Here is a 115,343-nt window from a genome sequence, read left to right as displayed (position 1 = left end):
AGTGATTAAGCTCACTGGCAGCATAGCTGAATTAACGGTTTTGTAGGGGGGGATTATTTGACTATTAAAGTTATGCATGAGAATGTCCGATTGGCAAAAAAATCGCTGAAATAAAGTTCACTGTTCTCTCGTTCCTGCTGCCGACATGTTAACCGTAGTACTTAATGTTATAGCGCGGCATTATCGTATAGGGCTCATTTGTATCTGTTCATTGTATCGGTACAACTATATTGAATATTCGCATATATCCTGGTTATTTATTTAATATCATAAAAGCATTATTAATACCCGAAGAATCAAATAATTGTTTGTGTGTATATTGGCCTTTTCTAGTTCCTTTTTTCATGAAGTTTGCTTCAACTAGGAAAGCATACATTGCTTTTTCAACTGTAAACAGTAATATTTCTTCGTCTATAACATCCATCGGATTAATTAAAATACCTTGGATTTCTTTTTGTCCTGTTTCTAATAGTTGTGATAAACGATGATTTCCATCAATGACAAGATAGTTGTAATTTTCCATTGGATACCACACTAAATAAATCGGCGTGGTTAATTGTTTGGAAGAGGAATCCATTGTTTGCGTCCATTTAATTTTTTTGACAAAATCTTCGTTTTTGTACTTTAACGGTATTGGATTCTTTCTTTTGATCAAGTCGTCAACACCGTAAATAATAAAATTTAATTTAAATGTGATATTTCCAAAATGTTAGATTTTGTTGAAATACTTCAAATCCATATATCCCGTTTTCTAATAACTTATCTATTTGTTTTTGAGTATCAATTTCAGCATTTTTTAATACTCTAATCCACCCATTTAACCATTCTTCAAAGTAATCGAAGTTAAGCTTGAAATTTTGCTTTAAATAAAGATGAAGATCATCATAATCTACTTCATAACGTTGGATATTTGGATAATCGAAAGGCATACGTTTCCTCCGAATTTTCTAATGGATTTGTGTGTATTCTTCTACCATTTCATATGAAAGAAGCAGTATTCTACGTCTTCTTCAATTAACGGAGAACGATAGTACATCAATAGACTCGAGAAGTACAATGGCATCTTCGCCTCCAACAAGGCAGGTGTCTTTTGCCTATGGATGCAGAAACATAAGGAAAATGCAGCCTGCATCAATAACACTTATGGTAAAATATACAGGAATAAAAGGGGGATTAATATGATACAGATCTCATTGATTGGTCCATCTGGTGTGGGAAAAACCACGGTGAGCAAATTATTAGCAAAATATTTTAATATTGAGTATGTTTCGCTGGATAGTCTCCGTGCGCTGCAATACGGTCCGCAACTTGATGAAGCCGGAATAAATAGATATTCCGAAGAAGGAAATCTCTACATAGTACAAAATGTATTGCAGGTACATCAAAACGAAGATTGTATCTTAGATTTTGGATCCCAAAATTGTGCCTATAAAGAAGAAAAACATTTTAATGAATTTCACGAATTAGTTCAGCAGATCCCGAATGTTGTCCTATTGCTTCCTTCAGCTGACTTTACTGAGGGTGATCTCATTTTGAGAAATGTTAATGCTAGAAGTAGATTATTAAATGAAGATATGGTCAGGTTTTACAGTGATGAACATCGCGTTATTTTTGAAAGTAATCCCTTGGTTGCGGAGTACACAGTGCATACAATAGGCCTATCCCCCGATGAAATCACTGACCGCATTGTTTCAATTGTTAAATAGCTGTTCTCACATTACATACGCTTAATAACTTACCAGGTGGCGAATGATGGCTGTGGAAAGAGGGACGGCTAGGATAGTTGAATAGATAAATATAACTATAATAATGATTTAGCTTAACCGAGCTTGGAAGGCCGCTACGATGGTAAAATGACCAACATGAAGATGAGAAAGGTGACTCTGCCCTATGAAATCACAGAAGATGAATGAGGATCTGAATGATCGGTTCGAAGAGATGTCCATGCTATTTGATATCGAACTGGAATCGTGGTTTAATGCGGATACCTTTTATTGCGAGGGTTGTGCGGAGAAATTTATTCGAACATGGCCCGGGATCTATAACCGGGATCTGGACTTTCAACGAAATACTATTTCATTGGGATCCTTTTATCATGGGACTCGATTACGAGATGCCTTCACTGAAGAGGAATTCAATTCCCTCTTTCAACAGATGTCATGCCCACATTGTGGGGGACACATTACCGAGTTCTTCAGTCCTTATGAGCTAAAATTCGATGTGCCCGCTCGTTTTGAAACTGATGCAAAGGAAATTGCTGCTCTTGCCGAGCAGACCCCCTTTTTATTATTGAGTCATCCGTTCGCCCAGACTGTGTTCGATGAAATTCACCGGATCTCTAAACATGTCCCATTAACAAGCCTACCTACTCCAATGTTCCGAGCTCGAAAGTGCTCTCCGAAGCATAGTTTTTCTGGCATTGATTTTATGGCACCCAATAGGGAGATCATTGTTGAGGGAAGATACAACCATGCTGGCAACCAAGTGTACTATTTGGCAGAAGATATCGTGACGTGCTTCTATGAAATTCGGATGCCAAACGAGGGAATTATGGTCGGGAGAATCGAAGTTCCTGAATCAGTGAAGGTTTTCGATTTGATGGATGAACAGTTGGAGGAGAACAGCATTATTCAAGCCATCCAGTGGTCTTCCTTGCTCAGTTCTCCGGCCGAAGGGGAGGGGTGGCATAAACCTCATTATGTTTTCACTCGGTTCGTTGCGGACGTGGCCCGATCAGCAGGCTTCGATGCTATCCGGTACCCCAGTGTCCGGTTCCAAGAAGGAATCAATTACGTTTTCCTGGACTACGAAAAAGTGAAACCCCGGATTTCCGTCTCTGACTTCCGGTACGTCTCCAAGGAGGAAATCTTGGCAGAGAGGGACAAGAACCGAAGGTTTTGAAAGCAAACCCAGCGATTCATTGAACAAGTCCTGTGCAGCCGACTGAGCTCTTTCCTGTGTGCATCTCGGCAAATTAAGTTTTTTTGAATCACAGTGGAGTTAACGGGAAACGTTAGTTCAATGAAACAGCGACAGTCTAGGACTTTATTTTCTCGTCCTTTGCTGTCGCTGTTTCAATTTCTAGGGTCAGTCTAAAACTTATTTTATGAGTCTGACGGTATGACAATTCCAATAGCCGAATGGAATAAAGACATTAAGACTAATACTTTATTATCTTCTGATAACAATAAGTGTGATATCAATTGTTATCCTTACTTGAGTCTTGCGAATTTCACTTGATTGGGGCTAAAAGGGCAGACCTGTAGTATCTCGGCCAATCGACGTTTCAGGCAGACAGCTTGAGATGCTTGAGAATGTCGAAAAGAGGCTTTTTCTCAAGGGCCTGCTGGTACACATAGACGATGATCTGCCCAAAGTGCTTTTCTCGAATGCGGCGTACCACATCACCAAGTGTCAACTCGGCTTGCTTCTTCATCCATTCCTGCCGCTGAGACTCCAGGATGTTTTGTGTCAGGAATTGGATCGCCCAAAAACGTTGAATGCCCGTAAAGGAAAGCAGTTGGTATTGATCGAAGCCCAGCAGTTCTTTGAAGTAACTATATCCTGTCTCGATGTTCCAGCGTACGGCGTAATATCTCTGGATCGTAACGAGATCCAAAGACAAATCCGTACACAAGAGACAAACCTGTGGTTTGCTCGAAGCGGTGTAGGCATCCTTCCAGGACAGCAAGAGCTTGACGTTTTCGATATCGCTGACCGGTCCTTCGTAAGGATAGACCCAGTACCTCCCCTGGCCCTCCACCGTAACGGAGTGAAGGTCAGACTTTTGGATGTACTGCTCAGCAAAATCATTCGTCCGGCAGAGATACCCCTGCCGGACGAATGATGCGATTGGTTTTCACTGCGGCAATGACATGGAATCCCTTGCGGTTACATGCGTTAATGACTTTTCTGCTCGCGTACCAGCTGTCCATGAGGACATAGACACGCTCATCTTCTTGGGCTGAAAAGGCTTCGATGATTTCAAGGGCCAGGTCGTTCTTGCTTTTAAAGGGCAGTCGCTTGGCCTGGCAATACGCCTCTTGATAGTAGGGACGGTAATCCCAAGCGTAGGAACAGCCACTTGCGACCACCTGAGCCGTAACCAAGCAATGGCACCAGACGGACTTACCGGCTTCATGGGAATACTGGAAGCTTAGTGCCTCCATCTTCTTCGTCGACTTGTCTTTTTTTGCAGCACGTGTCATCCACGATGAGAAATACAAACTTCTGATCCCCGCTTTTCGCCTGCTTGGCCCGAATCTGATTCATGACCCTGTCCATACGTCGGCGCTGCATACGATTGACACACCAAGGGGAGTGATTCAGAAAATTTGTGGTGTTGCTCAGGTGACGATTGCCCTTGGCCGCTTGCTGGATTTGGGTAACATTCTTTCGTCCGGCACACAAAATGATGCCGAAGGCTTGATGTCCTTCTTTTATTCCTGCACTCGACAAAACTTCTAATTCCATAACTTTATCTCTGTTGACTCGACAGCATATTTTTCGCAACACTCAAGTAATATTATTCAGATGGGAACGCCTGCGTATCGTAAAGAAAGTTCTAACTTTTTACAGCCTATTATCAAAGCTATATTAGAACATAAGACAATTGATGCCGTCTATCATACCCAATCTCGTAACCAGACAACTGATCGCAAGATTGATCCATACTATCGTATTCCAAGAGATCAGCGCTTTTACCTTATCGGGTTTTGTCACTTAAAACAAGAAATTCGAACGTTCAGGATCAGCCGGTTTCTGAAGATTGAACTTACATCTATGTCTTTCGATAAGGGAGAATTTAATATTAAGAAATATTTGAAAAATACCTGGTCCATTGAACAGGGAGATCAAAGTATTGCATTTAAAGTGCGATTTAATGCGTCAGTGGCTCGATACATAAAAGAAGAGGAACTGTTTGTCCGACCCCGAATGACGGATCAGAAAGATGGAAGTATGATTTTTGAAGTAACCGTAAATAACGAGAAGGAGTTCATTAGATGGATCCTGCAATATGGTCCACAGCAGAAATATTGGAACCTAAGTTTGTGAGGGAATCCTTGAAGGAACAATTGAACGAATGGACACAAATGTATAAATAGACTGACAACTAAGAGACCTTAACTAGGTCTTTTTATTATTAAACCAATTAACCTAAACAAACAAACGTTCGCTGACATACTCTATTCACACTTACTCGTTATAATGAGGGTAGAAGAATTAAAGGAAGGAACTGGTTTGGGATAACCGAATTAAACAGTAGAGTAAGGAGAAGGATACATAATTGGTATAAGGCCTTTATAGACTTTTACCGTCAACAAGTTGCAACATACACAGATGAATTACAACGAGCTTTCGGGGTTACCGTTAAGGAATCGGGGCTTTATTTTTTACATCGGAATGATTATGTACGTGTATAGAAAATAGCATCATTCAAAAGAAACCTATAGTGAGGTGTTCATCAATATGAATGTACGTAAAGGCTATCTCCAACCTGAAAACGGTCGAGGGAGTCTCCGAGCAATTCAAGCTTGGGTGAATGATTATGAGACAGACTCCGTTGAATTAGTGACTATGCAACTATCCTTAAAGGGAAAACTTCAATGGGTATCGCCAAAACGTAGTAATTCAATGGCGGAATATAGAGATGTGGGGTTTCTAGAAAAAGTTGGTGTTGCAGATAAAATTACTGTACCTCTGCACAACTTTTGGCCTTCCAGGGGACCACAGTGGGATGCTCTCGGTGTAACTGAAGCCGAAGAAGTTATTCTAGTGGAGGCAAAGGCAAATTTAAAGGAGTTGAAGTCTCCAGGGTCGAAGGCGGGAGAACAATCTTTGGCGTTAATTAAGCAAACCCTAGACGAGGTGAAAGAGGATTTAGGGATAGGTGCACAGTTTGATTGGACGAAAACCTATTATCAGTATGCAAACCGAGTAGCACATTTGTATTATCTTCGTGAGTTAAACGGGATTAAGGCCTTTTTAATTAATGTATATTTTATAGGAGATCACAGTGTAAACGGACCATCTTCGGTTAAAGAATGGCAGGTTGCTATTGGACAAACAAAGAAGATGTTGGGGTTGGATCATGAGCATGTTTTGCAACCATATATGGTTGATTTGTTTATAGATGTTAAGATCATGAAAGGGATTTGAAATCATTCAATTAGAAACTTATACTAGGAGGCTCTTCGATGACTTATTGGATTTTTCAGGGTAATCCCAACGCGTTTGATGTAGATACATATTTACAGCAGAATAAATTTGTTAACTGGGATGTAAGACAAAAGCATTACATAAATGACATTCAACAGGATGACAAGGTATTTATATGGCGATCAGACGGTGGTACTAAGAATAGCGGTGGTGTGATCGCACATTGTACCGTAATGAATACGCCGGCTGTTGTAGATGAAGATAATTTGGGGAATTATCAGGTCCAACTTGAAGTTCAGGAGGTAAGGCTGAACACCGAAGAAGGAATGTTGATGAGACATGAACTCAAGCAAATCCCGGAAACGATGAATTTGCAGATATTTCGAATCAGCCAGCTGACGAACTACAGATTGTCTGATTCCGAATATAGCAATCTGCGTAAGTACTGGAATGCGCCTGAACAGGTTGGCGAACGAGCTAGTCTGCCATTGTTAGATAGATATTTATATCTGTTTAAAGAGAGCGCTGACGAATGGTTTGATAAGTGTGGTTTTTTACATGAGAACCACCTCTTTTTCCAATCGTTCAAGAATAGAGAGAACCTTGAAACTTTAGAGTGGGAAAAGATACAGGAGCTTGGTAATCATATTAACGCTTTTCGAATGAACCTTGCCAGAAAGAGAGCTCTGGGAAATATAAATGAGCCTATTGAAAAGTATCGCAATAGTTTTCTTTTCCTTTTGTATGGGGAAGGAGAAATTGAAGATCGAATCGATGGGTTTATTTCGAGCGATGATTACAAATTGTTCGGATTTGGTCACAGTGTGGTTAGCGAGCTGATTGGTAATGTCTTTCCGGATCAGTATTGCTTTTACAATCAAAGAGATAAGGTCGCCGTTGAAAATGTGCTGCTACTTAATCCTAAATATGCAAGAGGGGATTCCTACGGCGTTAAGTTTATGAAATTCCAACAAAGCCTCTTGGAACATGAAGTGTTGAATCATTATTTTGATATCGTGGGTAGAAAGACGGAATTGCCCCTTTATCTGGAGATTGACCAGTTCTTAAGCTTTTTATTCGAACAATTCGGCAAAGCTGAGGATGATGGTGATACTTCCAGTATTCAATATTGGTTGCTTGCTGCCGGTGAAGATGCGATACATTGGGATGATTTCTATAAGAATGGATTGGTTGCGATTGGCTGGGAAGAGTTAGGTGATCTAAAACAATATGCAAGCAAGAGAGAAATTAATGAATCACTAAAGGAGATTTTCCAACTCACACACAACCCTAATAATGATGCTTTGGCTAATTACGAGTTTGCGAACGAGATGAGAGAGGGCGACGTTGTTTTCATTAAGAAAGGAAGCAAGAGCATCATTGCCGTGGGTTCAATATCCTCGGATTACCAATATGATTTCACTAGAGCAATATATCACTCCATTCGAAAAGCGGATTGGTTGAAGGTAGGAGATTGGCAGATAGCTAATAAAACGCCTTTGAAAACACTAACGAATATTACGAGTTATACAGATTTTGTTCAAGAGCTTCTACAATTGACAGGGTTGGAAGAAGAAACAATTGATGAGAACGGTGCAGATGTAGAAGAAAATCGGACAGAGCAAAAGCTTACACTATACACGCTAGAACATTTATTTGAAGAAGTATTTATGACACCAGAAAAGGTTGAGGAGATTATAGAAACCTTGGATTATAAAAATAATATCATACTGCAAGGGCCGCCAGGTGTCGGTAAAACCTTTGTTGCGAAGCGCTTTGCTTATCTGCATAACGGAGTAAAGGATGATGGCCGGGTAATCATGGTTCAATTTCATCAGTCATATGCTTATGAAGATTTCATAAGAGGTTATAAGCCAGTTTCAGGTGGAGGTTTTGCTCTGAAGGATGGGATCTTCTATGAATTCTGCCAAAAGGCGATTCTGGACCCTGAACATAATTATTATATGATCATTGATGAAATCAACAGGGGTAATTTGTCCAAAATATTCGGGGAACTCATGATGCTCATTGAGACGGATAAACGCGGCAAATCTTACGCAGTCAAGCTTGCTTACAGTGAAGGGGACGAGTTGTTCTATATTCCTAAGAATCTATATATGATAGGTACGATGAATACGGCAGACCGTTCCCTAGCATTGGTAGATTATGCGCTTCGCAGAAGATTTGCCTTTATCTCTGTAGAGCCTGCCTTTCATAGCCAACAGTTTAGAGAAAATCTAATGGGCAAGGGAGTTAGTCAAGGCTGCATCGATAAGATCATAACTACTCTTACTGATATTAATCAGGCAATCGTCAAAGATATGCTGAATTTGGGTAAAGGTTATGAAATCGGACACAGCTATTTTTGCCCATTAACAGATGTACAAGACGAGGAAAAATGGTTCCGAAGAATTATGAAGCTGGAAGTTGAACCATTGCTCAACGAATATTGGTTCGATTGCGAAGATAAAGTGAGAGAGATGCTTCATGGAATATACTAAAATTCCTGTCAAGAATGTTTATTACATGTTGTGTTATGCATGGAATCGGCTTCAAGAAAAGGAATGTGTACCTGTAGGCCAGGAACAGGATAGAGATATATATCATCTGCTAACACGAGTGCTTCTGGAACAGCTGCAGTCCTTGATTAAGAGAGGTTTTTATAGAGAGTACACGGAGTTAACTGAAGAATCGGCTTCATTAAAAGGTAAAATCAATTTTCAAGACTCAATTCGTAAGCTATCTTTCCATAGAAGCAAGATGGTGATCCAATATGCAGAATTGAATCATGATATTCTGCATAACCGGATTATTAAGACCACATTATTCAATCTTCTTCATGTTAAAGATTTGGATCCGGGGCTGCGTGAACAAGTAAGCCGGATTTACTCTTATTTTGGGGAGATATCTCTGATCTCATTAAATGCTCGTATCTTTACCGAAGTTCGATTGCATAGGAGTAATAAGTATTATGGATTTGTCTTGGATATTTGCAAGCTGTTCTATGACTGCTTACTTATGAATGAGGAAGAATCTGATCTAAAATTCATGGATTTCCAGCGTAATCATCAAGAAATGGCTGCTCTTTTTGAAAGCTTTGTACGTAATTTCTACCGAGCGGAATGCACTGAATTTAAGGTTACTAGAGAAGTGATTTATTGGGATGCAGAGGGAGAGGACTTGTCGTTACTTCCTCGAATGGAAACGGATATTTCTCTGGAGTGTGACTCTTACAAAATCATTATGGATACGAAGTTTTATCATTCCGCTTATATCCAAAGGTATGACTCTGAGAAACTGATTAGCGGCAATTTGTATCAAATGTTTGCTTATCTGAATAACTATCGCCAGACGAATCTTGCAAATAAAAAGCCTGTCATTGGAACTCTTCTTTACCCCAAAGTCGACAAGGAATTAAATCTATCTTATGTGATAAAAGGACATCCTTTGAATGTTTATACGGTTGATCTTAACAAAAGCTGGCAGAGCATTCATAATCGGTTGATTGACATCGTAAATATTTAAAAAGGATGAGAATCATTTGTCGAATAAAGGAATTTCAAGTTAGTAAGTGGAATAAGACTATAGTACTACTAAACACCTAGACAGGAGAATTTCATACAATGGCAAATGAAAAGTTAGTAACGAGTATCGAAGACAAACTATGGGCAGCAGCAGATAAACTAAGAGGCAGTATTGATGCTTCCAAATATAAGAACATCGTACTCGGTATCGTATTTCTTAAATACATATCGGATCGATTCGAGCAAAGATATAACGAACTGATTGCAGAGGGGGATGGCTTCGAGGATGATCGTGACGAATACGAACGCTTTAATGTATTTTATGTCCCTGAAGAAGCACGTTGGAAATCCATCATTAAGCATGCGACTAAGCCAAACATCGGTCAAATCATTGATGAGGCTTTTATTGCGATTGAAAAAGAAAATAAAAATCTCGCCGGCGTGTTGCCTAAAATTTATTCCGGTGCAGATATTGACCAACGTAGAATTGGCGAAGTCATTATGGTCTTCGAAAACTCTAATACGCTATTGATTGAAGAGGACGCGCTTGGTCGAGTTTATGAATATTTTCTCGGTAAATTCGCCTTTATCTTGGGAGCGGGTGGCGGTGAGTACTATACTCCGAGTAGCGTAGTTAAACTATTGGTAGATATGATCGAACCCTTCGAGGGCACGATATATGATCCATGTTGCGGTTCTGGAGGAATGTTCGTACAGGCTCAGAAATTCGTTAAAGCGCATGGTGGCAGTACGTTCAAGCTTTCAGTGTATGGACAGGAATTAAATGCAGAGACAAGAAGACTAGCAACAATGAACCTTGCCATTAGAGGGATTGAATCCAACCTAGGGAAAACGCACGAAGATACATTCCATTCAGATCAATTCCGAGATGAAAAATTTGACTATGTACTTGCCAATCCACCATTTAATATTAGCGATTGGGGTCAAGAAAGCCTGTTAGATGATTCGCGTTGGAAATGGGGAATCCCTGCTAAGAACAATGCCAACTATGCCTGGCTCTCTCATATGCTGAATAAACTTAAACCTTCCAAAGGAGTTGCTGGAATTGTGTTGGCAAATGGTTCGTTGTCTTCGCAAACGGCGGGGGAAGGAACAATTCGCACTAAATTCATTGATGAAGACGTAGTCGATTGTATTGTAGCAATGCCAGATAAATTATTCTACACAACAGGAATTCCTGTGTGCTTATGGTTCCTGAGACGTGGGAAGAAACGCAAAGGTGAAGTGTTATTCATCGATGCTCGTGACATGGGTGTTATGGTAAGTCGCAAATTACGGGAGTTAACAGATGAAGACATCTCATTGATTTCGGATACCTACCATAAGTGGCTTAAGAATGATGGATATGAGGATGAGGTCGGTTTCTGTAAGTCAGCTAGTCTTGAGGAAATTCAGAAGCATGATTATATGTTAACGCCAGGACGTTATGTGGGTGTGAAAGAAATCGTAGATGATGAACCATTTGAGGAAAAGATGGAGAAGCTTGTATCCGAACTTTCAGATTTAATGTCGGAGTCTTCTGTACTGGACGAGAAGATCAAGAAGAGTCTGGGGGGGATTGGGTATGAGTTTTAGAGTTAATGGTTGGAAAGAGGTTCAGTTAGGTGATGTATGTACTTTAATAACTGATGGATCTCATACCAGCCCTCCGAGTGTTGAAAAAGGTTATTATATGGCATCTGTGAAAGATATGGATAAATATGAGTTTAACCTTGAAAATTGTAGAATGATTTCAGAATCTGATTTTCGTATATTGGTTAAAAATGGATGTAAACCTCAATATGGGGATGTTTTAATTGGAAAAGATGGCGCAAGATATTTAGAGGATGTTCTTCTTTTTAAGCAAACTGAAGACATAGTTCTTCTTTCCTCAATAGCTATACTTCGTCCAGATATGGAGAAAATACTACCACGGTTTTTGTATTATTTTTTAAATAATAAAACTACTAAAAATTATATAAAAAGTAATTATGGATCGGGATCAGCAATACCAAGAATGGTTTTAAAAGACTTTAAGAGAGTTCTAATTTTTTTGCCGCCGTTACAAGAACAAATAGGCATCGAAAAAATTCTCGCTTCTCTAGACGACAAGATCGAACTCAACAATCGCATGAACAAAGTGCTTGAGCAAATGGCACAAGCGATTTTTAAGCAATGGTTTGTTGATTTTGAGTTTCCAAATGAGAACGGTGAACCCTATAAGTCTAGTGGTGGTGAGATGGAATGGTGTGAAGACTTTGGGAAAGATATTCCGATATTTTGGAAGTATGGTAAACTCGAGGAATTGTGTGAGATCACATCAAGTAAGCGAATTTTCATGTCAGATTATAAGGTTGAAGGAATCCCTTTTTATAGGTCAAAGGAGATAATTGAAAAGTTTAAAGGAAATACAATATCTACTGAGTTATTCATTTCAGAAGAGAAGTTTAATGAGATAGACAAGAAACATGGTTCTCCGAGTCAGGGTGACATATTACTCACTTCTGTAGGGACATTGGGGGTGCCTTATTTGGTCAGTATTGAAAAGTTTTACTTTAAAGATGGAAATCTTACTTGGTTTCGAAATTTCAAAGAGAAATATTATAGTCAATTTATTTATAACTGGTTACTTTATGGTGATGGGGAAAATCAGATTGATAATATAACCATAGGTTCTACACAAAAGGCAATTACTATACAAGGATTGAAAAATGTTAACATTATTACCCCACCTCATAATGTACTTGAAAAATATGAGTTATTAATCAGTACTTTAAGTTTGAAGTGTAGCACTAATATCTCCTCAAATGCATGTTTATCTAACCTCCGCGACACCCTACTCCCCAAACTCATGTCCGGAGAAATCGACGTATCCCAAGTCGAATTATAAATTGGCGGTGAACCTATGTTTACAGAAGATAGCCTGGAAGCAGTAGTACTTGAACTTTTGCAGGACGAACTGAACTACACCATATTGAACGGCTACGACCTTGCGCGTGATTATGCAAAGGTTGTGTTAGAAGACGATCTGAGAGAGGCACTTTATGCTCTCAATCCAACTCTATCAACTGAAATCATAGAGGTAGCATTACGTCAGATTCTCTATATTGACGATGCTAGCCTTATCGCCGCCAATCAACTTTTCCATCGCTATCTCATTGAGGGCGTCAGAATTGAGGTTTATGGTGAGGACATTCCTGCGCGAATTGTCAAAGTGATGGACTTTGAACAGCCCTATAACAATTCATTCAAAGCAATCAATCAATTTACAGTCATTTATAAAGCTGAGAAGCGCCCGGATATCGTTTTATTCATTAATGGCTTACCGCTCGTAGTCATGGAATTGAAATCATCAGTTCGTGAGCAAGCGACGATTCATGATGGTTATTTACAGATCAAGACGTACCAAGATATGATCAAACCTCTGTTTCACTATAATGCCTTTAGTATCATTAGTGACGGGGTAAATGCCCGTTTTGGCTCGATCACCTCAGCCTATGACTACTTTATGCAGTGGAAAAAAGTTGATATGGATTCCCCTATTATAGATGCACCTCACATTGCGCAGATCGGTACACTAATCAAAGGTTTATTGCACAAAGAGCGGCTATTGGACGTGGTGAAGAACTTCACTTTTTTTGCAGGTGGAAAGTCCAAGATTATTTCTGCTTACCACCAATATTATGGTATGAAGAAGGCTATCCATAGTGTCGTTCATGCTGTGGATGGAGATAAACGCGGTGGTGTAGTTTGGCATACTCAGGGTTCTGGCAAGTCTTTTTCGATGGTATTTTTATCTGCGGGTTTAATTCAGAAGTTGAACAATCCGACGTTAGTTGTGGTAACAGATCGCAATGATTTAGATGAGCAAATTCACGGGACCTTCAGCAGTGCAACGGAATACCTTCGCCAATCCCCAGTTCGTGCCGAATCACGGGAGGATCTTAATACGTTGTTAGATAAGCGCTCTGTGGGCGGGATCATCTTTACGACAATTCAGAAATTCACTGAACAAACAGGGATGCTCTCTAATCGTCACGATGTTATTGTTATTGCAGATGAAGCCCATCGCTCCCAATACGGAGTCGACCCTGATATCAGAATTGACAAGAAGACGCTGGAAGCCGAGTTGGTCTATGGCTATGCCAAATACTTAAGAGATGCGTTACCGAACGCTACATTCATTGGGTTTACGGGTACCCCCATTGACTCGAATGATAAATCAACCATCGGGGTGTTTGGTGAACTGATTGATGTTTACGATATGACGCAAGCCAAGTTGGACGGAGCAACAGTGGACTTACACTATGAGAATCGTTTAGCCAAAGTGCATCTCGATGAAGGAATACTCGACAAAATTGATCATGAAGTCGCGAAGATTCAAGAACAAGGCCTTTCTCTCGAAAAGATTGAACAATTGAAAAAAGACCTCGTGACAATGGAAGCGGTCATTGGTGATGAAGATCGGTTGAATCTGGTCGTGGATGATATTCTGAAGCATTATGCAATTCGTAAAGATATGCTCAAAGGTAAAGCGATGATTGTCGCTTATTCGCGCAAAATTGCTTTTCGGATGTATCAACTTATTCAAGAGAAAGCACCGGAATTAGCCGATCACGTTCGTTTGGTTATGACGGACAGTAATAAAGATGAACAAGAAATGCGCGATGTTATAGGAACTAAACAATACCGTCAAACACTTGCTAACCTTTTCAAAAAAGAGGACAGCGACCTTAAAATAGTCATTGTGGTCGATATGTGGTTAACCGGCTTCGATGTTCCCTGCCTTGATACGATGTACATAGATAAAATTATGAAAGAACACAATTTGATGCAAGCGATCGCTAGAGTCAACCGCGTATATAAAGAGAAAGAGTCCGGACTCATCGTTGATTATATCGGGCTGAGCAAATATTTAAAAGAAGCCTTGAATACCTATACCAATCGGGATAAGAACAGTGTGCCTGATATCGAAAAAGCCAAGGAAATACTAATGACCGAAATAGAGATTTTGGAAGGAATGTTCCACGGCTTTGAATTTAGCAGGTATATGGAAGCTACGCCAAAAGAACGCTTCGAGCTCATTCAAGATGGTGTTGAGCATGTATTGAAGGAACGCGCCAAAGATGTTTTTATGAAGCATGTAGTTAGGTTGCAAAGCGCGTATACCATTTGTGCGACTGCGCTGGATTTTGAAGTGCGCGTCCGAGTGAGCTTCTTTGTAGCGATCAAATCGTTTATTGTTAAGGTAGAACGGGATGGCATGCCTGATGTGGAAGCATTCAAACGGAAAATATCTGAGATGATCGAACAAGCCATTATTAGAGATGGTGACGAGGTGGTTTCCATTTCTGCAAAGCAAGAAAAGAGCCTGTTATCCGTTGAAAATTTGCAAAAGATCATGGCGATGAAACGTAAAAATGTTGCAGCTAACATCCTGAAAAAACTACTTGATGATAAGATCAAATGGTTCGAGCAAACGAATATTGTTCGTTCGGGATATTTCTCCGACAAGCTAAAAGTTATCGTAGAACGGTATAACCATATTGAAGATATCAATGTGTTAATTACCGAGATGATCGATATCGCGAAGGAAATTGAATCGGCAACTAATGAAGGTATAGATTTGCAATTGTCACCTGAGGAGCAAGCGTTCTATGATGCTTTGGCGAAACCAGAGCTAATTAAAGCGCATTATAAATCAGACATACTACGAGAAATGGCAAAGAGATTAATTCAATTGATTAATGATAACAAAACTCCCGATTGGGAAAAACGTAACGATGCCAGAGCCAATATGAGATCCCTCATCAAACGTTTATTGAAGGAATATAAATACCCGCCCGATGAAATCAAGGATGCTACAGAATTGGTGATAAAGCAAGCTGAACTGCAAATGAAGAACAACTTGTACACTCAAAGGAACCATTGGACAAATCCTTCTATAGCTGCGGAGACGAGAGGGACATATTTATAGGGGATGGATTGCATTATACGATTTGATTTTAAAAAAAGAGAACATAGTAGTCGGCAATTAAACTTTTATATGAAATCACATCACAAGAACAAGAGTTCGCTGACAACCCACTGTCAGCGAACTTTTGTTAATAATAAAGTAACATAAAAACTAGGAACCCTATGACGCTTAAGTTAGGTGAAAGAATATCCGAAAGGACGGGAAACCATGAAAATCTTCCACACAGCAGACTGGCACCTGGGCAAGCTGGTACAAGGCATTTATATGACTGAGGATCAGCAATATATTCTTGAACAGTTTATCAAGGATATTGAGGCAGAGCAGCCTGATGCTATCATTATCGCAGGCGATCTATACGATCGTGCCGTCCCACCGACGGAAGCAGTGCAATTACTCGATAGGGTGCTGCAGAAGATTATACTGCAGTTGAAAATTCCCGTGCTCGCCGTCGCCGGTAATCACGATAGTCCAAGCCGCCTTGATTTCGGTAGCAGTATTATGAAAGCCTCGGGGCTCCATATTGCAGGGGAACTTACCACCTCAATGGAGCCAGTGATATTGAATGATGAGCATGGTGAAGTTCACTTCCATCTTATTCCTTATGCTGAGCCGGGGAAAGTACGTTATTTACTTGGTGATCAGGATATTAGAACACATAACGATGCCATGCAGAAGATTACGGAGAATATTAAAAGAAAGATGGACCCAAACGCCCGCCATATTTTTGTGGGACATGCTTTCGTGACGCCTGGCGGTGAAGCGCAGGATAATACAAGCGACTCTGAACGGCCGCTGTCCATCGGTGGGGCTGAACATGTAAGCTCCGAATTTTTTGACGGATTCCATTACACCGCATTAGGTCACTTGCATCAGGCACATCATGTTGGAAACGAAACGGTCCGATATGCTGGCTCACCGCTGAAGTATTCCATTTCGGAAGAACTTCATAACAAGGGATATTTAATTGTCCATCTGGATAACCACGGGGAAACAACGATTGAGCGGAGACTGCTGACACCACGACGTGACATGCGGACCGTAGAAGGCTTGATAGCAGATATAGAGCGACATGTTATCAATGAGGATTATGTGTTTGTCCGCTTGCTGGATGAAGTGTTGGTCTCATCGCCAATGGAACGAGTACGCTCGGTCTATCCAAATGCTATGCATGTAGAACGCAAGATGGCTATCTCAGGGTTAATTGGGGAGGCACAGGCGGTTGATGGGCGAGCGAAAATGGATGGACTTTCGCTGTTCAAAGCTTTTTATAAAGATGTAAGAGGAACGGAGCTATCGCCAGAAACAGAGAAGTTGTTTATCGAAACGCTGCAGGAGATCCTGGAGAAAGAAGGTGAGCGTTATGAGACCATTGAAGCTGACAATGACGGCGTTCGGGCCGTATAAGGATACAGAGGTTATTGATTTCTCTGAGCTTAAAGAGCACCGCTTATTTGTGGTATCAGGGAACACGGGGGCCGGGAAAACATCTATTTTTGACGCGATCAGTTTCGCTCTTTATGGAGATGCAAGCGGTGAGGACAGAAATGATAACAAGATGCTCCGCAGCCATTTCGCCGATGACCAGGCCCACACTTCAGTTGAATTGGAATTTGAGCTGAAAGGCCGGACGTATCGAGTATTTCGGCAGTTGGCTCATGTGAAGGCTGGTAATAAAGGTGCCACGGGAGAAAGTTATGAACTGCATGAAATCGGCAGTGGACAGGCTATCCCTATTGTCGATCGCTTTATCGTGTCGCAGGTGGATGAGAAAATTCGCGGACTTATTGGACTCACCAAGGAGCAGTTTAGCCAGATCGTTATGCTGCCACAGGGTGAATTCCGCAAGCTGCTCACCTCAGAGACAGAGAACAAGGAAGAAATTTTGCGCCGGATCTTTAAGACAGGATTATATAAACAGGTCACCGACCATTTAAATGAACAACGTAAGGATATGCAGCAAGTCTGTTCGGAGCAGGCGAAGATGCTAGAATATCATATCTGTAATGTGAAGGGTGCTTTAGGCGGACGTGAAGACTCAGAATTGTACAGGGTCTTCCAGCAGGATAACTACAATACTTATCAAGTGCTTGAAGCATTGGATAAAGAGATTGAATATTATACTGTGCAACTGAAAGAAAAAAAGCTGCTGCTGCAATCCGAAATGACCAAGTTCCAAGAGCATACGGCGGTCTACCATCAAGCTCAAGCCGTGAATGGGCAATTTGATCTGTTAGACCAGAAATCTGAATTAAAGCAACAGCTAGTAGCGAAAGAGGATGTTATCAAGCAGCAAACGGTGCAGCTTTCACTCGCGGAGCAAGCGGATCATCTTGAGATCTATGAGCGGCATAATATTGAAATGACGGATGAACTAAGCCGTAAAATCAAGTTCCTCGAAGCTGCGCTTACTGAATGCCTGCAGGCTGAAGCTGCCCTCAGTTCGGCTAATGCTCTCTATAAGCAGGAAGAGGGAAAAGAAGAAATACGCAATCAATCTTTACGTGAACTGGATCGACTTCAAGGATATCTACCAGCAGTAAAAGAGATTGATCAGAGGCAGCAACGTGTCACGAAACTTGCGATAGAAGTGGATACCTTGTCCAAGCAGTTGAACGGTGTAAATGATGAGCTGGAAATTAAGCATAACGAACGATCCTCTAAGGCAGCTCAAGTAAAGGAACTGGAAGATAAGGTTCTCCATTTGCCAGCAAAGACAGAGAAGCTTAATCTGTTAAGACAGCAGGCTGTAATTATGAAAGAATACCTGGACCTCTTAGACAAACTTACAAAGGAACAGGCAGAAGAAAGAGAGGATAAAGTGTCGTTTGATCAAGCAGATCAAGCGTATTCTGCAATTGAGGAACGCTGGATTGAAGGACAAGCAGGATTGCTTGCAAGTCATCTTCATGACGGTGAGTTATGTCCGGTCTGCGGAAGTCTTGATCATCCCCAAAAGGCGGCAGTCACCGGCGATATTCCTACCAAAGATGAGCTTGAACAGATGCGTAAGGAGAAATCTTTATTTGAAAAAAAATACCTCGAAGCAAAAGCGAAACTTACAACTACTGAACAGCAGATTCGAGAGAAGCGGCAACCGTTGCTGGAACTGGGGTATCCGTTAGAAGGGATTCAGAGTGTATATGCGGAGCTATTAATAGAGGGGAAGGCGCTAAAGGAAGAGGAGAATAGGCTGAAGGAAGCTTATGCCATGTTAGCTCCACTCAAGCAAGCATTAGATACATTGGATAAGAAATTGGAGGATTTACGCAAACAAAAGGAACATACGCTGAATTTGTTCAATAACAAAAATACAGAACATGTAACTGAGAAAGCGTTATTTGATCAATCGTTATCCAGCTTGCCAGAAGATGTACGTAGTCTTGAGAAGCTAGAGCAGCATATCAAGATTGCAGAGGTCAACAAAAGGCAAATGGAGGATGCATGGAAGCAAGCGCAGAGTCAATACCATGAGGCGAATGAACGGAAAATTAAAGCTTTTGCAAGTCGAGTCAATGCTGAGAACGTGAAGAGCGAAGCGACTACCAATAAGGGCAAGGCTCTTCATAGCTACCTCGGAGCGTTAGAACAAGCTGGGTTTGCTTCAGAAGAAAACTATAAAGCAGCGAAGATGAGCAATGGTGCTCAAGCTGAGCTGAAGAGTCGAATTGAAATGCACAAGGCCTCATTGGCATCGGTAACCAAGCAAATTGAGGAATTAACCTCTACGCTAGCAGGTAAAGAACGTCAAAATCTTGCTATCCTGCAGAAGCTTCTAGATGATCTGGAGCAATCTATTGATATCGTTCGCGCGGATTCTATCCAAGCCGAGAATAACTTTGATAAAGGAACGGAATTTAAGGCGAATATTCTTATGGCTGAGCGTAGTTTCCAAGAGGCTGAACGCGAATACCAAGTCGTGAAAGATTTATATGATGTTGTACGCGGAGAAAATAGTAGTAAGATCTCCTTTGAACGCTATCTGCAAATTGAGTTTTTAGATAAAATTATTCACAATGCAAACCATCGGCTACAGAAGATGTCCGGAGGACAATACTACCTTGTCCGCAGCGACCGCATGGAGAAACGCGGCAAGCAAAGTGGCCTTGGTTTTGATGTGTATGACAATTATACCGGTCAACTGAGGGATGTGAAGACATTATCCGGTGGAGAAAAGTTTAATGCTTCCTTGTGCCTGGCGCTAGGAATGGCTGATGTTATTCAAGCCTATGATGGCGGCGTTTCACTAGAAACCATGTTCATCGACGAGGGTTTTGGTTCACTGGACGAAGAGTCTCTGAACAAGGCCATTGATACTCTGATTGACCTGCAACAGTCCGGCCGAATGATTGGTGTGATCTCTCATGTCCAAGAGCTGAAACAGGCGATACCAGCAATCCTGGAGGTGAAGAAAACCAGGGAGGGGTATAGTTATACTAACTTTTATGTGAGTTAGAAGGTTTAAAGTGTTGCCTGTAAGATCTTCTCCCTATCGGGAGAATTTTATTGTACGAATATACTACTTTGAGAGCCCAGTTAACTTTATTATAGTAAGGAACAATCTATTGAGGAGGGGGTGCATGGCACTAATTAGAAATTTAAGTAAAATAACAAGGGGTTCAAGATTGCAAGTAGAGTAGTAACCGGCTTGGAATCGTTTAATTAACAAGAAGATATTTAACATGGAGGTTTGACTGCATGCCTACCCCAATCGATAATAACAGCTTATTACGCCGAGCATACCAGCTACTTAAGCAAGATATGTCTAACCCACAATATGCTCACATCGAGCCATTGGCTACTCAAACCTTACAGCGGCTGCATCAAGATATTCATGCATGGGACCTCTCTGCCGAAATATCGCATTTCGATGCTTATTGGACAGAAACAGAAGCTAATGCTATTTCGGCTGAAGGTACAGCTAGAGTCTTTAAAGGAGATTTTGTAACATATCTACAAGATACGAATACACGAGAAAAAGTCCGTCAATTGTTACTGCTTCGTAAGAAGGAAGGATTCGACTTTCGCGCAGTTAATAAAGCGGCTGAGATCGGACTGATCGAACATATGGACAGGTTCTCATTTATAAATGGGAGACCATTGTTTTATGTGCATCGCATGGAGATTATGATCTTCCCAGAACTGTTCACGTCGATTGCGGATCGGAACAAACTGGAGAGCACGGGTAGGGAGCTTGGAATAAAAGTGGGGAAAGTCGCTTTCGAAAGGCTTCAATACCAGATTCGCGATAAAGTGGATGATTTTATTCACGAGGAAGGCTTAATGAATGAAACCGACTTTGTAAAGCGGGGTATCGCATGGTGGGTCCTCAATGCTGCAAAGGAACTACGCAAAAATTAACCATTATTGATAATAGAGGCCTAGTGAAGGCTACGAAAGATAATAAGTGAGGATCCGATGCTCCATTAGTAAAGCTAGGGAGGAGTTAACAAAATAATGCGAATAATTGTCCGTCCCCCTTTTTAGTCTAACCATCCTTACGTAATAGTTAGCTACCTCCAATATGAACGAATATGAATAGATACTCTTGTTATTGTGGTAGCGATGAGACCAGTCATTTAATAAATTGATGTAAAATTGATGTAAAACATCAACAGAAACATGCGGAAATCAGCCTTCCAGAACGGAAGTCCATTGGGAAAAGCCCGTCAAATCAAGGTTTCTGCGGAATGCTACAGATCACATCCCAGGATAATATGTTCCCGCATACGGTGCATGTGGAAAGTGTGGCTTGGTTGGTGAGGGATGTTGTAACCCTCTAATCTAAAAAATGAATAAAGATGTGATAAAGCCGATAAATAGATGCAGGGGAGAGGACGAATCCCTCTGCTGTAACCCCCACATAAACTGACCTCTGATCACTTAATGTTTACCTATAAGCCGGGCAATCTTCAGGCATTCCCCTGATTATCGCCCGGCTTTTCTTTTCCCGGTATCCCTTTCTACGATGCCTCAGATGCACTGGCACTTCAAATCCTTTCCTGGAAATTGATTATCGCACAAGCCATAAAGAACAATTCAAGAATAGGGTTGGTTAGTTCTGAGGTGAGGTAACGTACAAGTGGATTATAAAATTTAAAAGTATAAACAGAGAATATTGAATTTAATCGGCTCTTTCATTTGATAGGATGATATCGTAATGGGCAAAGGCAATCCAGAATGGGGGGGAATCGAGAAAATCAATTCGTTTACAGCATGCTTGTTGGCGGAAGGGTTTTGATCAATTGCGCACCTAGCCAAGCTAGGCACAACTAGCCGGTGAAAGTCCGGCCGAGGTAGGAGCAAATCGCCTCGTAGCTGGCACGCAACTGGTGGAGAGATCCTAAGGTTGAAGCCCTGTGCAAAAGTACCTTCTACAGGAAGGGCGAGCAAACCGGCAGGCCGTAACATGAAGTGAATCCTGTCGCGTCGTCACAAAAGACTCGAAAGAGTCAAGATGCATATGAAGATACCGTATCCTTACCATGGAAGGACTCACGTTCGCTGCTCTCCAACAATCGGAGCCAGGCCTTCTGGTTAAACAACAGGGTAAAGACAATGCGAAATAAAAAGGTATAAGTGAACCTGAATTTTTTATTGAAAGCGTTACCATCTTAGTGATTGAGGACATGGAGTTCCATAAATACCGGTTTGATTTCTTTTGGTAGTTAATTGAATGACTGCTTTTGTTCTATCGTAGAGAAAACACCTCTTCGATATGGTTATGCTGATTTTCTAGGTGTGAAAGTTGAGTTTATTTATTATCATTTTCACAATCCGATGAATGGGAGTGGATGACTGTTGTTGAAGAATCGAATGTTTTATGGGGTAAAGCTCATACTCGCGATGATGCTTGCCATACCGATTTTATGGACAGGTAACGCTACAAGAGCAACAGCCGATGGTACTGGGGTGAACACGAACTTAAGCGGCTGGGTGACTTCGGGGGATGCGGGGACATTAACGAACAGTGCAGACGGGAAGCTGCTCACGTCTGGCGGTAATTTCTTTGCGCTATCGACAACGACTGCCAACGATTTTACTTATGAAACTGATGTGACCATTCGCCAATTCCAAGGGAGTGGCGCATTGGTATTCCGCTCCAATAACAGCGGCTGGGGCTCTTATATGCTGCAGATCGATCCGGTAGGCGGCCGGATTCGCTTGAAGGATGCGAACGGAGATCGTGAGTTGGGCGTGTACAGCGTTTCGCTTGCGGCTAACACAACCTATCATCTGAAAGTGAGAGCTGTTGGATCAGCGCTCCAGGTATACTGGGGGAGCAGTGCTACACCTTTGATTAGCATAAATGACAACGCTTACACCGGAGGTTACTTAGGTGTTCAAGTTTGGAACAGCTCGATGTTGTTCCAGAACATCATAATGACACCGGATTCGACAACGCCAACTGCAACGCCAACTGCAACGCCAACTGCAACTCCAACTTCAACGCCAACGCCAACTGCAACTCCAATTGCAACCGCAACCGCAACCGCAACCGCAACCGCAACCGCAACCGCAACCGCAACCGGCAACCGCAACCGCAACCGCAACCGCAACCGCAACCGCAACAACTCCACCCGTGTACACGAACCTAAGCGGCTGGGGAACTAGTAATCTGAAAAGTTGTATGTCAAGGGGCGAGTGGACGCTGAATCAGAACATAGTTAAGGGCGTCGGATCTGCGAACGCAGAAGCGACTTGTATCGCCGACAGTGTGACAAGCGATTTCGTGTTTGAGGGTGACGTGACGGTGGACTCCTTAACGCCGCAAGCGGTCGCAGGGTTGATGTTCCGTTCTGACAGGGATGGTACGAACGGATATATTCTTCGAATACGGCCGAGCGATCATACCGTCACATTACTCAAAAAACACGGGGACACCGAAACGGTAATCCAATCGAAATCCGGCATTCCTTTGAAGACTGGGAACAAACACCATATTGAAATAACGGCGATAGGTTCGAACCTTACGGTTTATGTCGATGGGTATTCGGCGGAGAAGATCGTAGCACAAGATGCCGACTTTTTGAGCGGATACGCCGGAATGACGGTGAAGAATGGGGCCGCATATTTTCAAGATGTGTATCTTACCCCATACAGCAATTATTATACTGAGCTGTACCGACCGCAATACCATTTTACGGACACGCGAGGATGGGCCAGCGATCCGAACGGACTGGTGTATTTTGAAGGTGAATATCATCTGTTCCACCAGGATGGAGGCCAATGGGCTCATGCCATCAGCACCGACCTTTTACATTGGAAGCAGATGCCGCTTGCGTTGAAATGGAACCACTTGGGGCATATTTGGTCGGGGTCCACGGTTGCTGATTTAACCAACGCTTCAGGGTTGTTCGGGGACTCAGGCGGTAAAGGTTTGATTGCCTATTATACTTCATTCAATCCGAATAAGCCGAACGGCAATCAGAAGATCGGGGCTGCGTATAGCAAAGACAAGGGACGCACGTGGGTATATTACGGGGATGACGCCATAGTGCCTAACCCGGGCGGCATTAACGGCAGTTGGGATTTCCGCGATCCGAAAGTCGTGCGTGACGACGTCAATAACCGATGGATTATGGTGGTATCCGGCGGGGATCACATTCGCTTTTTTACATCGACTGATCTGCTTCATTGGACGTGGACCGACAATTTCGGATATAGCCAATATATACGCGGCGGGGTGTGGGAGTGCCCGGATTTGTTCCAACTTGCGGTGGACGGGAATGCAAACAATAAAAAATGGGTGCTGATGATCAGTACCGGCGGCAACCCGAATACGCAAGGTTCGTCGGCGGAATATTTCATTGGTCAGGTAACGGCGGATGGAAAATTCGTAAATGACAACCTTCCGGGCAAAGTGTTGCTTACCGACTTCGGGAAAGAGAATTACGCTGGGATGTCGTTCTACAACACACCAGATAACCGGCGCATTACGATGGGATGGATGTCAAATTGGGATTATCCATTTAGCTTCCCGACCGAAGGTTGGAAAGGGCAATTGACAATTCCCCGCGAGCTGTCGTTAAAGACCGTGAACGGGAACGTCATCCTTGCGCAGAATCCGATAAGCGAACTGAGTTCATTGCGTGGAACCGATTTTTCAGTTAACAATGTTTCGGTAACACCGCAATCCGGCAATATCCTTGGAACGGTCAATGGAAATGCATACGAAATTGTCGTGGAACTCCAGCTCCCCAATTCTGGAGCGGCTACCGAATTCGGATTCCGATTGCGGGAAGGCGGAGGACAGAAGACGGTCGTCGGCTATCGGAGTACCGATAACAAGATGTTCATCGATCGATCCGCTTCCGGCAGAACGGATTTTGCTTCCAATTTTACGACGTTGCATGAGGCGGTTGTGCAACCCGTCAACGGTGTCGTCCGTATGCATATCCTTGTGGATGAGTCTTCTTTGGAGCTATTTGGCAACGACGGGGCAGTGGTCTTTTCGGACATCATCCTACCGGATTCCACTAGCAGCGGGATGAGCTTTTATGCATCCGGTGGAACGGTTGTCGTGAAATCATTACACGTGTATTCCTTGAAAAATACATGGAGAAGTTCGATGTAGATGGCAATACAGTACAATGAATAGTGCTGGATCGCCGATTGCTGGAACTCGGAGTCGGCGATCTATTATAGATGAAAGATGCGCGGGGAGCCGCAATCTGAGGGAATTCGCCTAAGTTAAAATTGGGTGATTTTCGTCTGATTTCAGTTGGCCTGCTTCACCGCGCAGATGCGCAGCCGCCGGTAGTCTGCGATCCACTGGCCCTGCTGGTAATGCTCCGGCCGCAGTTGTTCTTCTACTGCTTGATAGATCGCTACCTTGTGCTCCGCGCTGACATCGTAGAAGAAGTCATCGGCCATCATGTCCAGCCAATCATGGACTCCGCTCTCACCATGCAAGGGTGTAGGCCGTTCAAAATGCTGGGCCAGCGTAACGAGGAAGCCATGCTCCTCCAGTACTGCCGCATATTGGCTGATGGTAGGGAAGTACCACGGATTACGTCCTTGCGGGTCATAGCCATGCGCGGTCAGTGCGCTCTCGGTCGCATTCACGAGAGCGGCGACGTTGCGATAGCCGCCGAACTCGGCGACGAATCGCCCGCCATCCCTTAGTGCGCTTGCCACAGTCACCGCGACCGCGTGCGCGTCCTTCATCCAGTGCAATGCTGCGTTAGAGAACACCGCATCGAAGGGTTGGGCTGCCCGGTAAGTGTACGCATTCTGGGCGCTCAGACTCAGGTGCGGGTACTTGCCGCGGCCGCGTGCGATCATCTCAGGCGACAGATCGATGCCTACCGTCACCGCTCCGGCTGCCGCGATCTTAGCCGTCAGGTCGGCCGTCCCGCAGCCGATATCCAGCACCCGTTCACCGGGCTGAGGCTGTAGCAGCGAGAGGACGTCACCGCCCATTTTGGAGACAAAGTCCAGTTTGTGATCATACGTGTCCGCCTGCCATTGGTTATTGGAAGTCGAGTGAGTCATGTGCTTCCCCTCCTTTGAAATCCAGTATAGCGATGCACAGCTTATAAATGAAATATATAGTTTCTATTTAGTTTATATCCATTGCCTATAAGTGCTGCTCTTCAATAAATAGAAAATAGACCGCAAACCTCTGGCGGTTAGCGGTCTATTTACGTATATTGGATAGTAATGGAATTAATACACGAGCACGCCCGCACCAAGCACGGATTTGTTCAACACGGAATTGCCGGCCAGAAATACCTTTTGCAGATTAGGCAAGCGGCTTAAGGTTTCTATATTGGAAATGGCATTGTTCTCCAGATGAAGCTCTTCTATGGCCTGCCAGTTGCTCATGAATTCCAGAGAAGCCAAATTGCTGTCTTGCAGGGTGAAGGAACGCAGAGCGGACAGGTTGGCGAAATAAGGAAGCACCTGGTCAACTTCACTGACGGAGTTATTGTTCATGCTAAAAGAGGGCCGGTCTAAGGTCAAATGCTCAAGCACGCTGTTCGCCGCGCCAGCCTTTTGGCCGAAATCCAGACGGCATTCCGAGCACACCAGCGTGTTCACCTGCTTCAAACGAAATAAGGCATCGCTCTCCTTATACAGCGACGAATCGTAGATGCTTAGTGTCTTCAGGCGGGTCAAGTCGTTCAGGGCGTCAAGCTGGACCATTTCGTCGATGTCCCAGAGAGAAAGCTGCGCAAGCTCCGGGAATTTCCCCAGAGCGGCCATATCGAGCTCCGCAGTTCCGCCCCGGATCGTCAGGGCGGTTACGGCAGGCGCTTTCAGTCCGGGGAGAAAGTCGCCGGGTATTTCGACCCGTCTTACGCCCGGCAATGTCAGTGCTTCTGCCTTCTCGTAGTACCCGGACAACGTGAACTCCCGCAAAGAGGGCAGGCTGTTCACGGCCGCTACCGAGCTAAGCTGGCTTAAGGAAGCCAGGCGGAGTGTGGTAATGGAAGTCTTTCCGGCCAGAGGCTTCAGATTAGAAAAATTCAAATTTTCCGTGTCAAGCGTTTGCAGAGCAGGCATGTTTTGCACAAAGTCGATGGACTTTACATTGGTCAGATAAGAAAGGTGAAGCTCCTGAAGCTGGGTTAAGGCGTACAGCGGCTGCAGGTCTGTGGCTTCACTGTGATGGATGGCCAGGGATGACAGCCCGGTCATGGACGATAACCACCCCAGTTCATCGACAAAGGTAAGCGACAGGGACTTCAGCGGCAGCTTATTCAATAAATGAAAATCCGTCACAGACTCATCCACATAGGTAATGGCCAGAGAGCTTAGATTGGGGAATTCCAGCAACATCGCCAATTCCTGATTGCTGCGAAGCTGGGTGGTTAGCTCCGTAATTTTAGACTTATCGCCAAAGTAGCGGGAAAATTTGCTGAAGGATTCGTTAAAGGCACCGCCATAGCTTTTTAATCCGGCCATATGGGCAAGCGTTGTTTGGTCCGCCTGGGAGATTTCGTAGGTATCCATCAGGTTCAGTGCCGTCAGCCCCTTAAAGGCTTCGAAATCCCGCTGATCGATCCGCTGGGTATTCAGTCTTTTGTCCTGGGTAACATAAGTGATCTTCTCGGCCCGCTCATTGCTGAAGGGATCGGAGAGGCTGTAGGTGAAACGCCACTGGTCATTCTCCGAATGATCTACGGTTAAATAGCGCAGACGGGCCAATTCCTCTTCTGTCGGCATCGCAGAGCCTTTATCCAAGATCTCCCGCAAAAAGGAGAGCAGGACCTCGCTTTCGGGCATCTTCCGCACAGACAGATTGGCTTCTGTTATGTGCTGAGGAGAGTCTAAGCCGTAATAGAAATAAGTACCAATGGCGCCTGATATGACGAGCAACAGGATAAGTATCAGCCTTAGGGGGATGGAGACAGAGACGGACGGCTTTGGCGTGGCCGTGGCCTCAGGAACTGTCCCGTGATAATGGTTAATGGTCTGATCCACATAGTAGACATGATTTTGCTTCAATAGAAGCTCTGTATGGCAATAGGGACACTTGAGAATCATACCTTCCTTGTAATCAATTCTTCCGCTGCAATTGGGACAGTTTAACGGAATAAATGCCACGAATGCCTCCTCCTTCATGATGTGATGATGATAAACTCATACTGAGCTGGCATCTGAGTTTATTATACTTCTTCTATTCTATTACACTTTCCAGAGAGGATAGAGCCAGCTGTTGTCAAAAAGCAAGTGATTTGTAGGTGGCTTGGTTGGTGAGGGCAGGTAAAGGTGATACAGATGGCGGGAGACAGATTTGACATAATATTAATGTGGAAATCCACCAATTTCAACCTATTTCCCCCAAAATGAAAAGAAGACCCCAGGAAACTGCAAGTCCTGGGGGCTTCTTTTTTGTACTTATGCTTCATCATAGAGAATCAATAATCCTTGCTGACGAACTTACCGGGCCCGTCCAGCCTGCATCGTCAATTGTACCAATTCCTCCAGCAGCTGCTCTTCCAGGCTGATGACTTCACACATTCTTCTGTGAATCTTCTGCCGACCGGCCGGCTTATTGCCGGAACACATCACCTTGATCATGAATTGATTAATCAGATCCCACTGCTCTCCTGCATGACGGTAGCCCTCGGCGGCCCGGGAGAGTGCAGGTACAGAGGCCTCGCGGTTAAGCAGCTGCAGGAACTGGCTGAACCGGATCTGGCTGATGGGCAGGGCGTTGGCGTACAGCTTGAAGCGGGAACCGGCTTCGGCAGAATGATCGGCGGGAATCCCTGTATGCAGATAGGTCCCGGCATAGAATCTGAGGTTAGCAGCAACCTCGCCGGGCTGAACCTGATTGGCTGGATTCGTCAGCATTTCATGAAGTGTTGTCTGCCAATCTGTGTATGAACGCGAAGTATCACAGAGCTCAAAGATGGCATAGAAATGGCAGGCTTGCTCGAGGATATCGAAATCTATTGCTTCAAGCTCTTTGCCATAGTAGGCATCCGTCAGATAGATGATGTTGCCGGGCCGGTCCAGTCCAACCGCGAGACAGGCATGGCTGGTATGCAGCCTGCGGAAGGCCACACACCAGGGGCAGTCATAAGAATCGAAGCCGACCAGAACCGGCATTCCCGAAGACAGCCGGCTCTCCAGAAGGTCAAGCATAAAGTCCTTATCCATCGCCGGACCCTTCCGTTCAATATAATTGAATAGAAGGCCATGATACGCAGTCAGGGATTCTGTACTGATCCGTGGCAGCACTAATCGCTCAATGAGCGGCTGATCCGGGGACTGCTGTTCTGCAAAGGACATCTGCCAGGCATTGCCGTACATGCACTTGCTGTCCTTGCCCTGCCACTCTGCAACAGACTGGATACAGTCATCAATACAGCTGCGCAGAGTAGGATAGGGCGTACTCTTAATGGGAGCAATGTTCAGCACTGCTCATCATCTCCTTCGCCGACAAAAAGTGACTCTGCAACCGGTTTCGATAAGAGGCAGGAGTCATACCGCTATATTCACGAAATAGCCGGTAGAAATATTTCATGTCATAAATTCCGACCTCCAGGGCAATGGACTGTATCCCAAGCTCTGTGAACATCAGCAGGAGGCAGCTATATTTCATGCGGATTTCCTGGAGCATCTGGATATAGGACCTGCCGGTCTTAATTTTGAATAATCTCTGAAACTGGCGGGAGCTCACCGCAATCTGGCGGCTCATCTCCTTCAGTGTGATTTTCTCTCTGAAATGACTGATCATATACAGAATGACGTCATGCAGCGGATCATAGTCTATTTCGGGCTCCTGAGCGAACGGAAGGGCGACTGCGGGCATTATGAGGTCTGCCAGTTCGAACAGCAACGGGTATAGCTGCTGTTCGTCCCCAAGTGAGCCGCAGCTCTGCATCTCATGCATACGGCGGAGCAATAAGGCCAGCTCCATGCTGCTCTCCCTATAGCCGAACCATTGCTTGACCTCCAGAAGCTCCAGGAGCGGGAACATCTCTTCTTCAGAAAAGGGTTCCGGCAGCCTCCTGAGCATCCTGCCAAGCTCAGGCCTGAGCATACAATTGTAGATGAGGAGCGGCTCTGCACCGGTCAGATCCTGCGGCTGGAAGACATGGGAAACCCCGGGCGGTATAACTAACAAATCCCCTTGCATAACCTGCATTTTATCCTCATCCGCTTGGTGGATGCCTTCCCCCTGAACCACATAGGCGAGCTCTACAAAATCGTGCTGATGACGTACGGAAGTGACCGTTTCCTGAGTCAGGAGCATTTGTACCGGCGAACAGGAGTCAAATAGATATTCCCCAGTAAAGACCGGAAAAACTTCCATAACACAAACCTCCGTTTCCTGCTTCCTTAAGATAGACATCTGGAATCCATCCTAGTATATCTGAATATTTTGGCGTATTCAACCATATATTAACAGTCTGCTATTTGGTATATTCATCCTATTCATTCCTATCATGCCTACTGAAAGGGGTATACACATGCAGCAAAAGGTTATTGAGATTATCGCGGAAATCAAGGAGGAGCCGGGCCTGCGTCAGACGCTGAGCGGAGCTTCCGATCTGACGCTGGACGCCGCACTGGATTCGCTGCAAATCATCAACTTTATTCTGAGAATCGAAGACGAATTCGATGTCGAAGTAGACTTTGATACCTTTGATCTTGAGCATTTGAAATCGGTGGACCGCTTCTCCGCGTATGTCGCCGAGCTTGCTGTACGATGAAGCACGCTGTACACTGCGGCAGCCTGGAGTCGGAACGGTACTGGCGGGAGGAAGACCTGGCTGCGCTGCCATCCGTTCCTGATGCGAAGGCTCTGGCTATCGTGCAGGCCATGGATGAACTGCTGTTTGTCTTCTGCGGGAGCGGAGATATTCTATTAACCCGCCATGGGATGGACAAGGCTCAATATGACTATCTGCAATCTCTCAATTATTCATTCAAGACCAATATGAATCCATTAACCCTGGGCGTGGAGGCACCTGGCACAGCACAGAACGCACTGAATGCAATGAATGTATTCGAGCTGCTGGGCAGGCTGAACCCCGGGCAGGAGCCGGACAGGTTAATACCGGAAGGAGCATGGCTTGAGCCCTTTGCCGTGCTTCCCGGAACGCATGAGGCGGTTAAGCGGTATAAGCTTCAGCCCGCTCTCCCGGATGAACAGACTGTGCGCAAAGTGAACACCAAAACCTACTCTGCTGCTATGCGGGACAGGCTGCTGCTGCCGAATATCGCTGTTGTTGTCCATAGCGCGGAAGAGCTGCTGCAATCCGGACAAGCGCTGCTGGAGGAGGGGGCTTTTCTGATCAAGGATGAGTATGGTGTATCCGGCAAAGGCAATCAGCTCGTGGACTCTGAGCGGATATTGCGCCGGATTGCCGGGTACCTGGAATCCAGCCGGAACCAGGACAAACGAATAAAGTTTGTGCTCGAGCCGCTGCTGGACCGGGAGACCGACTTCTCCTGCCAATTTCACATTGATCCGGAAGGCCGGATCTCGATATTGTCCGTTCAGCAGCTGGTCAACCATGGCTTTGCCTTCGGAGAGTCCCACTCCCCGGAGCCGGCTCTGCTCGAAAGGCTGGACCGGGAAGACTATTGGGAGATCATGCACAGCATTGGGCGGGAGCTGTATGCAGACGGTTACTTCGGTGATGTATGCGTGGATTCCATGCTGCTGCGTGACGGAGGCCTCGCGCCTCTGGTCGAGATCAATGCCCGGAAGTCGATGAGTCTGATCAAGCATAATGTAGACCGCCAGCTTAAGCAGGAGGGAATGCATACCTGCCTGTTACAGGTGCCGCTGGCAACCATGGGCGAGGTTCATTATGCAGATCTGCTGGGGCGGCTTGAGCGGGAAGGCATATTATTTTCGCTGGGAGCGGGGGAAGGCGTGATTCCTTTGGCTTCGGGCACACTTCAGCCTCCTGACCCGTCCCGGTCTGCCGGCTCCACTAAGGGCAAGCTGTATGCAGCACTCGCTTACCGGGATGAAGACAGCAAGCACAGACTCACCTCCAAGCTCGACGAATCGCTTCTGCGCTCGGGTTACACTATACTGCGATAAAGAAAGGGACCCTCCAATGAATAACACCGTGACGATTCTATGCTCTGGTTTTGGTCTGGGCTTCTATGTCCCCGGCCTGCTGATGGAACGGAGACTTACCGCACTTGGCATCCAGGCGGAGATTGAGGTCTTTGAAACACTCATGTCCGACAGCAAAAAACAGCAGACAGACAACAGCCGCAAAGCGTACCAGCAGAGCTTTGCCGTAGCCTTGACCTCGCAGAAAATACCCGGTGATATCCGGGGCAGCCTGGATGCTGCGGCCGTGGAACATTTATTACAGCAATGGAAGCAGGAAGAACGGCAGCGCTTCATTGTATTATCCGGGCATTGGGTGCATGTCATGGACAGGTACCGTGAACTGGCCGGCTTTCCTGTGGAGGCTGACCTGCTCTATATTGATGCCGACCTCTCGCCGTCATGGAAGAATCTCCGCAGGCTGAATCCCGGTTACGCGGAAGGCTACCGCGAAGTAAGTATGTATGACCCTGCGGCAAGGGAGATTCTATGCAGCATAGATGCCGGACCCGCGGAGGGGCTGCCCGCTGCGGCCAGGAACGGGAGACTGGTTGTTCATGGCGGCGGCTGGGGAATTGGCACCTTCCGTGAGAAGTTTGATAGCCTGGAGTCGGCAGGGTATGAACTGGATATAGCCTCATACAGTCCTCAGGAGATTGGAGAGGCCGTCCATGGAAGACGTTATTATATGAACGATCCGGAGTGGCGGACCTGGAAGCGTGACAGCAGCGGGCAGTATACCTTCCCGCCTTTTGCAGAAGTAACCGTCAGCCAGCCGGACCACTATCCGCCCTGCCGTAACTACCAGGACGGGATGTATGGCGTCATCCGGCAGGCATCCGCAGTCATCAGCAAACCGGGTGGAGGGGCCTTGATTGATTCCCTGGCTTCGGGCACACCGCTGGTGCTGCTGGACCCCTTCGGCCCGCATGAGAAGATTAACAGCGATCTGTGGGTGGAGCTGGGTTACGGCATCCGTTACGGGGATTGGGCCGAGATGGGCTTTGACCGTGAGGCACTGCGGAAGCTGGCGGACAACCTCCAGTCAGCCAAGGGCCGGTACCCGGATTATGCGGCAAGCTATGCGGAGCAGCTATCCGCAGCAGAAGGGAGAAGCTAATGCAGCCTACCAGTAGAGTGAGCCTGGATGCCAAGTCCTTTGAGGCCCTGAAACGTACGATTAAGAATGTGGTGGTCCCGCACAGGGAACGCAAGCTAGATCCAGGGTTCAAAACCGTTATGCCGGAGATTATGTCCCTGAAGCTGACTAACCGCTGTAATCTCCGCTGCAAGCATTGCTACCAATGGAATGAATCCGGCTATCATCATGATATGGACACCGCCGAGCAGAACCTCGATATGGATGTGGAGATGATCCGGAGGCTGCTGGAGGAGACGGATGAAGCGCAGTCCCGCCTGTATTTATGGGGCGGCGAGCCGCTGTTTCACCGGAATACCAAGCAGATTCTGGAGCTCCTGCAAGAGCATCCCCGGGACACCACGATCTGTACCAATGCCTATCTGATTCCTAAGTATGAAGAGGAGCTGTGTGCAATCTCTGACAACCTGGAGCTGCTGATTCCGATCGAGGGGTTCGAGGCGGAGCATGATTTGCTGCGCGGCAAAGGCTCCTTTCAGAAGGTGATCGAGAGCGTCGAACGGCTGCTCGAGCTGCGCAGGCAAGGCCGCTTCCGCGGCCGGATCTCTGTGCACAATGTGATTAACGACAATATGATCGGCCGATTGTATGAGCTGGTGGAGTTTTTTGAGCACAAGGGCGTCGATCTGGTACTGCTCTGCTTCCCGTGGTATATCTCTGCGGACACGAGCCTTGAAATGGACCGCTTCTACGATGAACACTTCCAGTGGCTGGCGGAGCTTCCGCCGGATCACCGGAGCAGCTGGCATGCCTTCAAATACCATATCAAACCGGAGAATGTCACAAGGCTGACCGAAGACCTGAAACGGATCAACAGCAACACCTGGCATAATACCCGAATCCGTTACCAGCCGGGACTCGACTTTGATGAAATCGAGGATTTTGTGGCCGGCAAGCCGATGCTCTCCCGCAGTACATCGAAATGTCTGGCGCTCAGTACCCGGGTGGATATTGCTCCGAACGGGATGGTGAGTGCCTGCAAATTTTTTGGCGAGCTGGCCATTGGCAATGTGAAAGAGCAACCGCTGACGGAAATATGGAATTCAGCCCGCTACGACAGGCTGCGGCGGATTCTGGATGAAGGCTTGTCGCCGGCCTGCTCCAAATGCAATGTGCTGTACCTGAATACCTATGCTGCCCTGACGCATGTATGAAGAACGGGTGTGATCAGCCTGCCTATAGGCTCGGTATCCTGGGTGCCTCGAATATTGCTGTACCTGCCATGCTGGAGCCAGCGCAGGTTGTGGAGAAGGTGCGGATAACCGCAATTGCCAACCGGACATTGGAAAAGGCAGTGAAACTGGCAGAGGCTTACCATATTCCTTATGTTGCGGGCAGTCTGGATGAGCTGCTGGAGCTTGGCGATCTGGAGGGGGTATATATTGCACTCAGCAATGACCTTCATGCAGAATGGGCAGTCCGGGCATTGGAGGCGGGGAAGCATGTATTGGTAGAGAAGCCGATGTGCCTGCATCCCGAAGAAGCTGAACGGTTACGGCTGCTAAAAGAAAGCTCCGCTGCTCCGAAGCTCGCCGAAGGTATGATGATTGCCTTCCACCCCTGGCAGCAGGCACTCAAATCCATAGTCGACTCCGGGCAATTCGGCCCGCTCTATAAGATCAGTACAAGAATATCCGTGCCTGCCAAGGACAGATATGCCGGGAATTACCGCAGTGTCAAGGCGAAGGGCGGAGGCGCTTTTGCCGATCTGGGCTGCTATTGGCTGCAGTTCCTGCAGACCTTTGTCGGTCTTCAGCCCAGTGAAATCAGGGCGAAGTCTGCTTTTGACGGGCCGGAGGGCTGTGATTGGACCTTTCAGGCGGCGCTGCAATATGAGAACGGTCTGGAAGCTGAATGTCTGACTTCCTTCGAGCTGCCCTTCCGGGCTTCGCATACCCTGCATTTCGCGCAGACAGTGCTGACGGTCCCGGATTTCTTCCGGCCGGTCAAAGGCTTCTACAAAATCAAAATACGGCATGATCTGCCAGACAACCGCAGCACCCTGTGTGAATTCGCGCCGATGAACTATTATGTCAATCAGCTGGAGGCTTTCGCAGAAATCATGAGCGGGCAAAGGGCGGAGCAGCTGGAAGCTACATGGGAACGGGTACACCTGCAATCCCTGATCATGGCCGAGGCGCAGCAGCACCGGGTTTATCTATGAAGAAGCAATCTGCCCCTGGCCCAAACGTCAAAACAGCGATTCTCCATCATCGGAGAGTCGCTGTTTGTTGTTAACGGTCCTGCAAGGAAGGAGGCTGCTCTATCCAGGAGCGCTCGTTGCTCAGCACATAAATGCCCAGCGCCTGCTCGAAGGTAAGGCCGTGATTATAGAAAGCCAGCATCTTCGCAGCGAAGCGCATACTCTTATCTGCGCCGGGCGACTGCAGCAGCTCTGCAGCGAGCTTACGGAAGTCCTTCGGCTTAGCTTCTGCAGCCTCAACGGCATCCAGCAGCCCCTTGTGGCTTGGAAAGAGCATCCGGTTATAAGCCAGGATCATTCTCCCGCTGAAGAAGACCAGGTTGCTGGCCGTGTGAGCGAGCAGGTAGGCGTCGTTCTTCCGGGCCGCTTCTTTGGCGAAATAAAAAGCATACAGGAAGATCTGGGCGCAAAAGTCCCGCAGATTACGGTCTCGGTGTTCTTCAGGATAGAGCGGAATTCGGGCAACCAGTTCACCCAGCTCCGGGATTCTGGAGAATAGAACGCTTGAACCGGTAAAAGCATACCTCGTCGGCTCGTTACCCCGCCCCGCGGCAAGCTCCAGGAACCGGAGGTTGATCACCTTGATATCGGCGTATCCGCCTTCATAGGTACTGACTTCCCGGTCCACGTAGGACAGCTTATTCTTCCGGTCATACTCTTCATAGGCTTCATCGGTGAATACCAGGTGAACATCCACATCCGAGGTCTCCTTGGCGGTTCCCTGGGCTACCGAACCGCTGGTGATTACTGCCAGGCAGGAAGGGTCCTTCGCCTGCTTCTCCACCAGCTTCTCCAGCGTCTGTCTATGGTGCGCATACATCTCTTTCATCCTCCCTTAACGTGCTCCTGCACATTAAGCGTAACCATTAGACAGCTCACCAGCTATGGTCAATTCAGACATTTAAGGTTCAATTCCGTAGATCAGCTGGCCTTGATGATAAATCGTGATACGGTCATTCGCGGCGTAGCTGATGATGGCGGGCTGGAATGAGTAGTCATTAGCCTGGTTGAGATTCGCCCAATTCGTGTTGTGAATGCGGAACTGAATATCTCCGGTTGTGCCGGAAGCTGCGAGTGAGCCAGCACCTGCCGTGAACCCGATCTCCGCATAAGTATCTGCACCTGTTCGCGGTGTAGCCAAGGGGACGATTTGCGTCAGCAATTTTTCTTTGCCGATGACCGCGTAATCAAATTCTAGGGTCTGTGCAGCATTCCCATCTCTGTTGTACCAATAACGTATCGTAAGCTCATTCAGCGGAATAGAGCTACCGGACTCGTTCTTCAGCTGTAGACTCGCCCGGATTGAGCCCACGGCCGTCCCCGTCTCACCGGCACGGTAGAGCAGTGTGGCATGAGGGTCGCCAGATCCGGGGCCTTCACCGGGTCCGCCAGGATCACCAATAGGGGTAAAGGTGACCGGCTTCATAATAAGGTCCAGCATAGCCTGCTTCGGCGCATTCCAGGAGGTCCAGTCATCCAGCAGCAGACCTCCGGTATCTCCGCTATTGGGATTCAGACTCCAGTACGTCCAGTAGAGATTGTTCTGGCCGATGTAGCTTACGAGCGCATGCTGCCATTTCCCTTCCGCCGATAGGGTATCTACGCTGCGCCCGCCGAATTCTCCGGCAAGAACCGGGGCAATTTGTTCCTTGCTGATGTATCCCCAGGTATCATCCCACAGCTTCGGCAGATTATTGGGGAAGTCGGCAGCACTGAACCAGGTCTGTGAGGCAACGCCGGGACCATAATCATGCGGGGAATAGACCACCCGGTCCGGCACAGTAAGCGTGACCGGGTAATTACGCACGCCTGTCAGATTACCGCCCCACCAATAGCTGCTGGAGTTGCCCTGAACGTTGGTCTCAATGCCTTCGACAATAATGAGCCAGTTCGGATTCGCGGCGAGAATCGCATTGCCTGCCCGTTGACTGGCCAGCCGCCAGTCTGTGGCAGGATTACCTGTTCCCCAGCTTGCCGTACCATGCGGTTCGTTATGCAGGTCGGCTCCAATGACGGTAGGATTATCTGCATAGCGCTGGGCCAGCATCACCCAGTCACTGATCCAGCGGGTTTCGGGATAGGCCGCAGTATACCACAGTGCCGATTGTCCGCCGGAGTCCGGCCGGTGCCGGTCAAGGAAGATCCGGATGCCGCGGTTCCCGGCTTTCTCAATCAGTTTATCCATAATCTGCACCGGCGTAAGGCCGGCCAGATCAGGATTCTTGGCATAATCGATACTATTGGCTGCAGAGCCTGCATCGAACATCTGGTTGCAGTAGGGCAACCGGATCAGGTTATAGCCTTCCGTCTTGATCTGGTCGAGCACATCATCCATGGAACGGGACCACAGCCCATGCGGAGAGTAGTTCGCGGTTTCGAAGCCAAACCAGTTCAGTCCGTTGAATACGGCCGGATTCCCGGTGGAATCCACGATTTTGTTGCCTGAGGTGTGATAATAGCCTGCTGAACCTTCAGCCTTCACTTCATAACCCGGATACGCATAAGCACCTGCCAGCAATACCAAAGCTGCAAACCATACACCCAACTTCCGGAACCCGAACGACATCCATTTTCCTCCTCTTAGTGATTTCAGTGAGGTCAGACTTTATAGCATACGATCCGAATGTTAACGTATTCATCTGAATTAGGGTGAATTATGAATAATTGGAAACATTTATGTTAATTCGCATTTGGGATGTAGCCGCAAACTGAAAAAGCACAGGGCAGCCGCAGAGCCGCCCTGTGCTAATTGCAGTTGGGGTAAGTTGGGGGAGGAGAAGCTATTCCTCCAACCTCCAGATATGTTTGTCCGCCCGGAACGGCAGACAAGATAATGCACCGGTAATTCCGATTACCAGGAATAGCAAAGCTGCTCCGGAGCCTTTGCCTGTCCCGACCAGTGTCACCCACAGGCTGCCTAGCGGCTGCCCTGCCATAAAGGGTTCAAACACCCTGTCTACCAATATACCGCCGCACAGATATCCCAATGGAATGGTGAAAAACTGCAAGGTATTCCTTGCCGAATAGACACGCCCCTGCATCTCAATTGGAATTGTGGAGCGGAACAGCACATCCATATTAGCGTTCATAACAGGAATGAATATCCATCCGAGGATTGCACCCAAACACCATATAGGCGTGCTTCTGCCAAAGGCAAGGAAGAAATTCTCGGTGCTCATGGAAAAAAGCAGGCAATTACAAATGACCCGGACCCGGCTTCTGGGCGGCGGCAGGATAGCTACCGAAATACTCCCAAGCATCAGGGCTATCCCTGTAACGGTGTTGACCATCCCCAGCGCCAGCTCTCCGCCACCCGTCCGTGAGAGCATCATTGCGGGCAGGGCAGCATTGAAAATGGAGGCGGTGAAATTGATCAAGGCCAAAAAAAGGATCAAATCCAGAATGCCACGGTTATCCCTGAGATACCGCAGGCCGCTTGAAGCCGATTGCAATATCGTCTCGCTACCGGTGCTGCTCCGCTTAGGAACCTGCGGGATATGGACAAAGCATAGCAATGCCGTGAACGCTGTGGCAAAGGTAATCAGATCAAACAGGATCACAACCCGGATACTGGTGAAGGAAAGTATTGAAGTAGCGAGTATAGGCGTCAATATGGTAACCAGCGAATTGGAAAAGGAACGCATTCCGCTAACCTTCTGATAGTGTTGCTGCGGAGCCAGCAGGCTAATGGTTACATCCGACGCCGGCTGCTGTACAGTGTTCATCACGCCAGTCAAGGTATTGATCAGATACAGATGCCAGATCTGGAGTTTACCCATTGTCATCAGTATAAGGACCGTGACGGTACAAAGTGCCGCAAAGCTGTCACTGATCAGCATCGTAGCCTTCTTGTTCCACCGGTCGCTCAGTGCACCTGCGAAGATACTGAGCAGGACATAAGGTGCGTAGGAACAGATAACCAACAGAGAGCTGGTTAGAGCCGATCCATTCTGCTGATAAGACCAGATCACCAGGGCAAAGGCGGTCATTGCACTGCCCAGTGCCGAGAATGACTGTGTAATCCATAAAATCAGGAAAGTACGAAGCTCCCTGAGGTTCATTTTGAATTTTGTTATCATGACTCTGCTCCTCTTTCAATGAATTCTTAACGATTCAATGAAAGTGCAAAGCCGAACGGACGAGCTGTAGTCCGCTCCGTGCAGTTTCGTCCGGTTCAGACTTTGCACGGAGCGTTGTCACTGCATATTCTCATATTCATTCTCCTTCTTGATCGCTTGAAGTTACATTCACCTGGAAAGTAAATTCTGCTTTATTTTACCATATGCGAGCTGTTCCGTCTTACATGAATTAATTGGGTAAGTATGTTTCCTCCGGGATTATGATATAATTTGCTTTAATATCTTGCTATTTATAGAGAGGTTTTTAATATGATGAATAATTTCTGGCGTGAACTACCACGCCCTTTTTTCATACTGGCACCCATGGAGGATGTGACGGATGTTGTGTTTCGCCATGTCGTAAGTGAAGCGGGCAGACCGGATGTCTTCTTCACGGAGTTTGCGAATTCAGAGAGCTATTGTCACCCGGAGGGGCACCATGCGGTGCGCGGGCGTCTGACTTATACTGAGGATGAACAGCCGATTGTCGCTCATATCTGGGGTGATAAGCCGGAATACTTCCGGCAGATGAGCATCGGCATGGCTGAGGAAGGCTTCAAGGGCATCGATATAAATATGGGTTGTCCTGTAGCGAATGTAGCCGAGAACGGGAAGGGAAGCGGTCTGATCTGCCGTCCCGGGCTCGCAGCGGAGATTATCCAGGCGGCCAAAGCCGGGGGACTGCCCGTCAGTGTGAAGACAAGACTCGGGTTCACAGATCTGGACGAATGGCGCGGCTGGTTAACCCATATCCTGCAGCAGGACATTGTGAATCTGTCGATTCATCTGCGCACCCGGGAGGAAATGAGCAAGGTGGATGCCCACTGGGAGCTGATTCCGGAGATTAAGAAGCTTCGTGATGAGATCGCACCGCATACACTGCTGACCATTAACGGGGATATCCCCGACCGTCAGACCGGCCTGAGGCTCGCTGAAGAGTACGGTGTGGACGGGATTATGATCGGGCGCGGGATTTTTCAGAATCCGTTTGCGTTCGAGCAGGAGCCGAAGGAACACAGCAGTGCGGAGCTACTTGATCTGCTGCGGCTGCATCTGGATCTCTATGATGAGTATTCGGGACAGAAGCCACGTTCATTCAGTCCGCTCCAGCGGTTCTTCAAGATTTATGTCCGCGGCTTCCGCGGAGCGAGTGAGCTTAGAAATAACTTAATGAACACCAAGTCTACCCGTGAAGTGCGTGCGCTGCTGGATGAGTTTGGGAGCAGGGAGCAGGACGGGGCGGACGAGCTTGGGAATTAGACGGCCGGGATTCTAGAATTCCGGGTGGAAAAAAGAATTGACGTGAAAGACTGAGGATCGGATGAGGGGAAGGGACAAGCCCGGAGCCAGCAGGTCATTCCTCTGTTTTATATATCCTCGACATGATTTGGCTTCTTGAATCACTTTGTTTATACGTTCTAGGAGGCGGTTCTATGTTTCAGGTTCAGAAATGGGGCAACAGCTTGGGCATTCGCATTCCGAAATCCCTTGCTCTAAAGGTCGGTATTGAGGAAGGCTCCGAAGTCGATCTTGATGTGGAAGATGGACATCTTATCATCAAGCCGAAGTCGGCCACACTGGACGAAATCCTGTCCCGGGTCACCCCGGAAAATCTCCATAATGAGGTCTCTACAGGCGAGCAGCAAGGACGGGAAGTATGGTAACGGGCGGGTATGTACCGGATCGGGGTGACTTGATATGGCTGCAGTTCAACCCGCAAGCAGACTGAACAGGCAGGCAAACGCCCGGCCTTGGTCGTGTCTCCTGCTTCTTATAATGGTAAAGTCGGAGTTTCCTTGCTCTGTCTGGTAACTTCTAAACCAAAGGGCTACCCGTTTGAAGTAGTCATACCGCAGGATATGCCCATTGAAGGGGTTATCCTTGCAGATCAAGTAAAGAGTCTCGATTGGCAATCCAGGCAGGCAGCGTTCATCTGTAAAGTACCACTGAGCATTCTTTCAGATGTCATTGCTAAACTCGACATACTGATTCGCTGATCCTAGTAGAAATAGAATAGACATGAGACTGAGGACCGGATGATGGGGAGGGGGAACCCGGAGCCAGCAGGCCAGTCCTTTTTTTTCATATGGAGGGATTACATGTCCTGGAGCAAATTGAAGCAGCAGCTGGAGGGCTTTCTCAGTCCTGCGTTAGAGGGAACGGTAGAATACCGCGCGCCGGGTTACCGTTATCTGCCTGATAAATCGGGAATCTGTTACATCTCAGTGGACAGAAGGAATGTGCTCAATATGGGCGATAAAACGAACACGATCCGATGGTATCAGACAGAGCTGGAGATTAAGAATGATCCGGAAATCCGCATTCCTGTCAGTAAGGACGACATTGAAGCGGTCAGACAAGCTGCCAAAGGGCCTGTGCCGGAGGAACGCCTAATCGTAATGGCCAGAAGCAGATTAAGTACAGAGCATGCCAAAGAGCTAATGTCAGCGCAGGCTGCACTCGTTAAATCGAATTTCATCGTGGTCGCGAATAAGTTCCTGACTACTCCTATTGAGGAGAGCCTGGAGAGCAGGGACATGGTACTTAATATTCTTGCGCTGGTGGATCGCAGAGTCGGGAAAAAGCGGATTCTGGGTATGACGGAGAAGATGGGGTTGAAGCATCCGATGGTGCAGTATTTCTATGAGCTGCGGCGGGGGGCGCTCTGAATAGTATGCCACAGGTTCAAGCGAGAGTTCATGCTTGAACCTTTATTATGGGAACATTGCTATACTCAACGCTTGCCGGCAACCAGCATATATCCGGCCCCCCGAATCGTAAGGATTCTCTCCGGATTGACAGGATCAGCCTCGATTTTTTTGCGTAAGTTACTGATGTGTACGGCGACCGTTCTCGTATCCTCCAGACTCTTCATTCCCCAGATGAGATGAAACAACGTATCGACCGTGACGACTTGATTAACGTTTTGTGCCATATAGGAGAGTAGACTGAACTCTTTCTTCGATAAAAAGATCGTTTTACTGCCCATGTTAACGGACTGTGCGTAGAAATCCAGTGTCAAGCCCGGTAATTCCAGCAGCTGTTCCCTTCTGCCCGTCGATACTCTGCGAAGGTGAGCCTTGATCTTGGCCATGAGGACTCCCGGACTGAACGGCTTGGTCACGTAATCGTCGCCGCCATAAGATAAAGCGCTGATCTTCACCTCGTCCTCCTCCTGACTGCTCAGAAACACAATCGGCGCATTCGTGTAGCTGCGTGCGTTCCTGCACCAGTCAATGCCGTTCTCATTAGCCAGCAGGACATCCAGTACAATCAGATCCGGATTAAACGATGCAAGCAGCATCATGGCTTCTGTCCCGCTATGGCTAGACGAGGATACGAAGCCTTCCCGTTCGCAATACGCCTGAACAATCTCACAGATATGGGGATCATCATCGACGATCATAATTTTGTACGTGTCCATCATGTTGTCACCTTCCTGCTTCCCGGATACAAAGGCAGCGATACATAGAATATCGACCCCGTCTTGCCGTCGCTCTCCGCCCGGACCGTTCCGCCATGCGCTTGTACGATTTCCCTGCAAATCGCCAGCCCAAGGCCGCTGCCCTCTACTCCCATGTCCATACCCGGCCGGTCAACCCTGTAATTGCGGTCGAAGATTTGCTCGAGCTGCTCAGGGGGGATGCCTGTACCAGAGTCTTGTACGCTAATGATTGCAGTGCGGGTATCCTTCACCTCATCCCAGGTTAGAGCAAGACGCACCATCCCGCCGCTAGAGGTGAACTTCATCGCATTCGACACCAGATTAAATAGCGCCTGCGTTAATCTTTGCGTATCGATCCCGGCAACAGGCAAGAAGGCTCCCAGATCCTCCGTATGTCCGGTATCCAGGTTGAAATTAAGCCCCGCGTCACACACTACCAGCTCATATTGTTCATAGAAACCGCGCAGGAAATGAATCACATGAACCGGCTCCATACGGTATTCTACCTGCCCCGTCTCCAGATGGGACAAGAAGGACAACTCCCCGATCATGCGGTTAATCCTTACCGTGTTATCCCGGATATACTTCAGGTACTGTTCATTGCGTTCCGGCTTAACCATGTCGATCACAGCCTCGACATAACCAAGCATGCTGGACAGCGGCATACGCAGATCATGTGTAATGTAGGCAAGCAGCTTTTTCCTGCCTTGCTCGGAGTGAAGTAACCGCTCATACGACATGCGGAGGTCTTCGTGGGCTGCGGATAGGGCATGTGTACGCTCCATTACGAGCTGCTCCAGATTGGAATTCATTTCAGTCAGCTTGTTATTGGCTTCGTACAGCTCACGTGCAATTCTCTCTTCGTTCGTTACCGCCCGCGTATATCTGGAAGACAGCAGAATCATCTGTGCGATCGTGAATATGAGCAGCCCAAACGGAGAGGTATTACCGATGAGTGACCATTCGTTGAAATACAGGAAATCGTTGATCACCGTTACCAGAGCAACCATCGACACGAGCAGGAAGATCAGCGCCCCCTCCATACGCCGCACAGCCGCCTCAGCCAGACCCACCATCAGATACACCATGTGAAGAACAACGATTACACCGATCAGCAGTAACATTCTTGAATATATAATTGCAGGGGTCAGTACAACAACCAGACAGAGTGCGCTCGTTATGATCCGGCTGCCCAGACGAAACCACCGCGACACATAATTCGGGAAAATGCATTCAAAATACATGGTGATGATATAACCACTGACACATAGAATCAGATACTCGAGCTTGAACTGCAATTCCCACGGAAAACGGGGAAACCATTGTGTGAACATGAGCTCGCCGACCAGCAGGGACCGGATACCGAACAACACAGTGAACAGTCCAAAATAAAGCGGTGCCCTGTCCTTGCGCCGCAGCATGTAGAGTAGCAGATGATACACGCCGATGACCAGCAGGCTTGCGGTTATGAACATCTCTGCGGCAACCTTCCGAGTGGTCTTGGCCGCTAATACGTTACTGCCACCCAGCTCTATAGACGTGGTGATGCCGCCCCGCTTATGATGGAAGTTTGCAACTTGTATAACCAGCTCTACGGTATCGCTCCCGGGCTGGAAGAACACCAGCTTCGTTGCCAGACGTGGTGTCACGCTACTCTTGTCCTGACCAACCTCGCCAACTTCTGCTAGCAGCTCTCCATTCACCCATAATTTATACGCATGAAAAATGGTAGGCAGCCGCAGCGCAAGCCGCTCATTCCTGTCCTGCCCCCTAAGCCGGGTGACCAGCCGAAAGGTTGCATAGCCTTGCCCTTCCAGCTCTTGACCATCAAGCTTGTAGCCTAGCCAAGAGCTGGGGATGCTGATATACCGGTCAGCCGTTTCCCCGCTTGCCATCCGGCTCCGTATATCCTCTGGAGAGAGCAGCTCCTGCCAGTAGAACTCCCATTCTCCCTGTAACTTTAGCGGAGTCTTAAGGATAGAAGCCTGCGTTAGATCCAGAACGCCTTCTTCGCTTCGAAGCTTGGGGGCGCCTGGCGTTACAGGCACGATGGCATAGCTTATGGCCAGACCGATAACAACGGCAACCGCTATATGAAAGAAGATATTACGAGAAACGAACCTTAGAATACCCCTCATCATGAAGCCGACCCCAATCTACAAAATTCGCTATAAATGAGTTGATTGTTTCATGATAGCATCATTACAGGAAGCTGTGTTGATGAAAACGCGGAATTTGTCATTACAGCAAGGGGTTGGGGAGTGAAATTGATGGAATTATTTTCACAAACGACAATACAATATACCTGTGGTTCGCCTAATGGGCGAAACCGGTAAATTAAATAAAGGAGGTTTAAGTGATTGATTAAAAAAGTTCCAGCCAGAGCCTTATCCCTTTTGGTAGTTGCAGCCATATTCCTGTCCCTGTTCTTCACAGCCTTACCGCAGGCAAACGCGGCCGCCAGAGGAGCATGGGCTCCTAATACGGCTTATGCAGTAAATGATACAGTAACCTATAGCGGAAGTACCTATACCTGTCTTCAGGCCCATACTTCCCTCACAGGCTGGGAGCCGCCTAATGTTCCTGCACTATGGAAGAGCGGAACAACAACAACACCGACCCCTACACCTACACCAACCACACCCCCAGCAACAAACGGAGTCACATTCTATGCAGATATCAACTATGGCGGGAAGGCGGTAACCCTGGGAGTAGGCAATTATGTATTGTCCCAGCTGAATGCTGCAGGCATTCCGAATGACTGGATGTCTTCGCTTAAGGTTCCCGGCGGCTGGACGGTTGAAGTCTATGAGAATGATAACTTTGGCGGAACCAAATGGACTTATACAGCAGATTCCTCCTGGGTTGGCGACAGTGTCAATGACAAGATGACTTCGGTTAAGATCTATACCGGTTCGCAGCCTCCTTCGGTAACCAAACCTGCCGAGGTTCCCAGCCAAATCTGGACCTATGTCGTGAATGCAGACAATGCTTATGGCAAGGGTGGAGATTTCGCACTGCTGCTGAGTGCGGTGATTAAGAAGGAGAGCAGCTTCGGAGCAGGCCTGCCGGGCAGCCCATCCGCCGGCGACGGATTGATGCAGGTCGAACCTAATACCCGGGGTGCCTATGCCTCACAATTCAGCGCCAAATTCGGCCGCGCGTATAATCACAGCAGCGAACAGGATCAGGTATACCTGGGCGCATTGATCCTGAATGAGAAGATTGTCAGATTCGGAGATATCTATAACGGATTGCTGCACTATAACGGAGGCGACAACTGGTATCCGGGCGCTACCGATTCCTATGGCCGTCCGATTCTGGCAGATCAATATGCCAATGCCGTTTACGCTACATATAAGGGGTATGGGGGGAAGAACTAAGGGGTTATCTTCTATAAAAGAAGGCAAAAAGACGCTCGGGAGGAGTCTCGGAGCGTCTTTGTTATATGTTCAGCTAAAATAGCTTCACTGACAGCAGCTGTCAGTGAAGCTATTTTATAATAGAGGAAAGGACTTGAAGGAGGACGTACAAATGAATAATAAGGTATATCTATATGTGCTCGACACCATGGCAGACTGGGAGATAGGGTACTTAACTGCCGAACTGAACTCGGGAAGGTATTACAAGAAGGGGCAAGCCCCCACTGAAATAGTAACCGTAGCCAATGAGAAGACGCTGATCACTACAATGGGCGGACTGGCAATAATGCCTGACACCACGGTGGATGAGTGCAGCATTACAAGCACAGATGCCTTGATTCTACCCGGTGGAGAGACATGGACTGAAGCCATCCACGAGCCCATACTCCAACTTGCCGCGAGATGTATACAGGAAGATATATTAGTGGCAGCGATTTGTGGGGCTACCATGGGGCTTGCCCAGGCCGGATTACTGAATTCACGCCCGCATACAAGCAATGATCTGGAGTACCTCAAAATGATCTGTCCTGCGTACACCGGCGAAGAGCTCTACCAGATGCAGTCTGCTGTAACGGATGGCAAGCTGATCACTGCCTCTGGAATAGCGCCGCTAGAATTCACTGTACATGTCTTGAAAGCCCTGGATGTAATGGCTCCAGACAAATTGAAGGCCTGGTATAGTCTCTACAAGACCCAGGAAGCTAAGTATTTCTATGAGTTGATGGGATAAGAGTAGTTAAGGAAGATCGCCCTCTCTTTTAGCTGGTTCACGCCTGCTCCATTAATCGGTTTATACCAATTTCAAGCTGCGAAAGTTGCGTAATATAATTATAATCAATAATTCTCTATTCAATTCAAAGAAAGCAGTCTAGCACGTGAGGCTGCCTTTTTGCATTCAAATCATAATTTTGAACAGAACGTACTATGGATTCATTTCAATATATGGTGTACAAATATTGGATAGTCGAAAAGTGTTAGGAATGGGGAAGCGTGAGTATAGTTAAGGCGAACTTATTATGAGGAGGTTATATTATGATAAAAAAATGGACGATTTCTTTGCTTTCATCAGCACTTCTTTTGCTGCCTTTAACAACAGAGCCTAGTTACGCGGCAGAGGTACCAACATCTACTACGATTAACAATGGTCAAATAAACAACGGTCGGGTATTAGTCCCCTTACGTGCTGTCTCCGAAAATCTTGGTGCAAGTTTGCAATGGTTTCAAGCGGATAAAGTTATTAAAATCAAAAATGGTAATTCAACCATATGGCTTGCCGCAAATTTCAAACGAGTAATTATTGAATCTGCTCCATCGAGTGAAACTCCAGATACACCATCCCGGGAATATGTGGATTTGGATACTGCGACACAGGTCATCCAAGGAACAACGTATGTCCCGCTTCGTTTTGTTAGTCAGTCGTTAGGAGCAGTTGTATCGTGGGACCAACTGTCTAAACATGCAACAGTAACGTTAGGTAACAAGGGACTCATTGTCAATATGGAGTCCCCGTCTAATCAAATTCCGGAAAAAAACAAAATTACTGACTCACGCTTGAAACTACTATCGGATAAATTAAACCAAGCATCAAAGGTATCTTCAATTAAAAATGTAAATTCAACCTTTCAGCCGTATTTCACGGATAGGTTAATTAAGTCGCTTGTTCAGAACAAAGGCTTAAACACAGCGGGGACTTATGAAGCACCTGTCACTTCACCTATTTATACTAGCAAGCATTCTGCCACACTTACACAATCCGTAATACTGGCGAATGGTCTTACAGGAGAAGATCAATATGCAGAAGACCGGACGGTCACTCTTGTATTCACGAACGGTACTTGGAAGGTGGATAGCGTAAATAAGGGGTCCAGAGTTCTGATATCGGGGTTCTCTGATTATGACCCTCAGTAATTTTGTTTGAAAGCAATAAGTGCTGGAGTTGATGCAGCACCTGCAGTTGATAAAGTGAGGATACGTGTGATAAAGCCTTTATTGGGACCAGTACCGATGCCACCTCGACCCCTTATTGAACTTTGCCCCTCTTAAAAATCTGAATTGAACGCATCTAACAAGGTGAGCAAAACAAAAATCACACAATGCCTGATTGGGAAGGGTACATAGATGGGATTCTACACTGGTATGGGCAGGAAGAGAGGATGAGGTTTATATTCAGGCATCCGTTGAGCCTAGCGGATTATCATTTTTTGCCCGAATGAATCAGAGTGATTGGGATTCTTGGATTGCAAGGTTTAAATCTGAAGCGACAAAGGTATTGGGGTTTGAGATGGGGGAGCCTGAGGAACATAGATAACTCGAAAGCTGGTGAGAACATGAATGCAAACCAAGCAATTAACGTTATAGATATGGAATTATCTCGCTAAGTATTTCTATGAGTTGATGGTATAAGAGCAGATAATAAGGGTACCCTCTCTTTACGGAGAGGGTATTTCTGTTTGTCTGGCCAGGGATGGCAGGACATCTTCTGGACATCAATAAGTAGTTGTGGGGGGATTTGCCGTGCACCACTATAGGGTGAATTTAAGTTGCAGTTTTCATGTTACTGCGTAGGATTTTGAAATCTTCTAATATATTGGAGATTCTTAAAATCATATCTCTATTCATATCTTGTTCAGTAGGGTTATTTGGTAAGTACAAGCCCCACTGCTGAAACTTGCCCTCTAATAGAACAAATCCGGATACATGAGCTCCAAAACCATTTATTCTTGCAGATTCAAGAGTTAATCTGTCGTCATGAAATACACTCGTCAGTAGATTCTCAGTCCCCATGAAAAATACCGGATATGTTATGTTACTGAAAAAATCTTTATATTCCTGCTTGGCTGCTTCAGCCAGATAATCCTTTGTAATGATTAAGCCATCATAATTTATATTAGTATCTTCAATAATATCGTTGAGGCTTTTTGGTATGTAGCTTAGATTTCTAATGTTATCAAAAGGAACATCACCAATAACTGCAATTTCTAACCGGATTGAAGGGGGGTTATAAAGCTCCTCCGCCTGAGGCTCATTTACAATTTTGATGTCACAGCTTACAAACAACACGGATAACAATATAAGAAGTAATAACATTTTGTTTTTCATTAGTGAGTATCCTTTTTTATTTTATGATAATGGTTACTTTATATTTAAAAATATAGAAAAATAATCCTTTTTGCAAGTGGATAATTAACTCGATTGAGCCTCGAATGATAGGAAGGGAATTCCAACATATGATACGATGTGATGGAAGTGCGTAAGATTTATTTTGTATATGTTGTAAGACTAAGGGGGAAGGCAAATGAATGAAATAACCTCTCATCATTGTAATCTGACTATATGGGCTCATCTGCCTGATGAAGTATGGAATACAGTTGCTAATATATATGAGCTTATGCCTGGTTGGAAAGGGTACATAGATGGGATTCCACACTGGTTTGGGCAGGAAGAAGATGATGTTTATATTCAGGCATCCGTTGAGCCAAGTGGATTGTCATTTTATGCAAAGATGAATAAGAGTGATTGGGATTCTTGGATTGGAGCGTTTAAATCAGAAGCAACTAAAGTGTTAGGGTTTGAAGTTGGTGAACCTGAGGATGGGTATGTGTAAAAGGTTATGTACTCATCACCTACTTACTACGCATAGCTTACCGGCTTCATCGTAAAGGTTAATTAACTTAAATAGACCGATAAGGAGGATAATGACGTGTCTGTTCCCTCAGTTTCTAAACCACTTTCTGTGCTGTTAGTATAGTGGGATTAATTCTTTCATATAAAACATACTATTTTTAAAAATGTAAATAAAACTATACTAACACTGAAAGAACTAATTAGCCTGAAAACTCACTTACTCACCCAAACTTTATAGACTATTGGTTTAACGTTAAAATCGCAATCACAATATATATTACAACGAAAACCACGAATAGTATTTATTCTAGTTAATTCAAAGACTAAAGCATACGCTATTTTTTCATCTGTTGTTATATAACCTTCATATAAATTTCCAATTTCATTAAATGCGCCAGTATATGCCCATTCATGCGCCTCTCTCATTGTTTCGAAATGCATTGTTTCTATAAACCATCTTATTGATTCGTCATTTTGATTCAAGCTAATCACTCCCGTTAAGATATAATTTACATTCAAAATCTACCACTGAATTTACACTTGTAAGACCATCTACATCAAATCGAATATGAATAATATCACCGGGAGCTAACGAGGCGTTTGTAGGAGAGCCAACATAGTTGTAATTACCGATACTACCGTGAAAAAGGTAGTTATAAGGTTGAACGTGTGTATCATATCTATAATCCGGGAGATGTAAACCTAAAATATCAAACTATTACATAAAAAGGGGATTTATTATGAAGAAGATAAAAATAATACTCCTAGTGATTGTTCTGATGGCTTGCGCTTTAGGATTCGCTGGATTAAAAATATTCAATGATAAAACAACGAGCGAAGTAGAAACGTACTTGTTAGAGAAAAAAGGGTATAACCATAATGATATATATAAAATTTATACTCAAATTGGTAAAGCTCCTCTGGTGAGTACAACTGTTATTTTTAATGATGATAGAAGTTCTAGATATTTTTATCGCAATGAAAACGGAAAGATATATCAATATAGTAGGGCTCCCGTTCACGGTGTGGACGATGGAATAAAACTATATAAACATAATGAAGAATAGTTATTAGTTAATTTACTTTACTGATTTTCACAAGCAAACATTAAAAGGTATCCCAAGAAGCTATTAAAACAGCTTTCCGGGATACCTTTTCCTTTTTTAGGTTGGGCTGTGCTATCATTATTGCGTACAGAGAAATTGTGGAAAATTGAATTTGACCAACATGATGGGGGTACATATGGACGAACTAATCCAGAAAATCATCCAATTCCGTGACGAAAGGGACTGGAAGCAATTCCATGATCCTAAAGATCTGGCTCTCTCTATCTCGCTAGAGTCGAGTGAACTGCTGGAACTCTTCCAATGGAAGAACAGCCAGCAAGCCATAGAGCAACATTACTCCGACATGCAGGACGAAATCGCTGATATTCTCATCTACACGCTAACGCTCGTTCATGATTTAAATATTGACGTAAAGGATGCCATCCTTCAGAAAATAAACAAAAACGCAGAGAAATATCCGGTATCCAGTTCTAAGGGAAGTTCGAAAAAAAGTACGCGGCAGTGAATGAATAGGGGAGAACTCCATGATTATCTATGAATCGACCAAGCAGCAATTTATGAATGATGTGACCGAAGACAGCATTGCGGTAAAGATTCATAACCAGTACGTCCAAAAAGTCGGCAGAGTTTCCATGGGCGAAATCAACGCTTGGAACAATTCCATGAACTACCTTTATAAAGTATTAAACACATCGACCATTCCAGATGACGTAGGAATCGCGATTGAATATAAAATTCCAGCGACCTCGAGAAGAGTCGACTTCATGATTACGGGCTTGAACGAAAAGGATCAATATTCCGTCGTCATTATTGAGCTTAAGCAATGGACAGAAGTTGAAACGGTTGAGGACTCGGATGGTCTTGTTAAAACCTACTTTAATCGAACAAAGACTAGAACGCCGCATCCTTCTTTTCAGGCATGGTCTTACGCAAGGTTGATTAGCGAATATAACGAGACCGTGCAGAACGAAGCGGTCCAACTCTATCCTTGCGCTTATTTACATAATTATGTACAGACCGATAACGATCCTCTATTGCATCCTGTCTACAATCAATATCTGGAGGAGGCTCCTGTCTTCTCTAAGGGAGATGCTCTAAAGTTAAGAGGGTTTATTTCGACTTTCATTAAAAAAACCGATAGAAGTAAGTCGCTTTACCTCATTGAACATGGCAAAATTAAACCCTCTAAATCACTGCAGGATTCACTCCTCAGTATGCTACGGGGAAATCAAGAATTCATTATGATAGACGATCAGAAGGTAGTATATGAGGAAGCATTAAGATTGGCGCAGCAAGCACAGTCGGGCAAGAAACAAGTCCTGATTGTCGAAGGCGGACCAGGGACAGGGAAGTCGGTTCTCGGAATTAATCTTTTGGTAGAGCTTACGGCAAGAGAACTAGTCTGCCAATATGTAACCAAGAATAGTGCACCTCGTGCGGTATACATGAAAAAGCTGCAGCAAAACGTAAAAAAATCGTTCATAGATAACTTGTTTAAGGGATCAGGTGTGTATTATGAAGCATTGCCTGATGAATTCGGTTGCTTGATTGTGGACGAGGCGCATCGCTTAAATGAAAAGTCGGGTCTGTTCAAGAATAAAGGGATTAATCAAACCATGGAGATTATCCGCGCTGCCCGGTTTTCTGTATTTTTCATCGATGAATATCAGAAGATCGCGATGCACGATGTTGGCAGTAAAGAGCAGATTAGTCATTATGCGAAGCAAATGGATGCGGATATCACCGAGCTGACCTTGGCTTCTCAATTCCGGTGCAATGGCTCAGATGGATATCTGGCATGGCTCGATGATGTACTCGATATCCGTGATACGGCAAACGCAGATGGGTTCGATTTCGACTATGACATTCGACTCTATGATGACCCGAATGAATTACGGGACGAAATCTTCAGCAAGAATCAGATCAATAATAAGGCAAGAATGCTTGCCGGATACTGCTGGGATTGGAAGACGGATGGAAAGAGCAATCCTGGCGTTCATGACATTCAGTTAGATCAGTATCAATTCTTCATGAGCTGGAACCTGAACAATACAACGACCTGGGCAATCGACCCTGAATCCATCGAACAAGTGGGCTGCATCCACACTTCACAGGGACTTGAATTTGACTATGTCGGAGTGATCATTGGGGAAGATATGCGTTACGAGAATAGCCGTATCGTCACCGACCCGTTCAAACGTGCGAAGACGGATAAATCTCTTTCTGGCTTCAAGACCTTGTATAAGAAGGATAAGGATGAGGCGCTCCGAATGGCCGATCAAATTATTCGAAACACCTACAGGACTTTAATGACCCGGGGAACGAAGGGATGCTATATCTACTGTGTAGATCCTCATCTGAAGGCGTACTTGCAAAGGAGATTGGCTTTGCAAAGTTCGGTTGTGATTTCAGGATAAGGCTAATAGAGTGATGGAGAGTTATATCATCGATTGAAAAAGATTGAGGATGGGAGAATGGAGCGGGGGGAACCTGGAGCCAGCAAGCCTTTCCTCTGTTTTGTTATGGAGCGGGATTACATGTCATGGAGAGAATTAGAGCAGCAACTTGAGGTTTTGAAACGAACGCTATCAGTTGGTATCAATCCGAGCTGGAGATTAAGTATGATCCAGATATCCATATTCCTTTCATAAGTAGTTTTTTTTTTAAGTTTAATATCCTTTTTATTTAAAAAATTAACGCTAAAAAATTAATGAAATTATATATGAAAATTACTTTAATTTTGTAATATTTTAGTATTAAAGGCATTGTGATAATCTTAATAAATAATCACTTTTCCATAAATCGTAATGAAGTAAAAGCATACTGGCTAACAGTCAATCGAAAGAAGGGCTTACTATGAGCGATTGTATTGTACACTTTCTTCCCGCCAAAGCGGGAGACTGTTGTGTAATAGAATTTGACAATAGGGAATGTATCATTGTCGACTGCGGATACAAATCCACATACGAAAACGAACTGAAACCTTTGTTGATCCAGTTAAACCAAAAGGGATGCCGGGTAATATTGATGCTCATTACACACATAGATCAGGATCATATAGAAGGAGCAATTGAATTTTTACGTGAGAACGGTTCTTCATCCACGCCTCGCATCATCAAGGTAAATAATATTTGGTTTAACGGATTTTTCAACACGCTGTTTATGCGGGATGAATTTCAAGAGAGAAGACGGTCTGTAATTGGGGATTTGCAAAAGAAACGGATGGAGATAGTATTGGGTCAGTTATCCATGCAGATTAATGGTGATGCTGGCCCAATATCGGCAGTTCATAGCAAATGCTTTGAGGAACTATGCGCTCAGAACGGTTATCAGTTAAACATGCAGTTTGATGATAGGGTCATCAAAAGAAGTATTGATAGTAGAAGTCATTTGGTCAATGATGCCATTAAAATTGGTGACTGTAGAATAATTGTGTTATCTCCAAACGAAGTTTTGTTAGAGAGATTGGCACATAAACTAAATATTGAGTTGATCAAAAACTTTGGTATCAATTATGAACTTTCAGATCATGTGGAGTTTGCTCGTTTGTTTGAACGCTTAATGGAACTACAAATAGAGCCTGGTATTTCCGAGGAATACATATCCGCTTCCGAGGCGCGGCTTGAACATTGGATAGGAACTTCTACACTAGCGCAAATGAATGATGTCAACAATGCAGGGATTGTAATTGAAATTGAATATAAGGGGCTAAGACTGTTATTTGCAGGAGACTCGGATAGCGATAACTGGGCAAATTATCTGACAGACGAATATGATGTCATCAAGCTATCACACCACGGTACAACAAAGCCAAATATAACGTTACTAGAAAAGACAAAGGGTAAAATGATTTTTGTTTCTACAGACGGCGGAAAACAAAATCGACATCCGGAAAATGATTTGCTGGCAAGAGCCATTTTATGTGGAAATAAAAATATATATTTTAATTATGAAATCAGACAAAAAAGAGAATTACTCAATATGCAAGATCAATATGGTTATTCTGTGGTATTTGCACAACGGCGAATCGAATTCTAAGGAGAATTATATGGAGAATTATATTGTCAGGGTACAATCATATTATCAAGGCGAGCGTATCCAAAACGGAACTGGAATTATAATTGCACCAAATCTTGTCTTAACGGCAGAACATGTGGCCTGCGGAGACCGTCATATGGTATGTATCGATGATAAAGAGATGGAGGCTTACATTTTAAAAGGGAATGAAGTTGCAGTACTGATGGAGATCAGTCAATCTGATTATACATACAGTGTAGCAGATGTTTTTTCGGATGATGAAATTTTAGACGAAGCATCTCCCTGGTCCGTTAGGGGATTCATTACGTCCCAACAGCATGAGCATCATATGAAAGGATCTGGATTTAATTTTTCTCCATTAATGGAAACTGATTGGGATTATTATCTATCAGCAATTACGGGTGGAGCAGCTGATAATTACGAAGGATTATCTGGTTCTCCAGTTTTCTGCGATAACAGAGTAGTGGGTATTCTCCAAATGCAGGCCTATAATAGTAGAGGCGCACTTGGTGTACGTTTGTCATCTGTGAAAATGTTTCAGGATTTGCTAATGAAAGAAAACTTTAAACCAAATGAATATCAGATGTTGCTGAAAGAGACCTGTACCCAATATACAAAAAGCCAGATCGAGAAAAATGTGAGAAGTAAAAAGTATATTGCGGACATATTTGTGGAAGAGGGTGGATATAAAGAAAATCTCCGATATTTCGCTGATCCCCTGTTGTTTTTGAAAAAGGCAATCAATGATGTGAAAATTATTGATTTTAAAAGTATGAATTTTTACCTAAAAAGTATTGGCAAAGAGGGCATTGATTTTTCCGATTTTACGGAGGAGTTTTTATCAATAGATTTGGAAAAGGTATCTATCCATCTTAAGGACAGAATTTCAAATGCTATTTCCTTATTAGATGACTTGGGGAAGAATAATGAGTCATACAAGAACCTAGAAAAGTACTTTGATGTCAGACAGAACAGTCTTGACAACTCCGTTAAATATTACTTATCTGATATGAAAGATAACATCGACTTTATAACAAAAAAATATATTCTACTAACCAAAGATGCTGGGCAGGGAAAAACAAATTTTGTATGCGACTTTGCATTGAATTTTCTAATAAGAAAAAATTATTGCTCACTATATTTTAATGCCTATGATTTTAGAGAGAATCCAATGAGTTTCATAAAGCAAAAATTATCTCTAGACGGGAGTTGTTCATTTCTCTATGCAAATAAAATTTTACTTCGTGAGTGGCAACGCAGCCAAAGGCCTTTTGTAATTACCATAGACGGCTTAAATGAGAACACAGTTGTGGAGAACTTTGGTCAGTGTATAAGGGATTTCCTTGAGGAATGTAATAATTATCCATATATTAAGGTGATTATGACCACACGAAATGAGCTCCTTGAGGAGCGTTTTGCGGTGATTGAAGAAGGGATGTATTCTAGTGCTTATCAACATATCGATATGTGGCAAAGAGGAAACGATTTCAAGGAGCGGATATTCCGGGGCTATCTAAGCTTTTTCAGGATCACAATTAGGGAAAATACATTAACGAATAGATTCTATGACGCATTAACGAATGATATATTGCTGTTGCGATTTTTTTGTGAGGTGAACGAAAACAAGAAGCTAATCTATGTATATGATGTTTACAAATATGATGTTTTCAAGAGTTATTTGGCTATTAAATCACTGGAATATCAAAAAAATCAACAGATATTAAATTATCAAGACTCTTTAAATACCCTGCTTGATAAAATTTCGGAGTACATGATTCGAGAAAAATTGTTCTTTAATATCCCATCTGGAATTTTCAATGAATCAGAGCAAGCGTTGCTTTATAAAATGCTTGATAATGAGGTTATATTTAAAGACGAACAGATAATAAAAACGGGGATGTTAAAGAGAAACACCGTTGTGATCAGCTTTACATTTGATGAGTTCCGGGATTTCTGCATTACAAACTATATTTTAACCCACCTTGCTGAGCAGCAAGCTTTTTTGGAGTTCTGGGGCCAAATGAATGAAGAGAATCTGACGATCAAAGAAGGAGTTCAAAAATACATTTTTTATTTAGCACGAACCGAGTCGCAGGATGAGCTACTGCCAATCATACAAAGTCTTTCTGAGTACGAAACTCTATATTGGGAGCATATATGGGGACTTGAGGATAGTTACTTTACTGCCGAGGATGCGGAGTCATGGAAAATGCAGCTTATTACGAACGGTCACTACGCGAAAAAGATTGTTCGTGACCTGATAAATAAATATGATTTTGAGTTTTTTGAAAATATCAATATTCGTTTGCTGTTTGAAGCGTTGGATGTACTTGCAGAAAAAATAGACTTGTACGATACATTTATTAAAAGAATGTTTGGTGTTCAACGGGAGGAGAAAACTATTTACAGTTCGCGGTCAAAGGCGGTCTGGCCTTTTAATACTATGATACGAAATATTACTAATTATGTGAGTGGTGATAATTGGAATGTGCATCATTCTGAACTATATCGACTAGTAATATATTTACTTGAATTGGAAAACTGGAGCGCACTTGATTTATGGCACAAACTTTTTGATGTATCACCTGAGGTAGCAGTTCACATACTGAGTGAAATGAATGTGCATAAAATCAGTTTGATATTATGTAATGTAAAGGAAATTTTGCATCATTTGAAAAAGTTTAGGAAGGACGATGAATACGATTTGATGATTGAACGTTTGGATCAGGAAAACAATTTTTGTAGGAACATTTCTATTGACGTTAAGCTTTTTTCTAAATTGCTTCTCGATGAATTCGGAGAATAATATGAGGATACTAAATCTATCTGGTGTATATTATTGTATTGCTAATGATGATTTTATTTATGAAGAACTTGAAAAAAAAATAGTTGATGTTTCGCATCAGCGTAAGAATTCCTTTGCAGAATTCTACACAAAGAGGATTCTTAGAGCTTTTTTTCAATATGCTAGAGATTTAAAAAAAGATTATATGACATACTATCGAGAGGAATATGAAAATTTTGCTGATTACTTGTATAAACAGGAGTTATTAGATTGGAGAGATATTCATACTTTGCGACTGAGCGAGCATCAAACCTTGTTAAAGCTCAACCTAAAACTGACTAGCTATAACGCCAACAACCTGATCGAATATGGAGAAAACGGGTTAGATAATCTGAATCTGGCTTTAAAGGAGATTAGCATATGAAGATCAGGCAAGACTTTGTAACAAACAGTTCATCTACTTCTTTCATTATTTCAATGAAGGAAGAACTTAATAAAGATTATTTCTTAAAAGGAATAGGAGTCGAAGGGGCATCTGCGATAAATCAGATTTTTGAAGATTTATACGAAGCAGTTGATCAGAATAAGAAGGAGATAAGGCAGTATTTAAAGGAGTATGGAACCTCTTATAGTGGCATCGCCGAATTTCTGCAAGAGCAACGCTACGATGAAGAAACAGTCAAAGTTGTAGAAAAGTTGTTGGCAGAAAACAGAAAGGTGTATTATGGGAATCTTAGTTCAGATGGGAGTTCGGCTGCGGAAGTATATTTTTGTATGGAAAGCTTTCTTGTTTGTGAAGAAGATATATATTTCAACGGTAAAATCGGGGGTTGGTGATGGGGAGTTGGTTGATTCGAAACTGTAAAGAAAGCGGATATATCCTGGGTTTTGATAAGGAAGATGGAACGTTTATAAGATATGGTAAAGAGGGGAACGACCCATTCTATAACAAAGTAGGGCCAGAACTGCTGGATATAGCAATTACAAATTATTGCGAGCTTGGATGCTATTTTTGTTATCGTGCTTCCAACAGGCATGGTTACTCCATGCGCTTGGAAGATTATGAGCTTGTCATGGAGCAGGCAGAAAAGTCAGGAGTTTTACAGGTGGCTTTGGGTGGAGGGAACCCTAATCAGCACCCTCAATTTGTACAGATTCTGCAAAAAACACGCGAACACAACATTGTTCCGTCATACACAACAAATGGACAAGGTATGACGGATGAGATCTATGAGGCAACGAAAAAGTTTTGTGGAGCGATGGCTGTCAGCTGGTATAAACCCAACATGGATGCATTGAGTGTTATTAAACGAGCTGGAAAATACGGTATTAAAGTCAATATTCATTTTATGCTTAATAAACGTAGCCTTCCCGAGGCAATAGAATTGATGCAATCCGATCAACTAGAAGGCGTCAATGCAATCGTGTTTTTGAATTATAAACCCGTACATTCCTCAGATGAATTGTGTCTGACGGATGGAAATGAAATTAAGGATTTTTTTGAGTTCTTAAAAAAATTCAAAAAATGCAAAATAGGATTTGATAGTTGTATGATTTCGTATCTGCCACTGATGGGAGAATCTCTCTTAAAGGAGACAGTGGATTTCTGTGAAGCGGCTAGATTTTCAGGTTATATATCAGAAAAACTGCTCTTTTATCCATGCTCGTTCATGAATGATATCTCTGGGAATGGAATTGATTTAAGGAAGCATTCACTACAGGATGGATGGAGATTTGGAGAAGAATTCATCAAAATGCGTGAGAGATTAAGCAAGCCCAGCGTACAGAAACAATCCATCTCTAAGTGTCGAAACTGTGAAAGCTATGAGATGTGCCACGGTGGGTGCCAGATTTTTAATATCAACAGATGTAGATGACGGAGGAAGAAACAATGTCGATTACGGAAACAACTGCAAGGCGAAGGAATTTATTAATCTCAATTACTCGTGGAATTTCAAAAGAGGATTATGAACTGTCAAGGGAATATACGCTATTAGAAATCGAGACGGTTTTTCATTTTCGTAAGAGGGACATCGCTTATAATTTAGAGTATTTCTTTGAACAAAACAGTGGGGAATTTATTCTTAAGCCAAGAAAGCTTGAGGATATCCAAAAGATACTCAAGAAGCACCATGAGGTAATCGGACAGTTAGAAACTGCCAAAGTCCTATTTTTAAAATCCTTTGGAAGATTTTATGATGACTATAAAAATAGCAAGGGGTTCTCATTTGATCATGCAAGGCTGCGGAAAATTTATTCTAACTTGCATCCAATAATCCAAATCCTTCATTGGGGAATGCTTCCAATATTATCAAAATGGTTGATGATCAATAGTGGAAGGCTTCCGGAGAATAATATAATCGATTTTTACGATCATTATGATATGCTTACTGCTTTGTTGAATGAAATTAGAGGAGGAGGGGAAATGATGGAAACCAAAGGAGATAACACTTTAAACAAAGTAATGAACTTTTCCGTATATAACAGAAGGTGGGGGCATCCGGACGTCTATCGAATAGAGCGGACAGTTGACGGATGGTTAGTTAATCATATCGCTATTAATGGTAAGTGCGCTAAGGATGGCGAAGGAGCCCTTATGATGAATTTACATCATGATTCAATATTTTTTCCAGAAGACGGAGTTAAACATGCGCTCAGCAATCTGTGGGATGACGCGGAAGACGGTAATCTTACCTTTGAGGAATTGCAGATAAAACTTCAGCAAATCGCGGACTGGATTAGTATTGTTGAAAAAACTGTCGGAGAAAATCAGCCGGATTGGGTTAATTATTATTGAAATTAATAAAGAAATAACTCAACTTTCGCAGTTCAAATCTTCAAACAAATTATTGAGAAATTTATTCCTGTAGTTAACAAGAAACAGCCGTTTTGTTCTTCTTGGTTTTCGCCTGGGACATTTCGAGAAATAAACTCATGAGCTGCTGGAGCGCGGTCTGTTAGTCCAGATCGCGGACCTCGTCGACAAAGAGAAAGAAGATTCCTCCCAGTTTTTGGTCATCACTGATTGACATCGTTCGTATTCCATTGCCAAATATCGGCTGAATACAATCGTCGTATGAATAATCAGCCCGTCAAAGAAATGGCCCTGAAATTCAGTTCCCATTTTCAAATAACTTTTGGTGACTTTGAAAAAGGTCTCTATACTCCAGGGCATGCCATAGATTCGTACGATTTCAGCTCACAACGATACTTAAAAAGGCTAGCCACTTACGTTTTTATTCCGGTTGCGGACAAACACAAGCTTCAGGGGCAGACCACAGACGGTGTGCACAATGCCCGAGCCTTTTAATGTATTTGGCATTCGATGCGGGAAAGCTTTGAAACACCTCGCGGAGGATCATTCGCTTCCTTGAACAAGGTGGCGTTGCTTCATTTCTTTCACTATACCAATCATAGGAAGCCTTTTGGCGGCGAGCTCACGGAGCAGTGGAGCTTGTGTAAACCAGCTATCCAATAAGCACGTAATCGGCGGTGAATCGTACACGTAAGACCCGTTCCAACAAGTTACGATAGAATCGGGCTTCGTACGATTTCTCGATGTGAAGACTGGAAGAAAGGGTGGGAAAGCGAGACTGTTCAGACAGGGAATGTTGTAACCTAGAGTTACCACTTTTCTTGTTGGCATAATACATACAAGCGAGATATTTTTTGTAAATACGAGTTGATGTTTTGAATTCCTTTACGTACTCAAGGGCTTAAGCTGTTTTTTAAGTGCGAAAGTTGAGCTACTTATAATCAGGTGGTAAAAGAATTCTTTTTGTGGTACTATTTTTGTCCTCGATTGATTTATAAATTCTTTTAAATTCAATAAGAAAAATGCTCGATTTTGGAAGCATTATTTTCTCGCAATCTACTGTTATTTTAGGTTTATCACCAATAAGTATGTTTCCATCGACACTAGGACGTAAGATGTATTTGTTATAAAGCTTCGTTCCATTAGTAAGAGTGATTGTAGCAATAATAACTGTATTGGAAATTTTATTGAAAATTAATAAAACTGGTTGTATGAGTAATCTAAATAATGCATACAATAGAACAGCTATAGCAAAAAATATAGCATATAAGTTAAAGGTAGGTAATACAAGCGGAGTTTCAACAGATTTTACTTGGTTTAACTGTAATGACTTATTAAAGTAATTCAATATCCAGTTTAGCGTAAAACCGAAATTTGAGCTTAAAATGATAATGTATAGAATAAATGGCATGGAAGATAAATACAGAACTAATTTACTTTTTTTTATCTTTTGTAGGTAGGTAACTAATATTTTCTCAGACCACGATATTACTAAGAAAAAGCTAAGTAGAATAAATAGTAGGATCCCGGAAATTAATATTATCCAAGTTGGAAGCGATTGCTGTGTGGGATATGGAAGTAATAAAGACCAATACATGAGGAATATCATTGCAGAAAACTCAATAAATAATCTTCTTATAAAACGATGATAACCAGATAAGAATGCCTTTTCTTCGAGCGTAATACTGATAATTGGGTAAGGAACAAAGATGAATTTAAAAACGCTAAGTATAACAGTAATTCCGATACCACTGAATACCCAAGATATTGTTTGTTGATCCATCCATCAGTTCTCCTAAAAAGTAATTTGGAATATTATACTACCGAAATAATAATATCACTTTACATTTATTCACCTTTTGTGTAGGAAAGAATCTTATATTTTTTTACTGATTCAAGGAGATTTTCAATAATGTTTATTATGCTCTTGTTTTCACTTATTCACTTTCCCTCTAACAGCTCCCCAACAGAAACCTCCAGCGCTTTCGCAATAGCCACCACCTCATAATCCTGCACAAGCCTATATTGACCTTCCAATCGCGATAAACTGGTTGGGCTGATGTCTAAGCCAAAGGTTTGCAACCTGGCGAGAAAATCCTTTTGCTTCATTCGTTTAGCTTTTCGAATAGCTACAACTCGGGTCCCGATGATGTTTTTATCGCCTGGGGGCTCTTTGCGATGTCTCATTTCCGTGTCACCTCACAATTTAACCAAATTGTATGCGAGGTAACTGTTGTTTTAATGCGGATATCGAATTAAAATAAAATAAACCGATAAACGCATTAAAATTTCTGTACATCGTCTACAGATATAGCTTTCCCAGGAAGGAGAGGGTGCGATGCAACATCTTACGCATAATTATGAGGAGGAGAAGCGCAAGCTGAATGAACTCGGAAATAAATCATTGGAGCAGGGGATTCCGCTAAGCAGCAATGAAGCGGTTCAGGCTCAGAGCCGTAAGGTGGATGAACTCATTAATCAGATGTATCAAGAAAAAAGCGGGCATACAGCTTCATTTCGTTTGAAATTCGGTCTTGGAGGGGATGTGGTGAGCTTTCCAGCATGGTTTATACAGACGATTCAAAGTCGATTGAATGAGGTTACCGCACAGATCGAATATCATTCAGAGCCTAGACATCCTTTTGAAGAAGAGAGCAAAGCTTTTCAAGCATTATTTGAGTCCATGGACATTGCACATATGCCAGAGTTTGAGTGCTGGGAGGACAAGCTTCAATTGAAGCAATCCGTTATTTATGAACGCTTATATCTACAAGGGCTTAAGGATGGTATGCAACTTGCAAATGCCTCTACTGCCCCTCCAGTTCTCTCGGACTAAGACATGTCCTGTGGAATATACTGCAAAAGTATTTTGGTATCAGTACGAAGAGTGATACATGCAAACTTTATTATTGGGCTGTCCATGCGACAGTCTTTTTTCTTGGTGTTTTTGGGGAGGTAATCCTTCCCATATTGTCGAATTACCATACATATTGTAAATCCAGTTGATATGAGGTTTTGCTATGTTAAAAGCACTGTTCTCTCTCTTCAAAAAGTCTGATGCTAAGCTTCCACAGGCTGTGCAGAAGATACAATCTCCAAAGCCAAAGCCAAAAGTGGCCTCCACACGAATTGGTGAGCTAGGCGAACATAAAATTAATATCCAACTGGATCAGTTACCTAAAGAGTGCAAATCGTTAAGCGATTTAATGCTCCCTAATCCCAAGTCTCGAACAGGCTACACTCAGATTGATCATATTGTTATTTCTCCCTACTGCATATTTGTCATTGAGACGAAAAACTACAATGGGGAAATTAAGGGTGGGCGGGTTGATCAGCAATGGTCAGTGAGCAACCGTTACAAGATGTATAATCCGCTGAAGCAGAACTACGGGCATATCAAGGCTATGAAGAGTCTGATAAAAGGTGTAGCGGCAGTAAAGTTTGTCTCCATGATCTCATTCACGATGAGATGTCGGTTCAGTATTGATCCGGAGCTTCGGAAGATTCATTCGGACGAACTGGTTGTCTATGATGTGGAACTAAGCGAGTTTATCTCTAGGAAGCTAATTAATTTGAAGACGAGAACTCCTGAACCTCCCATTTCTGCCGCACAGGCCCAAACCATATATGATCGTTTGGCTCAGGCTAATATCACTGATGCCGAGATCCGCAAGCTTCATGTACAAAGAATAGAGGGAGGTCAACTATGAAAAGTATGTGGCTTGTTCGAGCAGGAGAAAGGGCATATCTTATTAATGAATTTAAAGAAAAGCAAGCTGTGGCGATTGGCTGGGACCAATTGGGAGATATTGGTGCGGTAAATTCACTGCAAGAGATGAAGAAGCTTTTGAAGGTGACGTATCCTGAATATAAGGATGGTAAGATCAATATTACTGCTGGCCAGATTTTTCGTTTTGTAAGTGAATTTAAATTAGACGACCAAGTAATCACATATAATCCTGAAGAGCGCCTCTACTATATAGGAAGAATCAAGTCTAATTATGAATTTAAGCCAAATCATATTACGGATATGCCCCATATTCGCAGAATCGATTGGGAGGGAACTGTATCTAGAGATGTTTTGACGGCAAGCGCTCGTAATACTCTTGGTTCCATAATGACTATTATATCTATCCCGAATGATGTTCAGAAGGAATTGCTCAAGCAAATGGTAGCCGGACAGACAGAAGGTAATCAACACAGTCAACCCATAGAGTCTGTGCAAGCTGAGACGGAGGAAGAAGCTGAGGAGTTAGAACTAATCAAGGAAGACGTTATTGAGAAGTCCAATGAATTTATCAAAGATAAGCTTGCTAAGCTAGACTGGAAGCAGATGCAGAAATTTGTTGCGGGCATCCTAAGAGGAATGGGTTACAAGACGAGAATATCACCTGAAGGGCCGGACCGGGGAAGAGATATTTTTGCATCCCCAGATGGTCTAGGGCTTGAAGAACCCAGAATCATAGTGGAAGTAAAACACCGTTCAGGCAGTATGGGATCTAATCAAATACGTAGTTTTACTGGAGGATTAAGAGTAGGCGATCGGGGAATTTATGTGTCTACTGGTGGATTCACCAAGGAAGCGAAATATGAAGCGGAAAGATCTAATATCCCTTTATCGTTAATAGACTTGGACCTGCTCGCGGAGTTAGTAACGCAATACTATGATCAATTTGATTCAGAGACACGGACATTAATACCGTTAAGGAAAATATATTGGCCGTTATAAGTTTGAATGTTTTTGGCTAACTAAGGACGTGGTGTATTCACGTCCTTAGTTATTGATACATTTCAAGATTTAGTCAGATACCCATAAAGCTTACTTTCCACAGCATTCTCTAATAGCAGATTCATATGCACAACGGATATAGACTCATTATTCTTATCCAGCATAGATGCCTGTACAGCGCTCGATTGATCGGGATGTGCTTTACCTAAGTAGTAGAATTCTGTTCCATCTGCATCATCCTTTTTCACGAAAACATGAAGGTTGATCTTTAAGCGGTCTGCCTCAAGAATCGTTTTAACCTCCTCAGATTCAAGTGTTCGTCTACTTCTTGTTGACCACGTTAGAACCTCTGCGTTGATGAAGTTTTCTTGATATTTCGTACTTGCTTCTATTTCTTCCTGTTTGTGATAGGTTACAAAGATTGGGCAAGTCTGATGTTTTGTTTTATAACCATAGATAGTTGAGCCCTCATCATTACTCCAATTCAAAAGTTTACAAGAATCTTTTCTGGAATACTTCTTGTATAAAGTTAAGGGTTCGCCACAATCATACTGTTCATTTTTATGAAATGCAGTCTGAATAATATCAAAGATCATTTCTCGAAAATACATATTATTCTTTAGCGAATTAGCCAACATTGGGTGGAAAACATAATTTTGAGATGGATCGAATTGCACTACAGCTGTTTCTCCATATTTTTTCCTTGTTGGTTCTGTGAAAAATGATAGGTTGAGTACACGTGTGACAGAATCAATAGTTCTGGAATCTGTTGGGCATCCATTCTCCATAAGGGCATTCATATACTCCGTCGAAGTAACATTATCTTTAGAGAAAAGTAAGTTTATTAATACAATTTCATGCTTACGTTTTCCATTAAGAATCTCTGCTGATAACATCGCTATATAATTCTTCTCGTGCTCTGATAAGATGGGAATGTTTTCTTTAATCTTTTGTAGAAAGTGATAATAGCTTGAATGCTCATCAGTGAATATAAGCGGATCAATTGAATTTGCTTCAATGAAATCCATTAGTTTGGGTATTCGATTAAGGCGATTTTTAAGTTGAGAGTAAGATTCTTTAAGAATCTTAAGTGCTGTAAGATTGCTATTACTAATCGAGCGATAAATTTGTTGAATGGCAATTTCTTCGAAGTTAATGGTTGAGATGCCCTTAATATAACTGGTGTCTTTCATATGACGACGGATATTATCTTTGTTCTGAGTCTGGTCTCCAGAAAGGGCTACAGGAATCAAATAATTATTTTTATAGTTACCAATAAAGTCGATGATCGTGACGAACTCTTTATTAGGATGCTTACGTAAGCCACGCCCTAGCTGCTGAACAAACACTATACTGGACTGAGTTTGACGAAGCATCACAACTTGGTTAATACAAGGGATATCGATTCCTTCATTGAAAATATCTACAGTTAGAATATAGTCTAGGTTACCTGATTCAAGATCAGTTACACAGCGCTCCCGTGTTTCTTGACTATCGCTTCCAGTCAAAGCTACTGTACGATAACCTTTCATATTTAGAATGTTAGATAGCTCGATAGCTTCTTCTCTGCGACTACAAAAGATCAATCCCTTTATGGCTTCCCCTGAGTAACCGTAATATTCAATCTTTTCAATTACATAAGATACTCTTTCATCAGTGACTAACTGGGAGAGTAGAGTCGTATCGTCAATGATTTGGCCGTTGTATTCAAAGTCAGTAACGCCAAAGTAGTGAAATGGACACAACATATCTTCCTCCAAAGCTTCCTGAAGGCGAATTTCATAAGCAATGTTGTAGTCAAAGAGTTCATATATATTAAATTCATCAGTGCGTTCTGGAGTTGCTGTCATGCCCAGTAGGAACTTAGGTTTGAAATGTTCGATAACTTTAAGGTAGGAACGTGCTCCGGCTTTGTGAACTTCGTCAATCAGAATATAATCAAACGCCTCAGGATTAAAATTGCTTAATGACGATTCCTGAGAGATGGTTTGAATTGTAGCAAAGAGGTACTTGGCCTCTGTTTCTTTACTATTTCCAGATAAAATACCAAAATCACTGTCCGCACCGCCTAGAATTCGCTGATAATCGGCCAAAGCTTTTTGCAAAATTTGTTCTCGGTGTACTACGAATAACATTCTGCTTGGAGCAAAGCTTTTGACGTCAAAAGCAGACAGATAAGTTTTTCCTGTTCCTGTCGCTGAAATAACAAGTCCTTTAACTGCCCCTGTTGTGCGCAACTCTTTTAGATTTTGTAGTGCTCTCTCCTGCATTTTATTAGGTGAGACTAAACCAGATACGGTTTGAGGAAACTTTTCAGGAGTGAAGGGCATTGCTAGTCGATCATTACGGGTTACCCGCTGGACCTCTTCATAAAGAATTTGATATAATTCGATCCATTTATTCGTTAGTGGAACAGCATCAAGCCATACCTTTTCAAACTCACTATGGAACTGCCCAAGGAGGCCCCCATGTTTAAAAGATGTTAATTTCACGTTCCATTCGTAGTTGGCTTTTAATGCTGCAGCAGTCAGATTAGAGCTTCCCATAATGATTGTTGAATGATCTTCATGTTGAAAAACGTAACCTTTAGCATGAAAACCATTTAGATCTGTCAAACGAACTTCAACATTCGTTATTTTTAGCAACTCACTATATATTTTTGGCTTGTTAAAGTTTAGATAATTGGAAGTTAGAATTTTACCAGTAATTCCTCGTGATTTCAGATCAGCTAAATGAGATTTAAGAGTGGCTAAGCCACTCTCCGTAATAAATGCAACAGAAATTATGAAAGAGGAACAGTGATCAAGCTCCTCTAGCAAAGGTGTAAGCACGTAATCATTGGTGTCCTTATTATTGATTAATAGTTTTGGCTTATATTTATCCGGTGAATCCTGTTGATGGTCAATAAATGCCCAATTTAAAGAACTGTTCAAATGTAGAAGGGGATTGTCCATTTCAATTCCCCAGTGTTTCTTGAACTTTTTGAACAGCAGGAATATCAGCAGGTGCCCATTCTAAAGACATCAATTCATTAGCAGGTAGCCATTGTATGGCAACATGTTCAGTTAAGGTTGGTGTACCTTTTAATAGATTGCAATAAAAAGTAGTGAGATGAACAAAACCAAAGTCATATTCATACACAGTGGTCTCGATCGCTTCACCAATTTCGATTGTGCAGTTCATTTCTTCATCGATCTCTCGTTTTAGTGCAGACTGTGGTGTTTCGCCATCCTCAATTTTCCCGCCTGGGAATTCCCACATGTAAGCCAATGCTTTGCTAGCTCCTCGCTGCGCACAAAGTATCTTTTCATTTTCAATGATCACAGCACCAACTACATGAATATGTTTTTTCATTAGTTCCCTCCGGTTATGCAGCTTAATGAGAAAGTTATAGATTCTGCATTGATAATACTATTTTAGTATAATTTCATTAATGTTTACATACTGCATATGAGGAAGGGGTCCGGCTCCGCAGAATCTATCCCGAAATTGACTCATTCAGCATGAGGTTACTCATTTTTGGATTAATGTAACTGAGGTTTTCTTACTTTATGAAATGGCTTGTGGTAGTAAAGGCAGAAAAAAGTATAATACAAAGAGAGCCGTGCGCTAACACGACTCTCGGAGCAATAGCCGCTTTTAAGGGCGGAGGCTTTTAAAGGTAAACCAGTCAAAGAATAGACCGCTTCCCTTGAGCAGGGCGGTCTATTTCTTTTTGAGGTAATTTAACAGCGCGATAATGAACATGCCGAACATGAACATTACGGACCACGAATGAATAAATTTTAATATACGAACCCAATCCTCCAAAAAAGCTCAAGCGCAGGCTTCCCATCCCTGCCTTTGAGCTTTTTTCTATGCAGCCCAAGACTCTCCATGGAAATTTATTCTTCCGTCGTAATACTTTCGCCATGTTCGTTCGGGGGGATATCAGCGATGATAGAACCTGTAAGATGATAACGCCGAGCGCGTTCATCCTACATCCGGTTCTTATCCGGGCGGGCGTAACGAGGCGGGGATCTCAGGTGATCCCGCAGTGCCGGCATGTATGTCACGGTATCCTGTACGGTCCGTTTCGGTAAGAGTCACCTTTGGGGTTCGATTCCCCAATCGCCTTGGGAGCGATTCTGGTAGAGTACTCGATTTCCATCGAGCGACTATTGAAGCACAATCTGAGTAAGGAAACCAATGGACAGAATCTCTGGCGGCTGGTATAGCGCACTGCGGAAGGGCTTTGCAATCCGTGGATACCGATGGTGCGGTAGCTGGGAGGCTGTGGCAAGGAAAGAAGGGAACGAAGGCTGGCTGAAGTATGGGTTAGCCTCGGACCTCAAGTAGTCCTCCCGGACCTCCCGGCAGGGCCGCCTGTCTCAAACGTGATTCCGCCTGAGCTGCAGCGGGATTCTGTCAGCCATTGGTCAAACATGAAGGGGGCATACATATGTTGAAGCAAATAACGATTCAAGCGGACCAGCGCGGTCTGCTCTTTCATAAGGGAAGTTATGTGAAGCGGCTGCTGCCGGGAACCTACCGTTACTTATCATGGTCGCAGCATACAGTGGCAGTACTGAATATTGCCAAACCGTTTAGTGTCGAGGGTAAAGACCTGCAGCTGTTCCTACAGGATGATGAACTCCTGCGGGAGCTCGATGTCGTACGTGTACAGGATCATGAGATTGTTCTGCACTATGAGGATGGCCAATTCATGCAAGTGCTGAAGCCGGGTGTGTATGCTTATTGGAACCTCCTGAGGGAGCACACCTTCGTACATACGGATATAGGGCAGCCGGAGCTGCCTGCCGGGATCGACCGCTCGATTATCTCGAAGCTTACTCCGTATGTGCAGTGCACTGAAATTGCAAGCTACGAGCAGGGATTCCTGTTCTATGATCATACGCTCGAGCGGGAGCTTACGCCTGGTAAGTATTATTTCTGGAAGGGACCGGTCTCGGTACTGACGAAGACGGTCGATCTAAGACAACAGCAGATGGATCTGGTCGGCCAGGAAATGATGACAGAGGATAAGGTCTCGCTGCGTCTGAACTTCGTATGCCAGTACACAATCGTAAGTCCGCACCGCGTTCTGGAGATGAAGGCTTTTGACGAGCAGATACACATCCAGCTTCAGCTCCTGCTCCGGGAGTATGTCGGGACGCTGAAATTGGACGATCTCCTGAAAAGAAAAGAGGATGTTGCCACATTCATTCTGTCCCGTATCCAGGAGAAGGAAGAAGCGTTCGGGGTACGTTTCCTCGGGGCGGGGGTGAAGGATGTCATTCTGCCGGGGGAAATGAAGGACATTCTAAACACCGTCCTGCTCGCAGAGAAGAAGGCGCAGGCGAACCTGCTAACCCGCCGGGAAGAGACAGCTTCGACGCGCAGCCTGCTGAATACGGCGAAGCTGATGGACGAGAATCAGACCCTGTTCCGTCTTAAGGAGCTGGAATTCCTCGAGAAGATATGCGACAAAATCGGTTCTATCTCTGTAACCGGCGGTGGAGACCTCCTGGAGCGGTTAAGCTCACTTATCGGCAGTAATAGGTAGATCGCCTCCTGGCGGTCTATTTTTTTGTACATATAGAGAGAATTAAGCTTAGTTCAAAGTTCCGGAAAACAGGTAATTACATAGAAGCTATAGAACTAAGCTATAGAGCCGATTAAGCCAAACCCGAGGAAGTGAACCCATGGACAACAAAGCAAAGAAAATCCTCATGAACACCTTCTGGACCTCAGCCGGCTGGAAGAGCAGTCCTGCTGCCTTCACCGGTGAGGATTTCGACTATGCCAAAAGCAAAGGCCTGATGTTCGATCCTGTGACGATTACTCATGACGAGGTTGTCCTTCGGCTGTATGAGCTGCATCAGACGATTACCAAGGAGCGGGTAGCGGCCGCGTTCCTGCACAGCTTGTCGACGAAGAAGGTCCATTTGAGGAGCGCCCTATCCAGCTGGGCTCTGACTTCCGCGCTACCTGTACATAATTATGAGCAGCGGAGTGTTGTACGGCCCAATTATAGCAGCTGCGGGGATTGTAACTTTTACAGATTAATGTCAGACCGGGAATATATAAATAATGATCTGAATGTGCTGAATTTCGAACGGGTCAAATGGGGCGGGATTCGTCTGAACTGGCTTTTATACTGCTGGCTGGACCTTGAATTATTCAGTAAAGAAGAAGAGTTCGAGGTTACCGCCGAGGATACTGCCATACTCTCCGGGATGCTCGAAGCGATACGGGATTGTGCGGACCATGAGAGTGCGCGGATGCTGGAGAAGCGGTGGAAGGACGTGATTCCCTCCAGTAAGAATGAACGGGATGTGATCATGGAGATCTGGGGCTATGCCGGATTGCTGGTACCGCGGGACACACCCCGGAAACGCAGAGGCGGGAGTCATGATTTTAACTCTATGGCTGAGTGGCAGGGAGAAGACGGCTATTCTCAGGAGGCGGTAGAGTTGTATTTTGGTGCGTTTTTGTAGATTTACTATGAACTTGAATGACGGTTAGATGATATTCGGACAAGGAGGCACGCTCATTATGAACACCCCGGAACACATCCAGAAGATCCTTGAAGACAACAGAAGAAAGCTGCTGGCTCTCAATCCCGAAGAACGCTTTATACGCTTCTATGAAACGGATAAGCCTTACGGTTGTTTTTCTAATTTTGCGAAGTACCCCATAGTGTTAAAAGGCAAGGCGTGGGCAACCACGGAGCATTATTTTCAGGCGCAGAAGTTCGCAGGTACTGAGCATGAGGAAGAGGTCCGGCTCGCCGGAACGCCGATGGAGACAGCACGCTTGGGGCGGGACCGGAGTAAGCCGCTTCGTTCGGATTGGGAAGAATGCAAGGTAGAGGTTATGAGAGAAGCGCTGATGGCTAAGGTTGAGCAGCATCCCGCTATAAAGTCCATTCTTTTGTCGACAGGCGATTGTACCTTAGTTGAACATACGGCCAATGATGCCTACTGGGGTGACGGCGGTAACGGCCAAGGCGGCAATATGCTGGGCAAGCTGCTGATGGAGATTAGGAATGGATTAGATGAATATATGCCGGAATTCTTGCTGCCGAAGTGGATAGTGTATCCTGAAATTGAGCCGTTCAGCATTGGCTGGAGAATGGGGGATGGTGAAGATTACTTGATGCACTTATGGGAATGGAGAGAGCAGCAGTCGCCGGAGGCGCTGAAGGAGTACGATGCGTACTTCACTCCGCCGGAGGAGTGGGCTGAGGCTAAAAGAATCCAAGAGGAATATAGGAAAAAGAATAAGGATCAGGACTGAACCCCGTAGACAATCCATTACTTCATGCCGCCACCCTTCGTGGCGGTTTTCTTGTTTATTCTACGTTTAGCGCTGTCGTGTAGAATAAATTGATGTAGAAAAAATGAAAATAATGGAGGAAAAGGCATTGAGATTTAAACGGATAATCGCCTTGTTGCTGGTGTTTGCGATGATCATACCGACGGGCTTGATACATGCGGCTGATCTGGTATTGAAAGATGATTTAAATATTATGAAGTATACTTCTGCTGGATTGAGAGACCTGGAGGATACTATTGATGTTACGGATGAATCGTATGAGGCAGAGATAATTGTTACCTTTGAGTACGGGGAGGCATCTTATCCTCCAGATTATGTTCAATTATCCATTGTGGAAGAAAATCCGGTAGGCAAGCGGATTGTGGGCAATACACTGTTCGTTGATAAAGGAGCACCAGCTGGAACAATTACCATCAAAGCTGTATTGCCGGATAATTTTTATACTACTCATACTATTACTGTGAATTCAGGTGGGGGTACTCCGCAACCGGCGCAGCCAAGAATAGCCCCTACGCCGCTGGATACAAGTGATCTTAATCATCTCATCGTAAGTGCAACGGCACTGGATGGCGGAATTCACAATGTACAGATAAGAACATTTTTTAAGCATGCCTATGGTATGGTGCCGGGTGACATTATTAGCCTGACACGGGAAGACGACAATAGTTCAGTATTTTCTGCTGACATTACCTATCAAGTCAAGAGTAAGATAAGAGAATTCAATGCGTATGAAATGACTTATTTTTTCACTATGTTAGATGAAGATGGGGGATTCCTGCAATATCCCGAGGTTATTGACATGAACTCGTTGGAAGGAGCTTTGACGGTTAAGTTGGCTGATCCGCCGGACTTTTCCACAGCAGCTATAGTCGAGCACACTCCGCCTGTTGTTACCAGTTTCGACAATATACCCGCTACATTCAAGATTACGCAGTTGCAGGAAGGCGAAGTTCCAACAATCAATGTCTATTACAGGTCAGAATTAACTTCCGATGGACTAAGTATAGTGAAGGGTATGGGCCAACTAACCCATGTGGACGGCGATACGTACACCGTTAATTTGGCTGATCCCGAATTTAAACAAATGGAAGCCTATACGATAGAGTATTATATATCCACCAATCGGGGCTACCAATGGTACTATTATCCGCAGGGCATGAATCCTTATGCTCATACCGGCTTGTATAGCACCTCCATCCCACGTGAATTATACGGTTCGGAGGAACCGGAAGAGCCGGAAGAGCCAGAAAGTCCCGAGATCACTAGGGATGACTTGTATTTAAAAGTTATCGAGGCATCCGACCTTTATCTATATAGTCTTGAGGGAGATGGCGAAGGACAATACTCAAGACAAGCAAAAGACGCTTTAAACGATGCCATTATGCAAGCAGTAGATGTGTACCACTATTCAGATAATCAAGCAGAGATTAAAAATGCACATCAAATGTTATCCGATGCCATAGAGATATTTCGCGCGGCAGCAGTGACACCGTTTCAGGCCAAGATTAGCTATGCGCAAAGGATATTCGATTATACCACTGTGGGGACAGACTACGGTCAATATCCGGCTGAGGCAAGAGATACGTTAGGAGCTGCTATTACTTCGGCTAAAGAATGGAATAATCCCACCTCTACCGAAGCTGAGCTAGAGGCTGCCTATCAAGCTTTGGATGCCGCAATTACAAAATTCTTAGACTCCGAAATTAAGAGGGGAGATCCCTCGGTACTCCAGGAGAAAATTGGTGAGATATGGGATTTCCTGAGGTTTGCTTCGGAAGGAGATGGACCAGGACAGTATCCTTCATCAGCTTACACAGATTTGTACAGTGTCATCGATGCAGCAAATGTTCTGATTAGGAATTCAGGGACCGAAGCACAAATTAATGAAGCCTATGAAAATTTGGTGAATGCACTACAGGTTTTTAAGGATTCAAAGAATCCCGATACTAATAAAGTAGCGCTCCAGGCTGGCATCGAGACTGCCCGGGCATTTTTGGATGCCAGTGAAGTAGGTACCAAAGTTGGACAATATCCGGCAGATTCGAAGGACATTCTCCAAGGTTCCATAGATGCTGCGTGGGAGACGTTAATCAACCTGATGTCTACTCAATTGGAAGTTGATCAAGCGTTAGCGAGTATGAATAATTCATTGGCGAATTTTAAGGCGTCTGTAATTAAGGCGGGAGACAATACAGCACTACAAGCCGCAATTACTGAGGCGAAAATCCTCCTGGAGGGAAGTACTGAAGGAAATGCTGTAGGAGAATATCCGCTAGAAGCCATGGACTTACTGGCATCCGTGATTACAAATGCAGAAAACTTGGCAAATGAAGAAGCGACTCAAGTAGCAATGGATGAGGCTATCCTAACTCTGAACAACGCAGTTGTAGCTTTTGAAGCTGCGGTGATCAAGGAAGGGAACAGCACAGAGCTCCAACTCAAAATTGAAGCAGCAAGAAATCTTTTGAGTTTTAGCGCAGAGGGTGATCGCCCTGGAGAGTATCCGTCAGAAGCCTTCGATGCTTTGGATAAGGCTGTTGAAGCTGCCGAGTCTCTGATGGATTCCCCCGGGACACAGCAACAGATTGATGATGCCCATCATGATTTGGTACAAGCAATCGAAGCTTTCGAAAATGCTAAGATTCAGGAGGGCGAGTATGCCCCGCTTCTAATGGCGTTGTCGGAGGCAATGACACTCTATGATACTAGCCCGGAGGGCTACGGTGCAGGGCAATATTGGCCGGAAGTCAAAGCGTTGTTCATGACAGCCATTGAGGCGGCAAACATAGTAGTAGGCGGGCCGTCAACTCAAGAAGAAATAGAGGAAGCACTCCAAACACTTGCGGATGCGGTTGAAGATTTTCAGAAATCTGTAGTTCGTGCCGGGGACAGCACAAATCTTCAATTGGCCATTACGGATTTGACCACTCTTTTGAGCAACAGCAAAGAGGGGGATGACGCAGGAGAATATCCGGCAGGATCAAAAGCGATTTTGCAATCAGCGGTTACGGCAGCATCGAATGTGATCAGCGAACCGGCTACCCAGCAGGAGATTGACCAGGCTTATGAGGAACTGATAGATGCGGCAGGTATTTTCATCGCTAAAATAATTCCAGCGGGCAATATCTCGAAAGCTCTCGAAAAAATTTATGAGGTAGGCAGGCTTTTGGAGGCCAGCAAAGCAGGAACCGGAGTTGGACAATATCCGGCTGAGGCAATAGCAGCATTGGAGGCAGTATTTGATGCAGCGATTATTGTGGTCGATAAACCCTCTTCGCAAGTGAAGCTTGATGCTACTTACCAAGCCCTTGTAGACGCGGTCGATGTGTTTAAGAAGGCGCAGATACTGGCTGGAGACACTGAAGAAGCTGATGTGGTAGTTACCGGCGCAGAAACGCTGCTGAGAGACAGCATTGTAGGCGAAGGCTTAGGTGAGTACCCGCTGGCAGCCAAAACAACACTGGAAGCAGCGATTGCAGCAGCTAAGGAAGTGTTGGAACAACCAGCGACACAAGCGCAGATTGACACAGCTAAAGCGGCGCTGGAAGCAGCGGTCGCAACTTTCAAAAATGCAGTGAATAAAGAAGGCAGCAGCGAAGAAGCTGATGCAGCTGTGACCGGCGCAGAAACGCTGCTGAGAGACAGCATTGTAGGCGAAGGCGTAGGCCAATATCCACTGTCTGCCAAAACAACACTGGAGGCTGCGATTACAGCAGCCAAGGAAGTGTTTGAACAACCGGCAACACAAGCGCAGATTGATACAGCTAAGGCGGCGTTGGAAGCAGCAATTACCGCATTTGTAGCTAAGGTAAATGGAGCAGGCAGCAGCGAAGAAGCTGATGCGGTAGTGACCGGCGCAGAAACGCTGCTGAGAGACAGCATTGTAGGCGAAGGCGTAGGCCAATATCCACTGTCTGCCAAAACAACACTGGAGGCAGCGATTGCAGCAGCCAAGGAAGTGCTGAAACAACCAGCGACACAAGCGCAGATTGATACAGCTAAAGCGGCGCTGGAAGCAGCGATCACAACTTTCAAAAATACAATGAATAAAGAAGGCAGTAGCGAAGAAGCTGATGCAGCTGTGACCGGCGCAGAAACGCTGCTGAGAGACAGCATTGTAGGCAAAGGCGTAGGTGAGTACCCGCTGACAGCCAAAACAACACTGGAAGCTGCGATTGCAGCAGCCAAGGAAGTGTTTGAACAACCGGCAACACAAGCGCAGATTGATACAGCCAAAACAACATTGGAAGCAGCAATCAAGGCATTTGAAGCTGCGGTGAATAAAGAAGGCAACAGCGAAGAAGCTGATGCGGTAGTGACCAGCGCAGAAACGCTGCTGAGAGACAGCATTGTAGGCGAAGGCGTAGGCCAGTACCCGCTGGCAGCCAAAACAACACTGGAGGCAGCGATTGCAGCAGCCAAGGAAGTGCTGGAACAACCAGCGACACAAGCGCAGATTGATACAGCTAAAGCGGCGCTGGAAGCAGCGATCACAACTTTCAAGAATACAGTGAATAAAGAAGGCAGTAGCGAAGAAGCTGATGCAGCTGTGACCGGCGCAGAAACGCTGCTGAGAGACAGCATTGTAGGCGAAGGCGTAGGCCAATATCCACTGTCTGCCAAAACAACACTGGAGGCTGCGATTGCAGCAGCCAAGGAAGTGTTTGAACAACCGGCAACACAAGCGCAGATTGATACAGCTAAGGCGGCGTTGGAAGCGGCAATTACCGCATTTGTAGCTAAGGTAAATGGAGCAGGTAGCAGTGAAGAAGCTGATGCGGTAGTGATCGGCGCAGAAACGCTACTGAAAGACAGCGTTGTAGGTGAAGGCTTAGGTGAGTACCCGCTGGCAGCCAAAACAACACTGGAAGCAGCGATTGCAGCAGCCAAGGAAGTGTTCGAAAACCCGGCAACGCAAGCTCAGATCGATGAGGCCAAAGCGACGCTGGAAGCAGCAATCAAGACATTTGAAGCTACGGTGAATAAAGAAGGCAGCAGCGAAGAAGCTGACGCAGCTGTGACCGAAGCAGAAACATTGCTGGTCGATGTGCCAGTAGGGGAAGGTGTAGGCCAATATCCGTCTGAAGCGGTCGACGTGTTGAAGGCAGCCATCAAGGCAGCCAAAGAAGTGTTTGAACATCCAGCAACTCAGGCGCAGATCGATGAGGCCAAAGCTACATTAGAAGCAGCAATCACAACATTTGAAGCTGCAGTGAATAAAGAAGGCAGCAGCGAAGAAGCTGATGCAGCTGTGACCGAAGCAGAAGCATTGCTGGTTGATGTACCAGTAGGCGAGGGCGTAGGCCAATATCCGTCAGAAGCAGTCGACGTATTGAAAGCAGCAATCAAGGCAGCGAAAGAAGTGTTCGAAAACCCGGCAACGCAGGCGCAGATTGACGAAGCGAAAGCAACGTTGGAAGCAGCAATCACGACATTTGAAGCTGCGGTAAATAAAGAAGGCAGCAGCGAAGAAGCTGACGCAGCTGTGACCGAAGCAGAAGCACTGCTGGTCGATGTACCAGTAGGCGAAGGCGTTGGCCAATATCCGTCAGAAGCAGTCGACGTGTTAAAAGCAGCCATCCAGGCAGCCAAGGAAGTGTTCGAAAACCCGGCAACGCAAGCTCAGATCGATGAGGCCAAAGCGACGCTGGAAGCAGCAATCAAGACATTTGAAGCTACGGTGAATAAAGAAGGCAGCAGCGAAGAAGCTGACGCAGCTGTGACCGAAGCAGAAACATTGCTGGTCGATGTGCCAGTAGGGGAAGGTGTAGGCCAATATCCGTCTGAAGCGGTCGACGTGTTGAAGGCAGCCATCAAGGCAGCCAAAGAAGTGTTTGAACATCCAGCAACTCAGGCGCAGATCGATGAGGCCAAAGCTACATTAGAAGCAGCAATCACAACATTTGAAGCTGCAGTGAATAAAGAAGGCAGCAGCGAAGAAGCTGATGCAGCTGTGACCGAAGCAGAAGCATTGCTGGTTGATGTACCAGTAGGCGAAGGCGTAGGCCAATACCCGTCTGAAGCGGTTGACGTGTTGAAAGCAGCCATTAAGGCAGCGAAAGAAGTGCTTGAAAACCCGGCAACGCAAGCGCAGATTGATGAAGCGAAAGCAACATTGGAAGCGGCAGTCACAACTTTCAAAAATGCAGTGAATAAAGAAGGCAGCAGCGAAGAAGCTGATGCAGCTGTAACTGAAGCAGAAGCATTGCTGGTCGACGTGCCAGTAGGCGAAGGCGTAGGCCAATACCCGTCAGAAGCAGTCGACGTGTTGAAAGCAGCCATTAAGGCAGCGAAAGAAGTGTTTGAACATCCAGCGACGCAAGCGCAGATTGATGAAGCCAAAGCAACGTTGGAGGCGGCAATTACCGCATTTGAAGCTGCAGTGAATAAAGAAGGCAGCAGCGAAGAAGCTGACGCAGCTGTGACCGAAGCAGAAGCATTGCTGGTCGACGTGCCAGTAGGCGAAGGCGTAGGCCAATACCCGTCTGAAGCGGTCGACGTGTTGAAAGCAGCCATTAAGGCAGTGAAGGAAGTGTTTGAACACCCAGCCACACAAGCGCAAATTGACGAAGCCAAAGCAACGTTGGAGGCGGCAATTACCGCATTTGAAGCTGCAGTGAATAAAGAAGGCAGCAGCGAAGAAGCTGATACAGCTGTAACTGAAGCAGAAGCATTGCTGGTTGATGTACCAGTAGGCGAAGGCGTAGGCCAGTATCCGGCCGAAGCAGTCGACGTGTTGAAAGCAGCCATTAAGGCAGCCAAGGAAGTGTTTGAACACCCAGCCACGCAAGCGCAGATTGACGAAGCCAAAGCGACGCTGGAAGCAGCAATCAAGACATTTAAAGCTGCGGTTAATACAAAAGGCAGCAGCGAAGAAGCTGACGCAGCCGTAACGGGTGCACAAACGCTGCTGAAAGACAGCATCGTAGGCGAAGGCGTAGGCCAATATCCGGCTGAAGCTGTAAAAGTGTTGGAAGCTGCGATCGCAGCAGCCAAAGAAGTGCTTGAAAACCCAGCAACACAAGCACAAATCGACGCAGCGAAAGCGACGTTGGAAGCAGCGGTGGCAGCCTTTGAAGCGGCAGTCATTCAAGCTGGAAATGCTGGAGAGATTCAAGCCCAAATTATTGAAGCGACCACTCTTTTAAATGAAAGCACAGAGGGCAACGGCGTAGGACAGTATCCGGCGGGTTCCAAAGCAATCCTGCAAGCCGCAATTACGGCGGCGGAAAATGCCATCCGCACGGCGGCAACACAAGCAGAGATTGACAAGGCTAATGAGCAATTAACAGCGGCTTATAATGCCTTCCGGGCAGCTGTAATCAAGACTGCACCGGTAGATTCGTATACACCGCCGGTTAGCAACTATACCCCACCGGCAGCTACACAGCCTGTGACACAGCCGTCTACCAAAATTACAGATGGGCTGAACACAGTTGAAACGGGACAAGGCACAGTAAAAACAGCTGCGTCTGAGGTTCAAGAGATCATGAAGGCTGCGAAGCCGGTTATTCTTGAATCTACGCTTGGTGTAATTGATTTTGGTAAGAATGGCTTGAACGTACCGGAGCTCAAACTAGGATTAGGTGCTTCCCTGGAGTTAGGAATACTTATGACAGAGAAGTCCAAAACCGATGAGGTGTTGGCAGGAGCCAAGCTGGATCAGGCGGGCTTGCAGCCGCTAGGCGGGAAGGTTCTGGACCTGATTGCCCAGCTGAATTATTCGAACGGCACCAGCACGAGAATCAAGAGCTTCGCTGAACCGGTCAAAGTCACGATTAACTTGAAGGAGCTAGGGGTGACCGGTGATACGACCAACCTGACAGCGGTTCGATTCGTACCTCAGGCAGACGGCACGTATAAGACGATCAAGCTTGGCGGGGTCTATATCCCGGCAACGAATAGCTTTGAGTTCTATACGGACAGCTTCAGCTTGTACAGCATCGTTAAGGCTGATTCGGTTACCAAGATTACGTTCAAGGTTGACAGCAAAGAGTATTCAATTGGAGCACTTGCTAAGCAAAACGATGTGCCGCCTGTTATCCAGGAGCAAAGAACCCTGGTGCCGATCCGGGCTGTAGCGGAAGCTTTGGGCGCTGAAGTCAAGTGGGACCACGCAACCAAAACAGCGACCATTACGCTTGACGGTAAAGTGCTGACAATGACTTTGGGAGAATTGATTGAAGGCATGGACGTACCTGCGCAGGCGATTGACGGCAGAATCATGGTGCCGCTGCGTTACGTTTCGGAAGCCTTAGGAGCTTATGTCATGTGGTTCCCGCAGGATAAACGGATCGAGATTATCCGTTAGTATCATCCTAATCTAAAAAGCCGGTTGCCTGTTTCAGGGCAATCGGCTTTTGTCTGCTTATTAAACTTTCTGCTTACCTGTTCAATCTATGCATCATCTCTCGGATGGGGGTGCCCGGCTGTGTTCCCAGCTCCTGCAGCAGAACCTCCTCCAGCTTGCGGTACCGCCGGATGGCCTCGCTTGTTCTTCCGAGTCCGATCAACAGCCGCAGGGCCTGCCCGGCGATATCCTCGCGCAGGGCGTCGATCCGGAGGATTTCATCATATGCCTGCAGTGCCTGCTCCGTCTGATGCTGCTCGAGATAGATACGGGCGGCCAACTCTTGCAGCTCTATATAATCCTGCTCCAGGCGGCGCGCCTTGGTGCTGGCCCATTCGTAGGTTTTACCCTTAAGAAAAGGTCCGGTATACAAAGCTGCTGCCTGTTTCAGTAATTCCGTATGCCCGTCCCGGTTCATTCTGATTTCTCTCAGCAAACGCTCGAATGCATACAGGTCACAGGACAGGGAATTCTCCACAATCTGTACCTCATTCCGGTCAGGCAGCAGGCACACCTTAAGCCCGCTTTCACTGATAGCTTTGCGGATATAATACAGATTGCTATTCAGGTTGTTGCTTGCCTTTCCGGATTCAAACCCGCCCCACAGGGTGTCCATGATCTCGTCACGGCTGACTGAGCGTTTGTACAGGAGATAAGCGAACAGCTCCTCCGTCTTGGGGCTCCTCAGCTTGAGAGCCTTCCGGTCCGGTCCGGGGTGCAGCAGCTTAAAGCCGCCGAACATGCATACCTCCAGCACAGGCTCCACCTCCGGCCGCCTCGGCCGCCTCCTTATTTTATCCAGAGTCTGTCTTACCCGTTCCGCAGAAACCGGCTTCAGCAGATAGTCAGTCGCGCTGGCGTCGAACGCCTGAAGTGCATATTCCTCATAGCCGGTAACGAATACCACGTCCATGGCCTCATATAGCTCATGAAGCTGCCGGGACAACTTCATCCCGCTTACCTCCGGCATGGAAATATCCAGAAAAGCAATATCGATAGGGTTGTCCCTGGCATATTCATAGGCCTTCACCGGATTCTGGAAGGTCTGGCAGATCACGACCTCTCCGCTCTCGGACAGAACCCAGCTGAGCTGATTAAGTGAAAGCCGTTCATCATCGACAATTATCGCCCGAAGCATATGTTCACCTCCTTATTCTTTTTTAGCCACATCTGCCCTCTGCCAATCTTCCGGCAGCCCGGGACGCATTCCCTGCCGTTATCCTTAATGGCAAACCGGACCGCACCATTCTCCAGCCGGCCCAGCCGCTCCTTGATCATCATGAGTCATTAGTCCTAGAAATCCCAATCAGCCATTAATATTAGCAAATTACAGATAGGCTTTCAATTAGAATTCACACCGGGAAAAGTCTATTTGTGTCGTCACGGAGGAAAAATGGTACGGACACTACATAACAGATCCTTACTATACCTTTTGACTATAACCAGATATCATTTTTAAGTGTTACGTACCTCTAAGTCCTCCATGCTAGAATTTAGACACAAGAGAAAGAGATGTATGAGAATAGAGGAGGACTATATATGTGCAATAGATTTCAAATCGTAGGCAGCCTGCTGCGTCCGGCGGAGCTATTAGAATATAAACAGCAGATTGAACACCGTGATGATATCCAGTATCCCTTTTACCAGGACTTTCAGGGGTATGAGCAGTGTGAATCGGAGGCCATTCAGGCTGTAGTGGATAAAGAAAGAGACAACGGGTTGTCCATTCTTACGGATGGGGAATACTCCAAATCGATGTGGCATCTGGACTTCGTCTGGGGCTTCCAGGGGATTGACCGCTATATCGCGGATCATGGATATTTCTTCAGAGATATAGATGGAGCTTCCAAATATGAGACCAGAAAAGATATCGGTCTGCGCATTACAGGTGAATTGGGCGGAAAGAACCATCATTTCATTCATGCCTATAAGAAGCTTCAAGCTCTTGCCGGCGACCGTGAGACTAAGCTGTGCGTACCTTCGCCATCCCATATTTTTGGTGAGCTGTCCTGGTCGGATAACATTGGCAGTACAGGAGTGTATAAGGACAGAAATGAGCTGAAGGCCGGTTTGATTAAGGCCTATAAGGATTTTGTAGGGGAATTCGCTGCTGCCGGAGGACAAATTCTGCAATTCGACGATTGCTTATGGGAGTTATTTGCCGATGATAACCCGAACTCTCCATTTACCGGCGAGAAAATCAATCATGAGGAAGTACAGGGTCTGGCTGCAGAATTTATTGACATCAACAACACCATTATTGATTATGGTCATAGCTTGGGCCTCAAAATGTGGACGCATAACTGCCGCGGCAACTACGATTCCCGTAATATGGGCGGCGGCTCGTATGCCAAGATTGCGAATCTGTTCCTGAAGCAGCTGAAGTACGACCGCTTCTTCCTGGAATGGGATGATGACCGTGCAGGCTCCCTGGAGGCGCTGGCGGTATTCAAAGATAAACCGGAGACGGAAATTGTATTAGGCTTACTGTCTTCCAAAACGAATACGCTTGACGATGAGGCCCGTGTAGTTCAAATGCTGGATGAAGCATCAAAAATTATTGATAAGGACAGATTGTTACTGTCCCATCAATGCGGGTTCGCGTCTTGCGATGGCGGTAATGAATTAACGGAAGATGAGCAGTGGGCGAAGATTAGACAAGGACAAGAAATTGCCCTGCAATATTGGGGTTAAGTAACAAATAACAAATAACAATCGCCCTCCACACGGCTCTCTTGAGCGTAGGGAGGGCGATCTTTTTAAGAATCTGTATAAATCTCCACTTGATCTACTCCACCAGCCCCAATAAATACCCGTAATGCTCCGCTTCCATCTGGTCCAGGGGGATGAAGCGGATGGAGGCGCTGTTGATGCAGTAGCGTTTGCCGCCGCGGTCTTCGGGGCCGTCATCGAACACATGACCCAGGTGGATATCGCCGGATTGGCTGCGGACCTCGGTGCGCTCCATGCCGAAGCTGCTGTCTGTGGTGTAAGTTACCACCTCCGGGGTAATCGGCTTCGTGAAGCTGGGCCAACCGCAACCGGAATCGTATTTGTCCCGGCTGGTGAATAAGGGCTCTCCAGTCGTGATATCGACATACAGGCCAGGTTCGTAATTGTCCCAGTATTCGTTGCTGAAGGCATGTTCGGTATCATTGTTGACAGCGACCGCATACTGTTCAGCGGTTAATTGTTCCTTCAATTGTTCATCGGAGGGACGCGGGTATTGGGCAGGATCAATCACAACCGCTTGCTCATCCAGAATACTTAAGTCAATGTGGCAGTATCCGTTCGGGTTCTTCTCCAGATAATCCTGATGGTACTCCTCGGCCAGATAATAGTTTTTCAGAGGCAGAACCTCCGTTACGATCGGCTTATCATAGTTCGCCTGCTCCTGATCTACGGCCTGCTGAATGATGGCTGCATCCTCTGGGGACGAATAGTAGATTCCTGTCCGATATTGAACGCCTCTGTCATTGCCTTGCTTATTCCGGCTGGTAGGATCAACCACTTTGAAATAAGACTCCAGCAATTGCTGCAGCGTCACTTGCTTCGGATCATATTTCACATGAACGGTCTCCGCGAACCCCCGGTCCCCGCGAATGACATCTTCATAGGCCGGATTCTCGCCTTCCCCGTTGGCATAACCCGAGGTTACATCCTGAACCCCCTGAATGCGGGACATATAAGCCTCCACACCCCAGAAGCAGCCGCCCGCCAGGTACAGATTGTGCAGATCCTTATCAGCAATGGGAGTGGTCTTGACAGTGCGGACCGTGGACGTCATTTCCCCGAAGGTCTGGGTAATTTGCTCATTGGAAGCATGACCCGGGAGTGATTTCACTAGATTTCCGTCTGCATCAATATAAAAGGAGGTAGGGAATGCCCTGACTTCAAATTTCTTGGCCCATACCCCATCCTCATCCAAAAGTACGGTTAAGTTGTCATAAGACTGTCTGTTGAACCACTCTGTAAATTCCTTGGAGGACTTCTCTCCCTTGGAATCCGGTGTAACAATCGTGATCACCTGGAAATCATTCTCTTGCCCGGCCAAGGTATTCAGGTCCTCAAGTCCGGCCAGACAGATGGAACACCAGGAAGCCCAGTACTTCACATACACTTTCTTACCCTGTAGATCCGACAGTTGAAGAGAGTTACCCTTCAGATCCTGTAATGCAAAGTCAGGTGCAGGCTTTCCTTTGTCCATTGCAGCGGGGGAGCCGGTATTGCCGGCGGGTGCGTTCGGCTTCGTACCACAGGCCATCAGGAGCGACAGCATTCCGCCAATCACCAGGACATATCCCATCCATTTCCACGCACTCCTCATAGCTAACCCTCCTAGCGATTTATTGAATCCAGCCGACAATCGTATTCAGCCGGTCTGTCATAAGCAGCAGTCCCATTACAATCAGCATACAGCCGGACGCGATTTTGATTCCTCCCATGAATCTGTACAAGCGGCGAATCCGCTTCACCAGAACTTCCGAGAATACGGATATGACCAGGAAGGGGAGGGCTAAACCGAGCGTATACAGAAACATGAGGAAGCCTCCATAAGCAGGAGAGCCTTCACCGGCAGCGATGCTGAGAATGCCTGCGAGTACCGGGCCGATGCAGGGAGTCCATCCGAAGCTGAACGTCAGACCGAGCAGGAAGGCACCTATATATCCGCCTTTTGTAACACGATTGCTGGATAGCTTTTTTTCCCGTTCCAGCCAAGATAACTTGATGAGGCCTGTCTGATAGATCCCGAATAAGATAACGATAGCTCCGCAGATGGCAATGAATCTCGGGCTGGATATGATATTGCCCAGGATGCCGGAACCGAAACCAAGTAAGATGAAGACTACAGATAGTCCAAGCACAAACAATAACGTCCGCATCATAAAACTGGAACGAAACCGGAAGGAGCTGGTGTCAGCCACTCCCTGATTCGTGCCGTCTGCTAGGCTTCCTGACAGATAAGACACATATACCGGAAGCAACGGCAGAATACATGGCGCAAAAAACGATAACAGCCCTGCGCCGAATACGCCGAACAGAAATATAGAATCACCGGCCAAATCAGTCACCACCTTAATAAATGCTGCTTACCCTGACCCGGTATAGATGGGAACGGTGAACCAGAAGCAGCTGCCTGCTCCCTGCACACTGTGCACCCCAATTGCGCCGCCATGAAGCTCAACAATTGATTGTGCGATGGCGAGGCCCAGACCGGCACCCCCGTTGTTCTTGCTGCGTGATTTATCAATCCGGTAGAACCGTTCGAATATACGTGCGGTCTCCTCCGCTTCAATTCCCTGGCCTTCATCGGTCACTGAGATTCGCAGGTATTGACCCTCTTCAGCGGCAGCCAGAATGACCTTTCCTTCCACAGGTGAATGCTGAATGGCATTCTGCAATAAATTGGACAAGACCCGCTTAATTTGCGCAGGCATCATCAGAGCGGCAGGCAGTTTATCCGGCAGATCAATCTCCACGTTCAGCTTCTTCTCCGCGAGGTGAAACGAGAAGCTCTCCAGCGTACTGATCAGCAGCTCATCGGCATGACAAGGCAGCGGGTCGAAGATTTCACCTTTGGCTTCCAGACTGGATAATTCAAATAGATCATGAATCAGCCCCCCGAGCCGCTTCGTCTCCAGCCGGATGGTATTCAGATAACGTTGAAAGGTAACCTCATCCTGAATGACATCGTCCTCCAGCGCTTCAACAAACGATTGAATGGAGGCGAGGGGGGTCCGCAGATCGTGCGAGACATTCGCAATCAGCTCCCGGCGCGCGGATTCAGAATGGTGCAGATTGTCGAAGCTTTCCTTCAGCTTGAAGCTCATTACATTGAATTGCTGTGCCAATAGCTTGAACTCCTGCGGGCCGATTAAGGGGACTTCGGTATGGAAATCCCCTTCGGCAATTCGCACAGTCTGCTGTGTAATCCGTGCAATGGATTTCTCTAACGGCCGTGTCAGCAAATGCTGCAGGATGAAGGAGAGCAAGCCTACCCCGGCCGTTATACCAGACAACCAATAGAATTGATCGATGGTGAGGAGCATTTTGGAGTAGCTGACGAATAAACAGATGAGTAATACGCCAATCCCCGTGAGGCTGGACAACAATAAATACGTACGCAGTTTCATTAGATGCCATCCCCCGCAAACTTATAGCCTATTCCCCAGACCGTCTTGATATATTTCGGATCAGAGGGAGTCTGTTCGATCTTCTCTCTTAATCTCCGGATATGCACGGTAACTGTTGTGGTATCTCCTTCGTAGCTGAAATCCCATATTTTGCTCAGAATCTGGGTCCGCGAGAACGCCTGGCCAGGATGACTTGCCAGCAAGTACAGCATCTCGAACTCTGTGACCGTCAAGTCAATCACTTGCCCGCTGATCTCCACCGTACGCTTCGCTACGTCCACGGTAAGTCCTTCATACTTAATGGTGTGTTCAGCGGCGGTAACGGGCGATGCCTGAACCACCCGCATTCTGCGCAGGATCGCCTGCACACGCAGCACGAGTTCTCTTGGACTGAAGGGTTTGGTCAAATAATCGTCAGCCCCCATCGTCAGCCCCATCAGACGGTCCTGTTCCTCCCCGCGGGCCGTCAGCATAATGATCGGGACATCTTCAGTCTGCCGAACCTCGTTGCACACTTCCCAGCCATTCTTATGCGGCATCATCAGATCGAGCACAATCAGGCTGGGAGTCTGACTGCGCCACAGCTCCAGCGCCTCTAATCCGTCTTTGGCGGTGATCACCAGGTAACCTTCCCGTTCAAGATATCTGCGGCACACATCGGTAATATTTGAATCATCATCAGCGACCAGTATTCGTTCATTCACCCTAACCCACCCCATATCCGAAAAAATACATTTGAATCCATCATAGCATATGGTGATGGTAGCTCAGTCCGTCTTATTTCATAGCCTTGGCAGGCTTCATGTAGTCTGCAACTACCATGTCCACCACATAAGTGCTGCCATCGTAGAGAGCAGGGGCCATATTCAGGCTGACAGCCATACCGTCGACCATAATTTTTTTCGATCCAATCCATACCTTGATCATTTTGCCCATCGGCTTCATACCATCGTCCATCATCTTGCTGTCGTCCATCATCTTGCTGTCATCCATCATCTTGCTGTCATCCATCATCTTGCCATCGTCCATCATCTTGCTGTCATCCATCATCTTGCCATCGTCCATCATCTTGTCGTCGTCCATCATCTTGTCCATGTAAACCAGGGACACGGACCGGTCTTTGCTGTTCCACTCGATGCTATAGCCGTACATCCCGGCCGCCTGTCTTAAGTTCACTAGCTCCATGCCGTTCTTTTTCATCGTTTTCATTCCTGCCGCACCGGCTATTCCGGACACCGCCAGAGAGAGCACCAATACCGCGGTCATCATTAACCTTTTGCCTGGTTCACCTTTAACCATGTTTATCACACTCCATCGTTTTATTTGATTACATGAACAGCATAAGCAAGAGAGCTTACGATTCTCTAAGCTAAGTATTACGATTGTCTTACGAAGTGAGCAGAGCTTGGATATCCGGGCTGGCGCACTATAACCTTTCACTATAACCAGATTGGAATATAAACAACAAATTGAGCATCGGGATGATATTAGCTATCCTTTTTACCATGATTTCCAGGGCTATGAGCAGTGTGAGGATGAGGCGATTCAGACTGTAGTCGAGCAAGAGAGCGAGAATGGGCTGTCCATTCTTACGGATGGGGAATATTCCAAATCGATGTGGCATCTGGACTTTGTCTGGGGCTTCCAGGGGATTGAACGCTATATTGCTGTTCATGGATAATTCTTCAGAGATACGGACGGAGCTTCCAAATATGAGACTCGAAAGTACGTTTGCAGTATATCAGGAGAATCCGATTCAATGTTTGAGACGGAATGAAAAGGGTGGGGTGACGGGCAGTATTACATGGGGGCTGCTCTTCGGGCTGCATTTTGCTTATTTGCAGTGGAAGCGGGATGTGACTTCAGCGATGATTGCGCATGGCGTGGTTGATTTTATTCGGTTCTGATTGTTCGGCGTGGGAATGCACTCTCTTTATCGGGAGGTTTTTTTTAGGCGTTCCCGTTAATTTGTTGTTGTATGTGTTGACTCTGCTTACTCCAAACATGTGGAATCGTGTTCAATGTTGGGAGTACATACAGGGAAGAATCATTCCCAGCCAAACGCTCAGTTGGGCAATAAGATCTCAATTATCGTGCCTTGCCACACTTTGGATTTTACCTGGATTTCGCCGCCATGCGCTTCCACGATGGTTTTGGCGATGCTCATCCCGAGCCCGGATCCTTCCGTCGATTCATCGGAATTCGTTCCCCGGTAGTAGCGATTGAACAAATGATGCAGTGTTTCCTCGTCCATCCCTTTGCCATTATCGATTACTCGTATGCATACCTTGTCGTTCATCCTGCCGACATAGACGTTGACAATCACGCCAGGCGGGTTATGCTTCACGGCGTTGGACAGCAAATTGTCCATCAACCGCATCAGCCAGGTTTCATCGGCCTGTATCAGCAAGGGACAATCCTCCCCAACATAGTGAAACTGATACTCAGACATCATGGCGCCGTTGACGTACTTCAGTACGGAGCAGCGCACCAGCTCAACCAAGTCGATCTCCCGAAACTTCATGATCGAATCGCCCTGCTTGAGCTGATGAATCAATGAGAAGTCGGAGATCAGCTCCAGCATATAATCCCCCTTTTCCCGGATCGTCGAGCCCATGATGCGCATCTCCTCTTGGCTCCATTGCTCAGGCAAGCTCTCCAGCATATACCCATAACCTTGAATTGTGGCCAGTGGTGTGCGCAGATCGTGGGAAATCCCTGACATCCACTCCGCTTGCGCCTTTTCCAGCCTCTCGCGTTCCTTCTCGATCTGAGCCAATTGATGAGTCATCTGATAGAAGGATTCAATCACTTCCTTATAGAGCCTGTAGCGGATGCGCAACATGCCGTTGCGGCGGAATATCTTGCGCATGTCCTTGGCGGTCAGTACCTGGTCGTACTGTCCCCGGCCCATACGTTCGAACCAGCCTGCAAACAGAATCAGCGGCTGACCGTAGCGGTAGCCATGCCAGATGGAGATCGGCAGCGCCAAGAGCAGGATCAGAACTGTAATCCGGACGAGTCCACGCGTTGCCTTTTCCATCACAGGATGCTTCAGAGGGGCTCCCGCTGCATGGGGTGTATAGAGAATCCACGTCATTCCGCTCAGCTTGTCCCGATGGGCGACAATATTCGTGTCATAGTTGCTGGGCGATTGCTGGATGGCCAGGATATCCAGCTGTCGATACGCCTTCTGCACGTATGCTCCATCGCCGATGCCTTGTACGATATGGCTCTCGGGGTCGATCACCTGCAGATAGCTGCCGGTTTTGCGCAGCCGCCGGTCCAAGTGGGAAACCGCTTCGCTACGCACGATTCCATGCTGCCCGTAGGCATGAAACCAGGCAACGAGCTGGTCAAGGTCAGGACTAGGATAGCCCAGTATATACAGAAGCGGGTCTTGGAAAGCAAAATTAAGCTGAGTGTGTACGGCATACGTCCCAAACGTCCGTGTCTCTTGGATATCGAGCAGTTGAGCGATGGAGTAGGAGGCCGGCAGCGTATGATGCGGAGTTGTATTGACGGCGTAGATCACCTCTCCTTCGGCACTGACAACCTGTAGCCACATGCCTTTTTCCTCGATGAGCTTGTCCCACTCAGGGGAGATCTGAACCATCCCGTCCTTGTAATGAGCTTCTTGAGCGATCTGTTGCAGGACGCCAACCGGAAAGTTCCGGCGTATCTCATTACTCGTCATGTTCTGGAAAAACAAGATGCAGGCAACCAGAGTGATAGCCACCATAAGCAGGGCATAAAAAATCAATTGATACGTGAAGTGGAAGGCCATGCGCTGTTGGATCTTCATCGCTCCTGCGGCTCCTTCACCAGCTTGTAGCCAAGCCCGCGTACGGTAAGCAGCAGCTTCGGATTACCGGGGTCGATCTCGATCCGCTCTCGGATGCGCCGGATATGCACCATTACCGTCGAATCATCGCCCTGTCCGTTGATCCCCCAAACCTTGTCGTAGAGCTGTGTTTTGGAAAATACGATGCCGGGAAACTTACAGAAGTGCAGCAGCAGTTGGAACTCCTGCGCGGGGCAAGGAACTGGCTGTCCCTCCACGATTAGTTCGCCCTCCACCTCGTTGACGGTGAAGCGGCCAAACCGATAAATCCCCGGATCGGGCCGTTTCGCCGGACTGGACGCCGAGGTTTCTGGCTCCAGTCGGCGTATGCGTGCCTGAATTCTTGCGGCCACCTCCAGAGGATTGAAGGGCTTCGTGATATAATCGTCCCCGCCCATAGCGAAGCCTCGCAGGACATCGAGATCGGAAGCCTTGGCCGTCAGAAACAAAATATGCGGATTCCCGTATTTGCGGAGCTTGGAGCAGAGCTCCAGGCCGCTGCCGTCGGGGAGCATGATGTCGAGCAGGAGGATATCGGGGGCTTCACGCTTCGCTAAATCGAGAGCTTCCGCACAGGTGGAAGCCGCGTACAGCTGATGAAACCCTTCCCTGCGAAGCACCATTTGCAGCATCGTGACAATCGAAGGCTCGTCGTCGACGATTGCGATTTTAAAATCGGATAGATTTGTCATTGTTTTCACCCATTTCCATAGTAGCATAATCACTTTAACAGAACCTAAACGGCGGGAGTGAAATTAAGCTGATGTTTGTCTATCCGTTTAGGTTCTGTTTCATTGGGGCTGGTAGGATAGGGGTGAGAAAGCTCTTCGAACATACAAAGGATTGGTTTATGAGAAGATCGTCCCTAGTCAACAAAAGTATTACCCTATAGCCAGACCAATTGAGGAGGATAATTTATGATTATAACCACTACATCAACTATTGAAGGCTCCCCGATAAGGCAGTATCTGGGCATTGCCACCGGTGAAGTCATTATAGGAGCCAACGTATTCAGAGACTTTAAGGCTTCGATTACCGACCTCGTAGGGGGGCGTTCGGGCGCTTACGAAGGCAAGCTTCAGGAAGCGAGAGATACGGCATTTGCTGAGATGACTCAGAAAGCTTCAGGGATGGGAGCTAATACGATTGTCGGAGTCGACATTGATTATGAAGTCATTCGCGATGGCATGCTGATGGTTGCCGTAAGCGGGACGGCCGTGATCGTTTAACACCACGATGTTTGCCTCTTGTCTGGATGACACGTTGCTTGCCTTTGAGCAACCACGTATGCTGAAGCGCTTGGTAATCGCGGATCATCGACTCATCTTTGAAGAGCAAGTGAGGGATTTTCTCGTCCATTAACCTTTTTTCAAAGTAGGAAAAGTTACTTCTGTGAAGGCTTGTTGCTTGACTTCATCCACCGCAGCTAGCGTAGGTTGAAGTTCTTTATTCGATGATATGGAAATAAACCCCTTTTGTTCAACTTATATACTAAATAAGTCGTTATCTACGCATAACGATGCAAAGAGGTGTACACCCGTGAAAAAGGTTCAAAAATTGTCTGAAACTGAAAAGGAACTCATGGAGGTAATTAGCTCTTCCACGTCCACTATGCCCCAAGCCCGACCTGGCTGGCCAGAGACCCTAACTGCACTGGGGCTCTATCTGATCGGCATTGTTATGCTCGGTCTTTGGATGACGCAAATCCCTGACGAGCAAGCCATTTTGCGAATTAACATCGGGGGTGCAGGCAATGGTCTCGTTGGCCTCGCCGCCTTGTTCGCAGCCTACGCTCTACGGGTTCGCGGTCTGCGCGCTTTCGGTTTCCGGGCGATCGAACGGAAATGGCTGCTTGTGGGAGCCGCCCTCGGTGTTGTCGCGTTCGGCGGATGCTTCGTTATAGAGGGGGTATATTTTCACTTCATCTCCGAGCTGAACAACCAAGCGGACTTCCAGACGGCAGCGCAAGGTGGCGCGCTCTCACTCTTCGTTCTGCTTATCACTGGCGCTATCCTCACGCCGCTCGGCGAGGAGTTTGTATTCCGGGGCGTTATTGCCAATGCGCTGAACCGTTACGGAGCATGGGCCGGTGTGGTTGGCAGCGCTGCGATCTTCGGCGTCGTTCATGGATTCAACGTCATCCTGTTCGACGCATTCATGGTCGGCATCCTGAATGGTATACTGTTCCGTAAGACGGGTTCCATCTGGCCCGGGGTCGTGGTGCATATCGTGTATAACGGCCTCAATCTTCTCTACTATTCTACGCTATAGATCTAATTTTATGAGACATCGTGGCAGAGACAAACAGCTCGGTCAGCTGCGCGCGACCGGGAAACCAAGCTGTGCAGGCTCCCTTGAGGCGCTTGCGGTGTTCAAAGATAAGCCTGATACAGAAATTGTACTTGGATTGTTGTCTTCTAAGACCAATACGCTTGACGATGAGGCCCGTGTAGTTCAAATGCTTGATGAAGTCTCGAAAATCATTAATAAGGATAGATTATTACTTTCTCGTCAATGCGGGTTTGCGTCCTGTGATGGCGGCAATGAATTAACGGAAGATGAACAGTGGGCGAAAATTAAACAAGGACAACAGATTGCCCAGCAATATTGGGGTAATTAATATTTAACTCAGTTAATGAGGGGAGCAGGTCCCCTTCCTTAAGACTGTCGAAGGTAATGTCGGCAGTCTTTTTATATTGGATTATCGGAATCCCGAAGGGATACTGTGTAAAAGGAAGCATGCTCCTATGGAACACAATGTCGCATTAATCCGGCTGCAATGTCGCAAAAGTACATGGAAACGGAGCAGGCAGATCGATTATACTCACTTTACGAATATGATAATGAAAATCATTATCACATAAGAAGGGGGAGTCAGCATGATAAGAGCAACAAAGAGGCAGGCAACCGGCAGCAGGATATACGCCGCCCGACAATCAGGACTATTAATATGGATGCTGGCACTGATACTTGTGCTGACGGCTTGCGGCACTGGAGGGGATACCAAGGGAGGCACAGCCGCACAGCCGTCTGCAGCAGCTTCAGCGGGGCCGTCGGCGCCACCGGATACAGAGGCTCAGTCGTCGCCGGAGGCGCAGGCTGCTGCAGCTTTTCCGGTAACGATCTCACACCTGAAGGGCGAATATACACTGACGGAGAAGCCAAAGGTGATTGCAGCGCTTGATGTGAAATTCGTCGATCAATTGATAGCGGTTGGGGAGCGCCCGGCGGGCAGCGTTGTGGCTGGGACGAAGGATGAATTTCCGGAATATTTGAACGCCCAATTGGGTGATGTGAAGGTCCTTGGCACACGGGATGAGCCCAATCTTGAGGCTATTGTGGCGCTGAATCCGGACCTTATATTGATGACCGACTTTCAGGAGGAGGTATATGACAGCGTCAGTCAAATTGCGCCTACAGTGGTGCTCGACTTCTACGAGGATTGGCGGGATACGCTGGCTGTCATCGGTGCGATAACAGGTAAGCAGGCGGAGGCAGAGGTGGTGCGTCAGGCTTACGGGGACAAAATCACCGGACTGCGGGAGCAACTGGCGGCGAAGCTGGGCGATGAAACCGTAGCGCTGATTCGTCCGAGACCGGAGGGTATCCGTGTACATGGTCCCGAACACCGGACCGGAAGCATTCTTTATGAGGATTTGGGGTTAAATGCCCCGGCCTTCGTTCAGGAGATTAAAGATGACACCTCCGTTGAAATTTCGATGGAGACAGTCGCTGATGTCGGAGCAGATCATTATTTCCTGCTGTCGGATGATTTGTTCGCCAAAGAGGCAGAGGCTCTGGCAGGCAGCCCGGTCTGGAAATCACTTGATGCCGTCAAGAATAACCGTGCCTATGACGTGAATTCAACGCTCTGGATCGCTTACTATGGCCCCATTGCACTCAATATTATTGTAGATCAGGCCTCGGAAGCACTGCTGGGAACGCATTGAAATGGATAGCTATCTGTCTTCGGCCTCATGGAGGGACATGGCGGAGGAATACCGGCTGCGGCTGTGCGGTCCGCCTAAAGACAGCATCCGCACCCTTGCCCTGAGCCAGCTGCAGGAAGAAGCGGCATGCCGCGAATATGTAAGCTGGCTTAAGGATTATATCGGCGCGCCGGATATGCAGGTTGCGGCTTCTATGCTGGCTAAGCGGATCGGCTATCTGTGGATCGCGCCGTTGCTGGCTGCGATGACCTTTCATAACCGGGAAGTCTCCTTTCCGCTGGATACAAGCTTCCTTTATCATCCGGCTTCCCCGGAGTTTAAAGGGGATACGCATTTTCCTTTCCTGGCGGTGAATGGGCTTCGAACAGCATCGCCAACGGAAGACAGGGAAGCGTGGCGGGAGGAGGTCATTAAGGAGATTTTTGCGGTACAGCTTACCCCGCTGCTGCAGACGCTTGCCGCCATAGGACCCGTCCCGATGGCGGTGCTCTGGGAGAATATTATGGTGCGCATTGCCCCGCTATATTCTCCTGGAACAGACGAATCCGGGCAAGACAGGCAGCGGATGCAAGCCGATTTCGCTTTTCTGACCCGGACGGCTCCCGGAGAGTTGTTTGGGCCAAGGCGCAATCCGTTTACCCGGTTCACAGAGCATAATGACGAGACAACGGTTGCGAAGAACAAGCGCAGCACCTGCTGCTTCTATTACCGGATGTCAGGGGAGTATTGCAGGAAATGCCCGAAAATTGACAATGAGAATGAATCTCAATTAAAATGACAACAAGCACGTCCGTCTAGCAGAGGATGCTATTGTCAGGAGATGAGAGAAATGCCGCTGCAGGAGCAGGCAAGTTTATGGAGTGATACGGCGATCAAGACGCTTGACGTGCGCAGCGGTACTGTGCCGCCTGGCGGTGTTCTGAGCGAAGCGGGATTGTCAGCCAATCTGTTATTGCTGGCAGGCGGCGGGGAAGGGAGGCTTGTGATGAATGGCGAGGTTCGCCGTATCCAGGCCTCTTTTGTCTGCCACGCTGTTAAGGGGTCGGCATTTACGATGACTGCCGGACCGGAGAACATTCATTATACCGTTATTCTCTACAAGGCTGTTCCAATGTCGGGAGCCGCCCGTGTACTGTTCCCGCAGCAGAGCCACCCGCTGCGCACTTCGTTTGTTCATCATCCCGCGCATCCGGTGGAGCTGCACCAGACGGCAGACAAGCTCGCAGCCAAATGGAGCCGGGGAGAAGGGCTGGAACGGTTCCATGCCAATGCGCTGCTGCAAGGAATGCTGTACGAGCTTATTATGGAGCATGAACGCGGTCAGGGCGGCGGGGAGCCGGATATGGTGGAGGTTGTTGCTGCCTATATAGCGGGGCATTACCGTCAGGAGCTGGAGCTTAAAGAGCTGGCTGCGCTTGCCGGATGCGGTGCAAGACAGCTGCAGCGGCGGTTCAAGCAGGAGAAGCTGCTCGGGCCGATGGAATATGTGATCCGGCTGCGGATGGAGAGCGCAGGGCGGATGCTGCGTCATACGGATGCCCCCATCGGCGAAATCGCTGAAAGAACAGGCTACCGCGACATGTATTACTTCAGCAGGGCGTTCAAGAAATATTATGGAGTCCCCCCGCAGCTCTACAGGCGGACTGCCGCTTCAGAGCCCCGTGCTGGCGCTGCGTATTCCGGGCTGCCGGACCCGGTGATCAGTCATATGCGGGGCGAATATAACGTCACTGCTTCTCCGCAGCGAATCGCTGTACTCGATGTTCAATATGCTGACCATTTGCTTGCGCTTGGGCTGTCGCCCGCAGGAAGTGTAGGATTGGGCAGTGCGGTGTTGAAATTCCCCCAATATATCCGGGAAAGGCTTAAGGCAACGGAAATGCTCGGAACCTACGAGTACCCGGACCTGCAGGCTGTGGAACGGCTGCAGCCGGATTTGATTATCTGCACCGAGGTGCATGATCAGCATTATGAACGCTTAAGCCGGATTGCTCCCACTATCATGTTTCGGCGCAATGAGAGCTGGCAGACGATTCTGAGCCTGCTCGGTGAACTGACGGGCAAGCGGGCCGAGGCGGAACGTATTATTGCCGATTACCTTCGCCGCACGGCATTGCTCTCAGAAGAGCTTGCCCCGGTGCTGGCAGGCAAGAGCGTGGCTCTGATCCGCCCGCGGGAGTCACTGGTCCGGGTACATACGGCTTCGCACCGCACAGGCGCTGTGCTGTACCGCGACCTGGGTCTGCCTGCTCCGCTATTCGTCGCAGATACCTCCGACACGGCGTATCATATTTCCGTCGACAGGCTGCCGGCAGTGCATGCCAGCCACTACTTTTGGCTAAGCAACGAGCTGCTGCAGGATAACCTGGCTGTGACCGAGCAGAACGCCCGGGGCTTGCTGGATGCAGATGAACGGCAGCATATATACCCGGTGGATGCCGCTACATGGATCGGCTGCTATGGGCCGACAGGCATCAATTGCATTGTGGATCAGGTAGCCCGCGCCTTGCTGGCCTGAGTAGTGCCAATCCCAATAGATTCTATTAGATTTAGCCGGTTGTTGCATCCCTAACACCTGTCATTGGCAGGTGTTTTTTTGAGCTTCTTATATGCGAACGTTTGTGCTACAATACCTTTTGTGAATATATGGAAGGGGCTGCGTGAGTCTATGACAAAGAGGCAATGGGTCATGAAATTTATGCTGATGCACAAATGGGTTTTTCTATGCGGGTTCATGATCACTACGTTAATGACGATGGTCAACCTGATTTATCCGTTCCTGGGCGGGAAGATGATCAATATCGCTTTTTATGATAAGGACATGAGCGCCTTCTTGGATCTATGTCTGGTCTATGCCGGCATACTCTTGTTCAATCAGTTTGTTGTTGCAACGTTAAACAATCTTATTTCGTCGCAGATGATGACCGGGTTTGTCTTCGATATCCGGCGGGCTCTGTTCAACAAGATATTACATAAAAAAGGCAAAGACCTCTCCGGGATGTACAGCGGGGATATGATCAGCCGGATGAACCACGACGCTACGGATATTATGAATCTCGTCTTCTGGAGCGGACTGTGGGGATACTCCAACCTGCTGCATATCCTATTCGCTGTCTGTTTTATGTTTTACTACAATGTACTGCTGGGCGCTTTTACGGTCGTTCTGGTTCCCGCCGTGTTTTTTGCCTCGAAATATTTCAAGACCAGAGCGCAACAGGTCAACAAGGAGCTTCGGGCGGAACAGAGAAAGTTATCCTCGTATTTATTCGAAATTGTGAAGAATCTGCAGGACGTCAAAATCCTTAGCGCAGGTAAAAAAGTAACAAGCACTTATCTAAGGAAAACGGCTGCCATTCATAAAATGAATGTGGAAAACGGAAGAATCGGAGTGACCACAGAAAGGGTGAATGCATTCATCACGCTTGCCGCACAATTGCTCATATTTATTATCTGCGCCTATTTCATTGTTAAAGGCCAAATGCAGCTCGGTGTGTTTGTAGCCGCGATAAGCTATTTCAATATGGCCGTGAATTACTTCAGCTCCATTAACGGCAAAATTACCGATGTCTGGGGGCAGAGGGTCTCCCTGCAGCGTGTCGTGGATATTCTGAATGAGGATGAAGAGGATTACCGGGAAAACCAGCCTCCGCAGCCCATAAAAGAGGGCCTGATTGAATTTAATAATGTCACCTTCGGATACAGCCAAGACAGACAGGTTCTGAACGGGTTCAATCTCCGCGTCGATGCAGGCAGCACGATCGGCATTGTCGGTAGGAGCGGTGCGGGTAAAACAACGATGGGCAACCTGCTCTACAATCTGTATCAAGTGGACAGCGGCGAGCTTCTGATCGACGGTGTAAATGTTAATGACTATAACCTGCATAGCTTGCGGAGCCAGGTGGGGATTGTCCATCAGGAGACTATTCTGTACGATCAGACCTTGCGTTACAATCTTTCATTTACAAATCTTAAGGATAATGATGAAGCCCTGATAGAAGCGATCAAGAAGGCTGCTCTGTATGATGTGGTCATGACCTTCCCGGACGGACTGGATACTCTGCTGGGGACGGGAGGGCAGGAATTATCCGGCGGGCAGAAGCAGCGTCTGGCAATCGCCAGGATTTTAGTCAAGAATCCGAAGATTCTGATCTTCGACGAAGCTACATCCTTCCTCGACAGCCGGAACGAAGCGCTGATCCGGAAAGTAATGCGTGAGCTCTCGCAGGACCGGACGCTGATCATCATCGCCCACCGGTTCTCCACCATCCAGAGCTGTGATAGAATCGCGGTGTTAGCAGACGGTGTTGTCAAAGGCTACGATACTCACGACGTACTGATTACTAGCAATCCAACATACATAGACTTATTCAGCGAACAGTATGCAGGAGGTGAAGCTGTATGAAACGATGGGACACCTATAAGGCCTTAACCCGGGAAATAGACGGTATCCGACAACCGCTCCTTGCGCTGGGGATGTTCAAGATATGGAGCTTAGTATTCGGGCTGATCCCCCTGTTCTTGTACTCGTTATTGGTTAACCGCGTTTTGGTAGATAAGCAGTTGAATGAGCTTTGGCTAATCATCAGCGGGTATCTGGCGGTTTTCCTGCTTACTACAACCGGGATTGCCGTCAGTAAGCGATTTTCTAACCAGTTAATGCTGAAGTATGATCTGAGAATCAAGAATAAACTGCTCAAAAGGCTTATCAGCCTCGATAACGATGACTATAGCCAATATAGCATTGGCGATGTTAAGAGCCGGATTGAGAACGATTCGGCAATTGCCGGGAAATTTTTCGAGACGCATATCTTAGATTTTATCTACGCTGTTGTTTATGCTGTGGCGTTAGCGGTAATTCTACTATGCTATGACTGGCGGATTGCGCTCATCAGTTTTATTTTTGTTCCGGTTTCTTTGGTAACGGTTAATTTTCTGGGAGGGAAAGCGAAGCTTACCGGAGAGGAGCTCTGGAAACTGCAGATTCAGTATGAATCCTTTTTACACTCCAACTTTCAAAACTGGAAGGATATCAAAACCAATAATCTTGAAGACACCCAATCGGCTGAGCTAAACGGACATTACAAGAAGATCAGGCATGTGTGGTTTCTTAACCAGCTCTATATGCATCTGGGGATTACCTATTCGTTCTTCACCAAGAATTTCATTACCCAGCTGTTCATCTATTTTATCGGCGGATTATTTGTCATCAAAGGCTACTCGGAGGTTGGTGTGCTGCTTGTGTTTATCAGCTTTTACGGGCAGTTTTTCGGATACATCGAGAACATTAGTAATTCCATAATGAACTTCAAGAATGACTCGGTGAGTATCGGTAAAGTGATCGGGCTTCTAAATATAGAAGCAGCTAAGAAGCCTTTTAAGAAGATTGAAGGAACAGATATCAATGTTGACCAGCTGAAATTCACCTATGAGGGGAACGATTCATTTGCGCTTGACGGTATATCATTCTCTGTGGGTAAGGGGGAGCATCTGGCGATTGTTGGACAAAGCGGCAGCGGTAAATCCACCATCGCCAAGCTGTTGACAGGGCAGATGGAACCGCAAGGGGGAACGGTAAGCATTGGCGGCACAGATATCTCTTCGGTGAACAGTGAGAGTGTGTCCGACAAAGTGAGTATTGTTGTGCAGGAACCCGTTCTGTTCAATATGTCGATTAGAGACAACCTGCTGCTGGCCAAGGCCGGGGCAACCGACGCGGAATTGATAGAGTGCTGCCGCAGGGCGAGTATATATGATTTCATTGACACCTTGCCGGATCAATTGGATACGATCATTGGAGAAAAGGGTGTGAAGCTCTCCGGAGGCCAGAGACAGCGGTTATCGATTGCGCGTGCTTTTCTGCAGGACAGGGACATCATTATTTTCGATGAAAGCACAAGTGCGCTGGACAGCGAGAATGAGAGTGACATCATTAGCGAACTCAAGAGCCTGTCATCGGGGAAAACCATGATCTCCATTGCTCACCGTCTATCTTCCATTCTGGACTGCGACAAGGTAATGGTTCTGCAAGCGGGCAGGGTCGCAGCCTTCGATACCCATGAGAACCTGTTTAACCGGAACGAAGCCTATAATTTGCTGTTCCAGAATCAGTATAGGGCAGGTTGATATAAGGAGACCCGGATGCGTTCAGCGCCCGGGTTTTTGTATTTTATCTGTATCCTTCAGCATCCGCCGGTTTACCGGCATCTACGACCTCGACCATGTAACGCCAGCAATCCGGCTGGGAGCCGTCCATATCTGTGTACCCGTAGACTTGTGCCAGCTCTCCACTTGAGAGTGACCGTCCGTTCCATCTGGATAATTCGGGGTCTTGAGCAAGAGCAGCGACGGCCCGGCCTACATAACGTGGGGATTCCGAGATGATGAAGTGAGGCTCATTGGCAGCAGCATCCCGCCAGTTATCTTCTTGTATCCCATAGTGTTCGAGCATCATCTCCGAACGAAGCCAGCCTGGTGTGAGTGCTACCGCTGTACAGCCATAAGGCTTAAGCTCCTGGGCAAGAGCCCAGGCCATACGGGTCACGGAGGTTTTGGCCTGATCATAGAACATTGACACCCGGTAATTCTGATTGTTGTATTCAGCGATTCCGTCCGTCATCTCTACAATTAACCCATTCTTATTCTTAATCAGAAGAGGGATCGCAAAATGGCTTGTAATGAGATGGGTATCTATCGCGAGCCGTAACATCCGCAGCCCCTTCTCAAGGGAATGCTCCCACAACGGAACATTCCATTCGATGATCTTTTCGGCGCCCCAGATATCATTCACAAGAATGTCGAGCCGGCCTTGCTCCTCTTCAATGCGATTGACCAATTTCTCTACCTGGACAGGGTCCAGATGATCGACTTGAACCGGAATTCCGTGACCGCCAGCCCGGGTGACAAGCTCTGCCGTTTCTTCTATGGTTTCAGGTCGGTCATATTCGGAGCGTTGGGCTAGAGTTGATCTTCCTGTCACATATACCGTTGCGCCAGCTGCCCCTAGCTCGGTAGCAATCCCCCGGCCTGCTCCCCTGGTAGCTCCGGCTACTAAAGCGATTTTCCCTTGTAAACTCCTCATTCCGTGGTTACCTCCTTTGTTGAATACAGCTTCATTATAGAGTATGGGAATGACATCTATTGTCATATATAGTTTAGTTTTCGCGGTTTAAGTTTGATTTAAGTGTTATGGCTTATGCTTGGAATAAGTCAGGTAGCGTTAATGCTTATTGAACGATAAACAGCCTATAGATGACTACTAACTATACGAGGAGTGTTAATCCATGAAAATCATAAAGCTGAACAGCATAAGTGTCATTGCTCTAGCCGCAGTACTTTCTGCCGCAGGATGCTCTAATGCACAAGAAGGCAGCGGGGTTGCTGCTGCAACCACTCCATCTGTAGCTCAGACCGTGTCACCAAGCGCAACATCCGCAGCAGAAGAAGGTACTGTTGTTGAAACACCGGAAGCAGCCGCTCTAGACACCGCGGAATTATTCAGTGACCGGGACTTGGAGCAGTCGGCGGATCTTACCGCTGCAACACCAATGAATCTGGAAAGCAATCAGGATGTGACACTGAGTGAGGAAGGCGTGTATGTTTTGAGTGGTGATGTGGACAATGTGACGGTAACGGTTGAGGCTGCCGACGATGCCAAAATTCAAATCGTTCTTGACGGTGTGAGTATAACCAATGAAGATGCACCTGCCATTTATGTGAAAGCTGCGGATAAGGTATTCGTTACCTCCACGGACAGTGAGAACTATATGGAGGTATCCGGAAGCTATGTAGCGGATGGGGAGACCAATCTGGATGCGGTTATTTTCTCAAGAGCAGATCTGACCCTGAATGGAACCGGAACCTTAGATATTGTATCGGGTCAAGGAAATGGGATCTCTTCCAAGGATGATCTCAAAATTACCGGAGGCGTGTATACCATAGAGTCCTCTGCGGATGCATTAGAAGCGAATGATGCGATTCTGATCCATGATGGAACGATCACGATTGATACACAGAAGGATGGATTGCATAGCGAGAACGAAGAGGATACTACCCTTGGTAATATTTATATTGAAGGCGGCACCTTAACAATCACTGCTGCTGACGATGCCATTACCGGCAATAACCTGGTGCAAATCGATGGCGGAATCATCAACATTAAGAGTGCAGTAGAAGGTATTGAGGCAAATAATATTATTGTAAATGAGGGTCAGCTTACGTTGTATGCGACTGATGACGGTATAAATGCTACACCCAAAGTTAGTTCCGGCGCATCAATTGTGGTCAATGGCGGTACGATTGATGTAAGTATGGCTAGCGGGGATACGGATGCCTTTGATTCAAATGGTGATATTTATATTAATGGCGGGACCATTAATGTAGAAGCGACTTCCGCTTTTGATGCGGATGGTACAGCTGAATTAAATGGCGGCACTGTCACAGTTAATGGCGAACAAATCACTGAAATCACGGAATCACGCGGAGGCGGGTTCGGCGGTGGAGGTGGCCGGGGGGGCGCAGGCGGCGGTAGAGGGACGGGGCAATAATTAAGGGGAAGTTTCCTGGAATCCCCAATGAAGAGGCTGTCCCCAACTAACATGGCCTGAAGGCCACCATCGTGAACGAAAATGTCTTGGCTTGTGAATCTGTGTCTTCCATAATGGAGGTGCAGGTCACGAGCCGAGGCTTTTTTGATTTATAAGCTGGAATTTATATGCATTTCATGATAAATGAATACACAGCAGATGAACTCGAAGGAGGAAGGGTATTGTATAAGGTGCTGATTGTGGATGACGAAATTTTTGTGCGAAAAGGCTTGATTACGATCATGAATGAATGCTCGCTGGAATTTGAAATCTGCGGTGAAGCAGAGAACGGGGAGCAAGCGCTCGCTCTTATTGAAGAACTAACCCCGGAGCTGGTCATTGTGGATATACGCATGCCTGTACTTGATGGTCTGGAGCTGATCCGGAAGGTCAAAACAGAACAGGAGCATCAGCCGCTGTTCATTATCTTAAGCGGATATCCTGATTTCTCGTATGCCCAGCAAGCCTTAAGCTACAATGTCTCAGAGTATATTCTCAAGCCGGTTGATGAGCAGGAGCTTACCGCTGCCTTGAAAAAGATAGCCTCTACCCTGAATCAGCAGCAGCTTTTATCCATAACACGGGAGAAGCCGCTTGTCGAAACTGTCATCGAGAGCTTACTGCAGACGGAACCCGATGACCAGGTTATGGGGCGGATAGCTTTTGTACTGGAGCTTCCGCTCGCCTCTTCCTATACGTATGTCATCGCAGAAATGCAGGACAAGCTTCCTCATGGCGAAAGGGATTATATGCCCGCATTGAAGGCATCGCTGCAGCGTTATTTTCATCACGAGCTACAGACCTTGCTCATTCATGTACGTGCGAACAATCAATATGGGATTATTGTGCCTGAGCTCTGGATGTACGAGCGGAATGTGCCTGACCGGAGTAACTATATCAACCTGCTGGACACGCTGGAGAGAGAGCTTGGAACGACCGTTGCTTTGTTTATAGGCCATAAGGCAGGTCAGCTGAAGCAGATCGTTGGTTCCGCCGCCAGTGCCGAGAAATGCCTGAATTACCGTTTTGCCGCTGGCTTACAGGGAATCTTTATGGCAGATGAGCTGCTGGAGCAGCCCTTATATTATTTTGATATTGATGAAGGACTGCACAGCAAGCTCATTTATGAGGTCGAAGCCAATACCAAACAAGGCTATAGCTCCGTTGTTGATACTATTTTCAACGTATTTCAGGAACGTTATTTCGCTCCAGGGGCGGTTACGAACACGATCAGGCGGAGTATGATTGCCATCATTAATATTATCCGGCAGCTCGAAGGGGACGAGAATAACCTCTATTGGACGGACGAACTCCTCAACTGGCAGGTGAAATACCGCAATCTGAATCAGCTGAAGCAGGTTTTCCTGCATTTTGTCGGGGAGGCTGCTGAATATATCACCGGGAAACGCGGAGGCAAGAGCGAAGGGAATATTGAAAAAATCAAAAAATATATTGATGGGCATTACAGGGAAAATATCTATTTGAAAGGGATTGCTGCCGATTTCGATATGAATCCGATCTACCTCGGACAGCTGTTCCGCAAAACTTACGGTACGTATTTCAACGAATATCTGCTGTCGCTGCGTATCGAAGAGGCCAAGCGGCTGCTGCGGCAAACGAAGAAACGCATGTACGAAATCGCTGAGCAGGTCGGCTTCCAGAACGCTGATTACTTTGCCACCCAGTTTGAAAAGCTGGAGAATATGACGCCAACCGATTATCGCAACAGCATGATCGGGCAGTAAATAAGGAGGCTCACTTCTGTGTTGAACATTCGCCTGCATCATATGAAGCTAAGAAGCAAGCTGATTGTAATCTACATTGTATGCGTATTCATCCCGATCATATTGACCAATGTGATGTTCTACCAGGTAACCACCGTGAATATCAAGAATCAGAAGACAGCGGACGCAGAACAGGCAATGACCCTTTTACAAGCTGAACTTAGGACTGTTATTGAGGATGCGGCAGGCATATCCTACCTCTATTCTATAGACAGGCAGCTCCTTCAGCATTTAAACACCACCTATCTGTCTAATGACCATTATGTGGAGTCGCTGAATGCCATATCGAATCTGTTCAATCGTACCGACACGGAGAATAAAATAATCAGCTCCTCTGTCATTATGACGGACAATCCGACCGTTCTGTCCTCGGGACATATCATACAACTTGAGGATGAAATGCGGAATCAGGACTGGTATAAACAGATCAGTCAATTCAGCAATACACATCCCCATCTCTACGTTACGCCTGACAGTATCAGTATCATCCAAAGACTCACAGACCGCCGGCTTGAGACCTATGAGCATGTATTCAAAATTGATCTGAATATGAACTATATTAGACAAATCCTGGATTTGTCCAGCTTTAGTGGCGACTTCTATATTCTGGACCCCTCCGGTCAAGCGCGCTTCGGACGTCTCTCCAGCGGACAGCCGAGCGGGCTGATCACACAAGGACAGACCCTAACCCTGGGTGAGATCCCCAGGCCGGATAAGGCAATCGTAATCGGCAAGACCTATCAGAACAATCGTTATTTGGGCGGATGGTCGGTATACGGGGTTCTGGATGAAGAGATCATTTTGTCAGATGTCAGACAATCGGGACAATTTATCCTGTGGTTTGCGGGGATTAACTTCATTGTGCCGACCATCGTCATCCTGATCATATCCCGCTCGATCCATGCACGCATTAAAAGCATTCTGAAGCACATGAAGTCGGTAAAGGATAAAAATTTCGAGTTGATTCCTTATCACCGGGAACGGGATGAGGTCGGTGAGCTTGCCGTGGAGTTCAACCGGATGAGCAAACGGATCGAGAACCTGATCAATGATGTGTATGTAGCGGAAATACAGAAGAAAGAGCTGGAGCTGCGTCAGCGTCAGGCTCAGCTGCATGCGCTTCACAGCCAGATTAATCCTCACTTTTTGTTCAATGCGCTGGAGACGATCCGGATGCGGAGCCTGATGAAGGGCGAGACCCAGACCGCCCGGACGATTCAGAATATGGCGAAGATCTTCCGCAAATCGATTCTGTGGAAGAGCAGCTTCGTGACGATCCGTGAAGAGCTTGAGTTAATCGAGAGCTTCCTGGAGATTCAGAAATACCGCTTTGACAGCAAGCTTGACTACCACATCGAGGTGGATCAATCGTTGCTGGACATCGAAATACCGAAGATGGCTTTTCTTCCGTTTGTGGAGAACGCAAGCATTCATGGCATCGAAAATATAGCAGGCATCGGGTATATCAATATTCAGATCGCGCAGGAGAACGGACAAATCGTCTTCGTCATTATGGATAATGGCAAGGGGATGGATCAGGAGAAGATCAGGGAGCTTCATCATTACTTTGAGGCGGAGTCTGCCATGGGCGATTCGATCGGCATGAAAAATGTCATTACACGGCTGAGAATATACTACGGCGAATCCTTCTCCTTCACCATTACCAGCGAGTCTGGAGCGGGAACACGCATCATGCTCAGGCTGCCGCTCAATAATAAATAAAGCTTGTTTCTTAATTATTCAAAGACCGATCTAAGGTTTGCCCTGTAACAATGTTAAGCGCTTTCTTTTATAATGAGGGTGTTCTCAAGCACAAAGAAAAGAAAGGGGATATGAAATGCGTACAAAGAAATGGTTGCAAACCGGCCTGGCTGTTGTCATGGCTTCGGCACTCCTCATTGTCGGCTGCTCGAATGGCAATTCAGGGGGAAAGAACAGTGAGTCCGGCGGAAAGAACAGCGAGGTCAGCACCGAGCCGGTTACCTTCACTTACTTCGGGTTCGGGTCACAACCAGATATCATGGGCAGTGAAACCACCATCGGCAAGAAGCTTCAGGAGCAGACGGGTGTGGACTGGAAAATAGAAAACGTGGTTGGGGATGCAAGCACCAAGTCCGGTGTTATGATTGCCGGCGGCGATTATCCTGATGTAATCTCTCCGGTCGGCGAGCTGGCCAAGTTCCTGGATGCCGGTGCACTGATTCCGCTTAATGACCTGATTGAAAAGTACGGCCCCAACATCAAGCGCGTCTACGGCGACTACATGAACAAAATTACGAATGAGGATGGCAACATCTACATCCTTCCCTACACTGCAAATGTAAACGGATACTTATCCCCGCCGGACCCAAGCGGCACCTTCTGGATGCAAAGACGCGTCCTCAAGGAATTTGGTTACCCGCAAGTGAAAACGCTTGACCAGTACTTTGATCTGATTGAGAAATACCAGGCCAAGTATCCTAAGGTTGATGGTAAAGATACCATCGGCTTCGTAACCTTCGCCGGTACAGCCGGTGAATTCTACACCATTACGAATCAGCCGATGCATCTGGCCGGTTACCCGAATGAGGGCGGTGTCATGGTCGACATGGAGACCCATGAAGCCAAGCTGTATCAGGGAACTGACAATGAGAAGCGCTGGCTGGCCAAATTGAACGAAATGAACGGCAAAGGCCTGGTTGACCCGGAGACGTTCACCGCGAACAAAGACCAGTATCTGGCCAAGCTGACCTCCGGCCGTGTACTGGGATATGTCAACTATTCCTTTCAGATTAATGATGCCATTACCAACCTGAGAACTGCCGGTAATGACGATCTGCGTTATGTAGCCCTTCCTATCGTATATGAAGAAGGAATTAAAGATGCTTACGTTGATCCTCCATCCTTCGTTAACAACCGCGGACTGGGTATCTCGGTCAGCGCAAAAGATCCGGTACGCATCATTAAATATTGGGATAACCTGCTGACCGACGAGAATCAGAAGCTCGTGCAGTGGGGTGAAGAAGGCGTTACTTACTCCAAGAATGCCGAAGGCCGTATGGTAATGACCGAAGAACAGCTTAAGAACCGCAACGACAATGATTTCAAGCACAAGTACGGCTTTGCTTATTTCGACTACGAATGGCCGCGTTATGGTGATAACTCTGTGTATGAGGACGGCAACGCCCATGTTCCGTTCAACCAGCCGGAAGTTGCAGCCATCAACTATACAGAAGGCGACAAAGCCTTGCTGAAGGCCTATAACCTGAAGACCTTCTCCGACCTCTACGCCAAACCAGTGGAACGTCCATGGTACCCTGCTTGGAGTATTGAGAAAGAACCGGGCTCCCCTGAGCAGCTCTTCAGCCAGAGATCCGGCGATTTGCAGCAGAAATATTATCCTCGTATGGTGCTTGCCGCACCAGGAGGCTTCGAAGCGGTCTGGAATGAATACCTTGCAGAATACAATAAATTGGACATTAAAGGCTACGAGGAATTTATGACGAACAAGGTGAAGGACCGCATCGACGGCAAATGGTAAGCTGACCGCTTCTCCATAAGCATGATGAACCGGGAAAAGTGAAGCCAGCCTTCACTTTTTCCTTCTATCCTTGTTACGAAAGAGAGAATATGGAGCTAGGAAAGGGGACGGTACAGGTGGGGAAAACCGCTGTGCAGTTGGCAAAATCGAATAATACCGGCACTTCGCGCTTCACAACCTTTTTTAAAGAGCTATCTAAACAGAAAATGCTTATGCTGATGTCTTTGCCCTTTCTAGTCTGGGTGTTTGTATTTAAATACCTCCCGCTATGGGGATGGACCATTGCTTTTCAGAAATTCAAACCGGCAAAAGATTTCTTCGACCAGAAGTGGGTCGGCTGGGATAATTTCAAATTTTTGTTCAAGGAGCAACAGTTTTATCGGGTGCTGCGCAATACCCTCGTTATGAGTTCCATTAACCTGGTACTGGGTTTTGTAACGGCTATTGTACTGGCTCTTCTGCTGAATGAGCTGCGTAATATCTTCTTCAAGCGCACGGTGCAGACGATCAGTTACTTGCCTTACTTCATCTCTTGGGTTGTTGCGTCCAATATCGTGCAAACGGCACTGGCACCGGAAGGGATCATCAATGTGCTCCTGCTCAAGATGCAGCTCATTGATCATCCGGTTCTGTGGCTTGGCGTCGGCAAATACTTCTGGGGAATTCTCGGAGCAACAGAGGTCTGGAAGAATGTCGGCTGGAACACTATCATTTATCTAGCGGCCATCACCTCTATCGACCCGTCACAATATGAAGCGGCCGAGATTGACGGGGCCTCCCGTCTGCAAAGAATGTTCTACATTACGCTTCCAGGCATCAAACCGGTTATTGTGCTGATACTTATTATGAATCTGGGCCATATTCTGGAGTCCGGGTTCGAGGCACAGTACCTGCTGGGCAACGGTATGAATTTGGACTTCTCGGAGAATCTGGATATCTTCGTACTGAAATACGGGATGCAGATGAACAACTTCGGGCTTGCCACCGCAGCAGGTATATTCAAGACGCTGGTCAGCTTTATCTTCTTAATCTCAGCCAATAATATCGCCAAACGTATGGGCGAAAGCAGATTGTACTAGAAAGGAGGGCACATGTTATGGCTCAATCCAAATCATTCCGCAATTCTTCATTAAGTGACCGGATCTTTGATGTATGCAATATTATCTTCATGATTCTATTGGTTATTGTCACCCTCTATCCGTTCTTGAATATGTTCGCTTTATCGTTTAATGATGCGAATGATTCCGTCCGGGGGGATATTTACATTTGGCCGCGGGAATGGACGCTGCGAAACTTTGACTATGTGTTTAGCGGATCCAATATCTTCTATGCAACGTTTATCTCTGCGGCACGGACCATTGTGGGGACTGTGGTCTCCGTATTCTGTACAGCGATGCTGGCCTATACGGTAAGCCGCCCGGAATATAAGCTGAAGAAGTTTGTGTCCGTCACTTTTATTTTCACCATGTACTTCAGTGGCGGTCTGATTCCGGGCTACCTGCTGATCAAAGAGCTGGACATGCTTAACACCTTCTGGGTTTATATCATCCCGGGCATCATCGGCGTTTTCAATATGATTGTCATCCGCTCCTTCATCGAAGCATTGCCTGAAGGGCTAATGGAATCGGCCAAAATTGACGGCGCCGGAGACTTCATTACGTTCGCGCGCATTGTACTCCCGTTGACCGTTCCGGCCCTTGCTACAGTCTCATTGTTTGTGGCAGTCTATCAGTGGAATTCCTGGTTCGACGTATTCCTGTATAACTCTTCCAAGCCAGGTCTGAGTACCCTGCAGTATGAACTGATGAAAATGCTGTCCACCACAAACACCTCCTCTGCAAGCTCGGCAGCCGATGCCTTTGCTAACGCACAAGGCAACAAGGGTGCCGTGACACCGACTTCTATACGTGCAACGATGACTATTGTCGCCAGTGTGCCTATTATTATCGTGTATCCCTTCCTGCAAAAGTACTTTGTCAAAGGTATGGTTGTCGGTGGCGTGAAGGGTTAAAATGAGGTCTTATGCCTGGCGAAAATTAGTATAAAATAAACGATATAAAAACCCTTCTGGCGAAGGGTTTTTATATCGTTTATACTGATTAAACCAATTTATTTCATAGGAGCTGTGCCCAGAACATGATAAAGAAAGAAGCTGCACATATACGTAAGCAATTTAAGATGGACCACGATCAGCTGCATCTGTTCGATATTCTGAACGTGTATATTATGAAGGAAACCAATGAAATCTATCATTGTGAACGGCAGCCGTTCGCCATGCTGGACCGGGAGAAGCAGGAGCTGTATATGGCGAATTTCCGGAAACTGCTGACCGGCGAGCTGGATCATAAACTGTTCGAGCTGAAGTTCCTTGAAGAAGCGGAGGAGCCGTCGCAGGTCATGCTTCACCAGGGGCTGGTGACGGGCGATCCGGAAGAATGGCAGGACCTGATGCTGATGCTGGTGGATAAAATGCTGGTGGACGTCAAGTATGAGAAGGATGCGGTAATTACGTTTGTCCGCGGACAATACTTTCGGCCGACCAAGGCCCGGAATGACGAAGCCGAAGAGACAGGTAAGGATGAGATGTTCTCACATCCGTTCATCCTATGCAGTGTGAACTCCACGGAGCAGCAGCGCAAAACCCTCCTGTTCGATTATGTGGAGCGGGAATTCAAATACAATGTGATGGTTGATCCGATCATCAAGCTTAGCACGCCGGAGCAAGGGTTCTTCTACCCGAGTGTAACGGACAACTATTCGGATATTAATCGTATCCTGTATTGTACAGGGAGCTCGAATAATCCTAACCCTCATTTCATCGAACAGGTGCTGAATGCGGAGCGGTCCGTGACAGCCATGGAAGAGAGATCCATCTTCGAGGATATCGTAAAGGAAATAACGGGCGAACAACTCGATGTGGCGACCATTGCGCAGGTATACGAAAGTATTCATCAGGTCATCGAGGACCATGAGGATGAGGAAGAACCGCCGAAGCTCGATTACCGGGATGTAGAGCGTGTGCTGAAGGCAAGCGGCGTAGAGGAAGTGACGATGGAGAAGGTAGAGCGCGCGTTCGAAACCATCGTCGACGATAAGAATTATGAGATGAAAGCAAGCAGCGTGATCCCGAAATTCACATCCAAATCGATCAAGATCGATACAAAGGTAGCTTCTATTACGGTCAGCCCGCAGGATCTGAAGTATGTGAGACAGGTAAATTATCAGGGGAAACGCTGTATCCTGATTGAGATTGATGAGGATGCTGTAATTGAAGGGTTTACACTGATGTCGGAGAATCTATCCTGACCTGTACAGATAGATGTATATTGCAAGGGCTATCCCGACGTCTCCTTACGAGAGCGGGAAGCCCTTTTATTTGTGTAGGGTTGGTGCGAGTGCGCACGGGCCGAATGTATGCGAAAAACCGAACCCAATGTGCTAACGCTAAAGCTTCAGCCCGTATTTCGCCCAAACCGCTGCATACTTCTTCTCCAAGATCGCCCAGCGCTTCTCGGCGCCGTATTTCGCTTGGAGCTGCTTCAGGTATTGCTCCGCAGTCTCTGTATCCCCTGTATCCAGCAGGAACCCGAAGGTCTCCTCACTTAAATGCAGTGCTGTCCGCTGCATATAGTATTCAATAATGGCCCTGGCATCGGTTAAGGTGTACAAGAATTGAAGACCCTGATCCAAATGGAGCAGCAGGTCTGCCGTGAACTTGTCCACATCTACCTCCGGCGTCAGGAAGTAGCGTTCCGGGGCGGCGGGGACGATGTTCCTGATCCGGACATAGAAGTGAGGCAAGCCCAGAGACGAAGCAGGCCTATATTGCGCAAGCTCTTCGGAATGAAGACTGTAATTCACATAGAAGCTGAGTTGCTTGTGTGTATTGTACTTGTATTTCTGGATATTGATTTTATAGCTGAGTTGGCCTTCTGTTTTGTAGAAATTCAGATCTTTTGTACGATAGCCCTGTGCGGAGAAAAAAGGTTTCACGTCTTGCTTGATGATCGTCTTAAACAACTCTTGCAAAGGAATCCCTCCCCATCCATAGTTAATTATGATGAACCTCTGATTGATCACATGCCAGGCACCATTCTACTATAGCAATAAATACTTGCAGATGCCAAAAAGAGGAACCAAAAGTAAATGCGGAATCCGATGATAGGGTTACCCCGGAATAGATATAGACATAGGGCCTGGGCATGGATGCTTGGGTCTTTTTTGTTATTAAGCAATAATAAAAGTCATGTGAATCAGGCTAATTACTACGATTGTTTGTCGAAAATTAAACTTATTCATGCGAAATGTCGATAAAGTAGACTAAGAGTTTTTGTTGTGCGCTCATACGGAAACGTTATCAATTTATAAAAGATACTCATTCGACGAGGAGGAACGAAATGTTGAAAAAGATAGGCAAGGTAGGCAAAATAGGACTGGCTCTGGTGCTGGTCATTGGGCTGCTGCCCCTGATGTCACTCCGCGCATACGCGGCGATGCCTTCATTCACGGAAACAAAGGACTTTGTTATCGAGCCTCCGGCAACATACAATGCGGGCAAAAATATTTCCACTGCCCAAGGTCTTCAGGACGGAAGTACGGCAGTGTTGCTGAATTCATTTGTCTATGAAGGTAATGTTTTTGTTTCATCTAATTTTTTGAGGGTTTTTGATAGTGCAGGAATGCTGATCACGGATGTGGATCTGAGCAGTTTAATGGACACTTATTACAAAATGACTTATGTGAGTATGCTTGCGCTAAATAACGGTAATCTATTAATTACTTACAATAAAAGCGACTCTAATGACCATAATCTGCAATTGGGGACAGTGAAGGAGAGCACTCCTAACACCTATTTCATGGTACTTAACAAAGAGGGGCACAAAGTAACCGCCCAGACTCAGATTAATACATTTAGTGATGGAAGTCTTCCGCCGCAGCTTACACGTAATGTATCGATAGCAGAATTGTCCGATGGTAACATCGCCTTCTCCTGGCAAAGAAACGACAATAAGAGCACAGTTACCCGTGTGTTCACCGCTGCGGGTTCGCCTGTTACAAGTGAAACACTTCTGGTAGATGCTAATGCGAGCATGTCTTATGTATCCGCCGGAGATGGTGTATATATGGTTGCTTACAATTCGGGGCCCTCGAACGATAATATTTATCTGAAGCTATTCAGCAACAGCGGAACACTCTTAAGAACAATTGATGTAGGAGCAAGAACGAATGAGAGACAGCTGTATCTGTCTACGCTAAATAACGGGAATTTCATGCTCAGCCAATATTACTGGGTTAATGATAGCTCTACGGTCTCCTTATATGATAACGAGGGGAATAGCCAAGGCAGATTTACGATAAGCGGTTCCCTGGGGGAAGCTTCGGCTGCAATCTATAAGAACGGTGCACTGCCGGGTTTTGTAACAGTAAGCACTGATCCCACCTCTAATGAAGCCATCAACGATGCATACAACTACGGTACAGAGTGGTCAGGAACTCAGTATGCTTACCTGAACTACTATGATTATGAAGGCAACCTGGTCTTAACCTCAGATCAGCCTGTAGATTCCGCTCCGGTGGTATTTCAGGGATATGATGAAGACAGCTGGATGTTCGCTGTAGAATATTATCCGAAATTCGCTTTGTATCCCGCCTTCGGCGATAAGGTTGTTCTCATCAAAACAGATAATACGGATGCGAGTCACTATAGAATAAAGGGGAAGCTGTTTGATACAGAGACTTCAACTCCGGTTGTGCTGCTGTCAGCGGCAGCTGACGGCGTAGCCGGAACAACAACATCGACGAAAATTGATCTGACCTTCGATACTGCGATTGCCGGGCTGACGGCAGGCGATATTACAATTACAGATGGCGCTGGTTCTGCTGTAAAAGGAGCTTTGAGCGGGTCAGGGACAGAATGGAGCATCGGTCTTACTTCGGTGATAACTGAAGGTGACGTATCGGTAGCGGTAAATTCGCCAAGCGGGTACAAGATCAGCGGTTCGCCGATGACGGTAGCTGTATCGCTGTTCACGGCATTGCCGGAAGCAACCCCGGCAGCAGAAATTGACTATGCGGCTGAGCAGCTGACGGGACTGGCGACAAGCGGGTCGTACACGATAAACGGTACACTGGCAGTAACGGCGACAGCAGATGGCAAGCTGGCTATAGATAGTAGCTGGCTGGGCACGTCACTGAGCATTGTGAAGAAAGGCAACGGTTCGACGACTATAGATAGCGTGGCGCAGACGGTGAGCATC

92 protein-coding genes and 4 pseudogenes are annotated in these 115,343 nt (G+C 46.2%); 62 read left to right on the top strand and 34 right to left on the bottom strand.

The genetic code is table 11. From position 1 onward, the window contains the following. Window positions 1–253: 253 nt before the first annotated feature. Together NYE33_RS00470 and NYE33_RS00465 are read right to left on the bottom strand one after the other, a co-directional pair. Window positions 254–655, bottom strand: coding sequence for a hypothetical protein (locus tag NYE33_RS00470; RefSeq protein ID WP_341064384.1), 402 nt, complete (start codon window positions 653–655; stop codon window positions 254–256). 31 nt (window positions 656–686) lie between these two features. Further along, window positions 687–929, bottom strand: coding sequence for a hypothetical protein (locus NYE33_RS00465; RefSeq protein WP_341064383.1), 243 nt, complete (start codon window positions 927–929; stop codon window positions 687–689). Between the two features lie 249 nt (window positions 930–1,178). Between NYE33_RS00465 and NYE33_RS00460 the strand changes: the two genes are divergently transcribed. Both NYE33_RS00460 and NYE33_RS00455 read left to right on the top strand, forming a co-directional pair. Next, window positions 1,179–1,706, top strand: coding sequence for an AAA family ATPase (locus NYE33_RS00460; protein WP_341064382.1), 528 nt, complete (start codon window positions 1,179–1,181; stop codon window positions 1,704–1,706). A 184-nt stretch (window positions 1,707–1,890) separates the two neighbouring features. After that, window positions 1,891–2,901 (top strand): RES family NAD+ phosphorylase, encoded by a 1,011-nt coding sequence (locus NYE33_RS00455; RefSeq protein ID WP_341064380.1) that lies wholly within the window; start codon window positions 1,891–1,893, stop codon window positions 2,899–2,901. A 385-nt stretch (window positions 2,902–3,286) separates the two neighbouring features. Here the strand turns inward: NYE33_RS00455 and NYE33_RS00450 are convergent, their stop codons facing one another. The 3 genes from NYE33_RS00450 to NYE33_RS36410 are packed head-to-tail and all read right to left on the bottom strand — an operon-like array spanning window position 3,287 to window position 4,473. Continuing rightward, a complete protein-coding gene (locus tag NYE33_RS00450) occupies window positions 3,287–3,763 on the bottom strand; it encodes a hypothetical protein (protein ID WP_341064377.1) in 477 nt (158 codons plus the stop codon). A 46-nt stretch (window positions 3,764–3,809) separates the two neighbouring features. After that, window positions 3,810–4,208 carry a transposase gene (locus NYE33_RS00445; RefSeq protein WP_341064374.1) on the bottom strand — a complete coding sequence of 133 codons (399 nt, stop codon included), beginning with the start codon at window positions 4,206–4,208 and terminating at the stop codon, window positions 3,810–3,812. After that, a complete protein-coding gene (locus NYE33_RS36410) occupies window positions 4,138–4,473 on the bottom strand; it encodes a transposase (protein ID WP_445669770.1) in 336 nt (111 codons plus the stop codon). Before NYE33_RS36410 ends, NYE33_RS00445 begins: the two co-directional genes overlap by 71 nt. A 60-nt stretch (window positions 4,474–4,533) precedes the next feature. Here NYE33_RS36410 and NYE33_RS00435 point away from each other — a divergent pair, with 60 nt between their 5' ends. The 12 genes from NYE33_RS00435 to NYE33_RS00380 all read left to right on the top strand — a co-directional run bounded on the left by NYE33_RS00435 (window position 4,534) and on the right by NYE33_RS00380 (window position 25,234). Next, the gene (locus NYE33_RS00435) at window positions 4,534–5,055 is read left to right on the top strand and encodes a WYL domain-containing protein (protein ID WP_341064372.1); all 522 of its coding nucleotides are present in this window, start codon (window positions 4,534–4,536) and stop codon (window positions 5,053–5,055) included. Between the two features lie 414 nt (window positions 5,056–5,469). Continuing rightward, on the top strand, window positions 5,470–6,159 hold the full coding sequence (locus NYE33_RS00430; protein ID WP_341064369.1) for a hypothetical protein: 690 nt from the start codon (window positions 5,470–5,472) through the stop codon (window positions 6,157–6,159). 38 nt (window positions 6,160–6,197) lie between these two features. Beyond that, on the top strand, window positions 6,198–8,660 hold the full coding sequence (locus NYE33_RS00425; RefSeq protein ID WP_341064366.1) for an AAA family ATPase: 2,463 nt from the start codon (window positions 6,198–6,200) through the stop codon (window positions 8,658–8,660). After that, a complete protein-coding gene (locus tag NYE33_RS00420; RefSeq protein ID WP_341064365.1) occupies window positions 8,647–9,684 on the top strand; it encodes a 5-methylcytosine restriction system specificity protein McrC in 1,038 nt (345 codons plus the stop codon). Before NYE33_RS00425 ends, NYE33_RS00420 begins: the two co-directional genes overlap by 14 nt. Before the next feature lie 98 nt (window positions 9,685–9,782). Further along, window positions 9,783–11,279, top strand: a complete 1,497-nt coding sequence (locus NYE33_RS00415; RefSeq protein ID WP_341064364.1) for a type I restriction-modification system subunit M — start codon at window positions 9,783–9,785, stop codon at window positions 11,277–11,279. Then, window positions 11,269–12,573: a restriction endonuclease subunit S gene (locus tag NYE33_RS00410; RefSeq protein ID WP_341064362.1), complete on the top strand. Its 1,305-nt coding sequence runs from the start codon at window positions 11,269–11,271 to the stop codon at window positions 12,571–12,573. Before NYE33_RS00415 ends, NYE33_RS00410 begins: the two co-directional genes overlap by 11 nt. 15 nt (window positions 12,574–12,588) lie before the next feature. Further along, window positions 12,589–15,660 (top strand): type I restriction endonuclease subunit R, encoded by a 3,072-nt coding sequence (locus NYE33_RS00405; RefSeq protein WP_341064361.1) that lies wholly within the window; start codon window positions 12,589–12,591, stop codon window positions 15,658–15,660. A gap of 207 nt (window positions 15,661–15,867) precedes the next feature. Further along, window positions 15,868–17,064 carry an exonuclease SbcCD subunit D gene (locus NYE33_RS00400; protein WP_341064359.1) on the top strand — a complete coding sequence of 399 codons (1,197 nt, stop codon included), beginning with the start codon at window positions 15,868–15,870 and terminating at the stop codon, window positions 17,062–17,064. Continuing rightward, entirely contained in the window at window positions 17,021–20,113 is a 3,093-nt protein-coding gene (locus tag NYE33_RS00395) for an SMC family ATPase (protein ID WP_341064358.1), read from the top strand. The genes NYE33_RS00400 and NYE33_RS00395 overlap by 44 nt, the downstream gene beginning before the upstream one ends. Before the next feature lie 242 nt (window positions 20,114–20,355). Further along, entirely contained in the window at window positions 20,356–21,018 is a 663-nt protein-coding gene (locus tag NYE33_RS00390) for a hypothetical protein (RefSeq protein WP_341064357.1), read from the top strand. A gap of 1,455 nt (window positions 21,019–22,473) precedes the next feature. Then, a complete protein-coding gene (locus NYE33_RS00385) occupies window positions 22,474–23,271 on the top strand; it encodes a hypothetical protein (protein WP_341064355.1) in 798 nt (265 codons plus the stop codon). A 16-nt stretch (window positions 23,272–23,287) separates the two neighbouring features. Further along, entirely contained in the window at window positions 23,288–25,234 is a 1,947-nt protein-coding gene (locus NYE33_RS00380; protein ID WP_341064353.1) for a glycoside hydrolase family 32 protein, read from the top strand. 143 nt (window positions 25,235–25,377) lie between these two features. Here the strand turns inward: NYE33_RS00380 and NYE33_RS00375 are convergent, their stop codons facing one another. The 4 genes from NYE33_RS00375 to NYE33_RS00360 form a co-directional block, all read right to left on the bottom strand. Then, window positions 25,378–26,154, bottom strand: a complete 777-nt coding sequence (locus tag NYE33_RS00375) for a class I SAM-dependent methyltransferase (protein ID WP_336103312.1) — start codon at window positions 26,152–26,154, stop codon at window positions 25,378–25,380. Window positions 26,155–26,328: 174 nt separating this feature from the next. Then, window positions 26,329–28,212 (bottom strand): leucine-rich repeat domain-containing protein, encoded by a 1,884-nt coding sequence (locus NYE33_RS00370; RefSeq protein ID WP_341064350.1) that lies wholly within the window; start codon window positions 28,210–28,212, stop codon window positions 26,329–26,331. 336 nt (window positions 28,213–28,548) lie between these two features. Then, window positions 28,549–29,535 carry a hypothetical protein gene (locus NYE33_RS00365; RefSeq protein ID WP_341064348.1) on the bottom strand — a complete coding sequence of 329 codons (987 nt, stop codon included), beginning with the start codon at window positions 29,533–29,535 and terminating at the stop codon, window positions 28,549–28,551. Beyond that, window positions 29,513–30,433: an AraC family transcriptional regulator gene (locus NYE33_RS00360; RefSeq protein ID WP_341064346.1), complete on the bottom strand. Its 921-nt coding sequence runs from the start codon at window positions 30,431–30,433 to the stop codon at window positions 29,513–29,515. The genes NYE33_RS00365 and NYE33_RS00360 overlap by 23 nt, the downstream gene beginning before the upstream one ends. Window positions 30,434–30,590: 157 nt before the next feature. Between NYE33_RS00360 and NYE33_RS00355 the strand changes: the two genes are divergently transcribed. The 5 genes from NYE33_RS00355 to NYE33_RS00335 are packed head-to-tail and all read left to right on the top strand — an operon-like array spanning window position 30,591 to window position 35,520. Continuing rightward, window positions 30,591–30,833 (top strand): acyl carrier protein, encoded by a 243-nt coding sequence (locus NYE33_RS00355; RefSeq protein WP_171719891.1) that lies wholly within the window; start codon window positions 30,591–30,593, stop codon window positions 30,831–30,833. Further along, window positions 30,830–32,179 carry a hypothetical protein gene (locus tag NYE33_RS00350; RefSeq protein WP_341064344.1) on the top strand — a complete coding sequence of 450 codons (1,350 nt, stop codon included), beginning with the start codon at window positions 30,830–30,832 and terminating at the stop codon, window positions 32,177–32,179. The genes NYE33_RS00355 and NYE33_RS00350 overlap by 4 nt, the downstream gene beginning before the upstream one ends. A gap of 16 nt (window positions 32,180–32,195) precedes the next feature. Beyond that, complete coding sequence (locus NYE33_RS00345; RefSeq protein WP_341064342.1) at window positions 32,196–33,317, top strand: UDP-glucuronosyltransferase; 1,122 nt, start codon at window positions 32,196–32,198, stop codon at window positions 33,315–33,317. Continuing rightward, the gene (locus tag NYE33_RS00340) at window positions 33,317–34,510 is read left to right on the top strand and encodes a radical SAM/SPASM domain-containing protein (protein ID WP_042133462.1); all 1,194 of its coding nucleotides are present in this window, start codon (window positions 33,317–33,319) and stop codon (window positions 34,508–34,510) included. Before NYE33_RS00345 ends, NYE33_RS00340 begins: the two co-directional genes overlap by 1 nt. After that, window positions 34,507–35,520 (top strand): Gfo/Idh/MocA family protein, encoded by a 1,014-nt coding sequence (locus tag NYE33_RS00335; RefSeq protein ID WP_340948035.1) that lies wholly within the window; start codon window positions 34,507–34,509, stop codon window positions 35,518–35,520. Before NYE33_RS00340 ends, NYE33_RS00335 begins: the two co-directional genes overlap by 4 nt. Before the next feature lie 70 nt (window positions 35,521–35,590). Here NYE33_RS00335 and NYE33_RS00330 read toward each other — a convergent pair whose 3' ends face one another. The 3 genes from NYE33_RS00330 to NYE33_RS00320 all read right to left on the bottom strand — a co-directional run bounded on the left by NYE33_RS00330 (window position 35,591) and on the right by NYE33_RS00320 (window position 39,638). Next, window positions 35,591–36,379, bottom strand: coding sequence for a nucleotidyltransferase domain-containing protein (locus tag NYE33_RS00330; protein WP_341064341.1), 789 nt, complete (start codon window positions 36,377–36,379; stop codon window positions 35,591–35,593). An 81-nt stretch (window positions 36,380–36,460) separates the two neighbouring features. Further along, window positions 36,461–38,125: a cellulase family glycosylhydrolase gene (locus tag NYE33_RS00325; RefSeq protein WP_341064339.1), complete on the bottom strand. Its 1,665-nt coding sequence runs from the start codon at window positions 38,123–38,125 to the stop codon at window positions 36,461–36,463. 214 nt (window positions 38,126–38,339) lie between these two features. Next, window positions 38,340–39,638 (bottom strand): MFS transporter, encoded by a 1,299-nt coding sequence (locus NYE33_RS00320; RefSeq protein WP_341064337.1) that lies wholly within the window; start codon window positions 39,636–39,638, stop codon window positions 38,340–38,342. A 309-nt stretch (window positions 39,639–39,947) separates the two neighbouring features. Here NYE33_RS00320 and NYE33_RS00315 point away from each other — a divergent pair, with 309 nt between their 5' ends. The 4 genes from NYE33_RS00315 to NYE33_RS00300 all read left to right on the top strand — a co-directional run bounded on the left by NYE33_RS00315 (window position 39,948) and on the right by NYE33_RS00300 (window position 42,346). Next, entirely contained in the window at window positions 39,948–40,937 is a 990-nt protein-coding gene (locus tag NYE33_RS00315) for a tRNA dihydrouridine synthase (RefSeq protein WP_341064334.1), read from the top strand. Window positions 40,938–41,110: 173 nt separating this feature from the next. Continuing rightward, a complete protein-coding gene (locus NYE33_RS00310; protein WP_336103323.1) occupies window positions 41,111–41,341 on the top strand; it encodes an AbrB/MazE/SpoVT family DNA-binding domain-containing protein in 231 nt (76 codons plus the stop codon). Window positions 41,342–41,434: 93 nt separating this feature from the next. Next, window positions 41,435–41,674: a type II toxin-antitoxin system PemK/MazF family toxin gene (locus NYE33_RS00305; protein ID WP_336103328.1), complete on the top strand. Its 240-nt coding sequence runs from the start codon at window positions 41,435–41,437 to the stop codon at window positions 41,672–41,674. A gap of 102 nt (window positions 41,675–41,776) precedes the next feature. Beyond that, complete coding sequence (locus NYE33_RS00300) at window positions 41,777–42,346, top strand: SF0329 family protein (protein ID WP_341064331.1); 570 nt, start codon at window positions 41,777–41,779, stop codon at window positions 42,344–42,346. A 65-nt stretch (window positions 42,347–42,411) separates the two neighbouring features. On the opposite strand, the gene NYE33_RS00295 is transcribed toward NYE33_RS00300, so the two are convergent. Both NYE33_RS00295 and NYE33_RS00290 read right to left on the bottom strand, forming a co-directional pair. Next, complete coding sequence (locus NYE33_RS00295; protein WP_341064329.1) at window positions 42,412–43,104, bottom strand: response regulator transcription factor; 693 nt, start codon at window positions 43,102–43,104, stop codon at window positions 42,412–42,414. After that, window positions 43,101–45,263: a sensor histidine kinase gene (locus tag NYE33_RS00290; protein WP_341064328.1), complete on the bottom strand. Its 2,163-nt coding sequence runs from the start codon at window positions 45,261–45,263 to the stop codon at window positions 43,101–43,103. The genes NYE33_RS00295 and NYE33_RS00290 overlap by 4 nt, the downstream gene beginning before the upstream one ends. 219 nt (window positions 45,264–45,482) lie before the next feature. On the opposite strand from NYE33_RS00290, the gene NYE33_RS00285 reads away from it, so the two are divergent. The 3 genes from NYE33_RS00285 to NYE33_RS00275 all read left to right on the top strand — a co-directional run bounded on the left by NYE33_RS00285 (window position 45,483) and on the right by NYE33_RS00275 (window position 48,452). Continuing rightward, window positions 45,483–46,505, top strand: a complete 1,023-nt coding sequence (locus tag NYE33_RS00285; protein WP_076248107.1) for a carbohydrate-binding protein — start codon at window positions 45,483–45,485, stop codon at window positions 46,503–46,505. Between the two features lie 151 nt (window positions 46,506–46,656). Next, the gene (locus NYE33_RS00280; RefSeq protein ID WP_341064325.1) at window positions 46,657–47,274 is read left to right on the top strand and encodes a type 1 glutamine amidotransferase family protein; all 618 of its coding nucleotides are present in this window, start codon (window positions 46,657–46,659) and stop codon (window positions 47,272–47,274) included. 302 nt (window positions 47,275–47,576) lie between these two features. Continuing rightward, the gene (locus NYE33_RS00275) at window positions 47,577–48,452 is read left to right on the top strand and encodes a copper amine oxidase N-terminal domain-containing protein (RefSeq protein ID WP_341064324.1); all 876 of its coding nucleotides are present in this window, start codon (window positions 47,577–47,579) and stop codon (window positions 48,450–48,452) included. A 627-nt stretch (window positions 48,453–49,079) separates the two neighbouring features. On the opposite strand, the gene NYE33_RS00270 is transcribed toward NYE33_RS00275, so the two are convergent. Then, entirely contained in the window at window positions 49,080–49,643 is a 564-nt protein-coding gene (locus NYE33_RS00270; RefSeq protein WP_341064323.1) for a hypothetical protein, read from the bottom strand. A 196-nt stretch (window positions 49,644–49,839) separates the two neighbouring features. Here NYE33_RS00270 and NYE33_RS00265 point away from each other — a divergent pair, with 196 nt between their 5' ends. Continuing rightward, window positions 49,840–50,148: a hypothetical protein gene (locus NYE33_RS00265; RefSeq protein WP_341064321.1), complete on the top strand. Its 309-nt coding sequence runs from the start codon at window positions 49,840–49,842 to the stop codon at window positions 50,146–50,148. Window positions 50,149–50,381: 233 nt separating this feature from the next. Here the strand turns inward: NYE33_RS00265 and NYE33_RS00260 are convergent, their stop codons facing one another. After that, the gene (locus NYE33_RS00260) at window positions 50,382–50,651 is read right to left on the bottom strand and encodes a hypothetical protein (protein WP_341064319.1); all 270 of its coding nucleotides are present in this window, start codon (window positions 50,649–50,651) and stop codon (window positions 50,382–50,384) included. Between the two features lie 257 nt (window positions 50,652–50,908). Here NYE33_RS00260 and NYE33_RS00255 point away from each other — a divergent pair, with 257 nt between their 5' ends. The 9 genes from NYE33_RS00255 to NYE33_RS00215 all read left to right on the top strand — a co-directional run bounded on the left by NYE33_RS00255 (window position 50,909) and on the right by NYE33_RS00215 (window position 60,855). Continuing rightward, a complete protein-coding gene (locus tag NYE33_RS00255) occupies window positions 50,909–51,235 on the top strand; it encodes a DUF3139 domain-containing protein (protein WP_341064318.1) in 327 nt (108 codons plus the stop codon). A gap of 175 nt (window positions 51,236–51,410) precedes the next feature. After that, the gene (locus tag NYE33_RS00250; protein ID WP_341064315.1) at window positions 51,411–51,740 is read left to right on the top strand and encodes a MazG-like family protein; all 330 of its coding nucleotides are present in this window, start codon (window positions 51,411–51,413) and stop codon (window positions 51,738–51,740) included. A 19-nt stretch (window positions 51,741–51,759) separates the two neighbouring features. Further along, window positions 51,760–53,652 carry a DUF2075 domain-containing protein gene (locus NYE33_RS00245; RefSeq protein ID WP_341064314.1) on the top strand — a complete coding sequence of 631 codons (1,893 nt, stop codon included), beginning with the start codon at window positions 51,760–51,762 and terminating at the stop codon, window positions 53,650–53,652. Window positions 53,653–54,091: 439 nt separating this feature from the next. Then, window positions 54,092–55,273, top strand: coding sequence for an MBL fold metallo-hydrolase (locus NYE33_RS00240; protein WP_341064312.1), 1,182 nt, complete (start codon window positions 54,092–54,094; stop codon window positions 55,271–55,273). A gap of 10 nt (window positions 55,274–55,283) precedes the next feature. Further along, the gene (locus NYE33_RS00235) at window positions 55,284–58,079 is read left to right on the top strand and encodes a serine protease (RefSeq protein ID WP_341064310.1); all 2,796 of its coding nucleotides are present in this window, start codon (window positions 55,284–55,286) and stop codon (window positions 58,077–58,079) included. Between the two features lies 1 nt (window position 58,080). Then, complete coding sequence (locus tag NYE33_RS00230) at window positions 58,081–58,482, top strand: hypothetical protein (protein ID WP_341064308.1); 402 nt, start codon at window positions 58,081–58,083, stop codon at window positions 58,480–58,482. Next, window positions 58,479–58,895, top strand: a complete 417-nt coding sequence (locus NYE33_RS00225) for a hypothetical protein (protein WP_341064306.1) — start codon at window positions 58,479–58,481, stop codon at window positions 58,893–58,895. Before NYE33_RS00230 ends, NYE33_RS00225 begins: the two co-directional genes overlap by 4 nt. Then, complete coding sequence (locus tag NYE33_RS00220) at window positions 58,895–59,935, top strand: radical SAM protein (protein WP_341064303.1); 1,041 nt, start codon at window positions 58,895–58,897, stop codon at window positions 59,933–59,935. The genes NYE33_RS00225 and NYE33_RS00220 overlap by 1 nt, the downstream gene beginning before the upstream one ends. Window positions 59,936–59,949: 14 nt before the next feature. Next, entirely contained in the window at window positions 59,950–60,855 is a 906-nt protein-coding gene (locus NYE33_RS00215; RefSeq protein ID WP_341064301.1) for a hypothetical protein, read from the top strand. 18 nt (window positions 60,856–60,873) lie between these two features. Here NYE33_RS00215 and NYE33_RS36405 read toward each other — a convergent pair. From NYE33_RS36405 to NYE33_RS00205, 3 genes and pseudogenes are all read right to left on the bottom strand, one after another. Continuing rightward, window positions 60,874–61,602, bottom strand: a pseudogene (locus NYE33_RS36405) (IS4 family transposase); the annotation flags it as partial. 202 nt (window positions 61,603–61,804) lie between these two features. Next, window positions 61,805–62,656, bottom strand: a complete 852-nt coding sequence (locus tag NYE33_RS00210) for a hypothetical protein (protein ID WP_341064299.1) — start codon at window positions 62,654–62,656, stop codon at window positions 61,805–61,807. 158 nt (window positions 62,657–62,814) lie between these two features. After that, the gene (locus NYE33_RS00205) at window positions 62,815–63,060 is read right to left on the bottom strand and encodes a helix-turn-helix domain-containing protein (protein WP_341064296.1); all 246 of its coding nucleotides are present in this window, start codon (window positions 63,058–63,060) and stop codon (window positions 62,815–62,817) included. 151 nt (window positions 63,061–63,211) lie between these two features. On the opposite strand from NYE33_RS00205, the gene NYE33_RS00200 reads away from it, so the two are divergent. The 3 genes from NYE33_RS00200 (at window position 63,212) to NYE33_RS00190 (ending at window position 65,602) form a co-directional block, all read left to right on the top strand. Then, window positions 63,212–63,709, top strand: coding sequence for a hypothetical protein (locus tag NYE33_RS00200; protein WP_340948005.1), 498 nt, complete (start codon window positions 63,212–63,214; stop codon window positions 63,707–63,709). Between the two features lie 184 nt (window positions 63,710–63,893). Beyond that, window positions 63,894–64,583: a nuclease-related domain-containing protein gene (locus NYE33_RS00195; protein ID WP_340948004.1), complete on the top strand. Its 690-nt coding sequence runs from the start codon at window positions 63,894–63,896 to the stop codon at window positions 64,581–64,583. Next, window positions 64,580–65,602: a restriction endonuclease gene (locus tag NYE33_RS00190; RefSeq protein ID WP_340948002.1), complete on the top strand. Its 1,023-nt coding sequence runs from the start codon at window positions 64,580–64,582 to the stop codon at window positions 65,600–65,602. Before NYE33_RS00195 ends, NYE33_RS00190 begins: the two co-directional genes overlap by 4 nt. A gap of 62 nt (window positions 65,603–65,664) precedes the next feature. Here NYE33_RS00190 and NYE33_RS00185 read toward each other — a convergent pair whose 3' ends face one another. The 3 genes from NYE33_RS00185 to NYE33_RS36400 all read right to left on the bottom strand — a co-directional run bounded on the left by NYE33_RS00185 (window position 65,665) and on the right by NYE33_RS36400 (window position 69,412). Further along, window positions 65,665–68,556, bottom strand: a complete 2,892-nt coding sequence (locus NYE33_RS00185) for a DEAD/DEAH box helicase (protein ID WP_341064295.1) — start codon at window positions 68,554–68,556, stop codon at window positions 65,665–65,667. Window position 68,557: 1 nt separating this feature from the next. Continuing rightward, window positions 68,558–68,956, bottom strand: a complete 399-nt coding sequence (locus tag NYE33_RS00180) for a (deoxy)nucleoside triphosphate pyrophosphohydrolase (protein ID WP_341064293.1) — start codon at window positions 68,954–68,956, stop codon at window positions 68,558–68,560. A gap of 351 nt (window positions 68,957–69,307) precedes the next feature. After that, window positions 69,308–69,412 carry a putative holin-like toxin gene (locus NYE33_RS36400; protein ID WP_445669769.1) on the bottom strand — a complete coding sequence of 35 codons (105 nt, stop codon included), beginning with the start codon at window positions 69,410–69,412 and terminating at the stop codon, window positions 69,308–69,310. Between the two features lie 631 nt (window positions 69,413–70,043). On the opposite strand from NYE33_RS36400, the gene NYE33_RS00175 reads away from it, so the two are divergent. The 4 genes from NYE33_RS00175 (at window position 70,044) to NYE33_RS00160 (ending at window position 81,233) form a co-directional block, all read left to right on the top strand. Beyond that, window positions 70,044–71,147, top strand: a complete 1,104-nt coding sequence (locus NYE33_RS00175) for a slipin family protein (protein ID WP_341064291.1) — start codon at window positions 70,044–70,046, stop codon at window positions 71,145–71,147. 139 nt (window positions 71,148–71,286) lie between these two features. Then, the gene (locus NYE33_RS00170; protein ID WP_341064290.1) at window positions 71,287–72,081 is read left to right on the top strand and encodes a hypothetical protein; all 795 of its coding nucleotides are present in this window, start codon (window positions 71,287–71,289) and stop codon (window positions 72,079–72,081) included. Window positions 72,082–72,139: 58 nt separating this feature from the next. Continuing rightward, window positions 72,140–72,883, top strand: a complete 744-nt coding sequence (locus NYE33_RS00165; protein WP_341064287.1) for an NADAR family protein — start codon at window positions 72,140–72,142, stop codon at window positions 72,881–72,883. A gap of 127 nt (window positions 72,884–73,010) precedes the next feature. Continuing rightward, on the top strand, window positions 73,011–81,233 hold the full coding sequence (locus NYE33_RS00160; protein WP_341064285.1) for a stalk domain-containing protein: 8,223 nt from the start codon (window positions 73,011–73,013) through the stop codon (window positions 81,231–81,233). 73 nt (window positions 81,234–81,306) lie between these two features. Here the strand turns inward: NYE33_RS00160 and NYE33_RS00155 are convergent, their stop codons facing one another. After that, entirely contained in the window at window positions 81,307–82,410 is a 1,104-nt protein-coding gene (locus NYE33_RS00155; protein WP_341064282.1) for a response regulator, read from the bottom strand. Further along, window positions 82,395–82,553 carry a hypothetical protein gene (locus tag NYE33_RS00150; RefSeq protein ID WP_341064279.1) on the bottom strand — a complete coding sequence of 53 codons (159 nt, stop codon included), beginning with the start codon at window positions 82,551–82,553 and terminating at the stop codon, window positions 82,395–82,397. Before NYE33_RS00150 ends, NYE33_RS00155 begins: the two co-directional genes overlap by 16 nt. Window positions 82,554–82,811: 258 nt before the next feature. On the opposite strand from NYE33_RS00150, the gene NYE33_RS00145 reads away from it, so the two are divergent. Further along, a complete protein-coding gene (locus NYE33_RS00145; protein ID WP_039292589.1) occupies window positions 82,812–83,966 on the top strand; it encodes a cobalamin-independent methionine synthase II family protein in 1,155 nt (384 codons plus the stop codon). Window positions 83,967–84,060: 94 nt separating this feature from the next. On the opposite strand, the gene msrAB is transcribed toward NYE33_RS00145, so the two are convergent. The 5 genes from msrAB to NYE33_RS00120 form a co-directional block, all read right to left on the bottom strand. Continuing rightward, a complete protein-coding gene (gene msrAB / locus NYE33_RS00140; RefSeq protein WP_341064277.1) occupies window positions 84,061–85,599 on the bottom strand; it encodes a bifunctional peptide-methionine (S)-S-oxide reductase MsrA/peptide-methionine (R)-S-oxide reductase MsrB in 1,539 nt (512 codons plus the stop codon). 19 nt (window positions 85,600–85,618) lie between these two features. Beyond that, window positions 85,619–86,335 (bottom strand): cytochrome c biogenesis CcdA family protein, encoded by a 717-nt coding sequence (locus tag NYE33_RS00135; protein WP_042133518.1) that lies wholly within the window; start codon window positions 86,333–86,335, stop codon window positions 85,619–85,621. Window positions 86,336–86,362: 27 nt separating this feature from the next. Continuing rightward, entirely contained in the window at window positions 86,363–87,406 is a 1,044-nt protein-coding gene (locus tag NYE33_RS00130) for a sensor histidine kinase (protein ID WP_336102677.1), read from the bottom strand. Next, complete coding sequence (locus NYE33_RS00125; RefSeq protein ID WP_042133522.1) at window positions 87,406–88,110, bottom strand: response regulator transcription factor; 705 nt, start codon at window positions 88,108–88,110, stop codon at window positions 87,406–87,408. The genes NYE33_RS00130 and NYE33_RS00125 overlap by 1 nt, the downstream gene beginning before the upstream one ends. A 73-nt stretch (window positions 88,111–88,183) precedes the next feature. Next, complete coding sequence (locus NYE33_RS00120; RefSeq protein WP_341064274.1) at window positions 88,184–88,705, bottom strand: hypothetical protein; 522 nt, start codon at window positions 88,703–88,705, stop codon at window positions 88,184–88,186. A gap of 142 nt (window positions 88,706–88,847) precedes the next feature. On the opposite strand from NYE33_RS00120, the pseudogene NYE33_RS00115 reads away from it, so the two are divergent. Beyond that, a pseudogene (locus tag NYE33_RS00115) lies at window positions 88,848–89,156 on the top strand (5-methyltetrahydropteroyltriglutamate--homocysteine methyltransferase); the annotation flags it as partial. After that, entirely contained in the window at window positions 89,119–89,313 is a 195-nt protein-coding gene (locus NYE33_RS00110; protein WP_336102679.1) for a hypothetical protein, read from the top strand. The pseudogene NYE33_RS00115 and the gene NYE33_RS00110, both read left to right, overlap by 38 nt. Window positions 89,314–89,471: 158 nt before the next feature. Here NYE33_RS00110 and NYE33_RS00105 read toward each other — a convergent pair whose 3' ends face one another. Together NYE33_RS00105 and NYE33_RS00100 are read right to left on the bottom strand one after the other, a co-directional pair. After that, entirely contained in the window at window positions 89,472–91,103 is a 1,632-nt protein-coding gene (locus NYE33_RS00105; protein WP_341064273.1) for a sensor histidine kinase, read from the bottom strand. A gap of 104 nt (window positions 91,104–91,207) precedes the next feature. Then, window positions 91,208–91,942 carry a response regulator transcription factor gene (locus NYE33_RS00100; RefSeq protein ID WP_336102681.1) on the bottom strand — a complete coding sequence of 245 codons (735 nt, stop codon included), beginning with the start codon at window positions 91,940–91,942 and terminating at the stop codon, window positions 91,208–91,210. 225 nt (window positions 91,943–92,167) lie between these two features. Between NYE33_RS00100 and NYE33_RS00095 the strand changes: the two genes are divergently transcribed. Then, window positions 92,168–92,479, top strand: coding sequence for a YbjQ family protein (locus tag NYE33_RS00095; protein WP_038585821.1), 312 nt, complete (start codon window positions 92,168–92,170; stop codon window positions 92,477–92,479). Here NYE33_RS00095 and NYE33_RS00090 read toward each other — a convergent pair. Beyond that, window positions 92,475–92,683 (bottom strand): annotated as a pseudogene (locus NYE33_RS00090) (hypothetical protein); the annotation flags it as partial. The gene NYE33_RS00095 and the pseudogene NYE33_RS00090 overlap by 5 nt on opposite strands. A 178-nt stretch (window positions 92,684–92,861) precedes the next feature. Here NYE33_RS00090 and NYE33_RS00085 point away from each other — a divergent pair. The 7 genes and pseudogenes from NYE33_RS00085 (at window position 92,862) to NYE33_RS00055 (ending at window position 101,323) form a co-directional block, all read left to right on the top strand. Continuing rightward, entirely contained in the window at window positions 92,862–93,521 is a 660-nt protein-coding gene (locus tag NYE33_RS00085) for a CPBP family intramembrane glutamic endopeptidase (protein WP_341064270.1), read from the top strand. Window positions 93,522–93,594: 73 nt separating this feature from the next. Next, window positions 93,595–93,870 (top strand): annotated as a pseudogene (locus NYE33_RS00080) (5-methyltetrahydropteroyltriglutamate--homocysteine methyltransferase); the annotation flags it as partial. Window positions 93,871–94,129: 259 nt separating this feature from the next. Further along, entirely contained in the window at window positions 94,130–95,200 is a 1,071-nt protein-coding gene (locus NYE33_RS00075) for an ABC transporter substrate-binding protein (RefSeq protein WP_336102683.1), read from the top strand. 37 nt (window positions 95,201–95,237) lie between these two features. After that, window positions 95,238–95,978, top strand: coding sequence for an IucA/IucC family C-terminal-domain containing protein (locus tag NYE33_RS00070; protein WP_341064267.1), 741 nt, complete (start codon window positions 95,238–95,240; stop codon window positions 95,976–95,978). A gap of 51 nt (window positions 95,979–96,029) precedes the next feature. Continuing rightward, entirely contained in the window at window positions 96,030–97,718 is a 1,689-nt protein-coding gene (locus NYE33_RS00065; RefSeq protein ID WP_336102685.1) for a helix-turn-helix domain-containing protein, read from the top strand. A 171-nt stretch (window positions 97,719–97,889) separates the two neighbouring features. Further along, window positions 97,890–99,602 (top strand): ABC transporter ATP-binding protein, encoded by a 1,713-nt coding sequence (locus NYE33_RS00060; protein ID WP_341064264.1) that lies wholly within the window; start codon window positions 97,890–97,892, stop codon window positions 99,600–99,602. Continuing rightward, a complete protein-coding gene (locus NYE33_RS00055) occupies window positions 99,599–101,323 on the top strand; it encodes an ABC transporter ATP-binding protein (RefSeq protein ID WP_042133541.1) in 1,725 nt (574 codons plus the stop codon). The genes NYE33_RS00060 and NYE33_RS00055 overlap by 4 nt, the downstream gene beginning before the upstream one ends. A gap of 43 nt (window positions 101,324–101,366) precedes the next feature. Here NYE33_RS00055 and NYE33_RS00050 read toward each other — a convergent pair whose 3' ends face one another. Then, window positions 101,367–102,278 (bottom strand): SDR family oxidoreductase, encoded by a 912-nt coding sequence (locus NYE33_RS00050; protein ID WP_042133544.1) that lies wholly within the window; start codon window positions 102,276–102,278, stop codon window positions 101,367–101,369. 202 nt (window positions 102,279–102,480) lie between these two features. Between NYE33_RS00050 and NYE33_RS00045 the strand changes: the two genes are divergently transcribed. From NYE33_RS00045 to NYE33_RS00015, 7 genes are all read left to right on the top strand, one after another. Next, window positions 102,481–103,743: a carbohydrate-binding domain-containing protein gene (locus NYE33_RS00045; protein ID WP_042133545.1), complete on the top strand. Its 1,263-nt coding sequence runs from the start codon at window positions 102,481–102,483 to the stop codon at window positions 103,741–103,743. 230 nt (window positions 103,744–103,973) lie between these two features. After that, complete coding sequence (locus tag NYE33_RS00040; RefSeq protein ID WP_231575394.1) at window positions 103,974–105,527, top strand: response regulator transcription factor; 1,554 nt, start codon at window positions 103,974–103,976, stop codon at window positions 105,525–105,527. An 18-nt stretch (window positions 105,528–105,545) separates the two neighbouring features. Continuing rightward, window positions 105,546–107,288 (top strand): sensor histidine kinase, encoded by a 1,743-nt coding sequence (locus NYE33_RS00035; protein ID WP_336103134.1) that lies wholly within the window; start codon window positions 105,546–105,548, stop codon window positions 107,286–107,288. 115 nt (window positions 107,289–107,403) lie between these two features. Next, window positions 107,404–109,086 carry an ABC transporter substrate-binding protein gene (locus NYE33_RS00030; protein ID WP_042133548.1) on the top strand — a complete coding sequence of 561 codons (1,683 nt, stop codon included), beginning with the start codon at window positions 107,404–107,406 and terminating at the stop codon, window positions 109,084–109,086. 206 nt (window positions 109,087–109,292) lie between these two features. Further along, the gene (locus tag NYE33_RS00025; RefSeq protein WP_336103137.1) at window positions 109,293–110,165 is read left to right on the top strand and encodes an ABC transporter permease; all 873 of its coding nucleotides are present in this window, start codon (window positions 109,293–109,295) and stop codon (window positions 110,163–110,165) included. A 17-nt stretch (window positions 110,166–110,182) separates the two neighbouring features. Then, window positions 110,183–111,097, top strand: coding sequence for a carbohydrate ABC transporter permease (locus tag NYE33_RS00020; RefSeq protein ID WP_336103133.1), 915 nt, complete (start codon window positions 110,183–110,185; stop codon window positions 111,095–111,097). Between the two features lie 125 nt (window positions 111,098–111,222). Further along, on the top strand, window positions 111,223–112,392 hold the full coding sequence (locus NYE33_RS00015; RefSeq protein WP_042133552.1) for a DUF4317 domain-containing protein: 1,170 nt from the start codon (window positions 111,223–111,225) through the stop codon (window positions 112,390–112,392). Between the two features lie 138 nt (window positions 112,393–112,530). Here the strand turns inward: NYE33_RS00015 and NYE33_RS00010 are convergent, their stop codons facing one another. Continuing rightward, window positions 112,531–113,115: a DUF4304 domain-containing protein gene (locus NYE33_RS00010; RefSeq protein ID WP_042133555.1), complete on the bottom strand. Its 585-nt coding sequence runs from the start codon at window positions 113,113–113,115 to the stop codon at window positions 112,531–112,533. A gap of 368 nt (window positions 113,116–113,483) precedes the next feature. On the opposite strand from NYE33_RS00010, the gene NYE33_RS00005 reads away from it, so the two are divergent. Further along, on the top strand, window positions 113,484–115,343 hold a 1,860-nt coding region (locus tag NYE33_RS00005; protein WP_341064261.1), incomplete at its 3' end, for a hypothetical protein.

Source organism: Paenibacillus sp. FSL R10-2199, from assembly GCF_038000235.1.
Taxonomy (GTDB): Bacteria; Bacillota; Bacilli; order Paenibacillales; family Paenibacillaceae; genus Paenibacillus_AQ; species Paenibacillus_AQ phytohabitans.
This window is presented reverse-complemented; position numbering and strand designations above follow the sequence as displayed.

What these genes read in the sequence shown, in the direction of transcription:
- NYE33_RS00465 (WP_341064383.1), bottom strand. Translation starts at nt 929, where the DNA reads ATGCCTTTCGATTATCCAAATATCCAACGTTATGAAGTAGATTATGAT.
- NYE33_RS00460 (WP_341064382.1), top strand. Translation starts at nt 1,179, where the DNA reads ATGATACAGATCTCATTGATTGGTCCATCTGGTGTGGGAAAAACCACG.
- NYE33_RS00455 (WP_341064380.1), top strand. Translation starts at nt 1,891, where the DNA reads ATGAAATCACAGAAGATGAATGAGGATCTGAATGATCGGTTCGAAGAG.
- NYE33_RS00445 (WP_341064374.1), bottom strand. Translation starts at nt 4,208, where the DNA reads ATGACACGTGCTGCAAAAAAAGACAAGTCGACGAAGAAGATGGAGGCA.
- NYE33_RS36410 (WP_445669770.1), bottom strand. Translation starts at nt 4,473, where the DNA reads ATGGAATTAGAAGTTTTGTCGAGTGCAGGAATAAAAGAAGGACATCAA.
- NYE33_RS00435 (WP_341064372.1), top strand. Translation starts at nt 4,534, where the DNA reads ATGGGAACGCCTGCGTATCGTAAAGAAAGTTCTAACTTTTTACAGCCT.
- NYE33_RS00430 (WP_341064369.1), top strand. Translation starts at nt 5,470, where the DNA reads ATGAATGTACGTAAAGGCTATCTCCAACCTGAAAACGGTCGAGGGAGT.
- NYE33_RS00425 (WP_341064366.1), top strand. Translation starts at nt 6,198, where the DNA reads ATGACTTATTGGATTTTTCAGGGTAATCCCAACGCGTTTGATGTAGAT.
- NYE33_RS00420 (WP_341064365.1), top strand. Translation starts at nt 8,647, where the DNA reads ATGGAATATACTAAAATTCCTGTCAAGAATGTTTATTACATGTTGTGT.
- NYE33_RS00415 (WP_341064364.1), top strand. Translation starts at nt 9,783, where the DNA reads ATGGCAAATGAAAAGTTAGTAACGAGTATCGAAGACAAACTATGGGCA.
- NYE33_RS00410 (WP_341064362.1), top strand. Translation starts at nt 11,269, where the DNA reads ATGAGTTTTAGAGTTAATGGTTGGAAAGAGGTTCAGTTAGGTGATGTA.
- NYE33_RS00405 (WP_341064361.1), top strand. Translation starts at nt 12,589, where the DNA reads ATGTTTACAGAAGATAGCCTGGAAGCAGTAGTACTTGAACTTTTGCAG.
- NYE33_RS00400 (WP_341064359.1), top strand. Translation starts at nt 15,868, where the DNA reads ATGAAAATCTTCCACACAGCAGACTGGCACCTGGGCAAGCTGGTACAA.
- NYE33_RS00395 (WP_341064358.1), top strand. Translation starts at nt 17,021, where the DNA reads ATGAGACCATTGAAGCTGACAATGACGGCGTTCGGGCCGTATAAGGAT.
- NYE33_RS00390 (WP_341064357.1), top strand. Translation starts at nt 20,356, where the DNA reads ATGCCTACCCCAATCGATAATAACAGCTTATTACGCCGAGCATACCAG.
- NYE33_RS00385 (WP_341064355.1), top strand. Translation starts at nt 22,474, where the DNA reads ATGTTTTATGGGGTAAAGCTCATACTCGCGATGATGCTTGCCATACCG.
- NYE33_RS00380 (WP_341064353.1), top strand. Translation starts at nt 23,288, where the DNA reads ATGTCAAGGGGCGAGTGGACGCTGAATCAGAACATAGTTAAGGGCGTC.
- NYE33_RS00375 (WP_336103312.1), bottom strand. Translation starts at nt 26,154, where the DNA reads ATGACTCACTCGACTTCCAATAACCAATGGCAGGCGGACACGTATGAT.
- NYE33_RS00360 (WP_341064346.1), bottom strand. Translation starts at nt 30,433, where the DNA reads ATGGAAGTTTTTCCGGTCTTTACTGGGGAATATCTATTTGACTCCTGT.
- NYE33_RS00355 (WP_171719891.1), top strand. Translation starts at nt 30,591, where the DNA reads ATGCAGCAAAAGGTTATTGAGATTATCGCGGAAATCAAGGAGGAGCCG.
- NYE33_RS00350 (WP_341064344.1), top strand. Translation starts at nt 30,830, where the DNA reads ATGAAGCACGCTGTACACTGCGGCAGCCTGGAGTCGGAACGGTACTGG.
- NYE33_RS00345 (WP_341064342.1), top strand. Translation starts at nt 32,196, where the DNA reads ATGAATAACACCGTGACGATTCTATGCTCTGGTTTTGGTCTGGGCTTC.
- NYE33_RS00340 (WP_042133462.1), top strand. Translation starts at nt 33,317, where the DNA reads ATGCAGCCTACCAGTAGAGTGAGCCTGGATGCCAAGTCCTTTGAGGCC.
- NYE33_RS00335 (WP_340948035.1), top strand. Translation starts at nt 34,507, where the DNA reads ATGAAGAACGGGTGTGATCAGCCTGCCTATAGGCTCGGTATCCTGGGT.
- NYE33_RS00330 (WP_341064341.1), bottom strand. Translation starts at nt 36,379, where the DNA reads ATGTATGCGCACCATAGACAGACGCTGGAGAAGCTGGTGGAGAAGCAG.
- NYE33_RS00325 (WP_341064339.1), bottom strand. Translation starts at nt 38,125, where the DNA reads ATGTCGTTCGGGTTCCGGAAGTTGGGTGTATGGTTTGCAGCTTTGGTA.
- NYE33_RS00320 (WP_341064337.1), bottom strand. Translation starts at nt 39,638, where the DNA reads ATGATAACAAAATTCAAAATGAACCTCAGGGAGCTTCGTACTTTCCTG.
- NYE33_RS00315 (WP_341064334.1), top strand. Translation starts at nt 39,948, where the DNA reads ATGATGAATAATTTCTGGCGTGAACTACCACGCCCTTTTTTCATACTG.
- NYE33_RS00310 (WP_336103323.1), top strand. Translation starts at nt 41,111, where the DNA reads ATGTTTCAGGTTCAGAAATGGGGCAACAGCTTGGGCATTCGCATTCCG.
- NYE33_RS00300 (WP_341064331.1), top strand. Translation starts at nt 41,777, where the DNA reads ATGTCCTGGAGCAAATTGAAGCAGCAGCTGGAGGGCTTTCTCAGTCCT.
- NYE33_RS00295 (WP_341064329.1), bottom strand. Translation starts at nt 43,104, where the DNA reads ATGATGGACACGTACAAAATTATGATCGTCGATGATGATCCCCATATC.
- NYE33_RS00290 (WP_341064328.1), bottom strand. Translation starts at nt 45,263, where the DNA reads ATGATGAGGGGTATTCTAAGGTTCGTTTCTCGTAATATCTTCTTTCAT.
- NYE33_RS00280 (WP_341064325.1), top strand. Translation starts at nt 46,657, where the DNA reads ATGAATAATAAGGTATATCTATATGTGCTCGACACCATGGCAGACTGG.
- NYE33_RS00275 (WP_341064324.1), top strand. Translation starts at nt 47,577, where the DNA reads ATGATAAAAAAATGGACGATTTCTTTGCTTTCATCAGCACTTCTTTTG.
- NYE33_RS00270 (WP_341064323.1), bottom strand. Translation starts at nt 49,643, where the DNA reads ATGAAAAACAAAATGTTATTACTTCTTATATTGTTATCCGTGTTGTTT.
- NYE33_RS00265 (WP_341064321.1), top strand. Translation starts at nt 49,840, where the DNA reads ATGAATGAAATAACCTCTCATCATTGTAATCTGACTATATGGGCTCAT.
- NYE33_RS00255 (WP_341064318.1), top strand. Translation starts at nt 50,909, where the DNA reads ATGAAGAAGATAAAAATAATACTCCTAGTGATTGTTCTGATGGCTTGC.
- NYE33_RS00250 (WP_341064315.1), top strand. Translation starts at nt 51,411, where the DNA reads ATGGACGAACTAATCCAGAAAATCATCCAATTCCGTGACGAAAGGGAC.
- NYE33_RS00245 (WP_341064314.1), top strand. Translation starts at nt 51,760, where the DNA reads ATGATTATCTATGAATCGACCAAGCAGCAATTTATGAATGATGTGACC.
- NYE33_RS00240 (WP_341064312.1), top strand. Translation starts at nt 54,092, where the DNA reads ATGAGCGATTGTATTGTACACTTTCTTCCCGCCAAAGCGGGAGACTGT.
- NYE33_RS00235 (WP_341064310.1), top strand. Translation starts at nt 55,284, where the DNA reads ATGGAGAATTATATTGTCAGGGTACAATCATATTATCAAGGCGAGCGT.
- NYE33_RS00230 (WP_341064308.1), top strand. Translation starts at nt 58,081, where the DNA reads ATGAGGATACTAAATCTATCTGGTGTATATTATTGTATTGCTAATGAT.
- NYE33_RS00225 (WP_341064306.1), top strand. Translation starts at nt 58,479, where the DNA reads ATGAAGATCAGGCAAGACTTTGTAACAAACAGTTCATCTACTTCTTTC.
- NYE33_RS00220 (WP_341064303.1), top strand. Translation starts at nt 58,895, where the DNA reads ATGGGGAGTTGGTTGATTCGAAACTGTAAAGAAAGCGGATATATCCTG.
- NYE33_RS00215 (WP_341064301.1), top strand. Translation starts at nt 59,950, where the DNA reads ATGTCGATTACGGAAACAACTGCAAGGCGAAGGAATTTATTAATCTCA.
- NYE33_RS00210 (WP_341064299.1), bottom strand. Translation starts at nt 62,656, where the DNA reads ATGGATCAACAAACAATATCTTGGGTATTCAGTGGTATCGGAATTACT.
- NYE33_RS00205 (WP_341064296.1), bottom strand. Translation starts at nt 63,060, where the DNA reads ATGAGACATCGCAAAGAGCCCCCAGGCGATAAAAACATCATCGGGACC.
- NYE33_RS00200 (WP_340948005.1), top strand. Translation starts at nt 63,212, where the DNA reads ATGCAACATCTTACGCATAATTATGAGGAGGAGAAGCGCAAGCTGAAT.
- NYE33_RS00195 (WP_340948004.1), top strand. Translation starts at nt 63,894, where the DNA reads ATGTTAAAAGCACTGTTCTCTCTCTTCAAAAAGTCTGATGCTAAGCTT.
- NYE33_RS00190 (WP_340948002.1), top strand. Translation starts at nt 64,580, where the DNA reads ATGAAAAGTATGTGGCTTGTTCGAGCAGGAGAAAGGGCATATCTTATT.
- NYE33_RS00185 (WP_341064295.1), bottom strand. Translation starts at nt 68,556, where the DNA reads ATGGACAATCCCCTTCTACATTTGAACAGTTCTTTAAATTGGGCATTT.
- NYE33_RS00180 (WP_341064293.1), bottom strand. Translation starts at nt 68,956, where the DNA reads ATGAAAAAACATATTCATGTAGTTGGTGCTGTGATCATTGAAAATGAA.
- NYE33_RS00175 (WP_341064291.1), top strand. Translation starts at nt 70,044, where the DNA reads ATGTTGAAGCAAATAACGATTCAAGCGGACCAGCGCGGTCTGCTCTTT.
- NYE33_RS00170 (WP_341064290.1), top strand. Translation starts at nt 71,287, where the DNA reads ATGGACAACAAAGCAAAGAAAATCCTCATGAACACCTTCTGGACCTCA.
- NYE33_RS00165 (WP_341064287.1), top strand. Translation starts at nt 72,140, where the DNA reads ATGAACACCCCGGAACACATCCAGAAGATCCTTGAAGACAACAGAAGA.
- NYE33_RS00155 (WP_341064282.1), bottom strand. Translation starts at nt 82,410, where the DNA reads ATGCTTCGGGCGATAATTGTCGATGATGAACGGCTTTCACTTAATCAG.
- NYE33_RS00150 (WP_341064279.1), bottom strand. Translation starts at nt 82,553, where the DNA reads ATGATGATCAAGGAGCGGCTGGGCCGGCTGGAGAATGGTGCGGTCCGG.
- NYE33_RS00145 (WP_039292589.1), top strand. Translation starts at nt 82,812, where the DNA reads ATGTGCAATAGATTTCAAATCGTAGGCAGCCTGCTGCGTCCGGCGGAG.
- msrAB (WP_341064277.1), bottom strand. Translation starts at nt 85,599, where the DNA reads ATGAGGAGTGCGTGGAAATGGATGGGATATGTCCTGGTGATTGGCGGA.
- NYE33_RS00130 (WP_336102677.1), bottom strand. Translation starts at nt 87,406, where the DNA reads ATGAAACTGCGTACGTATTTATTGTTGTCCAGCCTCACGGGGATTGGC.
- NYE33_RS00120 (WP_341064274.1), bottom strand. Translation starts at nt 88,705, where the DNA reads ATGGTTAAAGGTGAACCAGGCAAAAGGTTAATGATGACCGCGGTATTG.
- NYE33_RS00110 (WP_336102679.1), top strand. Translation starts at nt 89,119, where the DNA reads ATGAGACTCGAAAGTACGTTTGCAGTATATCAGGAGAATCCGATTCAA.
- NYE33_RS00105 (WP_341064273.1), bottom strand. Translation starts at nt 91,103, where the DNA reads ATGACGAGTAATGAGATACGCCGGAACTTTCCGGTTGGCGTCCTGCAA.
- NYE33_RS00100 (WP_336102681.1), bottom strand. Translation starts at nt 91,942, where the DNA reads ATGACAAATCTATCCGATTTTAAAATCGCAATCGTCGACGACGAGCCT.
- NYE33_RS00095 (WP_038585821.1), top strand. Translation starts at nt 92,168, where the DNA reads ATGATTATAACCACTACATCAACTATTGAAGGCTCCCCGATAAGGCAG.
- NYE33_RS00085 (WP_341064270.1), top strand. Translation starts at nt 92,862, where the DNA reads ATGCCCCAAGCCCGACCTGGCTGGCCAGAGACCCTAACTGCACTGGGG.
- NYE33_RS00075 (WP_336102683.1), top strand. Translation starts at nt 94,130, where the DNA reads ATGATAAGAGCAACAAAGAGGCAGGCAACCGGCAGCAGGATATACGCC.
- NYE33_RS00070 (WP_341064267.1), top strand. Translation starts at nt 95,238, where the DNA reads ATGGCGGAGGAATACCGGCTGCGGCTGTGCGGTCCGCCTAAAGACAGC.
- NYE33_RS00065 (WP_336102685.1), top strand. Translation starts at nt 96,030, where the DNA reads ATGCCGCTGCAGGAGCAGGCAAGTTTATGGAGTGATACGGCGATCAAG.
- NYE33_RS00060 (WP_341064264.1), top strand. Translation starts at nt 97,890, where the DNA reads ATGAAATTTATGCTGATGCACAAATGGGTTTTTCTATGCGGGTTCATG.
- NYE33_RS00055 (WP_042133541.1), top strand. Translation starts at nt 99,599, where the DNA reads ATGAAACGATGGGACACCTATAAGGCCTTAACCCGGGAAATAGACGGT.
- NYE33_RS00050 (WP_042133544.1), bottom strand. Translation starts at nt 102,278, where the DNA reads ATGAGGAGTTTACAAGGGAAAATCGCTTTAGTAGCCGGAGCTACCAGG.
- NYE33_RS00045 (WP_042133545.1), top strand. Translation starts at nt 102,481, where the DNA reads ATGAAAATCATAAAGCTGAACAGCATAAGTGTCATTGCTCTAGCCGCA.
- NYE33_RS00030 (WP_042133548.1), top strand. Translation starts at nt 107,404, where the DNA reads ATGCGTACAAAGAAATGGTTGCAAACCGGCCTGGCTGTTGTCATGGCT.
- NYE33_RS00025 (WP_336103137.1), top strand. Translation starts at nt 109,293, where the DNA reads ATGCTTATGCTGATGTCTTTGCCCTTTCTAGTCTGGGTGTTTGTATTT.
- NYE33_RS00020 (WP_336103133.1), top strand. Translation starts at nt 110,183, where the DNA reads ATGGCTCAATCCAAATCATTCCGCAATTCTTCATTAAGTGACCGGATC.
- NYE33_RS00015 (WP_042133552.1), top strand. Translation starts at nt 111,223, where the DNA reads ATGATAAAGAAAGAAGCTGCACATATACGTAAGCAATTTAAGATGGAC.